The 115,343-nt window shown below is 39.9% G+C and carries 103 protein-coding genes and 2 tRNA genes (1 of these 105 only partly in view); 32 read left to right on the top strand and 73 right to left on the bottom strand.

The features are described 5' to 3' along the window. Together ABFU83_RS14180 and lepA are read right to left on the bottom strand one after the other, a co-directional pair. A protein-coding gene (locus ABFU83_RS14180; protein WP_347066873.1) for a choice-of-anchor L domain-containing protein crosses the window boundary here: on the bottom strand, positions 1 to 77 show its beginning. 3,976 nt of this gene lie to the left of the window's left edge; the window shows 77 of its 4,053 coding nt (coding positions 1-77); its start codon is at positions 75 to 77; the stop codon falls past the left edge of the window. A gap of 198 nt (positions 78 to 275) precedes the next feature. Next, positions 276 to 2,072, bottom strand: coding sequence for a translation elongation factor 4 (gene lepA / locus ABFU83_RS14175; RefSeq protein WP_347066871.1), 1,797 nt, complete (start codon positions 2,070 to 2,072; stop codon positions 276 to 278). A 329-nt stretch (positions 2,073 to 2,401) separates the two neighbouring features. On the opposite strand from lepA, the gene dusB reads away from it, so the two are divergent. Then, positions 2,402 to 3,394: a tRNA dihydrouridine synthase DusB gene (gene dusB, locus ABFU83_RS14170; protein ID WP_347070223.1), complete on the top strand. Its 993-nt coding sequence runs from the start codon at positions 2,402 to 2,404 to the stop codon at positions 3,392 to 3,394. A 73-nt stretch (positions 3,395 to 3,467) separates the two neighbouring features. Here dusB and ABFU83_RS14165 read toward each other — a convergent pair whose 3' ends face one another. From ABFU83_RS14165 to rbfA, 3 genes are all read right to left on the bottom strand, one after another. Then, the gene (locus tag ABFU83_RS14165; RefSeq protein WP_347066870.1) at positions 3,468 to 4,895 is read right to left on the bottom strand and encodes an MATE family efflux transporter; all 1,428 of its coding nucleotides are present in this window, start codon (positions 4,893 to 4,895) and stop codon (positions 3,468 to 3,470) included. Positions 4,896 to 5,056: 161 nt separating this feature from the next. After that, positions 5,057 to 6,256, bottom strand: coding sequence for an FtsX-like permease family protein (locus ABFU83_RS14160; protein WP_347066868.1), 1,200 nt, complete (start codon positions 6,254 to 6,256; stop codon positions 5,057 to 5,059). Beyond that, positions 6,257 to 6,649: a 30S ribosome-binding factor RbfA gene (gene rbfA / locus ABFU83_RS14155; protein WP_136403449.1), complete on the bottom strand. Its 393-nt coding sequence runs from the start codon at positions 6,647 to 6,649 to the stop codon at positions 6,257 to 6,259. Positions 6,650 to 6,763: 114 nt separating this feature from the next. On the opposite strand from rbfA, the gene mce reads away from it, so the two are divergent. From mce to ABFU83_RS14140, 3 genes are all read left to right on the top strand, one after another. Further along, positions 6,764 to 7,168, top strand: a complete 405-nt coding sequence (gene mce, locus ABFU83_RS14150) for a methylmalonyl-CoA epimerase (protein ID WP_136403448.1) — start codon at positions 6,764 to 6,766, stop codon at positions 7,166 to 7,168. Positions 7,169 to 7,214: 46 nt separating this feature from the next. Next, a tRNA-Ile gene (locus tag ABFU83_RS14145) sits at positions 7,215 to 7,288 on the top strand. A 120-nt stretch (positions 7,289 to 7,408) separates the two neighbouring features. Continuing rightward, complete coding sequence (locus ABFU83_RS14140; RefSeq protein ID WP_347066867.1) at positions 7,409 to 7,723, top strand: hypothetical protein; 315 nt, start codon at positions 7,409 to 7,411, stop codon at positions 7,721 to 7,723. A gap of 4 nt (positions 7,724 to 7,727) precedes the next feature. Here the strand turns inward: ABFU83_RS14140 and ABFU83_RS14135 are convergent, their stop codons facing one another. The 13 genes from ABFU83_RS14135 to ABFU83_RS14075 form a co-directional block, all read right to left on the bottom strand. After that, the gene (locus ABFU83_RS14135; protein WP_347066866.1) at positions 7,728 to 8,717 is read right to left on the bottom strand and encodes a class I SAM-dependent methyltransferase; all 990 of its coding nucleotides are present in this window, start codon (positions 8,715 to 8,717) and stop codon (positions 7,728 to 7,730) included. Between the two features lie 198 nt (positions 8,718 to 8,915). Beyond that, positions 8,916 to 9,272 (bottom strand): hypothetical protein, encoded by a 357-nt coding sequence (locus tag ABFU83_RS14130; RefSeq protein ID WP_347066864.1) that lies wholly within the window; start codon positions 9,270 to 9,272, stop codon positions 8,916 to 8,918. A gap of 115 nt (positions 9,273 to 9,387) precedes the next feature. Then, positions 9,388 to 9,792: a hypothetical protein gene (locus ABFU83_RS14125; protein WP_347066862.1), complete on the bottom strand. Its 405-nt coding sequence runs from the start codon at positions 9,790 to 9,792 to the stop codon at positions 9,388 to 9,390. Positions 9,793 to 9,810: 18 nt separating this feature from the next. Then, the gene (locus ABFU83_RS14120; RefSeq protein WP_347066861.1) at positions 9,811 to 10,653 is read right to left on the bottom strand and encodes a tlde1 domain-containing protein; all 843 of its coding nucleotides are present in this window, start codon (positions 10,651 to 10,653) and stop codon (positions 9,811 to 9,813) included. Positions 10,654 to 10,749: 96 nt separating this feature from the next. Then, positions 10,750 to 11,172: a hypothetical protein gene (locus ABFU83_RS14115; RefSeq protein ID WP_347066859.1), complete on the bottom strand. Its 423-nt coding sequence runs from the start codon at positions 11,170 to 11,172 to the stop codon at positions 10,750 to 10,752. Between the two features lie 3 nt (positions 11,173 to 11,175). After that, positions 11,176 to 12,189, bottom strand: coding sequence for a hypothetical protein (locus tag ABFU83_RS14110; protein WP_347066858.1), 1,014 nt, complete (start codon positions 12,187 to 12,189; stop codon positions 11,176 to 11,178). A gap of 141 nt (positions 12,190 to 12,330) precedes the next feature. After that, complete coding sequence (locus ABFU83_RS14105) at positions 12,331 to 12,708, bottom strand: hypothetical protein (protein WP_347066857.1); 378 nt, start codon at positions 12,706 to 12,708, stop codon at positions 12,331 to 12,333. After that, positions 12,695 to 13,501 (bottom strand): hypothetical protein, encoded by an 807-nt coding sequence (locus tag ABFU83_RS14100; RefSeq protein ID WP_347066855.1) that lies wholly within the window; start codon positions 13,499 to 13,501, stop codon positions 12,695 to 12,697. Before ABFU83_RS14100 ends, ABFU83_RS14105 begins: the two co-directional genes overlap by 14 nt. A 126-nt stretch (positions 13,502 to 13,627) precedes the next feature. Continuing rightward, entirely contained in the window at positions 13,628 to 14,263 is a 636-nt protein-coding gene (locus tag ABFU83_RS14095; RefSeq protein ID WP_347066853.1) for a LemA family protein, read from the bottom strand. An 88-nt stretch (positions 14,264 to 14,351) separates the two neighbouring features. Further along, the gene (locus ABFU83_RS14090) at positions 14,352 to 14,783 is read right to left on the bottom strand and encodes a hypothetical protein (RefSeq protein ID WP_347066851.1); all 432 of its coding nucleotides are present in this window, start codon (positions 14,781 to 14,783) and stop codon (positions 14,352 to 14,354) included. A 2-nt stretch (positions 14,784 to 14,785) separates the two neighbouring features. Then, positions 14,786 to 15,151 (bottom strand): polymorphic toxin type 24 domain-containing protein, encoded by a 366-nt coding sequence (locus ABFU83_RS14085; RefSeq protein ID WP_347066850.1) that lies wholly within the window; start codon positions 15,149 to 15,151, stop codon positions 14,786 to 14,788. A gap of 230 nt (positions 15,152 to 15,381) precedes the next feature. Next, positions 15,382 to 15,678 carry a hypothetical protein gene (locus tag ABFU83_RS14080; protein ID WP_347066848.1) on the bottom strand — a complete coding sequence of 99 codons (297 nt, stop codon included), beginning with the start codon at positions 15,676 to 15,678 and terminating at the stop codon, positions 15,382 to 15,384. Between the two features lie 14 nt (positions 15,679 to 15,692). Continuing rightward, complete coding sequence (locus tag ABFU83_RS14075; protein ID WP_347066847.1) at positions 15,693 to 22,931, bottom strand: FG-GAP-like repeat-containing protein; 7,239 nt, start codon at positions 22,929 to 22,931, stop codon at positions 15,693 to 15,695. A gap of 666 nt (positions 22,932 to 23,597) precedes the next feature. On the opposite strand from ABFU83_RS14075, the gene ABFU83_RS14070 reads away from it, so the two are divergent. Continuing rightward, positions 23,598 to 23,813, top strand: a complete 216-nt coding sequence (locus ABFU83_RS14070; protein WP_347066845.1) for a hypothetical protein — start codon at positions 23,598 to 23,600, stop codon at positions 23,811 to 23,813. A gap of 13 nt (positions 23,814 to 23,826) precedes the next feature. Here the strand turns inward: ABFU83_RS14070 and ABFU83_RS14065 are convergent, their stop codons facing one another. After that, positions 23,827 to 24,417 carry a riboflavin synthase gene (locus tag ABFU83_RS14065; protein WP_347066843.1) on the bottom strand — a complete coding sequence of 197 codons (591 nt, stop codon included), beginning with the start codon at positions 24,415 to 24,417 and terminating at the stop codon, positions 23,827 to 23,829. Between the two features lie 58 nt (positions 24,418 to 24,475). On the opposite strand from ABFU83_RS14065, the gene pdxA reads away from it, so the two are divergent. The 6 genes from pdxA to accC all read left to right on the top strand — a co-directional run bounded on the left by pdxA (position 24,476) and on the right by accC (position 29,447). After that, the gene (gene pdxA, locus ABFU83_RS14060) at positions 24,476 to 25,525 is read left to right on the top strand and encodes a 4-hydroxythreonine-4-phosphate dehydrogenase PdxA (protein ID WP_347066842.1); all 1,050 of its coding nucleotides are present in this window, start codon (positions 24,476 to 24,478) and stop codon (positions 25,523 to 25,525) included. Between the two features lie 70 nt (positions 25,526 to 25,595). Further along, positions 25,596 to 26,129 (top strand): DUF177 domain-containing protein, encoded by a 534-nt coding sequence (locus ABFU83_RS14055; RefSeq protein WP_347066840.1) that lies wholly within the window; start codon positions 25,596 to 25,598, stop codon positions 26,127 to 26,129. Positions 26,130 to 26,138: 9 nt separating this feature from the next. Then, complete coding sequence (gene rpmF / locus ABFU83_RS14050) at positions 26,139 to 26,333, top strand: 50S ribosomal protein L32 (protein WP_136403440.1); 195 nt, start codon at positions 26,139 to 26,141, stop codon at positions 26,331 to 26,333. 162 nt (positions 26,334 to 26,495) lie between these two features. Further along, positions 26,496 to 27,503 carry a beta-ketoacyl-ACP synthase III gene (locus ABFU83_RS14045; protein ID WP_347066837.1) on the top strand — a complete coding sequence of 336 codons (1,008 nt, stop codon included), beginning with the start codon at positions 26,496 to 26,498 and terminating at the stop codon, positions 27,501 to 27,503. 18 nt (positions 27,504 to 27,521) lie between these two features. Continuing rightward, entirely contained in the window at positions 27,522 to 28,007 is a 486-nt protein-coding gene (gene accB, locus ABFU83_RS14040) for an acetyl-CoA carboxylase biotin carboxyl carrier protein (RefSeq protein WP_300487828.1), read from the top strand. A gap of 90 nt (positions 28,008 to 28,097) precedes the next feature. Then, on the top strand, positions 28,098 to 29,447 hold the full coding sequence (gene accC, locus ABFU83_RS14035; protein WP_136403437.1) for an acetyl-CoA carboxylase biotin carboxylase subunit: 1,350 nt from the start codon (positions 28,098 to 28,100) through the stop codon (positions 29,445 to 29,447). A gap of 85 nt (positions 29,448 to 29,532) precedes the next feature. Here accC and ABFU83_RS14030 read toward each other — a convergent pair whose 3' ends face one another. From ABFU83_RS14030 to ABFU83_RS14010, 5 genes are all read right to left on the bottom strand, one after another. Then, entirely contained in the window at positions 29,533 to 30,729 is a 1,197-nt protein-coding gene (locus ABFU83_RS14030) for a hypothetical protein (protein ID WP_347066836.1), read from the bottom strand. A 121-nt stretch (positions 30,730 to 30,850) separates the two neighbouring features. Beyond that, the gene (locus tag ABFU83_RS14025) at positions 30,851 to 32,047 is read right to left on the bottom strand and encodes a C1 family peptidase (protein ID WP_347066834.1); all 1,197 of its coding nucleotides are present in this window, start codon (positions 32,045 to 32,047) and stop codon (positions 30,851 to 30,853) included. Between the two features lie 201 nt (positions 32,048 to 32,248). After that, positions 32,249 to 32,956, bottom strand: a complete 708-nt coding sequence (locus tag ABFU83_RS14020) for a hypothetical protein (protein ID WP_347066833.1) — start codon at positions 32,954 to 32,956, stop codon at positions 32,249 to 32,251. Positions 32,957 to 33,282: 326 nt separating this feature from the next. Further along, positions 33,283 to 35,184, bottom strand: coding sequence for a S9 family peptidase (locus ABFU83_RS14015; protein ID WP_347066831.1), 1,902 nt, complete (start codon positions 35,182 to 35,184; stop codon positions 33,283 to 33,285). 135 nt (positions 35,185 to 35,319) lie between these two features. Continuing rightward, positions 35,320 to 38,673: a GEVED domain-containing protein gene (locus ABFU83_RS14010; protein ID WP_347066829.1), complete on the bottom strand. Its 3,354-nt coding sequence runs from the start codon at positions 38,671 to 38,673 to the stop codon at positions 35,320 to 35,322. A gap of 259 nt (positions 38,674 to 38,932) precedes the next feature. Here ABFU83_RS14010 and ABFU83_RS14005 point away from each other — a divergent pair, with 259 nt between their 5' ends. From ABFU83_RS14005 to mtgA, 4 genes are read left to right on the top strand one after another with little or no spacing between them, the layout of a single operon-like run. Further along, positions 38,933 to 40,435, top strand: coding sequence for a dicarboxylate/amino acid:cation symporter (locus ABFU83_RS14005; RefSeq protein ID WP_347066828.1), 1,503 nt, complete (start codon positions 38,933 to 38,935; stop codon positions 40,433 to 40,435). Between the two features lie 30 nt (positions 40,436 to 40,465). Next, positions 40,466 to 41,152: a DedA family protein gene (locus ABFU83_RS14000; RefSeq protein ID WP_136403428.1), complete on the top strand. Its 687-nt coding sequence runs from the start codon at positions 40,466 to 40,468 to the stop codon at positions 41,150 to 41,152. Further along, positions 41,152 to 42,270, top strand: coding sequence for an FAD-dependent oxidoreductase (locus ABFU83_RS13995; protein ID WP_347066826.1), 1,119 nt, complete (start codon positions 41,152 to 41,154; stop codon positions 42,268 to 42,270). Before ABFU83_RS14000 ends, ABFU83_RS13995 begins: the two co-directional genes overlap by 1 nt. Next, positions 42,270 to 43,013, top strand: coding sequence for a monofunctional biosynthetic peptidoglycan transglycosylase (mtgA, locus tag ABFU83_RS13990; RefSeq protein ID WP_347066824.1), 744 nt, complete (start codon positions 42,270 to 42,272; stop codon positions 43,011 to 43,013). Before ABFU83_RS13995 ends, mtgA begins: the two co-directional genes overlap by 1 nt. 74 nt (positions 43,014 to 43,087) lie before the next feature. Here the strand turns inward: mtgA and ABFU83_RS13985 are convergent, their stop codons facing one another. Then, positions 43,088 to 43,528 carry a DUF1842 domain-containing protein gene (locus ABFU83_RS13985; protein ID WP_347066823.1) on the bottom strand — a complete coding sequence of 147 codons (441 nt, stop codon included), beginning with the start codon at positions 43,526 to 43,528 and terminating at the stop codon, positions 43,088 to 43,090. A gap of 212 nt (positions 43,529 to 43,740) precedes the next feature. Here ABFU83_RS13985 and ABFU83_RS13980 point away from each other — a divergent pair, with 212 nt between their 5' ends. Beyond that, positions 43,741 to 44,544: a TIGR00266 family protein gene (locus tag ABFU83_RS13980; protein ID WP_347066821.1), complete on the top strand. Its 804-nt coding sequence runs from the start codon at positions 43,741 to 43,743 to the stop codon at positions 44,542 to 44,544. Between the two features lie 90 nt (positions 44,545 to 44,634). On the opposite strand, the gene ABFU83_RS13975 is transcribed toward ABFU83_RS13980, so the two are convergent. From ABFU83_RS13975 to ABFU83_RS13925, 11 genes are all read right to left on the bottom strand, one after another. Further along, the gene (locus tag ABFU83_RS13975; protein ID WP_347070222.1) at positions 44,635 to 46,746 is read right to left on the bottom strand and encodes a prolyl oligopeptidase family serine peptidase; all 2,112 of its coding nucleotides are present in this window, start codon (positions 46,744 to 46,746) and stop codon (positions 44,635 to 44,637) included. A gap of 129 nt (positions 46,747 to 46,875) precedes the next feature. Next, entirely contained in the window at positions 46,876 to 47,379 is a 504-nt protein-coding gene (locus ABFU83_RS13970; protein WP_347066819.1) for a DUF4625 domain-containing protein, read from the bottom strand. Between the two features lie 64 nt (positions 47,380 to 47,443). Continuing rightward, entirely contained in the window at positions 47,444 to 47,764 is a 321-nt protein-coding gene (locus ABFU83_RS13965) for a hypothetical protein (RefSeq protein WP_347066817.1), read from the bottom strand. Continuing rightward, a complete protein-coding gene (locus ABFU83_RS13960) occupies positions 47,757 to 50,186 on the bottom strand; it encodes a TonB-dependent receptor (protein WP_347066816.1) in 2,430 nt (809 codons plus the stop codon). Before ABFU83_RS13960 ends, ABFU83_RS13965 begins: the two co-directional genes overlap by 8 nt. A gap of 31 nt (positions 50,187 to 50,217) precedes the next feature. After that, positions 50,218 to 50,565: a hypothetical protein gene (locus ABFU83_RS13955; RefSeq protein WP_347066815.1), complete on the bottom strand. Its 348-nt coding sequence runs from the start codon at positions 50,563 to 50,565 to the stop codon at positions 50,218 to 50,220. Between the two features lie 100 nt (positions 50,566 to 50,665). After that, positions 50,666 to 51,655: an aspartate-semialdehyde dehydrogenase gene (locus ABFU83_RS13950; protein WP_347066813.1), complete on the bottom strand. Its 990-nt coding sequence runs from the start codon at positions 51,653 to 51,655 to the stop codon at positions 50,666 to 50,668. A gap of 126 nt (positions 51,656 to 51,781) precedes the next feature. Then, positions 51,782 to 52,159 (bottom strand): large conductance mechanosensitive channel protein MscL, encoded by a 378-nt coding sequence (gene mscL, locus ABFU83_RS13945; protein ID WP_300487773.1) that lies wholly within the window; start codon positions 52,157 to 52,159, stop codon positions 51,782 to 51,784. An 83-nt stretch (positions 52,160 to 52,242) separates the two neighbouring features. Continuing rightward, a complete protein-coding gene (locus ABFU83_RS13940) occupies positions 52,243 to 54,675 on the bottom strand; it encodes a bifunctional UDP-N-acetylmuramoyl-tripeptide:D-alanyl-D-alanine ligase/alanine racemase (RefSeq protein ID WP_347066810.1) in 2,433 nt (810 codons plus the stop codon). Positions 54,676 to 54,683: 8 nt separating this feature from the next. Then, complete coding sequence (locus ABFU83_RS13935) at positions 54,684 to 55,103, bottom strand: PIN domain-containing protein (RefSeq protein WP_347066809.1); 420 nt, start codon at positions 55,101 to 55,103, stop codon at positions 54,684 to 54,686. After that, entirely contained in the window at positions 55,103 to 55,360 is a 258-nt protein-coding gene (locus tag ABFU83_RS13930; RefSeq protein ID WP_347066808.1) for a DUF6364 family protein, read from the bottom strand. Before ABFU83_RS13930 ends, ABFU83_RS13935 begins: the two co-directional genes overlap by 1 nt. 87 nt (positions 55,361 to 55,447) lie before the next feature. Further along, on the bottom strand, positions 55,448 to 56,071 hold the full coding sequence (locus ABFU83_RS13925; RefSeq protein WP_347066806.1) for a thymidine kinase: 624 nt from the start codon (positions 56,069 to 56,071) through the stop codon (positions 55,448 to 55,450). 104 nt (positions 56,072 to 56,175) lie between these two features. Here ABFU83_RS13925 and ABFU83_RS13920 point away from each other — a divergent pair, with 104 nt between their 5' ends. The 6 genes from ABFU83_RS13920 (at position 56,176) to ABFU83_RS13895 (ending at position 61,763) form a co-directional block, all read left to right on the top strand. After that, a complete protein-coding gene (locus ABFU83_RS13920; RefSeq protein WP_347066804.1) occupies positions 56,176 to 57,186 on the top strand; it encodes a hypothetical protein in 1,011 nt (336 codons plus the stop codon). Positions 57,187 to 57,258: 72 nt separating this feature from the next. Then, entirely contained in the window at positions 57,259 to 57,969 is a 711-nt protein-coding gene (rsmI, locus tag ABFU83_RS13915; protein ID WP_347066803.1) for a 16S rRNA (cytidine(1402)-2'-O)-methyltransferase, read from the top strand. After that, a complete protein-coding gene (locus tag ABFU83_RS13910) occupies positions 57,966 to 58,388 on the top strand; it encodes an OsmC family protein (RefSeq protein ID WP_347066801.1) in 423 nt (140 codons plus the stop codon). The genes rsmI and ABFU83_RS13910 overlap by 4 nt, the downstream gene beginning before the upstream one ends. Before the next feature lie 78 nt (positions 58,389 to 58,466). After that, positions 58,467 to 60,164, top strand: coding sequence for a single-stranded-DNA-specific exonuclease RecJ (gene recJ / locus ABFU83_RS13905; RefSeq protein WP_347066800.1), 1,698 nt, complete (start codon positions 58,467 to 58,469; stop codon positions 60,162 to 60,164). Between the two features lie 66 nt (positions 60,165 to 60,230). Continuing rightward, a complete protein-coding gene (locus ABFU83_RS13900) occupies positions 60,231 to 61,244 on the top strand; it encodes an LLM class flavin-dependent oxidoreductase (protein WP_347066798.1) in 1,014 nt (337 codons plus the stop codon). Between the two features lie 165 nt (positions 61,245 to 61,409). Next, positions 61,410 to 61,763 (top strand): hypothetical protein, encoded by a 354-nt coding sequence (locus ABFU83_RS13895; protein WP_347066796.1) that lies wholly within the window; start codon positions 61,410 to 61,412, stop codon positions 61,761 to 61,763. Here the strand turns inward: ABFU83_RS13895 and ABFU83_RS13890 are convergent. The 24 genes from ABFU83_RS13890 to aspS form a co-directional block, all read right to left on the bottom strand. Continuing rightward, complete coding sequence (locus ABFU83_RS13890) at positions 61,760 to 62,197, bottom strand: translesion error-prone DNA polymerase V autoproteolytic subunit (RefSeq protein WP_347066794.1); 438 nt, start codon at positions 62,195 to 62,197, stop codon at positions 61,760 to 61,762. The two genes, ABFU83_RS13895 and ABFU83_RS13890, sit on opposite strands and share 4 nt — an antisense overlap. After that, positions 62,188 to 63,456, bottom strand: a complete 1,269-nt coding sequence (locus tag ABFU83_RS13885) for a Y-family DNA polymerase (protein ID WP_347066792.1) — start codon at positions 63,454 to 63,456, stop codon at positions 62,188 to 62,190. Before ABFU83_RS13885 ends, ABFU83_RS13890 begins: the two co-directional genes overlap by 10 nt. Positions 63,457 to 64,225: 769 nt before the next feature. Continuing rightward, positions 64,226 to 64,498, bottom strand: a complete 273-nt coding sequence (locus ABFU83_RS13880) for a hypothetical protein (RefSeq protein WP_347066790.1) — start codon at positions 64,496 to 64,498, stop codon at positions 64,226 to 64,228. A gap of 1 nt (position 64,499) precedes the next feature. Next, positions 64,500 to 64,952 carry a hypothetical protein gene (locus ABFU83_RS13875; protein ID WP_347066789.1) on the bottom strand — a complete coding sequence of 151 codons (453 nt, stop codon included), beginning with the start codon at positions 64,950 to 64,952 and terminating at the stop codon, positions 64,500 to 64,502. A gap of 82 nt (positions 64,953 to 65,034) precedes the next feature. Further along, entirely contained in the window at positions 65,035 to 65,526 is a 492-nt protein-coding gene (locus tag ABFU83_RS13870) for a hypothetical protein (RefSeq protein WP_136403402.1), read from the bottom strand. 119 nt (positions 65,527 to 65,645) lie between these two features. Further along, on the bottom strand, positions 65,646 to 66,068 hold the full coding sequence (locus ABFU83_RS13865; RefSeq protein WP_136403401.1) for a hypothetical protein: 423 nt from the start codon (positions 66,066 to 66,068) through the stop codon (positions 65,646 to 65,648). A gap of 5 nt (positions 66,069 to 66,073) precedes the next feature. Continuing rightward, complete coding sequence (locus tag ABFU83_RS13860; RefSeq protein WP_347066786.1) at positions 66,074 to 73,204, bottom strand: RHS repeat-associated core domain-containing protein; 7,131 nt, start codon at positions 73,202 to 73,204, stop codon at positions 66,074 to 66,076. A gap of 63 nt (positions 73,205 to 73,267) precedes the next feature. Next, on the bottom strand, positions 73,268 to 73,723 hold the full coding sequence (locus tag ABFU83_RS13855) for a T9SS type A sorting domain-containing protein (protein WP_347066784.1): 456 nt from the start codon (positions 73,721 to 73,723) through the stop codon (positions 73,268 to 73,270). A 254-nt stretch (positions 73,724 to 73,977) separates the two neighbouring features. Continuing rightward, entirely contained in the window at positions 73,978 to 75,345 is a 1,368-nt protein-coding gene (locus ABFU83_RS13850) for an NADH-quinone oxidoreductase subunit N (protein ID WP_347066782.1), read from the bottom strand. Positions 75,346 to 75,360: 15 nt separating this feature from the next. Beyond that, positions 75,361 to 76,794, bottom strand: a complete 1,434-nt coding sequence (locus ABFU83_RS13845) for an NADH-quinone oxidoreductase subunit M (RefSeq protein WP_347066780.1) — start codon at positions 76,792 to 76,794, stop codon at positions 75,361 to 75,363. A gap of 10 nt (positions 76,795 to 76,804) precedes the next feature. Next, entirely contained in the window at positions 76,805 to 78,691 is a 1,887-nt protein-coding gene (gene nuoL, locus ABFU83_RS13840; RefSeq protein ID WP_347066778.1) for an NADH-quinone oxidoreductase subunit L, read from the bottom strand. A gap of 6 nt (positions 78,692 to 78,697) precedes the next feature. Then, positions 78,698 to 79,018: an NADH-quinone oxidoreductase subunit NuoK gene (gene nuoK / locus ABFU83_RS13835; protein WP_136403880.1), complete on the bottom strand. Its 321-nt coding sequence runs from the start codon at positions 79,016 to 79,018 to the stop codon at positions 78,698 to 78,700. 6 nt (positions 79,019 to 79,024) lie between these two features. Continuing rightward, positions 79,025 to 79,531, bottom strand: coding sequence for an NADH-quinone oxidoreductase subunit J (locus tag ABFU83_RS13830; RefSeq protein ID WP_300491716.1), 507 nt, complete (start codon positions 79,529 to 79,531; stop codon positions 79,025 to 79,027). Between the two features lie 2 nt (positions 79,532 to 79,533). After that, on the bottom strand, positions 79,534 to 80,079 hold the full coding sequence (locus ABFU83_RS13825) for an NADH-quinone oxidoreductase subunit I (protein ID WP_347066776.1): 546 nt from the start codon (positions 80,077 to 80,079) through the stop codon (positions 79,534 to 79,536). A gap of 14 nt (positions 80,080 to 80,093) precedes the next feature. Further along, positions 80,094 to 81,125: an NADH-quinone oxidoreductase subunit NuoH gene (gene nuoH / locus ABFU83_RS13820; RefSeq protein ID WP_136403883.1), complete on the bottom strand. Its 1,032-nt coding sequence runs from the start codon at positions 81,123 to 81,125 to the stop codon at positions 80,094 to 80,096. 6 nt (positions 81,126 to 81,131) lie between these two features. Then, entirely contained in the window at positions 81,132 to 82,160 is a 1,029-nt protein-coding gene (locus ABFU83_RS13815) for a 2Fe-2S iron-sulfur cluster-binding protein (protein ID WP_347066773.1), read from the bottom strand. A 16-nt stretch (positions 82,161 to 82,176) separates the two neighbouring features. Then, positions 82,177 to 83,544 (bottom strand): NADH-quinone oxidoreductase subunit NuoF, encoded by a 1,368-nt coding sequence (gene nuoF, locus ABFU83_RS13810; RefSeq protein ID WP_347066771.1) that lies wholly within the window; start codon positions 83,542 to 83,544, stop codon positions 82,177 to 82,179. Positions 83,545 to 83,548: 4 nt separating this feature from the next. Next, positions 83,549 to 84,079 carry an NAD(P)H-dependent oxidoreductase subunit E gene (locus ABFU83_RS13805; RefSeq protein ID WP_347066769.1) on the bottom strand — a complete coding sequence of 177 codons (531 nt, stop codon included), beginning with the start codon at positions 84,077 to 84,079 and terminating at the stop codon, positions 83,549 to 83,551. Between the two features lie 5 nt (positions 84,080 to 84,084). Next, positions 84,085 to 85,320: an NADH-quinone oxidoreductase subunit D gene (locus ABFU83_RS13800; protein ID WP_347066767.1), complete on the bottom strand. Its 1,236-nt coding sequence runs from the start codon at positions 85,318 to 85,320 to the stop codon at positions 84,085 to 84,087. A gap of 32 nt (positions 85,321 to 85,352) precedes the next feature. After that, the gene (locus tag ABFU83_RS13795; RefSeq protein ID WP_347066765.1) at positions 85,353 to 85,874 is read right to left on the bottom strand and encodes an NADH-quinone oxidoreductase subunit C; all 522 of its coding nucleotides are present in this window, start codon (positions 85,872 to 85,874) and stop codon (positions 85,353 to 85,355) included. 1 nt (position 85,875) lies between these two features. Continuing rightward, entirely contained in the window at positions 85,876 to 86,427 is a 552-nt protein-coding gene (locus ABFU83_RS13790) for an NADH-quinone oxidoreductase subunit B (RefSeq protein ID WP_347066763.1), read from the bottom strand. 64 nt (positions 86,428 to 86,491) lie between these two features. Further along, a complete protein-coding gene (locus ABFU83_RS13785; RefSeq protein ID WP_136403890.1) occupies positions 86,492 to 86,857 on the bottom strand; it encodes an NADH-quinone oxidoreductase subunit A in 366 nt (121 codons plus the stop codon). A gap of 237 nt (positions 86,858 to 87,094) precedes the next feature. Continuing rightward, positions 87,095 to 87,295 carry a cold-shock protein gene (locus ABFU83_RS13780; RefSeq protein WP_136403891.1) on the bottom strand — a complete coding sequence of 67 codons (201 nt, stop codon included), beginning with the start codon at positions 87,293 to 87,295 and terminating at the stop codon, positions 87,095 to 87,097. 173 nt (positions 87,296 to 87,468) lie between these two features. Further along, complete coding sequence (gene aspS, locus ABFU83_RS13775) at positions 87,469 to 89,220, bottom strand: aspartate--tRNA ligase (protein WP_347066760.1); 1,752 nt, start codon at positions 89,218 to 89,220, stop codon at positions 87,469 to 87,471. 229 nt (positions 89,221 to 89,449) lie between these two features. Here aspS and ABFU83_RS13770 point away from each other — a divergent pair, with 229 nt between their 5' ends. Continuing rightward, the gene (locus ABFU83_RS13770) at positions 89,450 to 89,797 is read left to right on the top strand and encodes a toxin-antitoxin system YwqK family antitoxin (RefSeq protein WP_136403893.1); all 348 of its coding nucleotides are present in this window, start codon (positions 89,450 to 89,452) and stop codon (positions 89,795 to 89,797) included. Positions 89,798 to 89,923: 126 nt separating this feature from the next. Here the strand turns inward: ABFU83_RS13770 and ABFU83_RS13765 are convergent, their stop codons facing one another. From ABFU83_RS13765 to ABFU83_RS13750, 4 genes are read right to left on the bottom strand one after another with little or no spacing between them, the layout of a single operon-like run. Beyond that, on the bottom strand, positions 89,924 to 93,097 hold the full coding sequence (locus ABFU83_RS13765) for an efflux RND transporter permease subunit (RefSeq protein WP_347066757.1): 3,174 nt from the start codon (positions 93,095 to 93,097) through the stop codon (positions 89,924 to 89,926). A 46-nt stretch (positions 93,098 to 93,143) separates the two neighbouring features. After that, positions 93,144 to 94,208, bottom strand: coding sequence for an efflux RND transporter periplasmic adaptor subunit (locus tag ABFU83_RS13760; protein ID WP_347066755.1), 1,065 nt, complete (start codon positions 94,206 to 94,208; stop codon positions 93,144 to 93,146). 12 nt (positions 94,209 to 94,220) lie between these two features. Next, positions 94,221 to 95,555, bottom strand: a complete 1,335-nt coding sequence (locus ABFU83_RS13755) for a TolC family protein (protein ID WP_347066754.1) — start codon at positions 95,553 to 95,555, stop codon at positions 94,221 to 94,223. Between the two features lie 7 nt (positions 95,556 to 95,562). After that, entirely contained in the window at positions 95,563 to 96,162 is a 600-nt protein-coding gene (locus tag ABFU83_RS13750) for a TetR/AcrR family transcriptional regulator (protein WP_347066752.1), read from the bottom strand. A gap of 137 nt (positions 96,163 to 96,299) precedes the next feature. On the opposite strand from ABFU83_RS13750, the gene ABFU83_RS13745 reads away from it, so the two are divergent. Beyond that, positions 96,300 to 97,274: a polyprenyl synthetase family protein gene (locus tag ABFU83_RS13745; RefSeq protein WP_347066750.1), complete on the top strand. Its 975-nt coding sequence runs from the start codon at positions 96,300 to 96,302 to the stop codon at positions 97,272 to 97,274. 2 nt (positions 97,275 to 97,276) lie between these two features. After that, complete coding sequence (locus ABFU83_RS13740; RefSeq protein ID WP_347070221.1) at positions 97,277 to 97,627, top strand: hypothetical protein; 351 nt, start codon at positions 97,277 to 97,279, stop codon at positions 97,625 to 97,627. Here the strand turns inward: ABFU83_RS13740 and ABFU83_RS13735 are convergent. Continuing rightward, positions 97,611 to 98,162 carry a hypothetical protein gene (locus ABFU83_RS13735; protein WP_347066748.1) on the bottom strand — a complete coding sequence of 184 codons (552 nt, stop codon included), beginning with the start codon at positions 98,160 to 98,162 and terminating at the stop codon, positions 97,611 to 97,613. The two genes, ABFU83_RS13740 and ABFU83_RS13735, sit on opposite strands and share 17 nt — an antisense overlap. A gap of 108 nt (positions 98,163 to 98,270) precedes the next feature. On the opposite strand from ABFU83_RS13735, the gene ABFU83_RS13730 reads away from it, so the two are divergent. From ABFU83_RS13730 to ABFU83_RS13720, 3 genes are all read left to right on the top strand, one after another. Next, positions 98,271 to 101,042: a 2-oxoglutarate dehydrogenase E1 component gene (locus tag ABFU83_RS13730; protein ID WP_347066747.1), complete on the top strand. Its 2,772-nt coding sequence runs from the start codon at positions 98,271 to 98,273 to the stop codon at positions 101,040 to 101,042. A gap of 55 nt (positions 101,043 to 101,097) precedes the next feature. Beyond that, positions 101,098 to 102,318 carry a 2-oxoglutarate dehydrogenase complex dihydrolipoyllysine-residue succinyltransferase gene (gene odhB / locus ABFU83_RS13725; protein ID WP_347066745.1) on the top strand — a complete coding sequence of 407 codons (1,221 nt, stop codon included), beginning with the start codon at positions 101,098 to 101,100 and terminating at the stop codon, positions 102,316 to 102,318. 159 nt (positions 102,319 to 102,477) lie between these two features. Continuing rightward, positions 102,478 to 103,695, top strand: a complete 1,218-nt coding sequence (locus ABFU83_RS13720) for a TCR/Tet family MFS transporter (RefSeq protein WP_347066744.1) — start codon at positions 102,478 to 102,480, stop codon at positions 103,693 to 103,695. A gap of 61 nt (positions 103,696 to 103,756) precedes the next feature. On the opposite strand, the gene ABFU83_RS13715 is transcribed toward ABFU83_RS13720, so the two are convergent. The 5 genes from ABFU83_RS13715 to ABFU83_RS13695 form a co-directional block, all read right to left on the bottom strand. Continuing rightward, positions 103,757 to 104,581 carry a hypothetical protein gene (locus ABFU83_RS13715; RefSeq protein ID WP_347066743.1) on the bottom strand — a complete coding sequence of 275 codons (825 nt, stop codon included), beginning with the start codon at positions 104,579 to 104,581 and terminating at the stop codon, positions 103,757 to 103,759. A gap of 359 nt (positions 104,582 to 104,940) precedes the next feature. Continuing rightward, the gene (locus ABFU83_RS13710) at positions 104,941 to 106,434 is read right to left on the bottom strand and encodes a hypothetical protein (protein WP_347066741.1); all 1,494 of its coding nucleotides are present in this window, start codon (positions 106,432 to 106,434) and stop codon (positions 104,941 to 104,943) included. Between the two features lie 279 nt (positions 106,435 to 106,713). Beyond that, entirely contained in the window at positions 106,714 to 108,057 is a 1,344-nt protein-coding gene (locus ABFU83_RS13705) for a T9SS type A sorting domain-containing protein (protein ID WP_347066739.1), read from the bottom strand. A gap of 102 nt (positions 108,058 to 108,159) precedes the next feature. Further along, positions 108,160 to 109,749, bottom strand: coding sequence for a T9SS type A sorting domain-containing protein (locus ABFU83_RS13700; protein ID WP_347066738.1), 1,590 nt, complete (start codon positions 109,747 to 109,749; stop codon positions 108,160 to 108,162). Positions 109,750 to 109,805: 56 nt separating this feature from the next. Continuing rightward, positions 109,806 to 110,249, bottom strand: coding sequence for a retropepsin-like aspartic protease (locus ABFU83_RS13695; RefSeq protein WP_347066737.1), 444 nt, complete (start codon positions 110,247 to 110,249; stop codon positions 109,806 to 109,808). A gap of 66 nt (positions 110,250 to 110,315) precedes the next feature. Between ABFU83_RS13695 and ABFU83_RS13690 the strand changes: the two genes are divergently transcribed. The 4 genes from ABFU83_RS13690 to ABFU83_RS13675 all read left to right on the top strand — a co-directional run bounded on the left by ABFU83_RS13690 (position 110,316) and on the right by ABFU83_RS13675 (position 113,452). Further along, positions 110,316 to 111,083, top strand: a complete 768-nt coding sequence (locus ABFU83_RS13690; RefSeq protein ID WP_347066735.1) for a TatD family hydrolase — start codon at positions 110,316 to 110,318, stop codon at positions 111,081 to 111,083. Between the two features lie 63 nt (positions 111,084 to 111,146). After that, positions 111,147 to 112,280, top strand: a complete 1,134-nt coding sequence (locus ABFU83_RS13685) for a 1-acyl-sn-glycerol-3-phosphate acyltransferase (RefSeq protein ID WP_136403908.1) — start codon at positions 111,147 to 111,149, stop codon at positions 112,278 to 112,280. After that, complete coding sequence (locus tag ABFU83_RS13680) at positions 112,273 to 113,301, top strand: asparaginase (protein WP_347066732.1); 1,029 nt, start codon at positions 112,273 to 112,275, stop codon at positions 113,299 to 113,301. Before ABFU83_RS13685 ends, ABFU83_RS13680 begins: the two co-directional genes overlap by 8 nt. Before the next feature lie 63 nt (positions 113,302 to 113,364). Further along, positions 113,365 to 113,452 (top strand) — tRNA-Ser (locus ABFU83_RS13675). A 239-nt stretch (positions 113,453 to 113,691) separates the two neighbouring features. On the opposite strand, the gene ABFU83_RS13670 is transcribed toward ABFU83_RS13675, so the two are convergent. The 3 genes from ABFU83_RS13670 to ABFU83_RS13660 all read right to left on the bottom strand — a co-directional run bounded on the left by ABFU83_RS13670 (position 113,692) and on the right by ABFU83_RS13660 (position 115,340). Next, entirely contained in the window at positions 113,692 to 114,297 is a 606-nt protein-coding gene (locus ABFU83_RS13670; RefSeq protein WP_347066730.1) for a hypothetical protein, read from the bottom strand. Between the two features lie 109 nt (positions 114,298 to 114,406). After that, positions 114,407 to 114,730, bottom strand: a complete 324-nt coding sequence (locus ABFU83_RS13665) for a hypothetical protein (RefSeq protein WP_347066729.1) — start codon at positions 114,728 to 114,730, stop codon at positions 114,407 to 114,409. A gap of 91 nt (positions 114,731 to 114,821) precedes the next feature. Next, a complete protein-coding gene (locus ABFU83_RS13660) occupies positions 114,822 to 115,340 on the bottom strand; it encodes a hypothetical protein (protein ID WP_347066727.1) in 519 nt (172 codons plus the stop codon). Positions 115,341 to 115,343: the final 3 nt, after the last annotated feature.

Genomic DNA, 115,343 nt, shown 5'->3' with positions numbered 1-115,343 from the left:
GTAGTGTCAATAGCAATTCCCTGCGCATAAAAAGTAAGGCTGGAAAAAAACAGCAACAATAAGAAAACTCTTTTCATGATGGGGGCATTAATCTTGTAAAGTTACTAAAAAGAGCTTTTTGTTATATTAAATAAGGTATTAGATTTGTTTATTGTTTTGAAAAGATAGTTAAATTGTTAAAAAAATAAGTTATTTTCAAAGTGAAACGTTGAAGGGCGGCGGTGAGGAATCGATAAAAAAAGACCGGATTGTTCAATCCGGTCTTTTATCTGATACTAATCGTTTAATTTTAATACAGCCATAAATGCTTCCTGCGGGATTTCAACATTACCTACCTGACGCATACGTTTTTTACCTTTTTTCTGTTTTTCGAGTAATTTACGTTTACGGGAGATATCCCCTCCGTAACATTTTGCAGTTACGTCTTTACGCAACGCTTTAATTGTTTCACGGGCGATGATCTTAGCACCGATAGCTGCCTGAATCGGAATGTCAAATTGTTGACGTGGGATCAGCTCTTTTAGCTTTTCACACATTTTTTTACCGATGTTATAGGCGTTGTCGGCATGAATCAAAGCCGATAAAGCATCTACAGAGTTTGCATTTAAGAGTACATCCACTTTTACCAGATTCGACGTACGCATTCCAATAGGCGAGTAGTCAAAAGAGGCATATCCTTTGGAAACCGTTTTTAATCGGTCGTAGAAATCAAATACGATTTCGGCCAATGGCATGTCGAAAGTCAACTCCACACGTTCCGGTGTTAGATACGTTTGGTTGGTGATGATACCGCGTTTTTCGATACAAAGACTCATTACCTGTCCAACAAAATCCGATTTGGTGATGATTGTTGCTTTGATATATGGTTCTTCCACGCGGTCCAGTTTGGATGGTTCCGGTAAATCGGAAGGATTGTTTACAATTTGTGGAGTATCCGGCTCTTTTTTGGTGTACGCCAGATACGAAACGTTAGGTACCGTAGTGATCACGGTCATGTTGAACTCACGCTCCAGACGTTCCTGAATGATTTCCATGTGAAGCATTCCCAGGAAACCACAACGGAAACCAAAACCTAAAGCGGCCGAACTTTCCGGGCTAAATACCAGCGAAGCGTCATTTAGCTGTAGCTTTTCCATGGAGTTACGAAGCTCTTCATAATCCTCGGTGTCAACAGGGTAAATACCGGCAAAAACCATTGGTTTTACATCCTCAAATCCCTGAATCATATTTTGAGTTGGTGTTTTGGCATCGGTAATGGTATCACCCACTTTTACTTCGCGGGCTTCTTTGATACCAGAAATCAGATACCCTACGTCACCGGTAGAGACAACCTGTTTGGGAACCTGGTTTAATTTTAAGGTTCCGATTTCATCGGCAAAATATTCATTACCGGTAGCCATAAATTTAATTTTCTGACCTTTACGGATTTCTCCGTTAATCACACGGAAAATAACTTCAATTCCGCGGAACGGATTGTAAACCGAGTCAAAAATCAAAGCCTGAAGAGGTTCTTCTTTATCACCTTTAGGTGCCGGAATACGTTCAATAATGGCTTCCAGAATTTTATCGACACCCAGACCGGTTTTTCCGGATGCCGGGATAATATCTTCCAACTTACAGCCTAACAGATCCACGATATCATCGCTCACTTCTTCCGGATTGGCACTTGGTAAATCAATTTTATTTAGAACAGGGATAATTTCCAGGTCGTTTTCCAATGCCAGGTATAGATTGGAAATGGTTTGTGCCTGAATACTCTGTGCTGCATCCACAATTAAAAGTGCCCCTTCACAGGCTGCGATCGAACGGGATACCTCATAGGAGAAATCCACGTGACCCGGAGTGTCGATCAGGTTCAGGATGTACTGTTCTCCTTTATAGGTGTACTCCATCTGAATTGCGTGACTTTTAATGGTAATACCACGTTCGCGTTCCAAATCCATATTGTCCAGCAACTGAGCTTGCTGCTCACGTGCGGTCACGGTTTGGGTAGCGTCCAGTAATCGATCGGCAAGGGTACTTTTCCCGTGATCGATATGTGCAATAATGCAGAAATTTCTAATATGCTTCATCTTCGTTTTGTATCAATTTTAAAGGCAAATCCGAATGCAGATCGGCCATACCTTTGTTAAAAAACAAAAGGACTTTATAAGCCTTTGTACAGATAATCAGCCGTATATGGGGATTTTCTATATAAAGGTAGTGAAATAATCCGCAAATATAATTGAAAGTTGGTCAGTTACAAGCGGATAGTATTGAAATCACTGTCTTTTTTATGTCGATTCAATAATTTTCAGAAAAGACAAGTAAGGCATCGGTTGAAGTGCTACTCAAAAGCTTTACAGTAACGTTAAGAAAAAGAATTGATTAAAATTTGTAATTTTGCGGCAAAATGTAGATGATGGTCAAGATTGGCAATATAGAATTACCGGATTATCCGCTATTACTCGCACCTATGGAAGATGTGAGTGATCCGCCATTCCGCAGGTTGTGCAAATTGCATGGCGCGGATTTGATGTATTCCGAATTTATTTCTTCGGAAGGATTGATCCGTGATGCGATGAAGAGTCGTAAAAAGCTGGACATTTTCGATTATGAACGACCGGTAGGGATTCAGATTTTCGGAGGGGATGAAGAAGCGATGGCCTTATCGGCCAAGATCGTGGAAACCGTAGAACCGGATTTGGTCGATATCAATTTTGGTTGTCCGGTAAAAAAGGTCGTTTGTAAAGGTGCCGGAGCAGGCGTTTTAAAAGATATTGATCTGATGGTTCGTTTAACCAAAGCCGTGGTTAAAAGTACGCATCTGCCGGTAACGGTAAAAACCCGTTTGGGATGGGATGACGATTCGATTAATATCGATGAGGTAGCCGAACGATTACAGGACGTCGGAGTTCAGGCACTTACAATCCATGCGCGCACCCGGGCACAGATGTACAAAGGACATTCCGACTGGACGCATATTGAACGGGTAAAAAATAACCCGAGAATCACGATGCCGATCTTTGGTAATGGCGATATCGACAGTCCGCAAAAAGCCTTGGAATACAAAAACCGATTTGGCTTGGATGGAATTATGATCGGACGTGCGGCGATTGGATATCCATGGATTTTTAACGAGATCAAACATTATTTTGAAACCGGTGAATTACTAGCAGCGCCTACGATCAAAGACAGAGTGGAAGCGGCACGAAACCACCTTACCTGGTCAATGGACTGGAAAGGCGAACGCGTTGGGATTGTAGAAATGCGTCGTCATTATACCAATTATTTTAAAGGCATCCACGGATTTAAAGAATACCGTCAGAAACTGGTTACTCAGGACGATAGTGCGGTACTGTTTAAAGTCTTCGAAGAAATTGAAGACGCGTATGCCGATTATCAGATGACATAAAAAAAGAGCTGTGAATGAACAGCCCTTTTGTGTTATAGTAAACCTGTCAGATCTAAACATCTAACAGGTTTTTTTATACTTCAACGCGTTTCCAACGCCCTCTGCGATACAGAAAAATACTGGCGATTGTAATTGCTGTTTCGGCAATCGGAACCGAAAGGAATACCCCGGTTGGCCCCATTTGATAATATTTGGCCAACAGATACGCCAATGGAATCTGGAACAACCAAAACCCGAAAAAGTTTACCCAGGTTGGTGTCCAGGTATCACCTGCTCCGTTAAAGGTGTTGATCAACACCATTCCGATACCATAAAAAACATAGCCTAAGCACATAATGTGTAGCGCTTCAACTGCGATATTTTGTATCAGTATATCGTCTGTAAAGAAGCCGATAATATACTGAGCAAACAGAAAGGTAACAACCGTAATTACAGCCATAAATGCTACGTTATATTTAGCGGTTGTGATTACCGATTTTTCGGCGCGTTCCACCTGTTTGGCACCAAGATTTTGTCCTACCAGGGTAGAAGCGGCATTACTCAATCCCCAGGCCGGAAGGATAAAAAACATCATAATTCGTAAAGCTGTCTGGTATCCGGCCGATCCATGATCACCGCCGGTTGTAGCCACCAGTTGCGCTAAAAAGATCCAGCTACACGAAGCGATTACAAACTGTAAAACACCCGGAGCTGCGATTTTGATCAATGCTTTTATCTGTTTGAAATCCGGAATAAAATAAGAAGGGATGATTTTTAAAATGCCCCGACCGTTAAACAAATGGTACAATTGATAGAGTACGCCGATACTTCTACCGGTAGTCGTCGCAATTGCAGCACCCGTTAGTCCGAAAGCCGGTATGGGCCCGAAACCATTGATCAATATCGGACATAAAATAATGTTACAGATATTGGCCAGCCATAAACTTTTCATCGCGATCGCGGCATTTCCGGCTCCGCGAAAAATTCCGTTGATCAGGAAAAGCAACATAATACATAAGCTACCACCCATCATAATGCGGGTAAAATTCACCCCATAATCGGCGGCTTCCTGAGAAGCGCCCATCAGTAATAAAATATCTTTGGCGAAAATAAACCCGCCAATACTGATAATACTATTGATAAAAACCGCAATAATAATAGCCTGCATACCGGCTTTGGCTGCGGCAACCGGATCTTTTTCTCCGATACGACGCGCCACTACGGCGGTTGCGGCCATACTGATTCCAATGGCAAGTGAATAGATAATGGTGATTACCGATTCGGTTAAACCTACGGTTTGAATGGCGTAGCTACTATGCTCCAAATGGCCCACAAAATACAGGTCGACCAAAGCAAAAACGGATTCCATCAGCATTTCCAAAACCATGGGAATGGCCAATAGGATTACTGCTTTTTTGATACTACCGCTGGTATAATCGAAATTTTCGTCCCCTTTAAGGGCTTGTTTGATCGTATTGAAAATTTTAAAAAGAGTGCCTTGCGGCCTATTTGTTTCTGTCATAATAATTAGGATTAATGATTGATAAGATCCCGAAAACGGGAAGGCAAGTGAAATCGAAATGTCCTAAATTATCTCCGGATAGGTTAGGACGATGCAGAAACTTTCATCGGCGTTCAGTTATAATGAGCGACAAATATAGAATTTATTTTTCAGGAGAAAATCTATTGTAATAATTTTTTACTCACGCGACTGGAGGCGATAAGCGATGCCAGAAAGCCTAAAATAACGATCGTCAGTAATACGGTAAGAATGTTCATAATATCGAAAACCACCGGATAGGCCATTGTTGGCGTAACCATGATCAGTGAAAACTGTTTTTGCAGGATCACCACAATAATACCGAGCACTAAACCGATTAGTCCTCCGGTTACGGTGATCAAACTACCTTGAAGCAGAAAAATACTTCTTAGGTGTTTGATTTCGGCACCGAGATTAAAAAGTGTTTTCAGATTGGCTTTTTTATCCAGAATCATCATGATCAAGGCACCGATCAGATTGAATAATGCCACGATGATCACTAATGTAAAGATCAGGTAAACGGCAATATTTTCGGTATTCAGCATCTTGTAAAGACTGTCGTTGAGCTGCGCCCGTGTTTTGATTGAAACGGAGTCTTTAAAAATAGATTTGATTTCGGATAATGCCAGATTTTCATCGGCTCCGGCTTTAAGCTGAAATTCGATAGCAGTCACCTGATTGGGTTTGTATTGCAATAATTCCTGTGCCAGTGCTAAATCGGAAAAAACGTATTTGTTATCCAGATCTTCGTTGATGGCATAAATCCCAATCGGAACCAAAACCGCTTTGTTAAAAGCGTCATTCGGATTGTCGATCGTGCCTTTGCCGGGTTTTGGTACAAAAACTTCAAAGGTGTTGTTGTAATCGAAAAGTCCCATCGACAATTTATTGGTAATGCCATATCCTACGACTACCTGACTGGTATTTGGATTGAGCCACTGACCACCATAAATTTTCTTTTCAAACGGGTTGATTTTTCTGTAGATGCTATCCACACCTTTTAAATAGGCTACCTGTTCCTTACCATTAAAATAGAACAAAACGCGTTCCTCGACCACTTTGCTAAAAAGCGCGATACTTTTGGTGTTTTTAAGCTGTTTTTCCTGTTCCGGACTAATGGTGAGTGATTTGCCGGTTTTTCCGAACATTTTCAGATCGGGATCGGTATCGTTGGCAAACGAAAGACTAAACTCCCTTAGGCCACTAAAGACCGAAAGCACAACAAATAAGGACATAGCACTAACAATAATACCCAGCGATGCAATACCGGTAATGATATTGATCGCGGTGCTTTTGCTAAAACTAACGGTATATCGTTTGGCTATGTAAAACGGGAAATTCAATTACGATTTTTTTCGTTTGATTAGAAGTTCCGGGTTTTCGATCGGGTTTTCGTCGCCGCTTAATGCTTTGTCGATTTTTTCGATATAATCAAGGCTGTCATCGATATAGAAAGCCAGATTGGGTACTTTGCGCAATTGTAGTTTTACACGTTGTGACAAATCGTGTTTGATCAATGGAGTATTACTACGGATAGCGTTTAGAATTTCGGCTCCTTTATCGGCCGGGAAAATGCTCAGGTATACTTTTGCGATAGATAAATCGGTGGTGACACTTACTTTCGATACGGAAATAATTAGATTGCTAATTCCGTTTTTACGCACTTCGCCCTGCAGAATATCAACAAGATCTTTCTGCAAAACGGTTCCTATCTTTTTTTGTCTATTTGTTTCCATGATGCAAAAGTACAATTTTTTGGATTGTAAATTTTTAAAGTTGACGGCGGATAAAGTTTTTTATCTTTGTTTTCGGAAGATAACAACCCAAAAAACAAAATAAGAAGTACTAGAATGAGAAAAATAGAGCATATCGGAATAGCGGTAAAAGACCTTGAAGTGTCCAATGTTATTTTTGAAAAATTATTTGGTGCGCCGGCCTACAAGCAGGAGGAAGTGGCAAGCGAAGGTGTGAAGACCTCTTTTTTTAGGAACGGACCGAATAAAATAGAATTATTGGAAGCCACCACTCCGGATAGTCCGATTGCAAAATTTATCGAGAAAAAAGGAGAAGGGATTCATCATATTGCTTTTGATGTAGAAGACATTGTTTCGGAAATTGCCCGTTTAAAATCGGAAGGGTTTACGGTATTGAACGAAACGCCAAAACGCGGTGCCGATAACAAGCTGGTGGCCTTTTTGCACCCTAAAGGGACCAATGGTGTACTGGTAGAACTGTGTCAAGAAATTTTGGAATAAGTTTGCACTAAACGAAAAATAGTAGTAATATTGCAGCCTCTAAACCGGTCCTATAGCTCAGTTGGTTAGAGCACCTGACTCATAATCAGGTGGTCCTTGGTTCGAGCCCAAGTGGGACCACTGGTTAAAAAAAGAAAAGCCTTACAGAAATGTAGGGCTTTTTTGTTTACACCTGACAGGTTTCAAAAACCTGTCAGGTGTAAACATTTCTTTTTATTTTTAATCCGATAAACATAACAAATGGAAGCAGCTATTACCGCCATCGTTCAGGGCATGGAACAGAAACACGTAAATGATCCCACTGTTCCGTATGACTTGGATCGGATTGTAGCTATGATCCTTTCGGATCTGCCACAGGCGATAAAAGCCATCAACAATCTTGATCAAAACACATTGGAATGGATCGCCTCGCGTTTTGAAGAAATATCGTACAAAGCGCAGCATAAAGAATTTGTTATGTGTTTAGAAGGTTTGCGGGTTAAATTTCCAAATAGTGCTATACTTAAACAAGATGTTTTGGAAGGTGTTGAGGCCTACTATGGAGAAACCGAATAATGGCCTACTCTTTATTTTTTAACTGGTAGATACCAAAAACATAATCGCTCGGATTAGATTGTAGAAAGTTGTCCTCCATTTTAAAAAGATTTTGTAAAACCTGTTGCTTATCGGCGGTATAGTTGTCATTTTCTATAAAATGATGTGCAATATCTTTTAAGGTGCTATGAAGTAAATTGTTGCCATATGGTTTTTCTAAAACGATATCAAAGTGGGTATAAATGGCAGGGAGTATACTTTCTGAATCCACACATTCGGAAGGATCTGCAATAATCATTTTAAAAATCCCATTGCCGTAGTAATGGTTTTTATAATGCCTTGTTTTGTAAATTTTTCGGTATTCTTTCGGAATAGACTGTAGTGCTTTGTTGATTTGTTTAATTTGTTCCTTTGAATATTGAAGTCGGTTTTTTCCAACATATTCATTGATGATCAAATATCCTTTTGGTTTTAGACTGTGTATAACGGTATGCTTTAGGAAATGCGGGATTTTGTCGAAATGGTGTAGCGAAGCATGGAAGAATACGGCATTATATTTTTGGGAATCAAAATTATAGGTTACAATATTCTCCAGATAGAAAAAAATATTATTTAGTTTTTTGTCTTTAGCGGTTTTGATGGCGCTATTTAATCGTTTTTCACAGAAATCAAAACAATCGATTTGCCAGTGCGGGTTTAGTTCTGCGAGTAGTAGTTCATGACTACAATCACCTGAGCCGAGTGCCAGTACTTTGAACTCTTTAGTGTTTTGAAAATAATTCGCGCTGAGAAATGCTTCATAGCCAATATCGGAATGACCGGTAATTAAGCGATTCCATCTTCGTCTGACTTCAGGGATAATCCAAAAATTGGCACTGTCTATTTTTTCTTCATTGAAAGCACTTATTGTTCGGGCATAAGGTGTTATTTTCAGTTTGGACAATAGGAAATTTGGCCCTCTTTGATGCAACTTAATAAAAACGTCTTTGATGTCTTCTAGTGTTAGGAAACGCATTGGCTTTATCGTTTGCAGATTAAGAAGAATAAAGTTAAATGATAAAAAAAGAGCAGGGATTATCAGGCAAGTCATGTCTTAGAAATGACCGTTATTTTCTTATAAAATCAAGATTTCCGAAAAGCTTAAAAAAAACATGGTAGAAAAAAGTAAAGCTTTATAGAAGTGTAAGGGTGTTTGGGGCTTATAATTGTACCGCTAATTTATTTTGTACTTCAATTGTTCCATTACATATAAAAGACAAAACAGGTAAGAAGCAATAATGGCTATGGATATCATTACAACGAGAGATTGTGTCATTATTCTATTTTCATTCCTTTTAAACCTTTTGCCTGGCCTTTTTGCTATTCGCTCTCTTTTAGTCGGTGAATCTTGTTGATAGATCGTATGATTTGTTCCACTATTAGCTTTATTACTAAATCCGGTATTTTGCCAACCTGTTGTACTTTGATAATTGGAAAACTGCGGTGTTGCGATGGGCTGTGCCTGAGTTTTAGCAGAGCCGCCAAACAGCGATTTAAAAAAGCCGACTGCAGAATCAATAAAGTTAGTCACCCCATTAACCGCATTGTCATAATTTCGGGCGCTAAAAATCGGGTTGCCCCAGTCTTTTATTCTCCATTGGTCGTAGTTGTCGTGAAAGCATTTAGGCAAAAATATAGCAGTCGACTTATATTATTTCAAAGCTGTTAGAGAAATAAGTGGTGTTAATTTCATCTGATGATTTGCCATATACAATTTTTAATCTAAACTTTTTAAACATTAAAAAATTCTTCAAATAGAAAACTTTTTTAATAGATATATTCTTTTTTACTATTTGATGTGGGTTAATAAGATTTATGACGGACACTCTTGATTCTGGTTGACTTATATCATTGATTAGTTCAATCCAACGATTGTCATAATATTCGATGCTTATGTAATAATATTTTTTTTCAGAATTATTATTAATTGTAAACTCAATATTTTGGTTTTGATTATAACTTTTCTTTAAACCTTCAATTTTAATTTTATCATTATTATTTAAGGTTAAAGCAGAAAAAAGAAAAACAGACAAAACAAACAAACTTTTCATAATATAATAGATTTAATTTTAGTAATACGTTTTGCCTAACGTCGAAGTATTAGGCGTTGGATAATTAACAATAATTTTTATTGATGAATGTGTTTGAGCATAATTAATTAGTTTAGGGAAAAATCCCTTTCCGACTTCGATACAACCATGTGAGTATCCTTTATGAGAATTGTGTAAATAAAAATTACTTCTGCCAAAAGTATTTGTTTCTGAACTGGGAGTTAATCTTGCTCTTATTGTACCCCAACCGGGATAGCTATATGTGTTTCCTGAATTTGTTGTATATGTAGATGGTATTTTTTGAATTCCCATTCCAGGAAGAGTTTCTCCAGTAGAAGCATTAATGGCTACAGTTCTGTTAGTATCTAAACTTAAATTAGTATTATAATTTCCTTCAGGTATTGGGCCAGCATTAGGCGTATTTTGCATGCTTGAATTTTGATATCCAGGTAACCCAGATGTTGCCGGAAATCGATCAATAACCTTTCCTTTTCCATCGAACCAAATAATCTCTGTTCCATTATAAACAAGATAATCGGCTCCTCTTTGTTCTAATGGATGAAGTGCATAACTCAACCCACTATTAGCGTTATTACTAAATCCGGTATTCTGCCATCCCTGTATACTTTTAAAATTGGAAAACTGCGGTGTTGCGATGGGCTGTGCCTGAGTTTTAGGAGAGCCGCCAAACAGCGATTTAAAAAAGCCGACTCCAGAATCAATAAAGTTAGTCACCCCATTAACCGCATTGTTATAATTTCGGGCACTAAAAACACGATTCCTCCAGAAGTTTTCTCCACTTGTCGTATCGCTTCTCCATTGCGAAAATGCATATAAAACATAACATTGTCTTCTTCCCAATATTTCTTTATAAAAAAATCGCGCATACCTTATTTAAAAATTGAATTTCCAGGATTGATTGTTTTTCCTTTTAAAGGAATATAAAATACTCTAGTATTAAATGACTTTGTAATTCAATTGGCCCATTACATAAATAATACAAAAGAAGTAAGAAGCAATAATAGCCAAAGTTATCAACGCAACGAGTATACCGCCAATATCCACTTTTCTTTTCGGAAGGCTGTCATATTTTTTGACAATATTTTTCCATTTGTTTTTATGGTCAAAGGTGTAATAATTGAACCCTGCTAATAAGAATAGCATAATAAGGCTAGAGGGTTGAATACCTCCGCCTGTTACGTCTTTTTCAATACCTGTGAAATAATGGAAATATACGACAATAGAGTTGATCAGGAAAATTTCTAGAATGATCATAAAAGCGATTGCCCGCCATTGACTCCAAAGATTTGGGATGGAATTACTCTTAATTGATTTATACGTTTTGTAAAAAAAGTATTGATATGCTTCAAGTAGTTTCATGTTTTATAGTTTTAAGGCACCTGGCCAAATTTGCCATTGTGGATTAATTGCTGTATTCTCTAAATATAAAGTATGTTGGTCATTGGCAAGTCCAGGGTTTTGAGCGTCTCCAGTCCAACCACCAGGGTAAAAAAGATCAATTCCAGAATATAATAAAGATGGGATAGGATTAATTCGCATACCATAAACAGTCATAAAGGCATTAAAAATTGCTTTATTAGGAGATACAGAGTTAATGTCATTTGGACCTTTGGAATAATAATTAGCTATTCCTTGTGCGTCTAATACGGTGCCTACTCCTGCTCCTACATACCCTAGATTTTTAGCTATGCCTGTAATGCTGTATGTAGTAATTCTAGCAGTACTACCTCCTCTCCAACCACTAGCATAATACTTAAAGCTGAAAGCGTTTCCATTATAGGCTCCATTAGTTAGTCTGAAAGAGCCTGGAACTTGTTCCATAGCAGAAATAGCAAAACCAACTGTTGTATTCATATCTGCAATAGATTTAGTATTGTCCATCATATATTTGTTAAGACTAGGGAATATGATCGCTTGACTATTTGTTGGTGTTCCGGGTAGTCCAGTTTTTATATTTGCAAATCCCATTTCTTGCCAACTTCTTACATTTTTAAAATTAGAAAACTGTGGCGTAGCCAGAGGTTGTATCTCTGGCTTATCGGAACCAAATATTGATTTAAAGTTGCGTCCAAACCAATTGCCTATCGATTGTATACTGGCTTTGAAAACATTGGAGACCTTAGTTCCCATATTGTCAAAATTCCGGGCACTAAAATTACTTTCTGCCCATTGTTTTATTCCCCATTTGTCCCAGTTATCGGCAAAAAAGGCCAATCCATTCCCGATACCAATTTGTCCTCCGGTTCCCGGTTGTCCTCCATTTTGTTCATTGCCGTAAATTTCCCCGCTATAATCCACATATTTTAACGGGTTGTTTAAACAATACCCATAGCGATTATAGTTTTGCACTATAATATCATTCATCCATCTACTCATATTTTTAAAATTTTAGTGTCGATGTTTTGGATTCTGTAAACATATAACCAAATCCTCCTTTTGTCATGGGAGTTAACTAGTTTCTTGAGGTTGCTTTATCTTTTATATATTATTTACATAGATCAATTTAATAAGCTATTTTTATTCGATTTGATAGTAAAGTAATAATTCTTTCTTTATAGTATCAATTATTAAAATCTCGAAATCTCTTTCATCATCTTTATCAAAATGATATTTATAATAACCTTTTTTAGAATTTCTATAATCTAGTGGAATCTCATTAGCGGGGAGTGAATTACTAATTGGTAAAGTAATAAAATTTTGATTATGAATATATTTGAAATTGTCTTTGTTTAAACTATTAAGTTTAATAGTAATAATTCTATAACCATCACCATTTGGATTCCATTCTTCTTTATCGGTTAATATTTCATATTTAAAATTAGAAATATCAAAATCAAATTGCTGTAATAGAGCATTTTCAGAAGTTCTATTAAGAAGGCAACTACTTGTCGTCAAAAACATTAAGATTATAATGAATAGAATAGCTTTTTGCATAATTATAATTATAGTTAATATTAAAACTTTTTCCGTCAGAAATAGTATTGTAAGTTCTGGTAAGTATTTCATTAAAAGTACTTCTTACTCCCCATTTTTTTGAATCAAAATCATATCGATCATAAAAACCATCAAATACTAGTCTCTCATTTTCGACTTTATATGATACTGTCGCTCGTCCAAAAGATAAGGCAAGATCTTTATCCGAGTCATAGAAATTTATGGTAGTTTCGTATCGGTTGGGACCAACTTTTGTAAAATTATTATAATCAATTTTTCCCTTTTTGATTAAATAATCAAATTCTTTTTTTGATAAGGAGAATTCTTTTCCTGATTTACCTTCATAATGAGCTCGAAGTCTGTTAAAGAAAGTGTGTTTTTCTTGTATTCTATGTGCCAGATCATTCACTCCATTATTAACGGTGATATTGTTAAACCCCTTTTCCTGCCATCCTGTTGTACTCTGATAATTCGAAAACTGCGGTGTTGCGATGGGATGTGCCTGAGTTTTAGGAGAACTGCCAAACAGGGATTTAAAGGAACTGTATAAAGAATCAAAAAAGCGGGTTACCCCATTAACCGCATTGTCATAATTCCGGGCGCTAAAAACCTGATTAGCCCAGCCTTTAATTCCCCATCGATCGTAGTTGTAGACCGTTAATTGGATTAGACTTCCAATACCAATTAGACTTCCGGAACTAAGCCCTTCCGGATGGTTGTGTTCATTACCGTAAATTTCCCCGCTATAATCCACATATTTTAGCGGGTTGTTTAATACCCATAGCGATTATAGTTTTGGGTATTATACGGATCCTGAATATAAACATCGGGCGACAGGAAGCGGTGTAATTTAGAGAATTAACACCTTTTTTTGGGATAGCTACTCGCTTAATCCGTGCTCCATTTCAATTTTTCGTTGCCACTCTCTTCTTTCTTTTTTAGCTATTTTTGGATCTTTATTGTCCACACCAAATTGCATTTCAAAATAATCTTTTCTTTTAAAACCATATGACTTTGCTATTACAAAATTAGGAAATGAAGAATAGTATAAATTATAATCCCTAACACTCGAATTGTATTTTTTAATAATCTTATTAGTTTTTTCTATATTATCTAGTGTATTCTTTAGTATGTTTTTCTTTTCAACATTGGCTAATTGGTGATTTTCAGAATAGAACTTTATGAGGGGTAGCATATACTTATTTGCCAAATATTGTTTATAAACAAAATCGGGATTACGTTCTCCAATATCTTTTCGATTTGCATTATATTCTATTAAATAGATATTCAAGCTATCTGAATATTGAATGTTTTGTGGACTTCCGGTAATTAAAATTCTCAAAAGATTGTTATTTTTATCTTGAGTTTTTAGTAATTCAGTCCAATTGTTATTGACAGTTTTTAGTTTATTATCTAAATTATTTTTAGTACTATTCTTATACACAAAATATAAACCTACAATTAACAAAGTAATAATTAAAAATACGGTTATTGAAATTATTAATGCTTTTCTCATAGTTTACTATTTTAATAAAATTTTACCATTCAGATCCTCTTTAACCGTGCTATGAGTGTTAAAATTTATATGATATCATTGTCTTTTTCTAGTACCATTTTTCTCTTGTTAAAACTTGACTTCGACTGAATACAGGTTGTTCTTTTACTATCTGTTTATATCCTGAAAACTCGAATTTAATGAGTCCTTTATCTGTTATGATTTCGAAGTCCCATAAGGTGATTTTTTTATTTGGCGACAATCTAGGATTTATCCTGTTAATATCTAGAATATTTAAACCAATAATATTTTGAAAGTCTATATCAATCTTTAAATGTGAAACATTAAAAAAAAGCAATACACATGGAGATACTATAAAAGTATATGTATTATCCTGATTGTCTAGAATCCAATCAAATAAATAATCAATATCTAAGCCGAATTGTAAGTTTTCATCTGGAAAAGAGATGGCATGGATATAGTTATCATGCCATTTCATCTCCTCAAAATTTTCATCTGTCAATATTTCTATAATGTCCATTTTTATTTTCTTTTAAGATAATTTTGTATAATTCTAATATCTTGTTGAGGCATTGGTCGAACCCATTGTTTATCTTTATTCCAAAATATTTGGCCTGTTTTTGGATTAATATTTGGTAAAGATTGCTGTATATGAGGGGTTGAAACTCCCTTATATGTTGCTCCTTGAAGAGCAAAATGTAAAGTTTTATTTGGGGTTCTTATGTTGATAGAGTTTTTCTTAATACGATTACTGATTTCTAATGCTTGTTCTGTAACTTTAGGTATTTCTCTAGCGCCAACGTTACTCCCCGCTTTTGCAATACTTCTAGTTGCAAAACCACTACTAATTCTTGCAGTAACTTTTGATAACGCATTCGCGGCTAGCATTTCTGCTTCAGCTATCGGAATTGCAGATACTAATTTAACCCCGGATTCCGTACCGCTTAATGCATTTCCGTAGCGATCCTCACCGGTGATATAGCCACTTAGTCCATCCCAAGCTAAAGCTATCGGATTTATCTATGCGGGGTTATGTGTTCAGAAACTACGATTTATCAATGTCAGGCTTCTATTATGAGAAAAAGAATTTTTAGGTCTATTAGAGTTAAAACCCACTATTACAGGTTTTGTCCTTTCAATTTTTCTTTCGTTTCTATTATCTTTTGCTTTAACTCCTCTACAGTAGAAAAAGCTTTGGAGTCTAATTTATGGTCTTCCTCGTATTGAGAAAATCTACTGGAAATTTGGCTTAATTCTGCAAATGCCACTTTCTCAATATCAGTAAGAGTATTACTATCAACTTCTAAATCGTAAGAATAATAAAATTCATCACAAAAAAATGGTTCGTCAATTTTTCCTAATAAATATTGGCTAATAAGCCAATACAGTCTTCTCTTGTCGCTTTTATCGTACATATTTGAGTAAGATTTTATTTTGGACAGTACTTAAAATGCCAAATAGAGTTTGTTGTTTTATCGTAAAGAACTTCTAAATTATATATCTTTCCATTCTTCCACATTTCGGTTGTATGCATTAAAGCTCGTGACCCTCTTGGATCTGCGACTCCTTTAGAACCTCTTATTGCTCGCTCTAAAATTTGAATAGGTACAGCTCTGCCTTTCTCTGCCATATGTCCGGCAGCCCTTGCACTAAAATTGAACAGTTCTTTTTCTCCTTTAGCGGCAACATTACCACCCGCTTTTGCAATACTTTTAGAAATAAAACCAGTACTAACTCTTGCAGTAACTTTCGATAACGCATTCGCGGCTAGCATTTCTGCTTCAGCTATCGGAATTGCAGATACTAATTTAACCCCGGATTCCGCACCACTTAACGCATTTCCGTATCGATCCTCACCGGTGATATAGCCACTTAGTCCATCCCAAGCTAAAGCTATCGGATTTAGCTGATCGGTTAAATATACAAATTTATGCAGGTAATCCATAAAACTGCCACTACCATCGCCACCATATTTAACCCCACCTAAAAAACCCTTTTCCTGCCAACCTGTTGTACTTTGATAATTGGAAAACTGCGGTGTTGCGATGGGTTGTGCCTGAGTTTTAGGAGAGCCGCCAAACAGCGATTTAAAAAAGCCGACTCCAGAATCAATAAAGTTAGTCACCCCATTAACCGCATTGTTATAATTTCGGGCACTAAAAACCTGATTACTCCAGTCTTTTATTCTCCATTGGTCGTAGTTGTAGACCGTTAATTGGATTAGACTTCCAATGCCAATTTGCCCTCCGGAACTAAGCCCTTCCGGATGGTTATGTTCATTACCGTAAATTTCCCCGCTATAATCCACATATTTTAGCGGGTTGTTTAAACAATACCCATAGCGATTATAGTTTTGCGTATTATACAGATCCTGAATGTGGTTGTCCGACGACAGGAACCGGCGTAATTTCGGATCGTATAAACGTCCGTTCATATTGATAATTCCGACGCTTTGCAGGTGTTCGTGTCCGGTATAACCTCTGTCTAAAACGGTCAATCCAACCAGATTGCGACTTTGTCCGTCCTGTATTTTTACAATATTTCCCCACGGGTCAAAAAGGCGTTTTTCGACTACAGCGCCCGCCTGATTGGTAATCGCGAGTATACTGCCTTGATAGTCACGGTGTAAATAGAGGTATTCGGCTGTTGTTCCGTTGTCTTTTACAATTGCAGGGGCGGAATAGGCATCACCACCTACAAAAAAGACAAAAGAAGATTCTCCGGTAGCCTGATTGGTTGTGATTTCAGTACTGCCGTCGAAACTATAATCCTTACGAAACTGCCGCTGTTTGATATCGGTTTGTAAACCACCATAAAACATCGAAGTACGGTAGTGGCTATCGTTGTATTTAAAGTCGATTTTTTCGATACCGGTTTCCGTAATTGTCCTCGGTTTTCGGAATACATCATATTGAATGTCCAACTGGCGCAAATCGGTTTTCGGATTATCGGTTTTACGAATTCGGATATCGTCAAACCAAACATTGCCACCACCGTTATTGTCTACGCGGATACTTAGTTTTTTGATATAAGACGGTACTTGAATGGTTCGTTCCAAATAAACCCATTGGTTGGTCACTTCGGTATACTGATCGGCCACAATGGTATAATAACCGGTTTCGGTTTCGGAATTCATAAACAGAAGAATTCTCGAAGCGGGGCCGTCGCTGTATATCCATCCGGAAAACGTATAGGAGACGCTGTTCGGATTGTCAATCGGAATCCAATTAAGGGAATGTGCCGTTAATATATAACCAGGACTGTGAATTTTTAAAGAATATTTCCCGGATTTAGCTTTAGAATCGTCGTAGATTGGATATCCTGATGGAACACCGCCATATTTAAGAAGATGCTCCCAGCCTTTTTGTGCTTCCATACCATCGTTAAAAATACCTTCCCGGCTTTGATAGTAGGAAGTGTCCTCCGTGTTGAGGTCGATGGAGGTGTTTTGATAGGTTTTATTGACATCGGTATAGTTATACTGACCTAAATTGTTTTCGGTAATACGACCACGGTCGTCGTAGTGCTGTTTTTCAATAAGCTGTTTTCCAACCCATAAGTCATCGATATGAAATACTGTTGCCGTACCAATATCATTACCCGTACCATCTTTATCAATATTTAAAGTGATATAAGGGTATTGTGTAACCGTATGTTCGAATTCAAGAATGCCATTTTGGGCGTAACCTTTAAATGATTCATTCCATAATCCGCTCGCCGGATCGGATTCTACTACTAAAACGCGGACTTTATTCGTTGTTCCTTTATCAACTTTGACTTTTATGGAAAACTTGTCCCCTATTTTAGCTTGTGTTACGATGGTCTTTATGACACCGGCATAACCTTGTGTTGCGGTTACTTTTAGCTGGCCGTTTTGATTGGTTACAACTGCTCCCAATTGTGTTCCGAACTCAGCTGTTCCCGAACTAAAATCATTGTTGTGAAGGGTTACCAACTCTTTATTCCATTTTACCAAACGATCCTGATTGTCGTATTCAAACGGTTCGGTCGTGTTAAATAAACTATTCGTACGGCTGCTTAAGTTCTCTCTGATCGGATCGAACGTAGTTGTAAAATTAAACAGTGATCCGGATGTGTTTTTGGTTTCAAAAACAGAAGGGAAACCAAATGAATCATACGTGTTTACTTGTGTCAAACCATTACCAAAAGAACCATTGATCGTTTGCCCTCTTTGATTTACATTATTGGTAGACCATAGTACCTGACTGGTAGCATCGTCCATAATCTGGTAGACATAACCATTTTTATACGTGTATTTAAATGTCTTGGTACTGGTTTTATTATTTGTTAGTGAAGTAGCCGTTAGTTTTTCTTTTTCAACCCTTCCAAAACTATCGTATGTTAGCTCTTTTACAAACTCACTGGTAGCTGTAACATAGATGATTTTTTTCGGTCTTTTAAAAGTATCATATTCATAGACCTCAGTCACCTGATCGCCATCAACACTGGCATTATCGGTATTTTTGCTGGCCAATGTTCCATCCGGATTATACATATAATAGGCGTAAGGGACGTCGCTATCAGTAGAACTAATCTGTTTCGTTTCTAAACGGCCAAATTGATCGTATGTATAATCGATGACTCCATTTGGAGTTGTTTCTTTTGTAATCGCTCCTAACGAATTATAGCTGTATTGATAGGTGCCGGCTGAAGGATCTTTGAGTTGTGTTTTTCTACCCCAACCATCTTGTTCTATAGTAATACTGCTATCGCCATAATTTACCTGTTTTAAACCACCATTGGCAAAATATTGTTGGTTAATGGCATTATTCGAACTGATATCATCGGTTTTGGAAATGACATTATTAGCCGCGTTTTTGGTGATACTTTCGGTTTTTAAACCGTCGTATACACGGGTCGTTAAACCGGAATAGGTTATGGTTTGGGTTTTTCCGGTTGCCGCGATACTTTTGACAAGCCGGTCATATGGATCAAATGTAACTTCATTCCATTGGCTTGGTGCCGAACCGATATAGGGTTCGCTACTTTTGATTTTACGACCTAAAATATCGTATACAAAATCGGTATAGCTAATCGAACCATCGATGTTTTTGACCCCGGATTTGATAAGCCTTCCAAGATCATCCAACAACGATTCACGATAGCTACCGTCGTCACCGGAAACCGTAACCCTGGTTTTTTCATCGACATTCGAATAGGAAAAAACAGTACTGAAGTAATCGGTTATTTTTGTTTTTCGCCCCCAAAGATCATATTCATGGGCCACGGTTCTGCCATCGGGCGTTGTCACGGTTAATAGTAATCCACTATGGTTGTTATAGGTGTAGATAGTATTTAGGCCTTCTATACTGGTGCTTTTCGTGATAAAACGACCACCTGGATCATATTCCATACTACTGATCCGCGGCGTTATTCCGTTTGCTGTCAGTGTGTTTTTTGTGACATTTCCGAACGTATCGTATTCATAACGTGTCGTTACATAATCCGTATTATGTCCTTTGGTTTTGATTTCCGATAGTAAATTATTGGCATTATAGGCATATATTTCCTCCGTATTCATTTGGTCGGAGCCATAGGTTTCGGTATTCTTTTTGGTTGGGCGGCCAATGCTATACGGAGTCCCTTGCGGCTGGTTGAAATAGTCAAAAGTGACCACCGTTTTTTTGTCAACCGTATTTCCTTGTTTGTCAACCGTTGTATGGGTTAACAGGTTCTGGAAATCATCATAGGAGGCGGAGACTTCGGTCGTAGTACCTTTCAGACTGTTTATAGTAGTTGAGGTGTCTGTCTTAATTTTAAACACCTTATTGGAAAGCAGTGTAGCCGAATAGGTAATGATCGATTTACTGATAAATGAAGTCGGAGTAAAATGCACCGATGGGATAGCCAATCCGGTAACGGTATAGCTTTCGGATAAAGCGCCGCGTCTGGAAATATCGAATTTCGAAATAGTGGAAATGATTTCATTGGGATCATTATACCAATTGGTACTCATCGTAGAGCGAAAACCTAAGAAACCCAGTCCTTCCACATTATATACGGCACCACAATATTTATAATCCTGTTTTTTATATTCGTTTTTGCTTCGGCGTTCCAGCCGGGAGACTACCGAAATAGAAGGGGCATTGCTGATATCGGCATTCGGATAGTTTTCGATGTTGGGACTGTCGTTATATACAAGATCAAAGGTGTTGGTGTCCGGAGCTATCAGCGGATGGTAGGTGATGCGGTCTTGTACGCCATTACCAAGTGTTATTGAATTTAACGTGGTGTCTTTTGCGTTAGATTTGGCTGCTTTAAAATTAAAAATGTTGTTTTTAGCGATAAAACTGATATCCTGACTGTTGTTGATTTTGTCAAAGCTGATAAAAGCCGGAAGGGAATATCGGTCGACAGTAGACGAAGCAGGAGTTGAGGCACTACCGGCAGGGGCAAAATTGGTACTGGTGTTTTTATAATATTGAACCGTAATAGAGGCTTTTCCGGAGTTCGAACAACCGAAATTCTCTACGTATATTAAATCCGTTTTTCCGTCTAAATTAAAATCGGTTGGAATGATATGGCGCACAAAAGAGCAATCATTTTCCTGCGTACTCGGGTGATACGGAATACTATAATGATGCTTGGATTTTGAAAAAGAAATGCCTGTGGATGAATATTTAACAAAGTTATGACCGCTACCGGTTGGAAGTATAAAGTCGGCTTTTCCATCGCCATTATAGTCCCCCATAAGGATTGGGTAATTCAAATTAATGCTACTATCAGCATAGGTACATAATTGAATTAACAGGTTGTTATTGTTAAGCGTATATACGGTCACTTTTCCGGAATCGAAAACCAGAATGTCCGATTTGCCATCACCATTATAATCCACAACACGAATAATGCTATAGTTGGTTATTGTCAACTGCCCGGCATTATTTACAAAACCAGAGGGTATTCTTTTATCCAGATTGATAAAGTAGGATTGACCTCCGGGACGTTGGTTGTTATAGGAATTACAACCTTGCCGGTAGGAATAGGGTACCGATTTATCAACAGCAATAAGATCGGTAAGTCCGTCGCCATTAAAATCGCCGCTAAGATACGTTTTGGGAATTTCTTTTGTTATTTCGGTAGGAATGGCGTTGGCGGTATGGTTAAAAATAATAAGTTCTGGGCCTTTTAGTCCAATAGCGCAGGGTTTTTTGTCATAACGGAAACTAAATTTAGGGAACTGATACGACTTGCGATCCTGAAAATATACCGGAGAAGCGGTTCCGGCTGCATAAGTACTAAAGGTCGTTGTATTGTCGGATGGATTGGTTTTGATTAAGGTCCAGGCTTGTGTTTGCATTAATTTGTAGCCATAGGAAGAACTTCCGCCCAGCCATGAAACGGGGACGATTTCATCGAAAGATTCGGGTACGGGTATTTCCGATCCGATGTTATACTGGTTTTCCTGAAAGTTGGTAAACAGCCAGTATTTTTTTCGGGCATCCGATCCGAAAGTAGGATACAAAATAATATCCGTTTTTCCATCACCATTAAAATCTCCGGTAACGGTTGCGGCATTTTTATAGGATATATTGTTTGCCGATAAGTTGGTTGCAATGGGATTGTAAAAAAGTGTATCCGGTGTGTCGTCATAGGTGAAAACCGTAGGATTCCGACTTTTAACAGTGCCTTCGCATGCTGAGGATTCTGTAATACGGGTTAGTCTTTCATAACCTAATGAGTTGCTGTCATGCGTTAAGCTATATTTTCTGTAGTGAGAATTAAAAGCATTGGTTGGGTGTACCTGTATATAACTTAGAATATAGGCCTCTGTAAAAGGAATTCCTCCGATATAGGCATTTTCGTAACGATTTCTCTTTTTATAATGGAAATATATCGTATTGCAACCTTTATTGGCACCAATAGCACCATAGCTTATCCTCATGATTCGGGAAATGTTTAAAAACTTGGCGTAGGAATAGTTGATACGAATACCCTGAGGGTTTTCCCAATAGTCGATAGACCATTTTAGTTCCGATCGCGATTCGAGGTGGTTGCCATATTGAGCCTTGGAACCGTCAGGGTATTCTACCAGAAAATACTGAGGACCATAGATAGCACCTAATGGCGAAACACCAAAAGAGGTCACTTTTGTAGTCGAAAAATTTTCAGTTTCATATACCGTTCCATTTGCTCCATAAGTGCCGGAAGTCCCATTTTTAATCCGTAACCGCTGGCCATCCAGTGCAAAACGATCCAAATTGTCAAAGTCGACAGGATCAGGGATACCGTCATGATATTTGGTGGATGGAATTCGGGTAATGGAAGAGAGTCCGGAAACGGACCAGCCATAACCGGCGATATTATTCCCACTCTGACTGTCGTACGACAAACTGATTTGGGGAACGATACCTTTTATACCGGGTAAAACTTCGATAGGGATCGTATAGTTGGCGGCTCCGGATAGCGAAACGGTTAGATTTCCTTCGGTGATGCCTGCTTCGGAAGAATTTCCGGTGGGAGCACTAGGCGTTATCGATTGTCTGTCCTGACTTGATAATCGGTTGTTGCCGATCGGATCGGGTGTGTTTTTATTTACTACAGGAATAATTCCCGGTACAGGTATCCCATCGGGAGGAGTTTGTGATACGGCCTGGATAAAGGTACATAAGGCGCATAAAAGAAGAAACGGCGTGAATTTTTTGACCATAATTGAAATTTGTTAGATCGAAAAATCAGCGGAAACAGTTTATATAGCAGGAGAGTAGGGAAGTGCGTTCAAAAAACACAACAATGGTTATGGTTTCCGAACTGTTTCTTCGAAAGATTAAAAACTAAATAGCGGAGGAGAATTATTTATTCCTGATTTTTAAACAGTTGTTATGGAGTTTCGGAGTAGAAAATTAAAGTTGTCTTTTTAGATTGGCCAAAAAGTGATCTTTCTTTCCGGTTTAATGAACGTTTTGTTTTGGTTTTTCTGTAGGAATAAATTGATCATATAACATCTAAAAAGTAAAAAAAGAAAATAGGTGTTAGAAGTGTTAATGAAAATAGAGGTATTGTAGTATTTTTTTGAAAGGAAATACTTTAAAGCTAGAAGTGTCGTTTGTAAAATAATAGCTCTCCTGGGATATAAATAAGTCTTATTGGGACAATTAGTCTGATTTTTGCAGATAAACAGAAAAAACGGAGTATTGGTCTATTTTTTTATAGAAAAAGATTGTTTTGTTAAAAAAACTTGCTACATTCGTGTCCTGCAGAACTACTGGCACAAAGGCTTGTTTTCTGTGTGAAATTTGCGATTATTTTAAATAGATTAACAATTTCTTGTAAAATATTTGTTATTCACGTTAAGAATATTTTTTATTTTTGCCAAATGAAAAACAGCTTTATAAAAATAGGAGTCTTTTCCTATTTCATTTTAAATACACTGTCAGCTATTGGAGCGCCGGTACCGCCGCCGCCGGAAAATGGTGCGCCGCCACCTCCGGGAGCGCCGTTAGACGATCGCATTTATTTGTTGTTGGGTGTAGGTCTGTTATATGCATTTTACTATTATAAAAACTATCATACAAAAAAAGCGTCCGAATAATCGGACGCTTTTTTTATTGTCGCAGTTCGTGTAATCTGCTGACGTATTTTCCAATTACATCAAATTCCAGATTAATGGTAGTGCCGACTTTAAAATTTTTAAAGTTAGTGTGCTCCATAGTATAGGGTATGATGGCAACACTAAACTCGTTTTCTTTAGAGTTAACCACGGTAAGACTGACACCGTTAACGGTAATAGAGCCTTTTTCGATCGTGATGTTGCGTAACTGCTGATCGTATTCAAATGTGAAATAAAAACTGCCATTCGCATCCTGTATACTTTTGCAGATTCCGGTCTGGTCCACATGACCCTGAACAATATGACCGTCCAGACGATCGCCTAGTTTCATTCCTCTTTCCAGGTTGATCAAATCTCCTGTCTGCCAACTGCCTAAATTGGTTTTGTCGAGCGTCTCTTTTATGGCGGTTACTGTATAGGTGTCGCCATCAATAGCAACCACGGTTAAGCAGACTCCATTATGGGAAACACTTTGGTCAATTTTAAGTTCGTTGGTTATGGAAGATTGGACCTGAATGTGAATATTGTCGTTTTCTTTTCGGATGTTCCGGATGGTTCCGAGAGTTTCGATAATTCCTGTAAACATAACTGATTTATTTTGCTAAATTTGCATATCCAAAATTAGTAATAAATAACTAGTCGGCATGGTGAAAAAAGCAGAAAATATAATTGTAGGAATCTCCATAGGGGATCTAAATGGGATTGGGAGCGAGGTAATATTGAAAACGTTCGAGGATACCCGTATGTTGGAGCTATGCACGCCGGTCATTTTTGCTAATGTGAAAATCCTTTCCTTTATAAAGAAAACATTACAGCTCAATGCAAATCTTCACGGGATTGATAAGATGGAGCAAATTGTTCCTGGAAAAATCAACGTGTTGAATGTATGGCGGGAAGGTGTAAATCTTGAATTTGGTGTCAATGATGAAAATGTAGGGAAATATGCTATCCGGTCGTTTACAGCGGCTACAAAAGCGCTAAAGGAAGGATTGGTTGATGTATTGGTAACGGCGCCAATCAATAAATACAATATACAGTCGGAAGAATTTCATTTTCCGGGACATACCGATTATCTGGATCAGGAATTGGAAGGCGATGCGTTGATGTTAATGGTTCAGGATGGTTTACGGGTAGGTTTATTTACGGATCATATTCCGGTTAACGAAGTGTCGAATCATCTTACGGAAGCGTTGATTCATAAAAAAATCGAGACGGTTCATAAAACACTGATTCAGGATTTTGGAATTACGCGACCTAAGATTGCTGTTTTGGGATTAAATCCGCATTGTGGTGATAATGGTGTAATTGGAAAAGAAGATGATGCGGTAATCAAGCCGGCTCTGAAAAAAATGTTTGATAAAGGAATTATGGTTTTCGGACCGTTTTCGGCAGATAGTTTTTTCGGATTAAGCCAATATGAAAAATACGATGCTGTTATTGCGAACTATCACGATCAGGGATTGGTTCCTTTTAAGACGTTGTCATTTGGAAACGGCGTGAACTATACGGCGGGACTCAACAAAATCCGAACGTCGCCCGATCACGGAACGGCCTATGAAATTGCCGGAAAAGGAGAAGCCGATTATAATTCGTTTAAAGAAGCGGTTTATCTGGCGATTGATGTGTATAATAACCGGAACGAGCATAAAGAACTGGTTAAAAACCCTTTGAAAACCAAGCAAAAACAGTTATAAACAAAAAAATGTTTACAACTCCTTTGAAATTCCAATAATTTTATATCTTTGCACGCTCAAAACTGTTGTTATGAATATTGATAAAGAATTTTTGATCCCCTTTGTTGGATTAAAGCAAGGGAAGCACCAGTTTGAATATCATATAGATAAGAAGTTCTTTGAGCACTTTGATTTTGATGACTATAATGGTGTTGCTATCAAAGTTGATGTGATTCTGGACAAGAAAAGCACAATGCTTGAAATCGCTTTTAAACACAAAGGAACGGTAAATGTACCTTGTGATTTAACAAACGAGGATTTTGATTTGCCGATTAAAGGTAAGATGAATTTAATTGTAAAATTCGGTGATAGCTTTAATGATGAGAACGATGAGTTGCTGGTGTTGCCTCATGGTGAATATCAAATCAACATTATGCAATATATTTATGAAGCAATTGTACTGTCGGTTCCAACCAAAAGGATTCATCCCGGGGTAAAAGACGGAACGTTACAATCGGAAGCAATTGATCGCTTAAATGAATTAGCGCCAAAAGAACAACACAAAGAAGAAGAAAATACAGATCCCCGATGGGACAAATTAAAACAACTATTAACGGATAAATAATATAGTAAGATGGCACATCCTAAGAGAAAAACCTCGAAAACAAGAAGAGATAAAAGAAGAACGCATTATAAAGCGACGGTTCCTCAAATTGCTACATGTCCTGTAACAGGAGAGGCGCATTTGTATCACAGAGCTTACTGGCATGAAGGTAAAATGTACTACAGAGGCCAGGTTGTAATTGATAAGCAAGAAGCTGTTGCTTAATTGAAGAAAATAATAGAGAAAACTCTCACTATGTGGGAGTTTTTTTTGTTAAAAACTCTTTGAAACGAATTAAGTAGCGATAAAAAAGGCTTGGTTTCGGATTTTTTTTGTAATTTCCACCACTTTTTTCAGCTAAAATTTGAAAAAGAAAAAGTAACCCATATGACTAAAATTACAGCAGCCATTACAGCGGTTGGATCCTATATTCCGGACTATGTTTTGTCGAATCAGGTTCTGGAAACTATGGTCGATACCAACGATGAATGGATTACCACTCGTACGGGAATTAAAGAAAGACGTATTCTCAAAGAAGAAGGACAAGGGACTTCTTTTATGGCAATTAGAGCCGCACAAAACCTGATTGAAAAATCGGGAATTGACCCCAAAGAAATTGATCTGGTATTGTTGGCAACAGCAACACCGGATATGCCGGTAGCTTCTACCGCAGTATATACCGCAACACAAATTGGAGCGACAAATGCTTTTGCCTACGATCTGCAGGCGGCTTGTTCCAGTTTTCTATATGGGCTTTCTACAGCCTCTGCTTACATCGAATCAGGACGTTATAAAAAAGTATTATTGATAGGATCAGATAAAATGTCTTCTATTATTGATTATACCGACAGAGCGACCTGTATTATTTTTGGAGATGGTGCCGGTGCCGTATTGTTCGAGCCGAATACCGAAGGTTTAGGTTTCCAGGATGAATATTTAAGAAGCGATGGGATAGGAAGAGAATTCCTTAAAATCGAAGCAGGAGGATCTATATTGCCGGCTTCTGAAGAAACGGTAAAAAATAAACAACACTTTGTACACCAGGATGGAACAACTGTTTTTAAATATGCAGTTTCCGGAATGGCCGATGTAAGTGAGAAAATAATGGAGCGTAATAAGCTTACAAAAGAAGATGTCAATTGGTTGGTAGCGCATCAGGCGAATAAACGTATCATTGATGCTACTGCAAACCGAATGGGATTAGACGAATCAAAAGTATTGGTAAATATCCAGAAATACGGTAATACCACTTCAGCAACTTTACCTTTATTGTTGTCTGATTTCGAAGATTCTTTAAAAAAAGGAGATAATATAATTTTTGCCGCATTTGGTGGAGGCTTCACTTGGGGAGCTATCTATTTAAAATGGGCTTACAATAAACAAAAAACTAACTAAATCAAAATTCCGAACAAGATGGATATTAGAGAAATTCAAAACCTAATCAAATTTGTAGCGAAGTCTGGTGCTACTGAAGTAAAATTAGAGATGGATGATTTCAAGATCACCATTAAAACTACAGAAGCAGGAGCAGCAGAAACTACTTATGTTCAACATGTTCCAATGCAAGCGGCAGTTCCGCAAGCGGCAGCACCTCAGGCAGTAGCAGCACCTGCACCGGCAGCACCGGTAAGTACTCCGGCTGCAGATGACGACTCCAAATACCTGGTAGTTAAATCACCGATTATCGGAACATTATACCGTAAACCGTCACCGGATAAAGCACCTTTCGTAGAAGTAGGAAGCACTATCAATAAAGGTGATGTGGTTTGTGTGATCGAAGCCATGAAATTATTTAATGAAATCGAATCGGAAGTATCCGGTAAAATCGTTAAAGTATTAGTTGACGACGCTTCTCCAGTAGAATTCGACCAACCGTTATTTTTAGTAGACCCATCATAAGAAATTTTAAATGCTAAATTTTGAATGATGGTTTTTTTATGCCGCATTTAAAAGGATTTAAAATTTAACCCGAATTTAAAATTTCAAGAGATGTTTAAAAAAATATTAATCGCAAACAGGGGAGAAATTGCGCTTCGCGTAATCAGAACCTGTAGAGAAATGGGCATCAAAACTGTAGCCGTATATTCGACTGCAGATGCGGAAAGCCTACATGTTAAATTTGCTGACGAAGCAGTTTGTATCGGTCCTCCGCCAAGTAATTTATCCTATCTGAAAATGTCGAACATTATTGCGGCTGCAGAGATCACCAATGCAGATGCAATTCACCCCGGATATGGATTCCTTTCGGAAAATGCTAAATTTTCCAAAATTTGTGAAGAGCACGGTATTAAATTTATCGGAGCTTCACCGGAAATGATTGAAAAAATGGGCGACAAAGCTACGGCTAAAGCGACCATGAAAGAAGCGGGAGTTCCTACTATTCCGGGATCAGAAGGTCTGTTGGAATCGTATGAACAAGCAGAAAAATTAGCCAAAGAATTCGGATACCCGATTATGTTAAAAGCTACTGCCGGTGGTGGTGGAAAAGGGATGCGAGCGGTTTGGAAAAAAGAAGACTTACAGAAAGCATGGGAAAGCGCGCGTCAGGAAGCCGGTGCAGCCTTCGGAAACGATGGAATGTATATGGAAAAACTGATCGAAGAACCACGCCATATTGAAATACAGATTGTAGGAGATTCCTATGGTAAAGCGTGTCACCTTTCAGAAAGAGACTGTTCAGTACAACGTCGTCACCAGAAATTGACGGAAGAAACACCTTCTCCGTTTATGACGGACGAATTGCGTACGAAAATGGGAGATGCAGCGGTTAAAGCGGCCGAATATATTAAATATGAAGGAGCTGGTACAGTTGAGTTTTTGGTTGACAAACACCGTAACTTCTACTTTATGGAAATGAACACCCGTATTCAGGTAGAACACCCGATTACGGAGCAGGTAATTGATTACGATTTAATTCGTGAGCAGATCTTAGTAGCGGCAGGAGTGCCAATTTCCGGTAAAAACTATTTACCACAGTTACACTCTATCGAATGTCGTATCAATGCCGAAGATCCATATAACGATTTCCGTCCGTCACCAGGAAGAATCACAACGTTGCATTCACCGGGAGGACACGGGGTACGTCTGGATACACACGTGTATGCCGGATATACCATTCCGCCAAACTACGATTCCATGATCGCGAAGCTGATTACTACAGCACAAACAAGAGAAGAAGCAATCAACAAAATGAAACGTGCTTTGGATGAATTCGTAATCGAAGGAATCAAAACGACAATTCCGTTCCACAGACAATTAATGGACGATCCGGATTATGTTGCAGGAAACTATACTACAAAATTCATGGAAGGTTTTGTAATGAAAGAACCGGCAGAATAAGCCCGAAAACAAATCATAAAAAACCGCACTATTTAGTGCGGTTTTTCTTTTTAGTTACACTACACCGTGTGTCTTATGGGATAGTCTATCGGTTAAACGGTTCTTCGTTAATCCAGTGAAACCCACGTCCGGTAAGTAGAAAATCGGCTTTGGTTTTGTGTTTTAACTGTATTTTTACCGAATCGGCGGTTTTAAATAGCAAACCGTCTTTGGTTTTTTCATAGCGGAAATACTCCGCTTTGGGAACCGTTTTGTCGTTGTCGGTTATTTCGCGTAATATAACGTATCGGGCTACCGTATCGATAGTGGAGGTAAACTTAACTTCCCGGTTATTGGTATAGCGGATAGCTGCTCCATCGCGGGTTTCGAAAACAAAATGCAGATAGCCGGAATTGTTTTCCGAATCCGTTACTTCATAAAAACCATATAGTGGTGGATTGCCGGAATTCTGATGATGCATTTTCAGATAGGCGATTAGAAAAGCCGAAAAGATCCCGACAGATAAAAGTAGTTTAAAACCCGTCTTGATATAGTGCAATACTTTTTCCGATCGGGCATCGCCCAAATAGATAATGTGCTCTTTTTGCGGTACGGCTTTGTCGAGAATAAAGAAATGCAGCAATCGGCAGCGTTCGTAATATAAAAGAATCAATGCGGCTAATAGCATGTGCATGGAGCTGAGTTTAACCGGAATGTCATAACAAAAATTCATCATGACAATATTGGACAGTACTCCGGTGAGGATTACCGTTCCTAATGTGACTGTTTTTCGGTTTAATAGTAAAAGACCTCCAATCACTTCGGCGAAGCCGGCAAAAGCCGTGTAATAAGGCGAAAACTGCATAAAGGTCCATGCGAGTCCCATGGGCGACGATTCGCCGTAAGGTTGTGCCAGTCGGAAATATAAAATAGGAGGAAACTGAAAGGGGAATACTTTGCTAAATCCGTAAACCAACATATAAAACGCGAGATACAGTCGGAGGGTTACCTGAAAAAGGTAGCGTAGGGTGGTATAAGTATTTTTATTGTTCAGCTGACTGAGCTGCATGGTTACCGGTAGCGCCAGAATCAAACTAAGACAGAGGTTCCAAAGCACAGTGATGTAGGCATAGGTGTTATCGCCACTTCCGTGGCCACTGGCTTCAAATGCATAGCCAATATGGAAGAGATTTTTGGCCGACCAGAATACCAAAGGATTTAGTACCAGTGCAAATAGGAAACTGAACAGGTGGAAAATAAAATAAATAAACAGAAAATTCAGTAGATATTTCTTCAATGGCATAGCAATTCGTTTTTATAAATATAAACTGTATTTTCGTGTAAATAGTATGCCATAAAAAAATCCCGGAGCGATTGCTTCGGGACTTGATTTTGATTGATGATAGTAAGGTAATTGAGGTATATTATAATTTTAGCTTTTTAGCAATGGCCGATGGAATCGCTCCTTTATGAACCATGATGTCGGTAGTTTTGTATTTTACGAAATCTTTCGTCATATACAAATAGCCTTTGTAATCATTGGAAAGACCCCATGAGTTTTTCACGATATAGTATTCTTTACCGTTCTGATCTTTAGAAATTCCCACGATATGCATTCCGTGATCATCGGTAGTGGTATAATTGTCAAATGCTTTCTGACGCAATTCTTCCGTGATTTTCATTTCCGGTTTCGGACCGTTAAACATATCCGCTTTTTCTTCCGGAGTCATATCCGCAAAGTTTTTCTCCGGAATAAAGGCTACACCATTTTTCCAGCTAAATCCTTTTTCGCTAACGTCACCCGCCCAGGCTACGGTATATCCTTTTTTTACAGCATTGTCGATGATTTCTGTTAACTCATCCATTTTGACGTTATATACCTGATCGAAAGCCCAGTTATCCGGTACTAATAAAGTGAATTTGGAATAATATGGGTATTCCTGTAGGGAAGAAATTTCCACATAATCGTCCGGGTTAATTCCCACGACTTCTTTAGCAAACGATTGCGGCGTGTATTTTTTTCCTTTATAATCAAAAGAAGTCGGAACCTGACCTAAGTAAGCGTCAATAACAGCAGTATAGGCTTTTTCCCAGTTTGGGGTTAACTCTCCATTTGGATTTTTAACCACAGCGGCCAATACGCCTTCCATTACACCACTCATTTCGGCAAATTTATTTTTATCGGTTCCGTAGTTTAATCCGGTATAAACCGTTTGCGGAACAGCACCATATTTGCGGTACATATTCATAACATCGTGGAAAGCACCACCATCGCCTAAGGTAACGGCACCATGCATGCGAACATACATTTTTCCTTTTTCTACATAAGCGTTACGGGCAGAGAAAATCTGAGATAATTCAACGGGTTGTTTTCCCATACGGATCATTTCCGACTCGATAAACGAGTTGGCTGAATAGCTCCAACAGGTTCCGGATGAACCCTGGTTTTTGATAGACGTATTTTCCAGGTTGATAACATCGGTGAATTTGAACGACTCTTTACTGTTTGAACTCGCATTATTCTTTAACGCATTTACTAAGTTGTCCTGTGCGAATCCGGAACTTAAACCCATTAGTAAAGCCGAAGCTATTACAACTGGTTTAATAGAAAAATTGTACATAATTTAATTTTTTTGATTTCAATTAATTTGAGTCCGAAATTAGGATGTTGTTACACTGGAAACCAAATTTTAACACATATTTATGTTTTTGGTAACCTTAGTGAAAAAGCTTTTCTTACGGATCTAATTTATTAACAGGGGAAATTGAGGAAGCAATCGATTAAAAAAGGATAGGAAATAAAAAGGGGAGGTTGGAAAGGCTTATATTTTTAGATTCTTAATTAGCCGGAATTCGGTTTTCCGGATAGTGGAGGTCGCTTTAGCCATAGATTTGATTTCCTGAGTGAGTTCGGATAATCGGGTACAGGCTTTTGCCCTGCTATTTTTAAGTAGTAAGTATTCGGAATAGATTGTGATTACGGTATCATTGGCCTGGGTGGCTTCTTTTTTTATCGCTTTTAAGGCCAATATGGATAAGGTTTCATCAAAAGGAGTATATGTGTTTTTAAGATTTTCAAGTGAAGTAATCACGGATGAAAACAACTGAATCTGTGAGGTATAAGAAAGATAGGCCTGGTTAATGTTGTTTTCAATACTGCTGTTGCCAACATTGTGAATTCTGTTAGCGCCTCGTATCTGGGATATAGAATCTGAAATTGAGAGTGCTTCGCGGGAGGTTTTTCCAAAACATTTCTTAATAAAGACTCCTATACCGGACAGGCGTTTGCGAATGGCATCGTCTCTTTTAATAAAGATTCGTTTCAGATTTTCCACTGCATCAGAATACAGTTGTTTTTTTAGATGGACGGCCGTATTCTGTGTTTTAATAATGGTAATGGTTGTTTCCAGTTCAGAAATTAACGCCTTACAATTTTCAGGCAGATATAGGCTGTTTTCTTTTAATAAAATAAGCAGTTTTTCTGCATTTGTAACTTTAATACGATAAATGGATTCAGAACAGGATCGCATGGCATAAATATTAAATTAATGTATAGTGTTTAAATGCTTTGGGAGCAAAACAGTATTTCGGATCGGGAGATTATGCCGTTAAAAAAGGGGAATACAGGAGATGTGTTCCGGTCGAAGAGGAAATATAACCGGTTGATTGTAAATATATAAAAAAAATATGAATTGCTGCATTTTTAAAAAATACAAAAAGAAAGCGTATGATATAATTTATCGGAAACTGCCTTTTGCTGTAGAAAATACAAAAGAATGTTTCATTCGGACTTGAGTCGTCCGGTGGGAACTTAGTAGCATAAAAAAACCGGAGCATTGCTCCGGTTTTCTACAAATTATAAGGTTTCGTTTAACCACTTGAAAAATTCACGTTGCCACACCAGCGCGTTTTGTGGTTTGGTAACCCAGTGATTTTCTTCCGGGAAAAGCATAAAACGACTTTTGATTCCTTTTAGCTGTGCCGCCTGGAAAGCTTCCTGTCCTTGTCCGATTGGAACACGGTAGTCTTTTCCGCCCTGAATAATCAGGATAGGAGTATTCCAGTTGTTAACCAATTTTATAGGGTTAAATTGTGTATAGGCTTTCTGAGCGACAGAATTATTGGTTTCCCAATACGCACCACCGTGATCCCAGTTGTTAAAGAATACTTCCTCGGTAGTTCCGTACATACTTTCAAGATTGTACACACCACAGTGGGATATAAACGTTTTAAAACGGTTTTTGTGAATTCCGGCCAGGTAAAATACCGAGTATCCGCCATAACTGGCACCAACAGCACCCAATCGGGTTTTGTCTACATAGGATTCTTTAGCCACATCGTCAATAGCCGATAGGTAATCGGCCATTACTTGTCCGCCCCAGTCTTTGCTGATTTGTTCGTTCCATTCAACACCATGACCTGGCATACCGCGACGGTTTGGCGCTACGATGATGTAACCCTGAGAAGCCATCAGTGAGAAATTCCAACGGAACGAATAACTTTGTGTTAACGCCGATTGTGGTCCACCCTGACAATATAATAAGGTAGGATATTTTTTGTTTTTGTCGAAATTGGGAGGAAGGATCACCCAAACCAACATTTTCTTACCGTCGGTAGTCGTTACATACCGTCTTTCGGTTTTACTTAAAGTTAGCTTATCGTAACTTTCGTTGTTTACGGTGGTTAATTGTTTCCAGCCTTTTTTCTTAAGATCGTACGCATAAATTTCCGGCGCATGATTCATATCGGTACGGGTTACGATAGCTGTATTCCCGTTGATACCGATCAATTCGGTAACGTCAAAATCACCATTGGTAATTTGCGTAACACGTACGGCAATTTTAGTCAGACCCGGGAAGTTCACTTCAAATAACTGGCGAGTTCCGTCTACAGCGGCAATAAAATATACTTTTTTACCATCGGCACTCCATTTGAAACTGTCTACCGTTCCGTCCCATGCAGCGGTTAGATTAATATCAATTCCTTTATGACGTACGATGATATCATTTTTGTCGGCCTCATATCCGTCGCGTTTCATTTGCAACCAGCTTAGGTCACCCATAGGCGATAAAGTAGGATGTGTATCATATCCCGGATTGTTTTCCGTTAGGTTGCGAGTCGTTTTGGATGCGATATCATATTCGTACAAATCGGTATTCGTACTGATAGCATACGCGGTGCCGGCTTTCTTTTTGCTCACATAAATAATTTTGGAACCGTCGTGCGACCATATATAATCTTCGTCTCCGCCAAAAGGTTTTTGCGGAGCGTCGAACGGTTCGTCTTTCATAATGTCGATAGCACGGGCTTTGTCGGTGTTTTCGGCATAAAAAACGTGGTTGTGACTTCCATCGTTCCAGGTATCCCAATGACGGTAATCCAGTCCGTCGTAAATTTGAGCTTCCGATTTTTTTAACTCCGGGTAAAAATCTTTTCCGAGTACTTTGGCTACTTTGACCTCTTTATGTGATAAGATATATTTTCCGTCTGGCGAAACATTTTTATCGGCCACCAGATTTTTTACATCCGGAACCTCAGTAGGAATACCACCATTCACCGGAAGGATGTAGTATTTGGAATTCAGTTTGTTTTCGTCAATGGAAGGTGTGGCTACTTTGTAAACAATATTCTTCCCGTCTTTTGAAATCCCGATAGGGGAAAGACGTCCCAGTTTCCAGAGAATATCCGGATTCAGGGTTTCTTGTGCTGTACTTGTCAGTCCCATCATACCCAGGGTTAAAATAAGTAGTTTTTTCATTCGTGAATTAATTTTTAAAAAAGAAAGCTTAAAAGTAAGCATTTTATTGAGATTAGCCCGTTCTGCCGGAAAAGTAAAAAGCGGCCCTATGAGGAGGCCGCTTTAGAAGGATTAATTAAGGGATAGCAAAAACGCTTATTGTTTGATAAAACGTTTGCTGCTAACCGTATCGTTATCCTGGATTTCAAGAATATAATTTCCGGTTGCGATAGTGCTTATCGCAATGCTATTGTTGCGGATGGAACCGTTAAGCACCTCCTGACCTAACAGGTTAAAGATTCTGAAAGTTGCCTTTTCGGATACATTTGTAATATTTAGGAGGTTACTGGCCGGGTTCGGATATAGTTTAATATCGGCTACCGTAGTGTCTCTGCCAACATAGTTTTCTTTAGCCGAAGTCGTGATGTTTACGGTATAATCTTCCACTTCACCATAGGAGAATGCTTCGCAGGCAGTTGGGATACCGCTGTATTTCATCGAAACGCGCATTCTTGTAGCGCCATTCAGTGCTGTGGCTGGTACCGTAAAGGAACCTGATGCCGGAGTAGTGGTTGATGCCGCTCTGCTCCATACCAGTTCGCCACTGTCGGTAAAATTGCCATTCTGATTATAATCAATCCAAACAGCAAAGCCTTCAGAATAAGTTGTTCCGGTCCAGGTTGGCGTTACGGTAATCGTGTTCGAAACACCTTTCACCAGATTCGTGCTGATGCTCGTATAATCAGAATAACCGGTTCCGCCTGTAGACGCATTGTTGATTGTACCCAACTGAACGCGTCCGATATATTCGTCTGCTACACTGTTTCCTTTGGAAGTACAATAGGTAAGCGGAGTCGTTCCGCCGGTTTGAAGGTTTACGGTATAATCTTCCACTTCACCATAGGAGAACGCTTCACAGGCTGTTGGAACCCCGTTGTATTTCATTGATACGCGCATACGGGTTGCTCCCGTGATCGCAGTAGCTGGTATGGTAAACGTTCCGGTAGCCGGAGTTGTTGTGGCCGCCGCACGGCTCCATACTAACTCACCGGCATCGTCAAAATCTTTATCGCCGTTATAATCAATCCAAACGGCAAAACCTTCAGAATAGGTGCTTCCGGTCCAGGTTGGTGTTACCGTAATGGTATAGGCGCTGCCTTTGGTCAGGTTGGTAGAAATACTGGTAAAATCGGTATATCCGGTTCCGCCGGTAGAGGCATTGTTAATTGTTCCCAGTTGTACACGTCCGATATATTCATCGGCCACGCTATTCCCTTTGGATGTACAATAGCTCGCAGTAGTTGGTAAGGTCGTTACGGAAACCACATTACTTTCGGCCGAAATATTGCCGGCGGCATCTTTCGCTTTTACCGAAAAAGTATAGGTTGTATTCGCCGTTAATCCGGTTACATTATAAGTAGTTGTTGTTACAGTACCTAATAGGGTAGTGCCACGATAGACATCATAACCCGTTACACCCACGTTATCGGTCGATGCGGTCCAGGATAAATTGGTAGTTGTTTGCGTCGTTCCGGAAGCGGCTAAGCTGGTTGGAGCGGTCGGTGCTTGTGTATCACCTCCGGTTCCGCCGGTAATGGTAAAGTTCACATTCGAAATATCAAAGAAGATATGATTGGAACCTTTTACCATAATACGGTTTTGTGTCCCCGGATTGTTTGGTACGGTAATCGATTGCGTTCCGTCGTTTGGAGTTCCGGCCAGGATGGTAATTGGATACGTATTTCCGCCATCGGTCGATAAAAGGATATCCACATTAGCGGCATTGACGCCATTGGCGGTTGTTCCGGCTACGTTCCAGGTTACGGTTTGCGTCGATCCGGCAGCCCATGATACAGCAGTATTTGGCGCGCTTACGGTAAAAGGTCCGGCAGTAGCGTTTACAGTTACAACCATATCATCACTATTGTTGGCAGGTCCTCCTGCTCGGTTATCGCGAACTGTCAAACGGAAATTCATCGATCGGGCGACATTTGGTACGGCTTCCCATTTCCAGGAAGTTGCTCCGGTTTTAATGGTACTCATTTGCGGGAAATAACGCACTCCGGATGTCGTTGGAATAAACGATTTAAAAGCAGGTCCGGATGTAGCGGTTACACTCGGATAGGTGGTCGTTGAAGTCCCGGAATCCATTTGTTCCCAGCAATAGGTCAATGCATCGCCATTGGCATCGGTTCCGGTTCCGGTTAGCATAAAAGGCGTGCCTTTCGGAATGGTATAATCGGCACCGGCATTGGCTGTAGGAACGGCATTTCCGGTAGCGGTATTGGTCTGACAGGTTGTTGTCTTAATATAATTGGTCACCTGTTGAATACTCACCGCATGGAAAAACGGATCGCTGTGTGCCTGTACATCGGTGGCTCCGGTAATACCGGCATATCCCATAATAGTCGTGCCACTTCCCGGTTCGGTTTGTACACCGGTTCCTTCGTTACTAAACGTAAACGTGTGATTGGCTCCAAATTGATGTCCCATTTCGTGGGCTACAAAGTCGATATCAAAATTATCGCCCGTTGGAACGGTACTGGTGGTAAAGCCACTACCTTTATTCGACTTACAAACACATCCGATACAACCGGCATTTCCGTTGTTTCCGATGGCCGACATCAGATGGCCGACGTCATAGTTGGCCGCACCGATAACGCTGGTTAAAGTCGATTGTAACTCCGAATTGTAATTAGCATCCGTACTACTGTATGGATCGGAGCTGGCACTCGTATAAATCACCGCATCGGTATTGGCAATTAATACCATTCGAACGCCAAAATCCATTTCGAAAACACCGTTTACACGGGTCATCGTGTTGTTAATTGCGGCTAGAGCGAGTGCTTTGGTTCCGCCGAAATAACTGGTGTATTCACCAGTTACCGACATCGCCAGGCGATACGTTCGCAGTGTGCTGTCATCGGCATTCGGACGAAGTGCTTCACCGGAATTACCCACTTTCGAAATGGCATGGTCCAGTACCTCGCACTCAAATTTTGTAAAACCGGCTATTTTGTCCGAGCGTTTAAAAACAGAATAGGTTTTCAGATCGGTCGAATAGGGTTCGATAAAAACGGTCTGTTTATCGGCGGCTGTTCGCATTGCCTGTACGCCCAATGGCGAAATACTAACGCGGATAATAGCAGAAGGATCGTCAATACCTTGTCCGACATACGATTTTATTTCGGGATAACGGGCGGCAAGTTCCGGAGCCATCACCGAAGCTTCCGTCATACGGAAACGTTCCAGGTCACCATCGGCATTCGGGAATGCGATGATAACACTCGATTTGGCATACGTCAGCGACCGGTCCGGTGCTTGTAAAAGTGCCGTTTTGAGCCCGTTAAGGTTCAGGTCAAATAGGTTTTTAACGGGAAGTGGTGCTCTTTTTTCGAAAGTAGTCTGACTACTTTTTTTAGAAGACACTTTCCAGAAAGGATTTCCGTTTTGGGCAAAGGAAACACTCGTGATTGCCAATAAAGCAATTGAAAGTAATTTGCACTTCATAGGTTGTGAGTTTTTTAGGTTAAATTTTTCGAATAACAAATATATTTTAACATTTTTTGTTTGAATCGTTCAAAGGTGATCATAAGTGAACCATAACTGAATCTTAACTTTTTGCTTTGGTAAAATGATTTGTTTGTGATTTTGCTAATTTGGAGCAGCTAAAAGAGGCCGGAAGCAGATGATAAATTGCTTTTTATGAAAATAGCAACGGGCAGTTTGGAAAAATATACCTATTTTCACGGACTAAAATTGAATGCACGTGAAAAGTAACAACAAACTATTTATCGCAATTATCGTTTCATTAATACTGGGAGTCTTCCTGGGGTATTTGGTCAATTCATTAGGAAAAGGAAATACACTCCGGTATACACCTGCAAAAGAAGGCGCTGATGAACTGATATTTGAGACCAGTGACGGGGTAACCCACCATCAAAAAGTTTTTGTTATAAAGGATAGTCTGGAATACAACCAACTTCATAAAACCTTGCCGGCAGACGTTATGGTCGTGGTGGCGAGCAGTAAAAAAGTGAGTCTGGTACCGGAGGTGTTAAAAACCAACACCACTTTAAAACTCGAAAAAACGCATAAATCGGTTAATGAATCCGTTACGTCTATTGACAATATCGACTCGTTTTCCGAAAAAATAAAATTACTGGGAACCATCTTTATTCGTCTGGTTCAGATGATTATTGCACCGTTAGTGTTTTCGACCTTAGTGGTTGGAATTGCAAAAATGGGCGATATGAAAATGGTGGGACGCGTTGGAGCCAAAGCCATGGGCTGGTTTATTTCAGCATCACTGATGTCCTTATTATTAGGAATGGTACTGGTAAACTGGTTGGAACCGGGTAAAGGAACACCGATCAAAATGGAAGATGCTTCTTCGGCCGGGGAATTATTGGAAAAAACACAATCGTTTTCGCTGGAAGAATTCGTAAAACACGTGGTTCCGAAAAGTATTTTTGAAGCCATGGCAACCAATGAGATTTTACAGATTGTAATCTTCTCGGTATTATTCGGAATTGCATTGGCTTCTTTAGGTGAAGCAGCCAAATCGATCATTAAAATGTTGGATGTTGTTTCGCATGTGATCCTGAAAATGGTAACCTATATTATGTGGGTAGCACCATTAGGTGTATTTGGTGCCGTTGCAGCCGCTGTGGCGAGCTATGGTTTTGGAATCTTCGGATTATATGCCAAATACCTGTTGGATTTTAGTATCGGAATTGCGCTTTTATGGGTCGTATTGCTCTCAGTTGGTTATGTGATCTTAGGAAAGCGTTTATGGGAATTGTTACGACGAATTAAAAGTCCGTTGTTAATTGCTTTTTCAACCACCAGTAGTGAAGCGGTTTTCCCGAAATTGGTAGAAGAATTGGAACGCTTCGGTTGCCAGAAACGTATCGTGTCGTTTACCTTACCGTTAGGCTATTCGTTTAACCTGGATGGAAGTATGATGTATATGACCTTCGCGAGTATTTTTATTGCGCAGGTATACGGAATTGATATGCCAATCGAAAAACAATTAACCATGTTACTGGTGTTAATGCTCACCAGTAAAGGAGTAGCCGGTGTGCCAAGAGCCTCTCTGATTGTAGTGGTGGCGACCTGTGCTATGTTTGGTATTCCGCCGGAAGGAATAGCCTTGATATTACCGATTGACCATTTTTGTGATATGGCGCGAAGCATGACCAACGTTCTTGGAAATGCTTTGGCAACTACAGCCGTAGACAAATGGGAAACAGCGAATGAAACTAACTAACTAATATTTATATAATTTACCCAAAAAATTATGGAAGGCTTTAAATGGACAGAATTGTTGAATCCGGAGTTTTATATTAATCTGGAAATCGGCGGACACCATATTGGAATTTACGTTGTATTGTTTATTGTTTTTGCAGAAACAGGCTTGTTTGCCGGTTTCTTTTTACCGGGAGACAGTTTATTATTCCTTTCCGGAATTTACAGCGAAGTGCTGATGCGCGAATTAATGACTGTTCATGGTGATTTTGCCAATGTAGCCTTGCTGGCCACACTTGTAGCGATTTCCGGAATTATCGGGAATATTTTCGGGTATTGGTTTGGAGCGAAAAGCGGACACTATTTGTATGCCAAAGAAGACAACTTCTGGTTTAAGAAAAAATACCTGATCCAATCGCGTTTGTTTTTTGAAAAACACGGAGGACGTGCCATTATTTTTGCCCGTTTCCTACCAATCTTACGAACTTTTGCACCGATTGTAGCGGGGATCGTTCAGATGGAGAAAAAGAAATTTATGTTTTTCAACATTGTAAGTTCGTTCCTATGGTCGTTTACCCTGATTTTCTCAGGACACTATTTGTACCGCTATTTATTGGACAACCACAATATGGATTTAAAAGCCAATATCGAATATATCGTAATTGCGATTATTATCCTTTCTACATCGCCACTTGCGATTAACTATCTGAAAAATAAAATCAAAGAAAGAAGAAGCTAATGCTTAGTCTGAGTTACTGGGAAATTAAAAACTGGTTTTCGAACGTCGACTATACGGTAGTGGGCAGTGGTATTGTCGGATTACATACGGCATTGCGCCTGCGCGAACGATTTCCGAACAGTAAGATTCTGGTACTCGAAAAAGGGCCGTTGCCGCAAGGTGCGAGCACTAAAAATGCCGGTTTTGCGTGTTTTGGGAGTCTATCGGAAATTATAGACGATCTGAAAAATCATACCGAAGACGAAGTGGTACAATTAATCGAAAAGCGTTGGCGCGGATTGCAATTGCTTCGTAAAAGATTAGGTGATCAAACGATTGATTTCCGTCCGTATGGTGGTTATGAATTGTTTTTAAGAGACGATGAAGTCAGTTATGCCGAATGTCTTCAGAAAATGCCATTGGTCAACGAAGTGCTGAAACCGCTTTTTAAAGCCGATGTTTTTTCAAAAGAAGTGGATCGTTTCGACTTTAAAGGGATTCAGGACTATTTGATCTTTAATCCGTTTGAAGGCCAAATCGACACCGGAAACATGATGCAGGCTTTGTTAAAAGAAGCCGTGACAAACGATATTCAAATCTTAAATTATCAAACCGTTACCGGTTATCAGGATAACGGAAACAGCGTTGAGGTGCATACTAACGATTTTATCGTAACAACCGGAAAGCTGTTTTTTGCCACTAATGGTTTTGCCGGAACGATCACCAATGGTGCGGTTCGACCGGCCAGAGCACAGGTTTTAATTACCGAACCGATTCCAAATCTCGATATCCGCGGAACGTTTCACATCGACAGCGGGTATTATTATTTCCGGAATATTGGCGACAGGATTCTTTTTGGTGGCGGAAGAAACCTCGATTTTGAAGGCGAAACCACCACAACTTTTGGTCTGACGGAACAAATCCAAAACCGTTTGGAAGAATTGTTAAAAAATGTAATTTTGCCGAATCAGGAGTTTCAGGTTGCCCATCGTTGGAGCGGAATCATGGGAATGGGAACGCATAAAAAACCAATCGTAGAACAACGCTCTCAAAACGTCTTTTGTGGCGTTCGCCTTGGCGGAATGGGAGTGGCTATCGGAAGCCTGATTGGACAGGAATTAGCAGATTTATTAGAATAATGGCGGTAAAAAAAACATCAAAAACAAACACCAAACCCAAATCAAAAGAAGAAAAAAGAAGTTTTGGCAATAAAGTAGCACGCTTTTGTATTAAAGTGTTTCTATGGTTTTTTGCCATTTCCCTGTTTTTTGTAATCCTGTTTAAATTTGTACCGGTTCCGTTTACGCCTTTAATGGCAATCCGGGCCATGGAAACCAGAGAAGATGGTAAAGAAAAGGTTTGCAAACACGATTGGGTACCGTTGGAAGACATTTCCGAAAACCTGCAAAAAGCAGTTATTGCCAGTGAAGACGGTACATTTTTAGATCATAACGGTTTTGATTTTAGCGCGATGCAAAAAGCATTTAGTAGTAATCAGAAAGGTCGGAAACTAAAAGGAGGAAGTACCATTTCGCAACAAACCGCCAAAAATGTTTTTTTATGGCAGGGAAGAAGTTACCTGCGCAAAGGACTGGAAGCCTATTTTACCGTCCTGATCGAACTCATTTGGGGGAAAGAACGCATCATGGAAGTCTACCTGAACAGTATCGAAATGGGAGATGGAATTTACGGCGCGCAAGCAGCATCGGAATTCTGGTATGGGAAAAGTGCCAAAAATCTGTCCAAATACGAAGCAGCCGGAATTGCAGCTATCTTGCCAAGTCCGAGACGATTTAAAGCTTCCAATTCATCAGCCTATATCAACAAACGAAAAGATAAAATTGTCCGCGTAATGCGCCATATCGGGAAGATCGAATACTAATAGAAAATAAAAAATCATATATGTAAAAAGGCTGTTTCATTGAGAAACAGCCTTTTTTGATCTTGCAAAAGAGATTAATTGCTGGCAGCTAATTCGCCAACTTTGATAATGGAAACGTTCGCATCGACTACTTCGTGCCAGTTCCCTTTATCATCGGTATACATAAAATTCGCTTTTCCGGACTGCCAGTCCGATTCCAATACCATTCGTAGTTTGGTGTTTGGCAAAATAACCGGTCCGATTCCGGCATGCGGCGGGAATTTAATGTTCGGATATCCTTCGGCGGTTACCAAAATATGCGTGTTTTTTGGCATAACCGTCATATACGTATAATCACCACGTAAATCGGTAAACAATGTAAAAGGCGGATTAACGGTAGCATTGTGAACCACTCCTTTTCCGGTAACGGTTTGTGCAGGTGTGTTTACGGCAAAATGTACTTCGAAAGTAGGAGCTCCCAGGTTTGGAGAAGCAATCTTGTACGAAACGATGAATAAACCAGATTTTGATTCCATAATGAAATAGATTTGAGATTAGGATAACAAATTTCAGCGGTTTGAAGGAAGTATTTTAACGTAGAAGTACGGAATCTTCTTTTTACGTAAAATTACGTGTCAGGGATTTGGATGTTAGTGTTTTAGGTGTTTTTGGAGGAGATCATAATAAAAGGTTTTGTAACAATTGTAAGGATGACGCGTCTAATAGATAAATCAAAAAACGAACAATTATGTACGCACATGAAATCGATTACCAGATTTTTGGTGAAGAAATGCAATACGTCGAAATAGAACTGGATCCGCAGGAAGTAGTAGTTGCTGAGGCGGGAAGTTTTATGATGATGGACAATGGTATCAAAATGGAAACCATTTTTGGAGACGGATCGGCACAACAACAATCCGGAATTTTCGGGAAACTGCTTTCGGCTGGAAAGCGTGTTTTAACCGGAGAAAGTCTTTTTATGACCGCTTATACGAATCAGAACAACCGCAAAAGTAAAATCAGCTTTGCATCACCCTATCCGGGAAAAATTGTAGCGATCGACCTAACGAAATACCAGGGGAAATTTATTTGTCAGAAAGATTCGTTTCTATGTGCGGCGAAAGGTGTTTCCATCGGGATTGAATTTTCCCGTAAACTGGGAACCGGACTTTTTGGAGGCGAAGGCTTTATCATGCAAAAGATCGAAGGCGACGGAATGGCTTTTGTGCATTCCGGAGGAACTTTGGCGCGACGCGAATTACAAGCCGGTGAAGTATTAAAAGTGGATACCGGATGTATTGTCGGTTTTACAAAAGATATCGATTATGATATTGAATTTATTGGTGGTATCAAGAATTCGATTTTTGGAGGGGAAGGTTTGTTTTTTGCAACCCTACGCGGACCGGGAGTGGTTTATGTACAATCATTGCCATTTAGCCGATTGGCCGACAGAATTATTGCTTCGGCTCCAAGAGCTGGCGGAAAAAGCAGAGAAGAGGGAAGCCTTTTAGGAGGTTTAGGGAACCTGCTGGACGGAGACAACCGTTTTTAAAAAAGCATTTTTTTCTAATTAATTGATTTTTATAACAAAGAAAAGCGCCCTGCAATTGCGGGCGCTTTTTGAATTATTGATAAGAGCGAATTACTTTTTTAGATTCGGTAAACTCTTAATTCCCATATTGTACAGCGTAAAGGCAAAAATGTCTACACTTTCCTGAATCGAAGCGGCAACCGATTTTCCGGCACCGTGACCGGCATTCACATCAATACGGATTAAAACCGGATTAGTTCCCGTTTGTTTTTCCTGTAATTCGGCCGCAAATTTAAAACTGTGCGCCGGAACTACACGGTCGTCATGATCGCCGGTAGTTACCAATGTGGCCGGGTATTGTACCCCTTTTTTTACATTGTGAACCGGTGAATAACCTTTGAGATAATCGAACATTTCTTTGCTGTCTTCCGCAGTTCCATAGTCGTATGCCCATCCGGCACCGGCTGTAAACGTATGGTAACGCAACATATCCATTACCCCAACGGCTGGTAACGCCACTTTCATAAGGTCCGGACGTTGTGTCATCGTAGCGCCTACTAATAATCCACCGTTCGATCCTCCGCGGATCGCAAGGAAATCTTTCGAAGTATATTTGTTAGCAATCAGGTATTCGGCAGCCGCGATAAAATCGTCAAATACATTTTGTTTTTGAAGTTTGGTACCGGCATCATGCCATTTTTTACCATATTCACCACCACCGCGAAGGTTTGGTACGGCATAAACACCACCGTTTTCCAACCAAACGGCATTCGAAATGCTGAAACTTGGTGTAAGACTCGCATTAAATCCTCCGTAACCGTATAGGATTGTCGGGTTTTTACCGTCTAATTTTGTTCCTTTTTTATATGTGATGATCATTGGTATTTTTGTCCCGTCTTTCGACGTATAGAAAACCTGTTTGGACGTATAATCCTCGCTGTTAAAATCTACTTTTGGTTTTTGATAGATTTCCGATTTTCCGGTTTGCGGATCGTAGGAATAAATCGTTCCCGGTGTTGTATAGTTGGTAAAGTAGAAATATAGTGTTTTCACCTCTTTTTTACCACCAAATCCGGAAGCCGTTCCTACGCCCGGAAGCTGCACTTCGCGAACCATTTTTCCGCTATGATCGTATTGACGTACAACCGATACGGCATCTTTCATATAGTTGGCAAAGAAATAACCGCCACCGTTACTTGGCGTTAATACATTTTCGGTTTCGGCGATAAAATCTTTCCAGTTTTCCGGTTTCGGATTACTGATGTCGGTCGTAACAACACGTCTGTTTGGCGCATTTAAGTTGGTCACGATAAACAATTTTTCACCGTCGTTTTCAATGACATAACTATCACTGTTAAAATTATCCAGAATGGTAATAATCGGACTATTTGGTTTGGTAAGATCTTTAATATACAATTCGTTTCCGGAGGTCGAATTCGCAGCCGAAATCACCAAATATTTATCGTCTTCGGTTACCGATCCGCCAACATAACGTCTTTTCTGATCCAGTCCGAAAACAACTTTATCCTCTTTTTGAGAGGTTCCCAATTTATGGTAGTACAATTTATGTTGATCGGTTTTGGCCGACAATTCGCTTCCGGTTGGTTTGTCGTAACTGGAATAGTAGAAACCGTCGTTTCCTTTCCAGGACACACCACTAAATTTAACGTCAAGCAAGGTATCTTCAATCACTTTTTTAGTGATGGCATCCATGATGATCACTTTTCTCCAGTCGCTACCGCCTTCCGAAATGGAATAGGCTACTTTCGAACCGTCGCGGGAAAAATCAAGACCACCTAAAGAAGTCGTTCCGTCTTTTGAGAATGTATTCGGATCCAGGAAAACTTCTTCTTTTCCGGAAGCATCTTTACGGTAGATCACCGATTGGTTTTGCAGACCGTTATTTTTGGTATAATAGGTATAGTTTCCTTCTTTAAAAGGAGCACTTATTTTTTCATAATTCCACAGTTTTTCCAAACGGGCTTTTAAAGCATCGCGAAAAGGAATCTGACTCAGGTAGTTGTAGGTCACTTCGTTTTCAGCCTTTACCCACGCGGCAGTTTCGGCAGAACGATCGTCCTCCAGCCATCGATATGGGTCTTTAACATTGGTGCCGAAATAGGTGTCATTCGTTTCGGTTTTGCGGGTGTCCGGGTATTTTAATTTTACCGGCCCCTTGGATGTTTGTGCATTCATCATGGTCAGACTACAAACCACAGCCATGGTCGTTATTGTTTTTTTCATCTACTTGGTTTTTGGTTTCTAACAAAAATAAGGAATCAATTGTTATAGTTTCGTTAAAATAAAAAAGTGCTGTGATAGCACAGCACTTTTTAGCGGAATCCGTTATTTTTAGTTAATCGATTTATGATCATGTCCGTGATCACCACCATCGGCACCAATATAGATTTCAAGAAAAACCTGTTGTTGGTTCCCGGCTTTGTCCAGACAGAAAACCCCTAAATGATAATGACCGTCGGTAAAAGGTTGTCCACTTGCATCCAATGCCGGAATCGGGATATGTTGGTGAAACTCTTTAATACGCAATCCGGCTTCAATCGGGAAAGTCTGCTCATAATGGAAATAACTGGCTGCTTCTGCACCGGCCATTTTTCCGTGTGTATGCCCGTCTTCCGCACTGTGAACTTCCACTTTATAGGACGCCAATTCCACATTATCGGTTAAAACGCCTTCCAGGTGAATTTCACTTCCGGGCGTAAAACCTTCGTCTAACACAGGTTCTGTAATGGTAATCACGGGTTTTTCGGTGTCTTGGTCGTTGCTGTCGCTACTACAAGACGTAAAACTTAAAGCGGCAATAGTGGCAAATGCATATAGATATTTAATATTTTTCATGATATAATTTTAAAAAGTGTTTGATTTTATTTGATTTCGTTGTTGTGTTGTGATCCGAATAAAATCAAACGGCTGGCGGACCTCTTAAAAAACAGGAAAATAAGGTTTGTGAACCGTATTTTTTAATAAGTCGAAATGGCTTTTCAACAGGGAGTACGGCAATAAAAGGCGTAAAACTAAAAAAGCTAATCGCTGTAATCGCCGGTACTTTAAAAATGTGCAGTTCACAATTATGGGCATTGTGCTTTTCGCCAAAAACAACCCTTTTTTCAGCGGTATAATGAAACGTGTGTTCCGTCCAGAAATAGTGAACCGCATTATTGATTTGTGGAAAAGCAAAAATCAGACACAGCAGTATAACAATATGTTGCTTGTATTTATTCATGTGATGCTTTTCCAAAAGGGATGCGGATTAATAACTGAATGTTACGTCCCATTTCCGGGATTTCCAACGCCCTGTAATAACTGTTGTGATTAAAATATTTGGTGTTAAAGGCATTGTTGACTGATAGCTGGACATTGGCCAGGAAATTACCCAGTTTGATATCGCTTTTCAATGCGCCGCCAAAAATGGAATAACCCGGTGTGATCAGCTCGTTTTGCGCAATCCGGTTTTGTTCCAAAGCGGTTCGTCCGTTTACGGATAAAACGGTATTGCTAAAAGCTTTTAACGGTTTAAACTGATAGCCGATTTCCCAATAACCGTTTGCCGGTGGTGTAAACGGTAACGGGTAATCTTTGGATGCATCCGACGTAATCTGGCGGTTGTACAGGTATTCCAGTACAACTTCGGCTGTGATCCGGTCGAAGAAACGTTTTTCGACACTGATTTCAAATCCGGATAAAAGGGCTTTCGATTGCGAATATTGGTAAACCTGACCGCCATGCGGTAAAATCGAAAATTGCCCGGACGGTTTTAGGAAAATATAATTACTGAAATAGTACAAATACGGGCTAAAAGCCATTTTAAAACGATCTCGGGCATAGCTCAGTTTGGTGTCGAATGAAATTCCTTTTTCGGGTTTTAGCGTAGCATCACCCATCTCATGTCGGAAAGCACCGTGATGAATTCCGTTGGCACTTAGCTCGATCGCGGTTGGAAAACGGAAATTGCTGCCCAATGTGACCGTTAGGTTCCAATGGTTATTTATCATGTAGCCCATTCCTAAGGACGCATTAAAACTGGAAAAATTTTTGTCGATATTCTGACTTCTTTGCGCATAGAAATTTGCTACCGTCTGACTTTGTCCGTTTCCGGTCAGGTAGTCGTATAGTGTCTGATCAAAAAAGCTGTCAATAGCGACTCTCGCCCAGTCAAATCGGATTCCGGCATTGAGTTTTAGTTTGTCGGAAGCGGTGTAATCATGGATCATATAAGCCCCGATAGCGTTTCTCGTAAACTTTGGTAGCAGAAAACTATAACCGTCAATCGTATTGCTCTGGTACTGATTCTGTGCGCCAACCGTAGTCTGATGTGCGGTCGACCAGATGTATTTGTATTTTAACTGCGCGTCCAGTGTCGTTAAATTAAAATCCAGTTCCAGATCCGGATTGACTTCCGGTGGTTGCTGATTGCTGTAATGCGTATGGAATTTACTCCACTCCTGACGGTGGTTGTTTTGAAAACTAACCGAAGCATTTAACTGTGCATTTTCGAAATTCCATTGGTTGTTATTGATGATCTTAAAATGATTCACCCGCTGGTACGGCAATCCGATATTGCGATCGTCGCCATCGTCCTGAACGGCGGCAATCGACGGAATACCATGAGCGCCCGGAAAGAATCCCGATTTAAAATAGACATTACTGATGCTTATCGTGGATTTGAATTTTTCACTCACGTAACCGATTTGTCCGAAGAAATCCGTTTCCCGGCCGGCGGTGTTTTTTAACCGCTGATGGTATACCGGAATATGAGTGTTGAGGTACAGAATTTCATCTGTTGGAACTTTATAATCCCCAAAATCCAAAACCGTTCCTTTTAATTTGTAAAAGAAATGATCCTTCCGGTATTTGATTCCTACGGAAGTTCCAATAGTATTGTTAACCGATTTGGCGATGGCCAATGCCTGGCCGGAAAAGCTGTTTTTGGCCGGAACGGCATCGTTGTTAATACTGATCACGCCACCCATGGCATCGCTTCCGTATTCGATCGCGCCTACACCTTTTACGACTTCTACGTTTTCGGCATTAAAAGCATCGATCTCCAATCCGTGGTCGGCACCCCATTGTTGACCTTCCTGTTTGACGCCGTTTTCGGTTACGGCAATCCGGTTAAAACCCAAACCGCGGATAATCGGTTTGGAGGTTCCGGCTCCGATTTCCATCGCATTCACACCGGGAAGTTTTTCCAACGATTTGGCCAACGATCCGGCATAGGATTCCTGAATGTAGTTCTGATTGACCTTTTCGGAATTCTTGACACTTTGCGGTTGCCCGGCTTTGTTGATAACGACTTCTTTTAACGCGTTAAGATCCGGTTTCATCCGAAACGAAATGGATATATCATCGTCAACCGTAAGTAAGGTATCGATAGTAGTGTATCCGATATAGGATACGATAAGGCGTTTTTGACCGGACGGAATATTTTTAATTTCAAATACACCAACGGGATTGCTCGCAGTGCTTTTGTCTGCGATATGAATATGTGCTCCGTTTAAAGGCTGTTTTTTTGCATTGGTAATGGTCCCTGAAATTCTATTCTGGGAAAAACCGGAAATTGCAGCCCATAGTAAGCAGAGAACAAGAAAAGATTTTTGTTGCATTTTTTCCTGATTCAGATAATATACAATAGCCCATAAAACCATAGGGGATTATGAAGCGGAACTACTGGTATAATTATGCGAATACAGGTGGAGCCCGTAACGAAAAAAAGGAACCGGAAAAAACAATCGGTTTTTCTGTTTTCGCGATGTGTTGCGTTAGGGTTTTGGAGGTATTGGTAAAGGTAAACGAAAAGAATTCAGTTGGCAGATAACTGCTAAATGTAAATTCGCAGGCAAAACAATGATCGAAATCATGATGGGCATGCGTGAATTCTGTTTTGGATATATCGTATTTATGATGGCAGTGTTCGTGCGTAAATTCCTCTGCCAAATGTTCGAATGAATGAACCGACTGGAACAGTATGGCAAACAATACCGCCAGAATCAGAGAAAGGTTCAATATGGCCAGTTTCTTTTTCATTCCCTGCAAATATAGAAAACGAAAAAAAGAAAACCGTTTTATTTTAACAAAATTTAAGCTTTGTCAAAATAAAACGGTTCGTATTGTTAGAAAACAAGGTTTATACTAAGTTGTTTGCTACCAGATATTCAGCAATTTGAATCGTGTTGGTTGCGGCTCCTTTTCGAAGGTTATCGGCCACGATCCACATGTTTAAGGTGTTGGGCTGACTTTCGTCACGACGGATACGCCCTACAAATACATCGTCTTTTCCATGCGCATAAATGGGCATTGGATAGGTTTTGGTATCAATATTATCCTGAACCACAACACCCGGGGTATGGTGTAAAATAGTACGGATCTCAGTTATGTCAAAATCATTCGCAAATTGAATGTTTACCGATTCGCTATGACCGCCCACTACCGGAATACGGATAGCGGTAGCCGTAACGGCAATCGTTTTATCGTTCATGATTTTCTGTGTTTCGCGAACCAGCTTCATTTCTTCTTTGGTATAGCCGTTTTCCTCAAAAACATCACATTGCGGAATAGCATTACGGTGAATCGGATACGGATAGGCCATTTCGCCCTGAATTCCGGCATATTCGTTTTCCAGTTGTTTTACCGCCTTAACACCTGTTCCGGTAATCGATTGATAAGTCGAAACCACCACGCGTTGGATTCCGTATTTCTGGTGTAACGGTGCCAATACCATTACCATTTGAATTGTCGAACAGTTTGGGTTGGCAATAATTTTATCTTCTTTGGTCAATGTTGAAGCGTTAATCTCCGGAACCACTAGTTTTTTGGTTGGATCCATGCGCCATGCGGATGAATTGTCGATAACGGTGGTACCCACTTCTGCAAATTTTGGAGCCCAGTCTAAGGATGTTTGTCCACCGGCAGAAAAAATGGCAATTTCAGGTTTCAGATCAACCGCTGTTTGTAAGCCTACTACCGCATATGATTTTCCCTTAAATTCAATTTGTTTTCCGACCGACTTTTCGGAAGCGACAGGAATTAATTCGGTTACGGGGAAGTTTCTTTCTGCCAGTAATTGTAACATTACTTCGCCTACCATTCCGGTGGCACCTACAACGGCTACTTTCATTTTAATAGAGGTGTTATATAGTTAATTTTTAGTAGAACAAATGTAAATAATAAAGCTGTTAAAAAAACAATAAATAAAAAAACCGTTCGGATTAGGAACGGTTTCATTTAGACTATAGTAAGCCGATTATTTTTTCAATAAATCGCGGATTTCAGCCAATAATTCTTCCTGAGTTGGTCCGGCTGGAGCAGCAGGAGCCGGTGCTTCTTTTTTCTTCGCGGAATTAATTCCTTTGATTAATAAAAATAACACGAAGGCAACGATCACAAAATTGATAACGGCCGATAAAAACATACCATACTTGACACCGCCAAAAATGGTAAGCTCTTCGATTTTAGACAAATTAGCCGCTTCCAGTGCTGGTTTTAACAATAAAGGTGTAATCACATCATCGATAAACGAACTGACAATTTTACCGAAAGCACCGCCAATGATAACCCCGATTGCAAGATCTACAACGTTGCCTTTCATGGCAAATTCCTTAAATTCTGATAACATTCCCATACCTTATACTATTTTAGTTAAAAATTTACGTAACACTAAAGTACTAAAACCGATTAAAATTTTAACAAATTTAGTAGTATTTTTTATTCTTTATAGAAAATGCGTTTTACCCGTTGGGAAATGCTGGTCAGGATTTCGTACGGTATGGTGCCAATCGTTTTAGCGATTTCGGTTACCCGTGGTTGTTCGCCAAAGAGGATCACGCTATCGCCTACTTTACAATTAATATCGGTAATGTCCACCATTAACATGTCCATACAGATATTGCCGATAATAGGCGCTTTCTGGTTTTTGATCATCACATAGCCTTTCTGATTACCCCAACTTCGCGGAATACCATCGGCATATCCGATCGGAATGGTTGCCGTTCGGGTTTGCTGTGTGGTCATAAATTTCCGACTATAGCCCACACTGTCGCCGGTTGGTACATCTTTGATTTGTAGAATCACGGTTTTTAGCGTGCCAACGTTTTCCAACTGTTTCATCTCGTTTTCGTCGTTCCCTACACCGTATAAACCAATACCAAGGCGTACCATATCAAATTGATATTCCGGGAAATTGTAAATCCCAGAGGTGTTTAGGATATGGCGTATCGGTTGGATTTGCAACGCGGTTATAATTTGTTGTGACCACTGATCAAAAGTGTGAATCTGATGTAAGGTGAAATCATTAAACTCCGGTCCGTCACTGGCCGAAAGGTGCGAGAAAATACTTTTTACCGAAACAAAATTATTGTGTTGTAACAGCTCAATCAGTTCGTTTAGGTTTCCGGCTTCAAATCCCAGTCGGTGCATACCGGTATCCAGTTTGATATGAATCGGATAATTCGACAGGTTTTTTTGTTGTGCCAGCGTAATAAAACGCTTCAATACTTCGGGCGAATAGATTTCGGGTTCGAGATTATAGGCAATCATAGCCGAAAAAGCACTATTTTCCGGATTCATTACGATAATTGGCATGTCAATACCGGCATTGCGTAAAGCGATTCCTTCATCGGCAAAAGCCACGCCCAGATAATCCACTTTGTGATGGGCGAGTAACTTGGCAATTTCAAAACTACCGCTTCCGTATCCGAAAGCCTTTACCATGACCATTACTTTAGTGCCTGGTTTTAATTTCGATTTATAAAAATTGAGGTTATGACTAATCGCATTCAGGTTGATTTCCAATACGGTTTCGTGCGTTTTTTCCTCTAGAAGGGTTACGATTTCTTCAAAGTGAAAATTGCGTGCGCCTTTCACTAAAATTGTTTCGTTTTCGAAAGCTGCCGGATTATACTGATTCAGAAAATCGGAAGTATTTTTAAATGGAATAAAACCTTTGAAATCGGATAAATAACGGCTAATGGTTTCGCCGATACCGATTACCCGTTCAATTTTATTGCGGGTTAGTAAATGGGCTACTTTAGAATACAGTTCGTCCACTGGAAAACCACTTTGGAAAATATCCGAAAGAATTACCGTTTTCTTTTGATGTGTTTTATGTTGTTCGAGAAAGTCCAGTGCGATTTTTAACGATTGATAATCAGAGCTGTAACTGTCGTCGATAATGGTACAATTGTGAATTCCGTTTTTAACCTGCAAACGCATCTCCATCGGATACAGATTTGGAATGCGTTCCTGTATAACCGATTCGGCATAGCCCAAATACAAAAGCGTCATCAAGCAATGAATGGTATTTTCCACCGAGGCAGCATCCTGAAATGGTACCGTCACCGAAAAGTGATGTTCCTGATATGTGATATTAAGTGAATTTCCTTGTTTTTGAATGACAACATCCGCTTTGGGATCGTCAAAACTCCAGGAAAAGGTTTTAAGTTTTGCATCCAGTAGGGAGTCGATAGTATCATTTTTTTGATAAATCAGGACTTCTGTATGTTGGAAAAGCCTTAGTTTTTCGGTTATTTTCTGACGGCGGTCGGAGAAACCTTCGTCGTGTGCGGTTCCGATATAGGTTAAAATTCCAATAGTTGGTTGGATAATCGGTTCCAGTTTTTCCATTTCGCCGGTAGTGGAAATCCCGGCTTCAAAAATACCCAGATTGTGTTTTTCGTTAATCCCGATAACAGATAAAGGTACGCCCACCTGTGAGTTATAGCTTTTCGGACTACGGATGATGTTGTATTCCGGGCTTAGTAAAAAGTTAAGCCATTCTTTTACAATCGTTTTTCCATTACTACCGGTTATGCCAATCACCGGGATACTGAATAACTTCCGGTAATAAGCGGCAAACTGTTGTAAACTTTGCAAGGTGTCGGTTACGACCAGGAAATTAGCCTTTCCGCTAAGTTTTTCTGGGATATGATGGACTACAAAATTGGAAACGCCTTTTGTAATTAGGGATTCAATATAATCGTGACCATTGTGATTATGACCCGCCAAAGCAAAAAACAGGGTTCCGGAACCGTTTTGTAACGAACGACTGTCGATGGAAACATTGTCAACAGTACAGTTTTCGTCATTTCCATACCATTTGGCAGCAATGACAGGGACTATATTTTTGATGGTAAAAATCAAGGTGTGTTTTATTTTTTATTAATTGAAGTCAGAAATTCAGCTGCAGTCATCACAGGAATTTCTGTTTTTTTGAAATCTTTTTTGTTACGGGTGATAAAAATATCGCTTTTTACGGTCAAGGCGCTATGATAGTGTACGGCATCTTCAAAGTCGTTAAAACCGGAAGCTAACGCTTTGTCGACGGTATTTGCGTTTGTTGGAGCGACATCGCAGAGGATCCGAAGCTTTGTTAAAATTCGGGATAACTTTTTTTTATCCATGTGTTTTGAAAGGACATAAAAAGTGTTGATAAAAGAAAGCGGAGTGGCAATTATTTTGAGTTTTTTGCTTTCGGCCAGTGTGGCAATCTTTGCTATAGGCTGATAATACGGCTCTCGTTGTGCGATAAGGTCGATAATGATATTGGTATCTATAAAAAGCGTTTTCATTATTGATGCTTTTCGGAATAGTGATTGCCCAGTTCTTTTTTATAATCAAAATCTTCCGGTAAAGAAGTTGGCTGTGACAGCTCTTTTACAAAGGGTGATATTTTGATTTCCTTGGAATTATCTCTGGGGTTGTCGGATGTTAACGATTGCAGATAGGACTCTATGATCCGGGACAAGCTTTTTTTGTTCCGGGAAGCATACTCTTTGGCTTTTTCGATAACCTCTTTATCAAGTTTAAGCGTCAGTTTACGATCCATGGCTTCGGGTTTACTACGTATAAAATTAGGGAAATTATCCGTACAATCTTCAATATTAGCGTTTTTATAACACGAAGCGGAATGGGGTTACTCGTTGTTTTTTTTGTTTTTGGAATTTTTCTCTTTCTCTTGTATTTCTTTCATGGCCGTAAAATAGGCGGCACGACTTAGCGGTTCGTATTCTTCGGTTTCGCCAAGCAAGACAAGATTGTCGTTTTGCGCTTTTCGGAAGCTGTAATTGGCCAGATTTCCGGTACGGGTACATACGGCGTGTACTTTGGTAACATATTCGGCAGTAGCCATTAGTGCCGGCATAGGGCCAAAAGGATTACCTTTAAAATCCATATCCAGACCGGCAACGATTACGCGAACACCGGCATTGGCCAGATCGTTGCAAACCGCTACAATTTCATCGTCAAAAAACTGCGCCTCATCAATACCTACCACATCGCAGCCATCGGCCAGAATACGGATATTCGCCGCAGCAGGAACAGGTGTAGATCGGATTTCATTCGAATCGTGTGAAACCACCATCTCATCGTGGTAACGGGTATCGATGGCCGGTTTGAAAATTTCAACGCGTTGTTTGGCGAACTGAGCCCTTTTTAAACGGCGTATCAATTCTTCCGTCTTACCGGAAAACATAGAGCCACATATGACTTCAATCCACCCAAATTGTTCTTTATGATTTACCGTATTTTCGAGAAACATTTTGTACTTTTCAAGCTGTAAACAGCGTTTTTTTCTGTTACTTTTGTAATGGAAACAAATTTATTAAAATAACCATCGTTTTACTCCATATAAAAGCAAAAGTTATGAAGAAAAAGTTAGAGGCCGAGTTGATTAGTATTGCGCATCGCATTTTAAAATTAAAAAACAAATCGGAAGTAATTCAGTTACACCAGGAAACGCAAAAGTTGTATGAAATCTTATCCGTATTGCGTTTTTATGAAGAAAATTTTGAAGAAGCGAAGCCAACAATCGGTCTGCCGGAACTGGAAGAAAAACTGGAGGAGACTTTTGAAAATAAGGAACCGGAAACCGTAGCCGTTATCGAAGAACCGAAAAAAGAAGAACCGGTTGTGCCCGAAAAAGAACCGGAGGTGGAAACGATTGCTACGCCGGAAGAAACGTTGGAAGCCGTAATTACAGAAGCGTCTGTTTCGGAAGAAGAAAATACTGCTATTGAAGAAGTGGTGTCAGAACCGGAACAAGAGGAGGAACCGGAAGAGCCGGTTGTAGCGGAAGCGGAAAAAGTAGTCGTAGGCCAGATCGATATTGACGAAAGTGATCTGGATGAAGAAGAACCGCTGATTGAAGAAGAAAAAGCTGCTTTCCCGGAAGTAATGGAAGAGCCTGTTTTCGAACCGGTAAAAGAAGAACCGAAAAAAGAAGCGCAACAAATCACACTAGAGGATTTGTTGGGTCAGCACACCTATAAAGAACCGGAGTTTGTAAAAGTAGAAGATGTACCGGCTGAGGTAGAAAAAGTAGCCGATATCACTTTCGAACCGGTATTCGAAACCAAGGTGGAGACACAATCAATGTCGATTGATGCGGAAAAGGATGCCTATAGTCGTAAAACCGATGCTGTAGGGAAATCGATTTCGTTGGGATTAAACGACCGTATCGCTTTTGAAAAAAATCTTTTTGGCGGAAGCGGAGAAGATTTGAATCGCGTATTGTCGCAATTAAACAGTTTTGATAATTATCAGGATGCCCAGAATTTTATCGAAGACCTGGTAAAACCGGATTACAATAACTGGGAAGGAAAAGAAGAATACGAAACACGCTTTATGGAGATCGTTGAGAAGCGATTTTCATAATAACGATACCCATTCATTACACCAATCGGTATAAACTGCGGTTTGTGCCGATTGGTGTTTAAATTTTACGCTATGTCTAAATTATATTTGGTCCCAACGCCAATCGGAAATCTGGAAGACATGACTTTCCGGGCGATCCGTATCTTAAAGGAAGTCGACTTGATTTTGGCGGAAGATACCCGTAACAGCGGAAAACTGCTCAAACATTTCGAGATCGCCACACCGATGCAAAGTCATCATATGCATAACGAACACAAAACGGTCGAGTATATTATCCGAAGACTACAATCCGGAGAAACGATTGCGTTGATTTCGGATGCAGGAACACCGGCCATTTCCGATCCGGGCTTTTTACTGACCCGCGCTTGTGTGGAAAACAAAATCGAAGTGGAATGTTTACCCGGAGCTACAGCTTTTGTCCCGGCTTTGGTCAATAGCGGATTGCCAAATGACAAATTTATATTTGAAGGCTTTTTACCGGATAAAAAAGGCCGACAAACGCGTTATCTTGCATTAGCGGAAGAAACCCGTACGATGATTCTCTATGTTTCACCGCATAAACTGGTCAAAACATTAGCTGAGTTTGTACAGTATTTTGGTGCCGACCGACCGGTTTCGGTATCGCGGGAGTTGTCCAAACTGCATGAAGAAACCGTTCGCGGAACCGCCGAAGAGGTTTTGAAACACTTTGAAGCCAAACCGCCAAAAGGAGAAATTGTAGTGATTGTAGGCGGAAAGATCACGGAAAAAGAAACGAAAAAAGATAAAAACGAAGCGATATGACACATCAGGTACGCACCAAATGGTTGGGGAAAATGCAATTTGAATCGACAAATCCCAGTGGTGATTTAATGACGATTGATGCCGGACCGGAAAATGGAGGTGAGGGAAAAGGACTGCGCCCGAAAGCGTTGATGTTGTCGGCATTGGCCGGTTGTACCGGATTGGATGTGGCTTCGCTTATCGAAAAAATGAAACTGGAGGTTGCTGATTTTACCATCGAAACGGAAGGCGAATTAACCGAAGAACATCCGAAAACCTACCATACTGTTCGGGTGGACTACCATTTTTACGGGAATAACCTCGAACCGAAAAAACTGGAAAAAGCGGTCAACCTTTCTGTTGAAAAATACTGTGGCGTGATGGAAATGTTCCGTCAGTTTGCCAAAGTTGAAATCAAAATACACTACCACACCCTATAAAATCAAACACCTGACAGGTTTCGAAAACCTGTCAGGTGTAACGCACAGATAGATTTATAAACCATACAAAATACCACTATGCGCTGGACACTCAAACCTAACCCGAATCCCCATAAAACCAGGGAACTGGCTGCCGAACTGGGCGTGACGCCATTAATTGCTGCTTTATTGGTGCAACGCGGTGTGGAAACCTTTGAGGAAGCGCGCGCTTTTTTCCGACCGGCGTTCGAACATTTACACGATCCGTACCTGATGCAGGATATGGATAAAGCCGTGGCGCGTATCGAAACCGCCATAACAGCCGGAGAAAATATTTTGGTGTTTGGCGATTATGATGTCGACGGAACTACGGCTGTGGCCTTAATGAGTTCGTACCTTAGAAGCTATTATCCGAATGTAGCCACCTATATTCCCGACCGGTATGCGGAAGGGTATGGCGTTTCGTTTCAGGGAATTGATTTTGCAGAAGACAACGGATTTACACTGATCATCGCGCTGGATTGTGGAATCAAATCGGTTGATAAGGTCGAATATGCGAAACAAAAAGGCATTGATTTTATTATCTGCGATCACCATCGTCCGGGAGACGAATTGCCGGAAGCCATTGCCGTATTGGATCCGAAACGACAGGATTGTGCCTATCCGTATAAAGAATTATGCGGATGTGGTGTCGGTTTTAAACTAATACAAGCCTTGTCGGCCAAGCGTGGACAAAGTTTACGGGATTTGATTCCATATTTAGATTTGGTAGCGACGGCTATAGCCGCGGATATTGTTCCGATTACCGGAGAAAACCGGGTTTTGGCCAAATTCGGATTGGAAGTGATCAATAAGAATCCGCGTCCGGGGATTAAAGCACTGATTAAAAATGTCAAAAAACAGGAATTAACGATCACCGATGTGGTTTTTATTATAGCGCCCCGTATCAATGCCGCCGGAAGGATCAAACATGGTAACCATGCGGTAGCCTTATTGACCGAGTTTAATCAGAAACAGGCGGAGGAATTTGCCAGTCAGATTGAAACTTTTAATGCCGACCGAAAAGATCTGGACAGACAGATCACCAAAGAAGCCTTAAAACAGATTGAAACGAATGGCGAACAGGAACGATATACAACGGTTGTCTATCAGGAAGACTGGCATAAAGGCGTTATCGGAATTGTAGCTTCCCGACTGACGGAAGTGTATTATCGTCCGACCTTGGTTTTCACCAAAAGTGGCGATAAACTGGCCGCTTCGGCGCGATCGGTTAAAGATTTCGATGTTTATAATGCCTTGGAAGCCTGTTCTGATTATCTGGAACAATTCGGCGGGCATATGTATGCGGCCGGATTGACGCTAAAAGAAAGCGATTTTGAATCGTTCAAAAATCAATTTGAAAGAGTAGTATCGGAAACCATTACACCCGATTTGCTAGTGCCGGAAATCAGTATCGATGCCGAAATCGATTTTTCGGATATCGACGATAAACTTATTCGTATCCTAAAACAATTTGAGCCGTTTGGTCCGGAAAACATGACACCGGTTTTTATCGCGCGTCATTTAACGGATAGCGGTTATGGTAAAGCAATTGGTCAGGATGAAGAACATCTGCGATTATTTGTTAAACAACAACCTGAGGGGAAAGGATATGCAGCGATTGGTTTTGGTCTGGCTAAAAAAATCGGACTTACTCAAAATCAAAAACACTTTGATGCCGTTTTTTCAATCGACGAAAACGAATGGAACGGCACTGTAAGTGTACAACTTCGCTTACGGGATATTAAAGTATCTTAATTAACAGTTTGTTGGGTTTTCTGAAGAAAGTATTTCTCTACTTTTAGTTTTTATAAAAAACAAGAAATGATTTCAACTGAAAATCCGTTACACGGAGTTCACTATTCTATACTGGATTTAGCGGTAGTTTCTCAGGGTGACACCTATTCTGACACCTTCCGAAAATGCCGGGAACTGGCTCAAAAAGTGGAAGCTTTAGGCTATTCGCGTTTTTGGTTATCCGAACATCACAATATGCAACATGTCGCGAGTTCGGCCACTTCTGTTCTGATTGGCAATATCGCCGAACATACCCAAACCCTACGCATTGGCTCCGGAGGTATTATGTTACCCAACCATTCGCCACTTGCCGTAGCAGAGCAATTCGGAACACTAAGCACTTTATATCCCGGACGGATCGACCTCGGATTGGGACGCGCACCCGGAACCGATGGTGCGACTGCGATGGCCTTACGCAAAAACAATTACGACCTGAATTACGATTTTGAAGCACATATACAGGAATTACAACGCTATTTAAGTGCCGAAAACAGTACGGCAAAAGTGCGGGCTTTTCCGGGCGAAGGGATCGATATCCCGTTATGGATTTTAGGCTCCAGTATGGAAAGCGCTATCCTGGCTGGAAAATTAGGATTACCCTATGCTTTTGCGGCTCATTTTGCACCGGCGCAATTTTACCGTGCGATCGAATTGTACCGACACTATTTTATTCCATCGGAGTATTTGGCGGAACCCTATATTCTGGCTTGTGTGAATGTGGTTGCCGCGGATAATGATGACGAAGCGAACTATTTAGCTACTTCGCTGTATCAGGCTTTTACCGGAATCATCACCAATACACGCCGGCCGTTAATGCCACCGGTTGACGATATGGATGCGGTATGGACTGCCGATGTTATGGAAGCGGTTATGCAAATGACGGCCTTTACATTTGTAGGGAATAGAACCACTTTACAACAGCATTTTAATGAGTTTATACAAGCTACCAAAGTAAACGAAATAATGGCCATTTCGCAGATTTTTGATCAAAAGGCCAAATTACGATCCTTTGAAATATTGGCAGAAGTGTTTCAAAAATAATTACGGATAGCCTTAATAAAAATGGTTTTTTGGAATGCCCTTATATTGGTAGGTCCCTGGTATAAGGGTAGGTCCCTGGTATAAGGGTAGGCTATCCTGAAAATAAAATTATTTTATTTAGAATGAATATAAATAATTTCCTATATTTGTTTAAAATTAAAGGTGATGCAACAGATAGAACAACTATATCATAACGATTTCGGAGTAGCATTTTTCTGGATTAAAGACCAGCAAACCTTACGTCATAAGGTACAGTTGGTATTTAAAGAAACCGGATTTTACCTGACTCGCGAGCAGATACAGGAATTTTCGGAACTGATCGATTTATCGTGTCAAAGTACTTGTTGTTCGGACTGTGAAATGCGTAGTCGTTGCCATAAATTTTTATTAAAAACGCCATTTGAAGCCCTGGATCTTGCGGTAACGCAAAAAGAAGTATACCAGATTAAAGATCTGGTAGAAGGAACGCTTTTCCAGTTGGACCTTAATACCTATTTGGATGAGTTGTGTAAAAACTAAACACTCTTCAATACATAGGTAACGATTCCCCAGATGATCAAATCATTTTCTTCGGTTACTTTTATCGGATTGTAATCGGTATTTTCCGGGATGAGGTAGATACAATCCTTTTCGATTTTAATCCGTTTTACGGTAAATTCCCCATCGATATAACAAACGGCAATTTTATTATTTTTTGGTTCCAGACTACGGTCGATCACCAGAATATCGCCATCGTCGATACCGGCACCGCACATCGAATTTCCTTTGGCCCGTGCATAAAAAGTAGCCTCCTGATTTTTAACCACCACTTTATCCAGACTGATTTTAGTACCGTCGAAATCGGCGGCAGGCGAGGGAAATCCCGCTTTGATACCATCGGCTATAAAAGGTAATTCTACCGAAGCATCGCTTTCGGGCATAAAAAATTTCAGGGGCGTTTTGTCTAGTGGCATTGTATTTCCAGTATGTCTTTAATGTCGGTTGTATAGTTGGGTGAAAGATGCTGTTGTTTCATTTTCCAGGTTCGTTGTAAATCCTGATTTCCCAATCGGATTTTTCGATTGCCTGTTTTTTGGTGATAGTTGTCCATGACCTCCATCAATTTCTGATGTCTTGGATTTTCTTCTTCAAATAAATGCAATTGCTTTTGATCCTGTGGCATCAATTGGGTTACGATTACACCAGCTTTGAGATAGACCGCATTGGGTTCGTATAACTTTTCGAGTAAGCCGATAGCCATATTGCTAATCGTGATATTCGAATTGCTGGCAAACGGCAGGTTTTCCATCAGACTAAAATAGTGTCGTTTTGAGGGTGTTTGGTGTTTGTCTTTTACCAAAAGCACTACCACGCTATAACAACAGGATTTCTGTTTGCGCAGTTTTTCGGCACAAACGGACGCAAAAGTGGCAATTCGTTCCCGTATTTCCCGATAATCGGACAACTTTTTTTCGAAACTACGGGTAATGGCGATACTCTTTTTCGAATCCTGTTGCGTTTCGAGTTCAAGCACGGGAATTCCGAGTAATTCGCTTCGAAGTCGCAGGCCAACAACCCCCATTTCCCTACGGATCCAGGCTTCGTGTTCCGGCAAGGTAAAATCATAGGCGGTAAAGATCCGTTGCGCTTTTACTTTTTTGATCAAACGATAACCGATACCCCAAACGTCTTCAATTTTGGTCCACTTTAAGGCTTTAATACGTTTTTCTTCGCTGTCGATTACATAGACACCACCGGTACGTTCCTGGAATTTTTTCGCGATTTTATTAGCGACTTTCGACAGTGCTTTGGTAGGCGCCATGCCGACGCATATTGGAATACTGAGCCATTTCTGGATTCGATTTTTGATTTGGATTCCGTAATCGTGGTAATCGGCTATTGGCATACCGTCGAAATTCAGAAAAGCCTCGTCGATACTGTATTCTTCGACGTGTGGTGTAAATTGTCGGAGGATATTCATCACGCGTCCGCTAAGATCACCATAGAGCGCATAATTGGACGAAAACACTTTAATGTCGAGTTGTTTGAGTTGATCGCGCACCTGGAATTCCGGAGCGCCCATTGGAATACCGAGCGCTTTGGCTTCTTCACTACGCGAAATGATGCAACCGTCGTTGTTGGATAAAATCACGACGGGTTTACCCACGTATTGCGGTTGAAATACCCGCTCGCAGGAAGCATAAAAGTTGTTACAATCGACCAAAGCATACATGGTGTAAAATTACGATTTTGGTCGTTAGGGAGACAAAATAAGGCGTTAAAAGTTACTGTTGTTTGGTTTGAGCGACAGTCCGCTTGCTATCCGTTCGGTTTCATAAGCACCTCCGGCTCCGGTAACAAAACCCGAAACAAAACCGTTTCCGGCTTGTTTTAATGTAACATCAAAACCAATATTAATTTAACCTATCGGTTATTTAAAGTTAATGTTTTATGTTTTTCGATTATCTTTTATAAGATTTGAAGTCCTTGTTTTGTTTTTGTTTGTCTAGTGTTGATATTTATTTAGTCAACTTTTTTCAGGACGAGACACTTTTATTAAAAAAGTCAAATGTATTTTTATCTTTTTTGAAATGGAAATTCAAATATTTATTTTCACAAACATTCAGATTAGGTAAAGTGTTCTTTCCCATTTCTACAAGACATTCTAAAATATCCTTTGGTGTGTTTTCTAATGATTTTTCTTGTCCAGATAGCATAAGCGTGAAAGTTATGGATATGAGCAATTTTAAAAATATATGTTTCATGATTTTATTGATTTAAAAAGTAACTAAAACTCCAGGGTCTTATACCATTACTCCAGAGGTACATTTGGGCATTTAATAAATATGGGTGTATGCTAATGTTAAATATCCCTGAAAGATTAAGTGCTCTTGAAGTATGAGTTACACAACTACTGAGTGCTACACTATAAACCAATTTCCCCGTCGCTTCCTTAACGTTTAACCAATGAGCATATTTCTCTATTGTATTCATATTAACTTTTAAGTTTTGTCGCCAAAAAGCGTTCCCTTTAGTTGTATGGGTATCCCATTTATTAGTCCTTTCATCCAGTGCCAACTGCCTCCTGGATCTGTATATCTGTTTGGACCAACAGATATAATTCCATTTGGGTCTGTATTAGCCGGATTTCCATTGCCATAACCAGTTGCTGTTGAAGATCCTTCTTTTACAATGGCGGAATGACCTGTTGAGTCGGAATGTTCTGTTACTAAATCAATTCCTTTAGGATTCAGGCCTATTAGTGCATCACTCACATTAGCCAAAGCCCCAAACCCATACCCTAAATTTTCTATAAAAGAATTCCCTTTTTTTCCGGGATATTCCCAATTGTCTGGTACTAAAATTATAACTACCAACTCCAAACGACATAGAAATATCCGATTGTCCTCCGGTATAGATATAAGTTCCAACGGAGTTGGTTACTGATGCTCCGGCAATGGCAGCTGTATTGGCAAACGGGATTCCTGATGTTGCAATAGCACCACCTAAATATCCGGATACACCACCAGCAATAGCACCCCCGGCCATATAACCCCAGGTTTTTCCCGAACTGTAATCCCATTGGAAAGGATTCAGGGTTCCATTGGCCTTACTACCGCCTATCCACATACCAATATCCGCTCCAATGGCTGCCGGGAGAAGAACAGGGCAAAAAATCGCTGCTAATGTTGTAAATATAAACTCCCCACTTTCATCCGTATACTTCAAAGGGTTGTTTAAGCAATAGCCATACCGGTTATAATTTTGGGTGTTATATGAATTCTATAATTATCAAGAAAGAGAAAATATTTTAATTATTTAAGCTTTTATAAAATTTTTTAATATAATCAGGTTCATAATCTTTTGATATAAAAAGATTATCTCTATAATATAGATAATCACTTTTAACATTCCAGTCAAATTTATATTCTTGTACTTTTAAGGAGTCTTTCAATTTTGAGATTTCATTAAAAGCATTTATTTCAAATAATTTTTGCCTTTGTCGGTCGATTTTAAGAGTATACTTTTTTTGTTTAAGCTTTATGTCAATATTTAAAGCTTTATTTTTATAATAAATTTCTCCGTTTTTATTGTATAGTTTTCCTCTTTTACTATTATTGTGATTATCAAAATAATCTAAATAACCGAATTTAATATTAGCAATTTCGACTACTTTAGGTAGCTTTTGATTATCGTAATAAATAGTCCATGAAAAACTTTTTCCAATATATATATGTTTAATAGGTTGCTTTTGCGTATTTAAGTTTAAAAGAAGCAATAAAAATAGTTGTATTTTTAGCATAGCTTTAATGATAAGAATAGTAATAAGAATATAAAATGGACTAACACCAAGACTTCGTAAATACATTTGTCCGTGAAGAATATAAGGATGGAGCCCCAAGGCAGGTGCTCCTGCTAAGCTTAATACTCGTTCAGTATTTTCATTTTTTGTTGATTAGAACTAGTTAAAAAATTAGGATGAATAGCTTTATATAGTTTATCCTTATTAAATTTATGTTTAACATACGATTCACTTGTATAAGCTTGAATATTTAGCCCCTCTATAATAATATTCCCTTTACCATCTTTTTTGTATGTATAAGTATGGTTAGAGGGATAATCTTTTTTATTGATTTTTATTATTCCCTTTTTATCTGAAAAATATATTTTATAGTTAAGTATTTGTTTAACTACATTATCTTGAACAATAACAAAGCCAATAATCGACTGCCCATATATCTTTGGTGAAGCTTCATATACATAAACATCTTCCTGTAAAGGTTTTAAATTGGATTCTTTTTCACACGAAAAAAAAAACATAAATATTATTAATAAATTATTCATTTTAATTATTGATTAAAGTAATATGTGAATAAATCGGGTCTTATTCCTACAGAATATGCCCAAGTTGTAGCATGTAATAGATATGGGTGAATACCAATGTTTGGTATTCCATTTAGCCATAGTGATAATGATGACATATTTACACAATTGATTGTAGCACCTTGATAGGGTAAAATTTTTCCTAACCATCTTACTAAATTAACCGAGTATTTATTTACTGTAATGTCAACCGTAAGTGGAGTGTTGTCATGTAGAATATAATCGGAAGTACTTTTTCGTAATTTCAATGCAAATCCTAGTCTAGTTCTTGGAACCTTTGTGTCATTTGGTCCATAAGACATTAAAATGTCTTTGGTATTTTTATCTCTAATTGCACTATGGGATATAAAATCTGTATCATCTGTATATAATTCTGAATGAGTGCTATTAATAATTTGATTTATATCAGCTAGGTTAGCCAAAGCCCCAAATCCATAGCCTAAATTTTCTATAAAAGAATTACCTTTTTTACCGAGATACCCCAAAGTACCATTTGTAAAATCATAAGAAGCAACACCAAAACTTATAGAAACAGGAGACTGTCCACCGGTATAAATATGCGTTCCTAATGAATTAATAAGCGAAGCACTTGCTATGGCGGCAGTATTCGCCATAGGTATGCCAGAACCCGCTATTGCCGAGCCGGTCCCCCCTGACAAACCGCCAACAACTGCTCCGGCTGCCATATAACTCCAGGTTTTTCCGGAACTGTAATTCCACTTAAATGGGTTTGTTGTTCCGTTGGCAATACTTCCGCCGCTCCACATACCAATATCAGCACCAATTGCCCACGGTAAGAATACCTGACCTCCGGGAATAATACAAGCAAGTGCTGTAAATATAAACTCACCACTGGGATCGGTATATTTTAGCGGATTATTCCAACAATACCCATAACGGTTATAGTTTTGAGTGTTATAGGGATCCTGTACGTAATTATCGGGCGAGAGAAAGCGATGGAGTTTCGGATCGTATATCCGTCCGTTCATATTGATAATCCCGATACCTTGTATATGTTCGTGTCCGGTATAGCCGCGATCGAGTAGTGTGAGCCCGGCCAGATTGTGACCTTGCCCATCCTGTACTTTTAATAGTTTCCCCCACGGATCAAAAAGACGTTTTTCGACAAAATTCCCGTTTTGGTTGGAGATCGCCACGATCGTTCCCTGATAATCCCGATGGAGGTAAAGGTATTCGCCTGTCGTTCCGTTATCTTTAAAAATAGCAGGCGCGGTATAGGCATCACCACCTACAAAAAACACAAAAGTAGAGACTCCTGTTTGCTGGTTCGTGGTAATTTCCATCGAGCCGTCGGCGGCATAATCTTTTCGTAAAGGTTGTTGTTCCGGGTCTTCCAATCCACCGTAATACATGGTATTTCGGAAATGATCGGCGGTATACGAAAAAGCTACTTTTTCCACTCCGGTTTCGGTAATGGAGATTGGTTTTTTAAAAAGGTCATAGGTCACATTCAACTGACGGATGTCGGTTTTTGGATTTTCAGTTTTTCGGATTCGGATATCGTCAAACCAAACATTGCCACCGCCGTTATTGTCCACACGAATACTAAGCTTTTTAATATACGCCGGTACATATACCGTTCGTTCCATATAAACCCATTGGTGGGTCACTTCGGTATACTGATCGGCTACAATAGTATAATATCCGGTTTCATTTTCGGAATTCATAAACAGGAAGAGCTGCGAAGTAGGGCCATCGCTGTATACCCATCCGGAAAAGGTGTAGGAAGCCCCATGCGGATTGTCAATCGGAATCCAATTAAGGGAATGTGCGGTTAATTCATAATCCGGGCTATGAATTTTTAAGGAATACTTTCCGGATTTAGACTTAGAATCGTCGTACGTTGGATGCCCGGAAGGAACCCCGCCCCGTTTGAGAAGATGTTCCCAACCTTTTTGGTCTTCCATACCGTCGTAAAAAATTCCTTCCCGGTTTTGATAATAGGAAGCATCTTCCGGAAAAAGATCAATCGAGGTATTTTGATAGGGCTTACCGTTATCGTTATAATTATAATATCCGAGTTTGTTTTCGGTAATTCGCCCGTTATCATCGTACTGTTGTGTTTCGGGACGATCCATTGTGACCAGCAGATTATCCAGAAAAAATAGCATCGGATAGGTTTCGGCCAAAGGCAATGTGTCAAAATGCAATTCGATAACCGGATATTGCGTTACGGTATGTTCAAAAGACTGGGTTCCATTACTTGTATAATCTTTGGGCGACTTAAAGTACTGTCCGTTATCTGGGTTGTATTCCCAAATAGAAATACGGGTTATGTGGGTAGTTCCTTTATTGAAATCGAACCGGATTTTTAGTTGATCACCGACTTTGGCTTTGGTGAGCAACACTTTTTTAATACCCGTGCAATTTGGTGTTATGGCTACTTTCAGGCTTCCGTTTTCGTTTGTAAGCGTAGCACAGGTTTTGGGTTCAAATTCCCCGATAGCCTGATCGAAAGTATCGTGGTGTAGCATAACCGTTTCGTTATCCCATTGTACCAATCGGTCGAGTGTATCGTATTGAAAAGTAGCCGAATGGTTTAATAGATTGTTTTTCCGCGCGGTAAGATTTCCGGTTCGGATATCGAATTGCGTTACCAGATTCAGCATAGGTCGTCCGGCGGAAGTATTCCGGTTTGGATGATAGGTATCCGATCTTTGAATGTAACCATAATCATCATACTGATTACCGATATGGAGACCGTTGCCAAAAGCACCCTGTGTAAGCTGATCACGGGCATTTACCGAATGTGCTGTCCATAAAGCCTGTCCGGTAGCATCATCCAGTATCTGATGACGGTACCCGAACTGATAGGTATACCGGAAGGTTTTCGAACTGGTTTTTCCGTTGGTTTTTACGGTAGCGGTTTGTTTTTCTTTGTCAATCCGTCCAAAGGCATCGTAGGTGAGTTCTTTGATAAAAGTAGCATGAGGTGTTGCTAGTGTAATTTTTTTAGGTCTTTTATAATCATCATATTCATAATATTCCTCATTGGTAACCTTTCCGGTTAGGTATTCTTCGCGAATCGAACCGTAAAGAGTAGTATCGGCATTATAGTAATACCGGGTATAATAATTTGTCCCGTCAGTGGCTTCTTCTTCCGTCATAGTTGTACGGCCGTAGTCATCGATAAAATTTTTAACGATTCCTTTTGGCGTTACCGTGGTTCGAAGTTCACCAAACGGATAATAGGTATAACGGTATTCGCCGGCAGAGGGATCGGAAAGCCGGGATTTTCGTCCCCAATTGTCGTATTCGGTCGTAATCCTGGAACCCTGGAAATCCGATTCCGTTACAGCTCCGTAGGCGTTATATTTAAAGGAGATGGTTCCGCTGGTATCGGTACTGCTAACGATATGCCCGTTTGCATTTTTAGTATAGCTTTCTAGCCGGTTTCCGTGATCTGTTGTAACGGTAAGCCCGTTATAGGAAATCCGATTGGTTTTCCCGGTAGGTAGTACAGTCTCGATTAAACGACCGTATTCATCATACATATAGGTAGTCCATAGGGAAGGTGTATACTGAAAGGGATCACTTTCTCTTGCTTTTCGTCCCAGATAATCGTATTCCGTTTCAGAAAAGTACCACAGTCCGTCGAGGACGGTTTTTCCGGTTCTAATCGACTGTCCCAGAGCATTTACAACACTAACGGCACTACTTCCATCTTCGTGGTCTGTTTTTGTAATATATTCGTTTGCTCTTTTAATATAGGAATAGGAGATCCTTTTCCCGAGGTAATCGGTAGTTGTAAGAGGTTTTCCCCAGGGATCATAGGCAGTAGTCGTCCTGAGTTGATTCGGATCCGTTTCGCTTGTTACTGTTCCGTATAGCGGATGGTAAGTATATTGTGTTACCTGTCCAGAAGCAACGTCTTTATTTGTAACCATAAACCTAGCAGTTGTATCGTAGGTATATTCGGTAACACGTGGTGTTGTAGGAATGGCAGATCCGGGTGTGCTTATTGTTTTTTTAAGGATATTGCCATAACGATCGTACTCAAAATCTTCGGTAAGAAAATAGGATTCTTCCAGCGGCTTTTGTTGTGTTTTTTGTAGCGTACCGTTAGCGTTATAGGTATATCGTGTTTCTGTTGGATACTCATCAGGATAGGCTTTTGTTGTGATATTTTTTTTTGTTCGGCCAATATAATAGCTGTTACCCGTACCCAAAGGATTGTTTTCGTATTCGGTTTCGACAGTAGTTTCACCTTGAAGCGTTGTACCGGAAAAGTTTTGTGTTCGTACAATTTCCGGCAAACAGAATACCGGTTGGTACAGATAATCTGTTACGGTTTTAACCGAAGTAAGGTAATCGGTTGTGGTTTGTCGGGTGAGTAATGGCGTGTAGACTTTATTATTTGTGGTGATCGCAAATTCATTAACCATACTACTGATCACATTCTCCGGGATATTGGATCCGGAGGTAAACGAAAAAGCGGCTCCGGAGCGTTGTAGCTGTGCATAGGTATTGATCAGTAATCCTCTTTTGGTTGGATCGTTGTGCATAACATTCCATATTTTGGAATCGGAAGGATTTTGATACCAACTGCTTCGGGCGGTTTTAGTAAATCCTAAAGTGCCAAGACCAAGCATATTAACCGTATAGCCGTGGTATTTAAAGTCCTGATGGCGGGTTATTTCACCAACAGTATGAGTTAATCGGGATACGACCCGGTTAAAAGGCAATCGTTTGATTTCGACATTGGGATAGGAAACACTATGGGAAGAAGAGTAAAATTCGTCCGGATTTCCATAGCTGTCATTTTGGTCCGAAGTATCGAGTGGCTGATAGGCGATTTCATACACCAAAGCCCCATCGGCAGTGGTTACTTTTTTAAGCAGATTGTCTTTTGCAACATCTTTGGTGAAATTAACATAGGTAACCTGATTGTAGTGGTTTCGAACCATAAGGATTTCCTTGTTGATGCCGTGTCGGTATGTTGATACAATTGGGATTACCATATCCGGGGAATCACTGTGATGATCACAGGAATTATCGTAATTCTGACATGGTGTTTCATAGTCGAGTGTAAAGCCACTGGTGCCTGTTTTTCCGATGTTGTTGACAAAAGAGGTGATTTTCCAGTTGGTATCGTGATCATTAATGGTCCATTTGGGTTTGTAATAATTGCGCCAGATCCGAACCAGATCCGATTTTCCATCGCCATTGGTGTCCAGAACGTAATACGAACTGTATTGTATACCATCTTTAAAATGCATGCCGGAATGCTGCCAGTAGTCGACAATACGGAAGGTTTCCATGGTGAAAAAGGAAGTGTGATCGGGTTTTGGATTACTATAATAGATATCCCACCAATCATTGGCTTCGTTATACTTTCCACTGGCTCTTGGCAACATGACATCGGTTTTACCATCACCGTTAAAATCGCCAAACAGGATTTGTTTATTTTCGGAATAAGTGCTAAGTGTTCCTTTTCCTAGCAGTTCAGGTTCTACCCATGGTGCTGTTGGAAGTTGTTTAAAACCGACCACTTTATAGGTTCCATTGGGATTGATAATAAAAATATCCGATTTGCCATCGCCGTTAAAGTCGCCGACATATCTTTTTTTTCCGATCAGTAAATCCGGATTTGGAAGAATAGCGACACCAGGAGTCTGGCCTGCCGATAAAGAGTTACCGGTTAACAGACTGGATATGTTAGGATTTAAATCTACCCATAGAAATTGTCCGCATTCGTACTCGGTAAATCTTTGTCTGCCACCAACTCTGCATATTTTGTAGAGTAGTACTTCTGATATCCCATCTCCGTTAAAATCGCCTTCGAGAAACGCATTTTTTGCCGAAGTACAGGATTTACTCGGATTAAAGCAGGGCAGATGTGTAGGAAAATCAAAACGTTTGGTATAGGATAAAGTGAGATTATCATTTTGAAGATTGTATACTTTAAAGCCTTCTCCTTCCGAAAACTTAACGATCGATTGAAAGGGATTTAATTTGTTGACAGAAAGTGTCGTGGCGGTAAAGGTATCCTGTTTGTCAAAAACGATTGGGGAATTAACAGGTGTCTGGCCAGTGGTTCCGAGAAAATTGTTTGTAAAAATCTGATTTTCGGTTGTAAAATCAAGTCGACCGTCGCCATCAAAATCACCGCTCAATGTTATAGCGCTAAAATCGAGATTATTCTGATAAGACGTTAGAATTTCTGATCCGATATTCTGAGTTTGTGTGTTTTCATATTCGAAGATTACCGGATTAGCGGGTTCCATGGCGCCATTAAACTCCTGAATTTGAGATACCTTTTCATACCCCAATTGAGGATCTGTGATATGGGTAAACTCATATTTCCGAAACAATTGGTTATTGGTTTTGACCTCGATATGGGACAAAAGTGCTATTTTTTCGAGTTTTTGTCCTCTGGCATAAGCCGACTCTGTTCGTTGTGCTTTTTTATAATGGAATTGTATGCTGTTTAACGGATTCAAACCATGAGTATTGCCGCTAAACCGGATTTCGCTGATACATAAACTTTTGGCAAAAGGCTTAGTATAATGATAGGTAATAAAATTTCCAAGCGGATCTTCATACCGGCGGATATAAAATGCTGAAAGATCAGTACTGTTATTGTCGTAATTACCATACCAGGAACGCGACCCATCGGGTGCAGTCACTATAAAATAGAGTCCAAATCCGCTTCGTTGTAATTCGATTTTAAGGTTGGATTGGGTTTCGGTTTGATAAACAGAGCCGATTTGCCAATATTCGCCGGAAACCACCAAAAGACGTTGCCCGTCGAATGCGAGTTTATCGGTGCTGTCAAAATGAACCCCTTCACGGGAACCGTCCAAATCGGTACGACTTGCGATTCGGGTAATGGCCGAAATAGAACTGATATTCCATCCTTGTCCGACAATTCCTGTAAACAGTCCGCTTTGATATACGATATTAATAAGCGGACCGGTATTTTTCAAACTGGGAGGCCGCGCAATAGGCAGGGTATAGGTGGCTGCTCCGGTGTTTGAAATTTCAAGTTTCCCCTGTGTATCGTGAAACGGCTGCTGCTGTGGAAATGCTGTATAGTACCACAAAAGCATCGCAAAATGTAATAGTTTCCTCATCGTATTAGAATTTAATTATGGATGATTTACAATTTTGATGTTTTGGGATAGTGAAGCAGAACGTTATTTTTTGATGATTGTAAGCGCCTGCTGTTCGCCATTAGTATAGTTGATAATCAGACTATAAATGCCAGAGGGACAGCCTGAAAAAGGGATTTTAAAACCGGATTGTCTTTCAAGATTTGAAAAAGTCCTTATATGTTGTCCGTTTATGGAATAAAGCGCAATAGACACGGGTAATTTATTGTCTACAGAAGACCATTTCAAATATAATTCATCAATTACTGGATTAGGGTAATACTGGAGTTGTTCTTTTGGTTTTGGCGGAATAGTGTCAGGTCTGGCAATCCGATTGACTCCAGGTTCGACAACTCCGATACATTCTTTACAGATTAGTTCTCTGGTGATTTGATTCCCGGCAGTATCATAAGAAAAATGTAGGGTTTGAGCCTTGGTGTCGATGGAGTTGCATAAAAAACAACTCAGAATAGTGATCAATGGTAGAATAGCGACCTTCATAATGATTTGGATTTAATTAGTATGGAGGACGATTGTTTAAAAACATAAGTTAGAAAAAAATGTTTAAAAAAATCATGGGGGAGGAGTGTGGGATGAGAATTGAATATTTTATGCCCGAATTTGGCTTTTAGGTTGCAAAAAATAGCTGAAAATTTTTTAGGTACTTATAATAACTAGCAGATACACCAACAAAAAAAGTCACCAGTTTCCTGATGACTCTTTTAGTAAGTATAAATAAATGTTTGTATTATTGGCTATAGTAAATCCATTAGACAGGAAGGGAATAAACCGATAGCGATATTTAGTCCGATAGCCAGTACAGCTACGATATAATATTCGAAAGGAACCGGTTTTTTAGCTTCATTCGGTTCTTTGGTGTACATTGCGCTGATTACTTTAAAATAGTAATATACACTGATGATCGAGTTAATGATCCCGGCAATAACCAGAATCAGATACCCTGCTTGTAATGTCTGATTCAGGATAAAGAATTTGGCGAAGAATCCGGAGAAAATCGGTATACCGGCCATCGATAATAAGGATGCCGATAAAACAGCAGCCATTACAGGATTATTTTTTCCAAGTCCGTTAAAGAAGGTAATGCTCTCATCGTCTTTATCGTTACATACGTAAAGGATGACAGCAAAAGCAGCAATACCGGCAAGGGTATAAGCCGTCGCATAGTAAAACAAACTTCCGGTGGCGTTAGACAGATTTAAAAGAGCCATTAGCATAAAACCGGCATGTGAAATACCCGAAAAAGCCAACATTCTTTTGATATTGTTCTGACGTAATGCCATGATATTACCAACTGTCATCGAGAAGATAGAAATGATCACTATTACGGTTTCATATGCAAAATTCATATTACCGTTCATGGCCATGTTTAACTTAAAGAACGTAGCCATAGCCACTACTTTTGCCAACGTACTCATCGTAGCGGTAGTCAAAGCAGGAGCACCTTCGTATACATCCGGAGCCCAGAAATGGAATGGAACGGCAGCAATTTTAAACAACATTCCCACGGTAATCATGCATACCCCGATATAAAACCAGTCGCCCGTTGCAGCCGAATTGGATGCTTCGTAGATCATGTTCATATCGAACGATGCTACAGCACCGTAAATCAAAGCGATACCAAAAAGAATCACACCCGATGCAAACGATCCCATCAGGAAGTATTTCATACCGGCTTCATTACTTTTCAGACTCAAAGGCTTACTTCCGGCAAGGATATATAAAGAAATGGATAAAATTTCAAGACCTAAGAAAAACATCGCCAGGTTTCCAAACGATACCATAGCGACAGCTCCTAATAAAAGGAAAATTTTGATCGCGATAAAATCAGAAACTTTAGAGGGGCGGTTTTTGTAAAAATGGTGACTCAGCGTAACCAGGAAAAGGGTTAGCAGAATAAACAGACTTGAAAAAGCTACCGTAAAACGGTTTACTACAATCATATTGTTGTAGTAGCTTTCGGTTACGTTAAATTCAGTCACGGTCATACCCAATATCGCCAACAAACCGGCAACGGTTATTGGAATAATGGCTTTTCGTAAGTTAAAAATTTCAGCTAAAAGGCAAACAACCCCTAATACTGCAATTGCTATTATTGTACTCATTATGCTGGACTAAATTTATTTAATATGTACTAAAATATCTTGTATACTTGGCGTAATCAAATCGATGATTGGTTTCGGATACAATCCGAAGAACAATAAAAATCCGATGATTAGCACAAAAACAATTCCTTCATTAAAGCTCACATCTGCAAATGGTTTTGCATTTGTTTCTCCTAACATGGCCTGTTGGAACATACGCAACATATAGAATGCTCCCAGGATGATAGTCGTTCCACCCACGATGGCAAAGCCCAGATTGGTTTGAAACAAACTGTATAATACGGTAAACTCACCTACAAAGTTAAATGTCCCCGGTAAGGCAACCGATGCCAATACCAGAATCATAAACATGGACGTGAATTTTGGAGATTGCGAACGGATTCCGCCCATTTCGGAAATGGTACGGGTTTCATAACGACGGTAAATGATTTCGGCTGCAAAGAACAAACCAACGATCACAAAACCGTGGGCGATCATTTGTAATACAGCACCGCGCAAACCGTCTAAAGTTAGCGTATAACATCCGGCAGCGATTAATCCCACGTGCGCCAAAGACGAATAGGCTAATAATTTCTTTAAATCGCGTTGTTTTAAAGCGACAATCGAACCGTAAATCACACCGGCAATACTCAACCCAACAATGGTATAAAGTAATTCCTGAGCGGCATTTGGTGCGATTGGCAATTGCCAGCGGATTACCGAATACAATCCCATTTTAAGCATGATACCGGACAAAAGCATGGTTCCAACAGTTGGTGCTTTCTGGTACACATTGGCCTGCCAGGTATGGAATGGGATGATTGGAATTTTGATCGCATAGGCAAAGAAAAAGGCCAGGAAAATCCAGAACTCTTCTGTAGACGATAATTCCAACGCATATAATTTATCCAATTGGAAGCTTCCGGCTTTTTGGTACAGGTAAATAAACCCGACCAACATAAATAAGGAACCGGCAAACGTATAGATAAAGAACTTGATCACTGCTTTTTTGCGTTCGGCGGCATCACCATTACCCCAAAGTAAGGCGATAAAATAAATCGGGATTAACGAAAGTTCCCAGAAAATATAATATAAGAAACCGTCGGATGCCAGGAAAGTACCTGTCATCGCAAAAGCCATAAACATAACTAAAGCATAGAAGTTTTTGGCGTTGTTAAAATTGTTTCCAAAAGAAGACAGGATAATTAACGGCGTTAATACGGTGGTTAAAAGTACCATCGCTAAAGCCAGTCCGTCTGCTTTTAGGGAGAAAAGAATATTAGGGTTGGTCATCCAGACTGCCGAAAAACCGCAGTCAACCCCCTGATTATATTGGTTTAAAATCATAAGGGAAACGCCAAAAGCAACTGCACTAAAAAGCAACGCTACTTTGGATGCCATTTTATTTCCTGAGAAATAAGTGACAACCGCTCCGAGTAATAAGATTAAGAGTACTATTGTTACGTCCATTTTTAACAGATTATCGTAAAAAGAATAAATAAAACACTACCGAACAAAGTCCGAATACAAAGGCGAATAAATAAAAACCGATATTTCCGTTTTGTAATTTTTTACCTTGTAAAGCCAATCCGTCGGCAACTGCTCCGAATCCGAAGATAATTTGCGACAATCCGGTCTCAATATAATCCCTAAGGAATTTTGATAACGAATACATTGGTTTTACAATTACGGCCATATAAGCTTCGTCCACATAGTATTTGTTGTATAACACTTTGGCAAAGCCAGTGATTTCACTGTCTTCAGCCGGAACTTCTGATTTTTTGATGTATTTGGAATACGCAATTCCAATCCCGATAAGTGCTCCTACAACGGCGAAAGCCATTAGCATATACTCGGTTGTACCCAAATGATGCGCTTCGTGTGGAGCATGTGCAAAAATTGGCTCCAGATAATGGTTTAACCAACTGTTCCCCGGAAGACTAATCGCACCACCCACTACCGATAATACCCCTAATACCATCAATGGGAAGGTGATTAACATCGGACTTTCATGTAAATGATGTTTTTGTTCTTCGGTACCTCTGAATTCTTTAAAGAACGTTAGGTATAACAATCGGAACATATAGAAAGCGGTCATAATGGAAGCTACAGCTGCGATTACCCATAATACTTTGTTTTCGTGGAAAGCTACCATCAGGATTTCGTCTTTAGAGAAGAAACCGGCAAATGGTGGAATCCCCGAAATAGCAAGCGTTGCCAATAGGAACGTAAGGAACGTCACTTTCATCACACCTTTTAAACCACCCATTCTACGCATATCCTGTTCGCCGTGTAAAGCATGGATAACCGATCCGGAACCCAGGAACAAACAAGCTTTAAAGAACGCGTGTGTGATTACGTGGAATACCGCTACTTCATAAGCTCCCAAACCTAAAGCCAGGAACATTAATCCCAATTGGGAAACGGTAGAGTAGGCCAATACTTTTTTGATATCGTTTTGTACCAATCCGATAGAAGCGGCTACCAACGAGGTGATCGCACCAACTACAGCAATGATATTCTGAACATCCGGTGTTAAGTCGAATAAGAAATTCAAACGTGTGATCATAAAGATACCAGCGGTAACCATCGTCGCCGCGTGGATTAAAGCCGAAACAGGAGTTGGTCCTGCCATCGCATCCGGTAACCAGGTATACAACGGAATCTGCGCACTTTTACCGGAAGCTCCGATAAATAAACACAGTGTGGCAATGCTCAACCAACCGGCTACTTCAGGATTTGATCCCGATAACACCGCTTGCTTGATCGTCATAAAATCCAGGGAATTGAATAAATATCCGATGATAAAGATTCCGATCAGGAAACCTAAATCCCCGATACGGTTCATGATAAATGCTTTTTTAGCCGCGTCGTTGTATTCCTGATTTTTATGCCAGAACCCGATTAACAGGTAGGAACATAATCCAACGCCTTCCCATCCGATAAACATGATTAATAAGTTGCTTCCCACTACCAAAGTGATCATAAAGAAAATAAACAAATTCAGGTAGGCGAAAAACTTATGGATGTTTTCGTCGTCATGCATATAACTGATCGAGTAGATATGGATCAACGATCCGATACCGGTAACGAACAACAACCATAACAGGGATAACTGATCTAACAGTATGTCGAAATTAATGCTGAATTTTCCTAATGAAATCCAGTCGAATAAATGCACGTTAATAGGTTGTTTGCTTCCGCTTACTTGCGCGAAGAAGTAGCAGGAAACGAAGAAGGAAACCACTACGGCTAACGTTCCCAGAACACCGGAACCGGTTTTACCGAGTTGTTTTCCAAAAAATATATTAGATAAAAACCCGACAAAAGGGGCCAATAATAAGAGTAAAACGAAACTTGTCTCCATTAGGGATTATCCTTTTAAATTCTTTAAATTGTCAATATCAATCGATCCAAGGTTACGGAAAATCGAAACCAGAATCGCTAAACCTACGGCTACTTCGGCAGCGGCCACAGCCATCGAGAAAAATACGAATACTTGTCCGGAAGCATCCTGATGGAAGGTCGAAAACGCAACCAACAGTAAATTCACGGCATTCAACATGATCTCGATAGACATAAACATGATGATGGCATTTCTACGCAAAAGGATTCCAAAAACACCTATGCTGAATAGTAGAGCCGATAAATATAAGTAGGTTTCTACACCTATTTCTTTTAAAATATGTTCCATATCAATTTAGGCTTTTTCTTTTTCTTTTTTAGAGATTAATACCGCACCGATCATGGCTACCAATAGTAATACCGAAGCAAACTCGAACGGAACCATATATTCGTTTAACAACACCTGACCCAAAACTTTAATCGACTGGAAGTCGGTTCCCGAATTGTAATAACTTTCTACAACCGGTTTTGTTTTTAGTAAAGCAGCCAATAATACCAACGCAACCAAACAGAATGCGATAGTAGCGGCAATGATGATCAGTTTTGGTTTGTGTTTTTCGTGTTCTTTGTTCAGGTTCATCAACATGATGGTAAACAACATCAAAATCATGATGGCACCGGAATATACGATAACGTGCACAATTGCAAGGAACTGCGCATTTAGTAACAGGTAATGTCCTGCAATCGAAAAGAAACAGATAACCAGATAAATCGCACTGTGGATCGGGTTTCTGCTAAAGATCGTAAGCAGCGCCGTACCTAGTGTAATGGTCGATAGTATATAAAATAAAACTTCAATCATAATTAACTTGCCTTATTCTGGTTAGTATTTTGGATGGCCATTTCCAATGGCATGACCAATTTGTCTTTTCCGTAGATAAAATCTTCACGGTGGCTGTTCGATTTCACGATAACCTTTGATTTAGTAAGGTAAATCGCTTGTTTCGGACATGCTTCTTCACATAATCCGCAGAAAATACAACGCAACATATTGATTTCGTAGATCGAAGCGTATTTTTCTTCGCGGTATAAATGTTTTTCTTCCGGTTTACGCTCTTCGGCTTTCATGGTGATTGCCTCCGCCGGACAGGAAAGCGCACAAAGTCCGCAGGCAGTACAACGCTCACGACCTTCGTCATCGCGCATTAACATATGCTGACCACGGTATACCGGGCTAAATTCCCGTTTTTGTTCCGGATATTTAATGGTAACTTTTCGTTTAAACAAGTGGCGGATCGTAATAACTAAACCTTTAGCGATCGCAACCAGGTAAAGGCTTTCCCAAAAAGTCATCTTTTTGTTGGAAACCTCTTTTTTTCTTCCTGATAATGAAACTGTATCTAATGACATTTCGGTATATTTTATTATTGGAAAAGTAAGATTACTGCTCCCGTTATAACAATGTTTACAATGGCAAGTGGAATTAACATCTTCCATCCCAAATTCATCAACTGATCGTAACGGAAACGCGGTATGGTCCATCGGATCCACATATAAAAGAAGATGAAGAAACAGATTTTGGCAAAAAGAACCACCATTCCGATAACGTTCGCGATGTTTACGCCCCAGTTTTCAACTGCCCAATCCATTCCAGGGTAGTTGTACGCTCCGAAATACAATACGGCCAAAATCGTTGATGAGATAAACATACTCGCGTATTCGGCGAATAAATAGAATCCCATTTTCATAGACGAATATTCCGTATGGTAACCACCGATCAACTCGGCCTCACACTCGGCAAGGTCAAATGGTGTTCTGTTGGTTTCGGCAAAAGAACACACTAAAAAGATCAGGAATCCAAGCGGCTGGTAAAAAATATTCCAGTTCATACCGGATTGTTGCGCTGCGATTTCGCGTAAACTCAACGTTCCGGACATCATCACCAAAGCGATGATTGCCAGTCCCATTGCTACCTCGTACGAGATCATTTGTGATCCGGCACGCATAGCACTCATCAGGGAGAATTTATTGTTGGACGCCCATCCACCAATCATAATACCGTATACACTCACCGACAAAACGCCGAAGATAAACAGCATCGCTACGTCGATATCGGTAGCCTGAAGGATAATATCACGTCCGAATAAATGTAATTTGTCACCCCATGGAATCACCGCACTTGTAATTAATGCCATACTCATCGAAATGGCAGGTCCGATTACAAACAGGAATTTATTGGGGGTATTCGGTAAGAATTCTTCTTTTGAAAACAATTTCAGACCATCGGCAAGCGGTTGCAGGATTCCTCCTTTACCGGCACGGTTGGGTCCGACACGATCCTGAAGCCAGGCCGCGATTTTACGTTCGGCCAAAGTAGAATACATGGCCATTAGCATGGTTAAAGCGAAAACCGCAATAATAATGACACTTTTTTCTATAATTATCGTACTCTCCATGGCGTATTATGATTTAGAATTTTCGGTGTTCTTAAGCGGAACTTCCACCATACTGATTTTCTTTCTGTCCTGATCACGACCTAAAAGGATTTGGTTTTCGGTTTCGATCGTTACTTTGTCCAGTTTACGGGTGTAGTTGTTCTGGTTGATTACGGAGAATTTCTCGAATTTACGAGGTCCTTCGATTACCCAGTCTTTTACATCTTTATGGTCAAAACGACAGCTGTTACAGATAAACTCTTCCACTTCGTGGTATTCGTCTTTACGGGCTGTTACACGCTGAATTTCGTTTCCGAACATCCAAACGGTTGTTTTTCCACAACATTTATCACAGTCTCTATGCGCATTGAATGGTTTGTTAAACCAAACTCTCGATTTAAAACGGAAAGTTTTATCGGTTAAAGCACCAACCGGACATACGTCGATCATATTTCCGGAGAATTCATTATCGATCGCTTTGGATATACAGGTTGAAATTTGCGAATGATCTCCGCGGTTTATAACACCGTGTACACGTCCGTCGGTTAACTGATCGGCTGTCATCACACAACGGTAGCACAGGATGCAACGGTTCATATGTAACTGAATATTGTCACCGATGTTTTCCGGTTCGAAGGTTCTTTTCTCTTCGATAAAACGGGTTTCGGATTTTCCGTGGTTAAAGCTTAGGTTTTGCAGATCACATTCACCAGCCTGATCACAAACCGGACAATCCAGCGGGTGATTGATTAACAGGAATTCGGTAACCGATTTACGCGCTTCCTGAACTCTTGGCGAAGAGATACTTTTTACTTCCATACCGTCCATAACACCAGTTACGCACGATGCCATCAATTTCGGCATTGGCGTAGGGTTGGCATCACTACCTTTGGAAACTTCTACTAAACAGCAACGGCATTTTCCTCCGCTTCCTTTTAATTTGGAGTAATAACACATTGCCGGCGGAACGGATTCTCCTCCAATCATTCGGGCAGCCTGCAGGATAGTGGTTCCTGGTTCTACTTCTATTTCGTGACCGTCTATAGTAACTTTCATAGTGCGATTCTTGACTTTATACTGTTTGTTTTGCAATTAAGTGGCGTACCTTTTCGAAAGGTTCTTCCACAAAGTGATCTCTGTTTTTGATCTTTTCCGGGAAACGAACGTGGTATTCGAACTCGTCTCTGAAGTGACGAATTGCGGCAGCCACCGGCCATGCAGCGGCATCACCCAACGGACAGATGGTGTTTCCTTCGATTTTGCTCTGAATATCCCAAAGCAGGTCGATATCTTCCATACGTCCATGACCGTGTTCGATTCGGTGTAATACTTTTTCCAACCATCCGGTACCTTCACGACATGGCGAACACTGTCCGCAGCTTTCGTGGTGGTAGAAACGGGAAAAATTCCAGGTATTTCGTACGATACAAGTGGTGTCGTTATAGACAATAAACCCGCCGGAACCCAACATGGAACCGGTAGCAAAACCACCGTCGCTCAACGATTCGTACGACATTAAACGATCGTCTCCGTTTGCAGTTTTATAGATTAAATGCGCCGGTAAAATTGGCACGGAAGAACCTCCCGGAACCAAAGCTTTAAGCGGTCTGTCGTTCATCATACCTCCTAAATACTCGTCGGAATTCATAAATTCCTCCACGCTTAATCCCAATTCGATTTCGTAAACACCCGGGTTTTTGATATGTCCGGAAGCCGAAATCAATTTGGTTCCTGTAGAACGTCCGATTCCGATAGCGGCATAATCTGCTCCGGAATTATTAACGATCCATGGCACAGTTGCAATGGATTCTACGTTGTTTACTACAGTAGGATTGGCCCATAAACCACTAACCGCCGGGAATGGTGGTTTGATTCGTGGGTTTCCTCTTTTTCCTTCCAATGACTCGATCAAAGCGGTTTCCTCACCACAGATATAGGCTCCGGCACCACAATGTACATGAAGGTCAAGAGAGAAATCGGTTCCTAAGATGTTTTTTCCTAACCATCCGGCCGCATAGGCTTCTTTGATGGCTCTTTCCAGGATTTTAAATACCCACATATATTCCCCACGAATATAGATATAGGATAAATTCGCACCCAACGCATAGCTGGATGTGATCATACCTTCAATTAATAAGTGTGGGATATATTCCATTAGGAAACGGTCTTTAAAAGTACCCGGTTCCGATTCGTCGGCATTACAAACCAGGTGTCTTGGTTTACCCGATTTTTTATCGATAAAACTCCATTTTAGTCCCACGGGGAAACCCGCTCCACCACGACCACGCAATCCGGAAGTTTTTACTTCTTCGGTTACTTCGTCTGGAGTTAATGTTTTCAGTGCTTTTTCAACAGAAGCATAACCCCCGTTCTGGCGGTACACTTCGTAGGTTTTGATACCTGGAATATTTATCTTGTCTAATAATATCTTTCTTCCCATGGTATTATTTATCGTGTAAGTTGATTTTTCCTTCTCTGCATTCCGCGATGATGGTATCCACCTTTTCTTTGGTCAGGTGTTCTTTGTAGAAATCACCAATTTGCATCATCGGAGCATATCCGCAAGCGCCAAGGCATTCCACACCCACAACGGTAAACATACCGTCCGGAGTGGTTTCTCCTTCTTTGATACTCAGTTTTTCGCAGGTATAATCCATCAGATCTTCGGCACCGCGAACGGCACAACAGGAAGTACGGCAAAACTCGAACATGTATTTTCCGATTGGTTTCTGGTTGTACATTGTATAAAATGATACGACCTCGTATACTTCAATCGGTTGGATGTTTAAGATTTCGGCTACTTTATCCATTAACGGATAACTCAACCAGTTTTCGTGTGCATCCTGTACTTCGTGTAATACCGGCAATAAAGCTGATTTTCTTTTGTCGTCCGGATAATGGCTGATCAACTCGTTAATACGGGTCATCAGTTCCGGCGTGATATTTATTTCTTGTTTATACTGTGTATTTTCCATAATCCTTATGCGTCTAATTCACCTGCAATTACGTTAAGACTTGACAAAGTTGCGATAGCATCCGAAAGCATTTGTCCTCTCACCATATCGTTATACGCCTGATAATAGATAAAACAAGGTCTTCTGAAATGCAAACGATACGGTGTTCGGCTACCGTCGGTGATCAAATAGAAACCAACTTCTCCGTTACCGCCTTCTACCGGATGGTATACTTCGGTTAACGGAACCGGAACTTCCCCCATCACAATTTTAAAGTGGTAGATAAGGGCTTCCATATTGTGGTATACTTCGTCTTTTGGAGGCAGGTAATAATCCGGAACATCGGCGTGGAAAGGTCCTTCCGGAAGTTTTGCCAATGCCTGACGGATAATGCTTAAACTTTCCCATACCTCGGCATTACGCACGCAAAAACGATCGTAGGTATCACCGTGTTGTCCTACAGGGATATTAAATTCAAAATCTTCGTAGGAACTGTACGGTTGCATGACACGAACGTCATAGTCGACACCGGCAGCACGCAGGTTAGGACCGGTAAAACCATAGCTAATCGCTTTTTCGGCAGAAATAGCTCCAACCCCGATCGTACGATCCATAAAGATACGGTTACGGGTTAGCAGGTTTTCAAACTCCTTCCATATAGGAGGGAACTCTTCCAAAAAGGCATCGATCTTTTTAAAAGCTTCCGGACTCCATTCTCTTTCAAAACCTCCGATACGGCCCATGTTTGTTGTTAAACGGGCGCCGCAGATTTCTTCGTAAATTTCATAGATTTTTTCACGGAACTGGAATACATATAAGAAACCGGTTAAGGCTCCGGTATCCACACCCATAACCGAACTACAGATAATATGATCGGCAATACGGGCTAACTCCATTATAATAACACGAAGGTATTGTACGCGTTTTGGAACTTCAATTCCAAGCGCTTTTTCCAACGTCATCCACCAACCCATATTATTAATAGGAGCGGAGCAATAGTTCATACGATCGGTTAAAACCGTAATCTGGTAGAACGGTCTGTTTTCGGCAATTTTTTCGAAAGCACGGTGGATATAACCCACGGTTCCTTCACCGTCCAGAATCCGTTCTCCGTCCATCAGGAGGATATTTTGGAAAATACCGTGTGTGGCCGGGTGCGTTGGCCCCAGGTTTAATATGGAAAGTTCGCTGCCGTCTTCATTGCGTCTCTTTTCGATTTCTTTCGCATATCGGTGTTCCGGTGATAATAATAGATCTGACATTTTAGCTGTAAAATATTTTTTTCAGGTTACTATTAGCAATTTTGGGATGTTCTACCGAAGAATCGGTCGTCTTTATCGGTACGTCCGCTGTCTTCCATAGGGAATTCTTTTCGTAGCGGGAACGACGTCATTTCATCCATATTCAGGATACGTTTCAATTGCGGATGGCCTTTGAAAATAATCCCGTAAAAATCATAGGTTTCTCTTTCCTGCCAGTTGGAACTCAGGAATAGTCCGGTAACCGAATCGATTTCCGGTTTATCGCCATCCAAATAGCATTTGATACGGATACGAACGTTGTCCATCCAGTTGTGCATGTGGTATACCACGGCAAACTGGCGTTCTTTTTCGTAATCCGGGTAATGAATACCACACAAATCGGTTAGGAAATTAAAACGTAAAGTAGCATCATCTCTAAGAAATTTCATAACTTCTACGATAGAGTCTGATGCTACTTCAAATGTGAAAATATCATGTTGTTGAAAGAAATCGGATACTTTTAAACCGAAGTTTTCAATAAGTTTATTCTGTATTACGGAGGTTTCTAAAGCCATTTTACTTGATGTTATAAGAACCTAATAAATCTTTATATTCGTCGGAACTTCTTCGTCTAACGGATTCATTCTTAACGATTTCCTGTAGTCGCATAATACCATCCAGAATTTGTTCCGGTCTTGGTGGACATCCGGGAACATATACGTCAACCGGGATTACTTTGTCGATTCCCTGAAGTACGGAATACGTATCGAATACACCACCGGATGAAGCGCAGGCACCCACGGCAATTACCCATTTTGGTTCGGACATTTGCTCGTATACCTGACGTAAGATAGGCGCCATTTTTTTAGCGATTGTACCCATAACCAAAAGCATATCGGCTTGTCGTGGTGAGAAACTCATCCGTTCCGATCCGAAACGTGCCACATCGTAGTGAGCGGCCATAGTAGCCATAAATTCAATACCACAGCAAGAAGTTGCAAAAGGCAAAGGCCATAGCGAATTGGCTCTGGCTAATCCGACAACGGAATCCAATTTGGTAGCAAAGAAACCTTCACCGGCATATCCTTCCGGTGCGTCTACCGTATTATATTTTGAAGTATCACTCATCGTTTTATTATTTTAAACTTTAAGTATCCCAAGTGTTTTGAGACAGATTAAAATTCTGAATTCTTTATTCCCATTCCAATCCTTTCTTCTTGATTACGTAGAAGAAACCTACGACAAGAAGTGTCATGAAAATACCCATTTTCATAAAACCTTCCACACCCATGGCTTTGAAATTCACAGCCCAAGGATACATGAAGATTACTTCAACATCAAAAAGAACAAATAATATGGCGACTAAAAAGTATTTAACGGAGAAAGGAATACGGGCGTTTCCTACAGATTCGATACCGCACTCGAAGTTTTTGTCCTTGTTTTGAGAGTGTCTTTTAGGACCTAATAGCCCTGAAATTATGATCGTTGTAACCACAAACCCGATAGCTAGTAGTGATTGCATCACTATTGGAATGTAATCAATTTGATTTGTTTGCATGATTTTAGTTCTCTTAATTCTGGAAATAATTCACAAATATACACTCCTAAACGGGATAAGCAACCTAATTTTTTAATCAATTTGCCGTTGTTTTCTGCCATAAATGCAAAACATATTTAGACTAAATATAAATAACAAAATTTTAAGGAACTATTTTTAGGGAAAGTGAAAATATAAAAAAGCCGCTCGGTTACGAGCGGCTTAGTCCATTTAGGTAACCAAAAATTAATATATATATTAGTCTTCGATAACTACTACTTTAGCAGCTACTTTACCTTTTCTTCCGTCTTCTTCTTCGTAAGAAACTTTGTCACCTTCGTTTAAAGTTTCAACTTTAATTCCAGTAGCGTGTACGAAAATGTCTTTTCCAGTTTCTTCGTCAGTAATAAATCCATAACCTTTGGATTCATTAAAAAATTTTACTTTGCCTGTTCGCATAGTGTAATAATAAAAAATAATTAATAATACTCAAAGATATACTTTTTTTTAACACAAGCAAGTTTTTGATGAAAAAAAACAAACAAAAATGTTTAAATTTTGAGGACTTTAAATTAGTGTTAATATTTTTTTAAATCGATAAAAAAAAGCGGAAGTTACTCCGCTTTACTGTGTTATTTAAGGTCTAATTTTATCGATAATTCTTCGAGTTGTTTGTTGTCGATCGCTGCAGGCGCATCAATCATTACGTCTCTACCGGAATTGTTTTTAGGGAAAGCAATAAAATCGCGAATCGTTTCCTGTCCGCCTAAAATTGAAACCAGTCGGTCAAGACCAAAAGCCAATCCACCATGTGGTGGCGCGCCATATTGGAACGCGTCCATCAGGAAGCCGAATTGTGCTTTAGCCTCTTCATCGGAGAATCCTAAATGCTGGAACATTAATTTTTGTGTTTCTTTATCGTGGATACGAATCGATCCGCCGCCAATTTCATTTCCGTTCAATACCATATCGTAGGCGTTGGCTCTCACTTTACCCGGATCGGTGTCCAGTAAATGCATGTCTTCCGGTTTTGGAGAGGTAAACGGGTGGTGCATCGCGTGGAAACGCTCGCTTTCTTCGTCCCATTCCAAAAGTGGGAAATCTACTACCCATAACGGCGCGAACTCATCGGATTTACGCAATCCCAAACGGGTTGCTACTTCCATACGTAAGGCACTTAACTGCGTTCGGGTTTTGTGAGCCGGACCGGATAAAACTAAAATTAAGTCACCCGGGTTGGCGTTGGTCGCTTTCGCCCAGTTGGCCAAATCGTCCTGATCGTAGAATTTATCTACCGATGATTTGAAAGAACCGTCGGCTTCATATTTACAATAAACCATACCGGATGCACCAATTTGTGGGCGTTTTACCCAGTCAATCAGGTTGTCTATTTCTTTACGGGTATAGTTTGCAGCACCAGGAACGGCGATACCGACTACCAATTCGGCCGCGTTAAATATGGCAAATTCTTTATGTTGTGCTACGTCGTTCAATTCTCCAAATTCCATTCCGAAACGGATATCCGGTTTGTCATTACCGTAGGTTTTCATGGCATGATCGTAGGTCATTCGTGGGAATTTGTCTACTTCGATACCTTTTATTTCTTTTAATAAGTGACGGGTTAGTCCTTCGAAAGTATCCAGAATATCTTCCTGTTCTACGAAAGCCATTTCACAGTCAATCTGTGTAAATTCCGGTTGTCTGTCGGCTCTTAAATCCTCGTCACGGAAACATTTTACGATCTGAAAATATTTATCCATACCACCTACCATCAACAATTGTTTAAAAGTTTGCGGCGATTGCGGTAAAGCGTAAAACTGCCCTTCGTTCATACGGGATGGCACTACGAAATCGCGCGCACCTTCCGGAGTCGATTTAATTAAATAAGGTGTTTCCACTTCACAGAAGTCTTGTGCCGACAAGTAGTTACGTACTTCCTGCGCTACTTTATGACGGAACAATAAATTGTTTTTTACCGGATTACGACGAATATCCAGATAACGGAACTTCATACGGATATCTTCACCACCATCGGTTTCATCTTCGATCGTAAACGGAGGTGTTAAAGCGGTATTCAATATATTTAGTTCGTTAACCAAAATTTCGATATCACCGGTTGGCATATTTGGATTTTTGGATTCGCGCTCGATCACGGTTCCTTTTACCTGAACCACAAATTCACGACCTAATGTTTTTGCTTTTTCAAAAACTTCCGGATTCGTTCTGTTGGCATCAAAAATTAATTGTGTAATTCCGTAACGGTCGCGTAAGTCCACCCATATCATAAAACCTTTATCACGTGTTTTTTGCACCCATCCGGCTAAAGTAACTTCTTTGTTGCTATCGGAAGCGCGTAACGCTCCACAATTATGACTTCTGTACATTTCTTAAAAATTTATGCGCAAATTTAGGTTTTTTGTTTCAAGTTTAAAGTCAATAGGTTAAAGTTTCTGCGGAATAAAATGGTGAAAAGGAATCGGAATCGTCCTAAAACAGGCTTTCAATGTTAAATTTAACTGCAATGTTATGAAATTGTTAAGTGAAAGTTTTGAAATTGTAAATATGTTTTTTAAATTTGATTTGAAATTGATTAACTATTTAAAAACCAAAGCTATGAAAAAGAACTTAATTGCCGGATTGTTGCTGTTTTCTGGAGTGATTTTCGCTCAAAATGTAGAACCTAAATATGAGATTGTCGGTAATTTAGTCAAGGCGACCTATTATTATGATAATGGTCAGTTGAAACAGGAAGGCTTTTACAAAGATGCAAAACCGCATGGGAAATGGGCTTCGTTTAACGAAGACGGATCCAAACAGGCGATAGGAGAATATGCTGACGGACAAAAAACCGGAAAATGGTTTTTTTGGAATAAAGCGACACTAAGTGAAGTAGATTATTCCAACAGCAGAATTTCTGATATCAAAAACTGGAAACAGGAAGCGTTGGTGAACAGAAATTAATTATGGTTTGACTTTCAAAAAAAATTAATACTGTTTGCAGGACCTTAATAGGGTTCGCTTCTAAATGGGGAATGGCGGTTATGAAATTTCATAACCGCCATTCTTAGTTTAAATTGCTTTGTTTGTTTACATTTTATGTGTTGGTGTAAAACCGTCCTCACTTACTTCGTTCGGAACATAGTCTTCTACCATCAACTGTGCATAATCGGTTGCTTTTCCTTTTGAGAATTTATGAACGATTTTTTCCATGATGTCATAGATTACCGGAACGATAACCAAGGTCAGGAATAACGAACTGATCAAACCTCCAATAATAACCCAGGCCAAACCGTTTTTCCATTCAGCACCGGCACCCGAAGCTAATGCAATCGGTAACATACCGAATACCATCGCGATGGTCGTCATCAAAATCGGACGAAGACGCGCATGGTTTGCCTGAATTAAGGCATCGTGAATTGATTCACCGGCTGCACGACGTTGGTTGGTAAAGTCGACCAACATAATCGCATTCTTACACACCAATCCAATCAACATGATGATCCCCAGGATGGTAAAGATATTCAACGAGTTGTTGGTTAAACCTAAGGCCAGTAACGCACCGATAAACGATAACGGAACCGAGAACAATACCACGAATGGGTGAACGTAACTGTCGTAAAGTCCCACCATTACCAGGTAAACCAAGATAATCGCTGCTAATAATGCAAACCCTAAGGTACCGAAACCTTCGGTTTGGTTTTCCATATCACCACTCCAAACATAGTTTACTCCGGTTGGTTTGTGTAATTTTTCGAAAGCCGATTGCCATTCTGCAGCAACAGTACCGGTTGGACGTCCAACAGTTTGTCCCTGAACGGTAACCGAAGCACTCTTATCACGACGCTCCAACTGACTCGGTCCAGATCCTTCTTTTACCGTAGCAAATTGCGATAATTTGATTTGTTCTCCTTTATTATTAACGAAGATAAGGTTACTTACATCGTTGATGTTCTTTCTGTCGAAAGTATTGTATCGGATATTGATATCGTATTCGTATTCTCCGGCACGGTATTTACCATCGGTATTTCCACTAAAAGCGGTTTGCATCGTCATACCTACAGTTTGAAGTGTAAGACCTAAAGCAGCCATTTTATCACGATCCACCTGAACGTTAACCTCCGGGTTTCCGGTTTCAACGGATAATTTAATCTCCGAAGCTCCTTTAATTTTATATAATTCTTTTTCGGCTGCTTTGGCAAAAACCATCGCGCTGTCTAAAGTGGTACCGGTAACCACCAACGCCAACGGCGCTTCTTCGGCAGTCCCCATGATACTCATACCTACGGTTTTGATTTTCGGACCTACCAAAACGTTTTGCATTTTCAGTTTGGTCTTCGCCGCATATACATATGAGTCATCCTCCCGTTGATCCTGATCCACTAATTTTACACGGATTTCCGATTTATAAGCGGTTGCCTGTGTTCCACCAAAACCTTCACTGGTTTGTCCTACAGTGGTGATCAAACTTTTTACTTCTTTTTGTTTTTTAAGGAAATCTTCCGCTTTTTGCGTCATAAAGTTGGTTTGCTCCAATGAAGCATCTTTTGGCATTTCAATTTGCACTAAGAATTCACCGGCATCCGAACGCGCGAAGAACTCACCACCTACATATCCTCCGGCAACCATATATAAGGAGGCAAAGAATAAACCGGCAACAATTCCTAAGGTCGTTTTCTTATGACCTAAACACCAAACCAAAATATCACTTACCCAGTTGGTGAAACGGGTTAATATTTTTTCGAATCCTAAAATGATACGTCCAAATAAGTTTTTACCTTCAATATGCTCCAGTTTACCGAAACGGGATGATAACCACGGTACAATGGTAAAGGAAGAAAGTAACGATAATAAGGTTGAGATAATTACGGTCACACAGAACTGTGTGATAATGTTCGATACCAATCCGGTACTCATCGCGATCGGTAAGAATACCACCACGATAACCAAGGTAATCGAAACTACGGTTCCACCGATTTCGGACGTCGCATCATACGCGGCGCGAACCCGGTTTTTACCCATCTCCATGTGCCTGTATATATTCTCCAATACCACAATCGCGTCATCCACAAGGATACCTACTACAAGAGAAAGACCTAATAAACTCATTAAGTTTAACGTATAATCAAGGAATACAAATCCGATAAACGTTGCGATTAACGAAGCCGGAATAGATACCATTACGATCAACGAGTTACGTACACTGTGAAGGAAGAACAACATTACAAGGGCTACCAGGATCACCGCAAGAATCAAATCGTGGATAACCGAATCGGCTGCCTGAAGTGTAAACACCGAGCTGTCGTTTGCGATATCCAATTGCAACTGCTGCTCTTTATAATCGACGCGTAGCTTGTTGAGTAAAGCCTGAATATTCTCACTCACTTCCACGGCATTCGCATCGGATTGTTTGATTACCTGAAGGATGATTGCATTTTTCTCATTTACACGAGCAATTTTTTCTACGTCTTTTTGGGTATCCTGTACATCGGCGATATCCATTAGACGAATTTGAACGCCTTTATTATCGGACACAATCAGATTTCGTAATTCGTCTACTGTTTTATATTTACCGGCCAAACGGATCAAAATTTTCTGATCACGTGTTTGGATACTTCCGGTAGGGAAATCCAAATTGGACGTAAGGATTCCTTGTTGTACTTGCGGAATCGATAAACCGTAGCCTTTCATTTTGTTGGCATCCATGTTTACCTGGATTTCACGCTCCTGACCACCAATTAAACGGATCTGCGCCACACCATTTACACGGGATAAAATCGGGCTGATCTTTTTATCGATTAAGTCGAAAAATTCGGCCTCGTTCATTTTGGCATTGGCGGCAATGGTCATGATTGGTAAATCACTAAAGGAGAACTTACTTAATGACGGTTGTTTTACGTCGTCCGGAAGGTCACTCAATACCGCGTTAATCTTACGTTGCGCGTCATTTAACGCATAATCCACATTGGCATTATTGTTTAACTGGATCGCTACAACGGATAAACTTTCGTACGATTTGGAGTCAATTTTTTTAATGTTCTCCAAAGAGGAAATCGCATCCTCAATTTTTTTAGTCACTGTATTTTCCACCTCACCAGGAGAAGCCCCCGGATAGATGGTCGAAATACTGATTACATTATTTTCGAATTTCGGGATCAACTCGTAGCCCAAAAGGCCGTAGCTGAACAATCCCCCTAATGTCAGAATCGTAAAGAGAACGACAATTAGTGACGGGCGTTTTATGGATATTTCTGCTAATTTCATATATTTCTTTAAGTTTTAAGTCAGATGTTGTTGGTGCAACACCGCACTATTTTAAAACCGTAACTTTTGCACCATCAGTTAAGTTGATCTGACCACTAGTGATCACAATATCCCCATCGCTTAATCCGTTAAGGATTTCCACTTTTTCTCCAATGATTCGTCCAGCGGTTACATTTTTCATTTTCGCGGTTCCGTCTTTTTGCATTACAAAAACCTGATTGGCGCTCACACTTCCTACGAAGGCGTTACGTGGTACAATCATTAATGGTGTTTTGTCGCTCGATGAGGAGAATAAAGCCGTACCGTACATACCCGCTTTTAGGTCGTTTCCGGTATTGTTTGCGATTTCGATTTCTACCGGGAAGTTCAGGCTGCTATCGGCTTTTGGCGCGATAAATGTGATTTTTCCGCTGAATTCTTTATCCGGATAAACACTGGCTTTTACTTTAATCGGTGAACCGATTTTAAGTCCGGCGATCTGATCTTCGCTTACCGTTACTTTTAATTTTAACGTCGATACGTTTACCAGTTCGAACAATTGAGTTCCTGGCGAAACTACCGATCCCGGTTCGATAAAACGTTTGTTTACGATTCCGTTGATAGACGATTTGATACTCGCATCACCCAATGTGATTCGGGCTTGTTGCAAATGCGCTTTGGCATTGGCAAGTGCCAGTTTTGCCTGATCCAACTGTTGTTTGGTAACACCACCGGTTTTATAAGCGCTTTCAAAACGTTGCGCGTCGGTAGCGGCATTCTGATACGAAGCTTCTGCATTTTGTAAATCCACGTTGATTTTATCGGCTTTGATAATCGCTAACGTTTGTCCGATACGTACCGGAGTCCCTTCGTCCACTAAAACTTTGGTTACTCTTCCGGAGTTTTCGGCCGAAAAATTCAATTCCTGAGACGGATAGAAATTTCCGTTGGCTACGAAATCCAGAGAAACCGGTTGCGTTTTTACCGTGTCAATTTTGACAACAACCGTAGCATTGGTTTCGGCAACCACGGCTGTTTTCTCTTCATTCTTTGCTTTATTGCTGCTTAACACATAAGCGATCAGGCCTAAAGAACCTAATATAACGACTGCTGTGATAATTTTTCTTTTCATATTGATTGATGGTTATTGATTTAAAAGTGATTTTAGTTCTCCTTTGGACTTGATGATCTGAATTTCGGCCATTTTGTACTCCAATAAGGCAGAAGTGTAGTTGTTTTTTGCTTCTGTTAATGCATTTTCAGAATCCAATAGGTCGGTTAAAGACGCCAGTCCGTTAACGTAATTGTTTTTAGTGTTGCTGAAAACTTCTTGCGCCAGCGTCACATTTTCTTTTTGATTGTTGATCGTGATCAAACTGTTGTTCAATTGCGATTTAGCATTTTCGAATTCCAATCCTAAAGCCAGTTCGGAATCTTTAAGGTCTTCTTCGATTTTTTGTAAACTGATGTCCGCCTGTCTTACTTTAGAACGTGTTGCAAAACCAGTGAATACAGGGATTTTAAGGTTTAATCCGATGGCAGAGAAATCCGACCAGTATACGCCATCGGCTGGTTTGGCACCCAAAGGCATCACAGGACCTTGTCCGATATAGTTATAGTTGGCCGTAAGCGAAAGCGTTGGATAATGCTCGGCTACAAAAGACTCTTTTTGGTATTTTAAAAGTGTTTTTTGTTTTTCAAGTAATTGATATTCGGAACGGTTGGTAACCGATGGTGTTTCGTTTAAAAACGGTTTAACCTGAATGTCTTCTTTTACGATTTCGATAGGTGTAGAAGCCGGTAAGCCAATTAGGAACTTTAACGAGTTTTCCTGCATTTGTACACCATTGACTAACTGTTGTCTGGTAGAGTTTAGGTTGATCAATTTAACATTTACCCGATCCAGATCGATTTTTTTAGCCAATCCGTTTTTAAACTGACCGTCGATGATGTTACGCACTTTGGTTGTGTTTTCCAATGTGCTGTCGATCGTGTTTAATTTTTGTTTTTGTACAAATACCTGATAGTAGGCATTGGCTACTTTTTCGATCACCTGCTCTTCGGTTAACTGTGCATTTACCTGATAGAACTCACGTGTTGATTTGGCTGCTTTTAAACCCGTAAACACCGAATAATCGAAAATATTCTGAGTTAGGGAAGCGCCACCAACCGAATTCCATTTTTGGCCTAACGGAGCCAAAATTGTCGTACCCGGTTGTCCGAAGAAATCACCCGGTAAGGCATTTAACTGTAGGATAGGATTATAAGTAAGGCTTCCGTTCAAACTGATTTGCGGTAAGGCACGGGAACGTACTTCGGCTATTTTGTGATTACTGTTTTCCACTTCCAGCTTGGCCTTTTTGGCGTCGGCTTTATTTTCCAAAGCATATTTCAGCGCGTCCTTTAACGACAAACGCTGTACCTGAGCCTGGGAGAGAATGGCAAAAAATAATAACGCAATTGTTATTCTTGTTTTCATATGATGTTTATTGATTAATGAGTAATTTTTCTAAGGTTTCAAGCCCTTTCGGGGTGGCAATACCCCGAACGTGGTATTCCAACAGTTTTTCATCCAGTTCCTTACGAGTGTACATTTTTTCCGGGAACAATTCAATGTCCATGGTGCTCATGGCGCTGGCGTAATAAATACGTCCAATAAAATCCACATCGATCTCCTGACGGAATAACCCGGCTTCTTTACCGCGGTTCAGGTTGTTGATCACACAAGTGTCCATTTTTTCAAATTGAAGCGATTTTAAACAATCGTGGATTTTAGGATAGTATTTCTGTAACTGGAAAATGGTAGAGGAGTTTTCCTCTTTTATATTGTGCTGCACATAATCTTTAATATCGAATAATTCTTCGATTGGATTTTTACCCAATGCGCAGATCTCGTCAATGCCGGACGATATTTTTTCAAACAAATAGGTAGTCGCAGCTTTTACTAATTCTACTTTTGTAGCGTAGTGTTCGTAAATGGTTTTTTTTGAAATACCCATTTCAGAAGCGATATCATCCATCGTCACACTTTTAAAGCCCAGATTCAGGAACATGTCGGATGCTTTCTCTAAAATTTCGTTTTTCATGGTCAAAAAATTTCGGCAAATGTATAAAGGAAACTTTTAATACTAAAAAAGTTTCCAAAGTTTTTACGATATTTTAACATAAATTTTTTGCTTTGACGGCGCGGATATTTGCGTTACTTTAGCCAAAAATATCAGGCATGCACCCAGTAAGTTATTATCAGACGCTCATTGCAGAACACTTTTCAAAACTTTCGATCGAAAAAGAACCGAGGAATTTATACGACCCGATTGTCTATATTTTATCGTTGGGAGGAAAGCGGATGCGACCGGTTTTAACCCTGATGGCGGCAGAAATTTTCGATACCGATGCCAATCAGGCAATGGCTGCGGCAACCGCAGTGGAGTTGTTTCATAATTTTTCGCTGATTCACGACGATATTATGGACGATGCGCCGTTGCGAAGAGGAAATGAAACGGTTCACGAAAAGTGGGACATCAATACCGGGATTTTGTCAGGTGATGCGATGCTGATTCTGGCCTATCAATATTTTGAACAATACGAACCCCGTATTTTTTCGGCCCTTGCAAGGCTGTTCAGTAAAACTGCTTTGGAGGTTTGTGAAGGACAACAATGGGATGTTGATTTCGAACAGCGAGACGATGTGACCATTCCGGAATACCTGAAAATGATCGAATACAAAACCGCAGTGTTGGTAGGAGCGGCCATGAAAATGGGCGCGATCGTTGCGGGAACAACCGTTGAAAATGCCGATCTGATATACGATTTTGGATTAAATCTGGGGATTGCCTTCCAGTTGCAGGACGATTATCTGGATGCTTTTGGCAATCCGCTGACTTTTGGAAAACAGGTAGGGGGTGACATTATCGAAAACAAAAAAACCTATTTGTATTTAAAAGCACTGGAATTTGCCAATGCCGGAACCAAAGCCGAATTGCAACATTTGTTTTCGATTCAGCCGGTAGATAACAGTGATAAAATTACGTCGGTGAAAAATATTTTTATCGAAACGGGAGCGGCCAAAGTGACGCAGGAAGCGATTGCGATGTATACATTAAAAGCATTCGAGACCCTTGAAAAAATGAATATTTCCGAAGCGAAAAAACAGGAACTAAAAGATTTCGGGGAAAACCTGATGAAACGACAGGTATAATGATGTTTGTAGCGCCCTTAAATACCGATTTACTGCTTTCGGAAGCACAAAAAGAAGACTTGTATCTAAAACTGGTAGAGCAGGTCAATAAAGACTTTAACCTGGCCAATGAAAGCTTGGATTTTGACGTTTCGATTGCGCCAATCGACTTAAAAGTGCGGTTGCATGACAAAATTTACCAGTTAATCCAATATAAATTCGCCGAATACCTAAACCTGTTGTACATCATCGATGTTCCGGAAGAGCAGATCAAAAGTCTGGACGGTTCCGATTTGGTGGAACTGGCCGAACAGGTTACTTTTTTAGTTTTAAAACGCGAATGGCAAAAAGTCTGGTTTAGAAATAAATTCTGACAAAAGGCAAAAATGCCTCGCTATACACATTGTTACTTTCCTTAAACAAAACATTGTAGCGAACTCCGATGGTAAAGTTTTCTACACGATACCCCGCGCCCAGGAATAATGCGGTATTCCAGAAGTCATCTTCGATATGCGGATTGAATTGCGTATAGGTATTATTCACGCGAAGTTGCTCGAGTTCGGCTGATAATTGTATTTCCGGTAGTGGGTTAAAAAGGGTGATAATGCTCGCACCGTAGATGTAGGAATCGTAGTAGTTTTTTTGTTTGACATAACTTCCGCTAAGACCGATTCCGGCTGCGAAATATTCGTTCACCTGATAGACCGCACTTGGGGCGACGTTAATATTTGTAAAGTTATTCCCAAAGTTTAGTCCTAAACCGCCTCCAAACCGCACGTGTTGCCAGAAATCACTTTTTTGAGCCGTTTGTTGATAAACTTGTGCTTTTATTGTAGAAGTCATCATTAAATAAAAGACACAACTCAAAATAATTGTTAAAAAACTGTTGATGCTTGATTTGATGTTCATTTTTAGGAATATTTTATGACATAAAAGTATGAAAAACATTGAAAGATTATTACAATTGTCGTACTTTTGCGAAAAATTTTCTAACAAAAAAGGTCTTTAGACAAAGTTATGGATAGGTTTTCCTTTTTAAACGCGGCACACACTGCATTTTTTGCAGATTTATACGATCAATATTTACAAAATCCAGATAGCGTTGAACCAAGTTGGAGGAGTTTCTTCCAGGGGTTCGATTTTGCGAGCGAATATAGCGAAGGTCCGGTTGAGCAACTGGCAGCAGTAGCAAATGGACAAGCCGATTGTTCTATTGTTTCGGACAAATTACAAAAAGAATTTAACGTTTTAAAATTGATTGATGGTTATCGTACCCGTGGTCATTTGTTTACCAAAACAAACCCGGTTCGCGACAGACGAATTTTTACGCCATCATTGGCAATTGAAAATTTCGGATTAACCACAGCCGATCTAAACACTGTTTTCGATGCAGCGCGGGTAGTAAACCTTAACCCATGTACGCTTCAGGAAATTTTAAACCACCTGAATAAAGTATACTGCGAGTCTATCGGAGTAGAATATATGTATATCCGTGACCCGGAAGTGATTGAATGGATTCAGAAAAGACTGGACATTAACGACAATCACCCCAGTTTTAATGCGGATCAGAAAAAACGAATCCTTAAAAAATTAAACGAAGCGGTTTCTTTCGAAAACTTCCTTCATACGAAATACGTTGGACAAAAACGTTTCTCATTGGAAGGATGTGAGTCGGCGATTCCGGCATTGGATGCTTTGATCGAGACGGCAGCTGAAAAAGGAGTGGAGCAGTTTGTAATGGGAATGGCACACAGAGGTCGTTTGAATGTACTGGCCAATGTTTTCGGAAAAGCAACTCAGGATATTTTCTCGGAATTTGACGGAAAAGATTATGACGATGATGCCTTGTTCGATGGAGACGTAAAATACCACTTGGGATTAACAGCAAACCGTACCACACAAACCGGAAAAAATATCAATATTAACCTGGCGCCAAACCCGTCGCACCTGGAAACAGTTGGAGCGGTAATCGAAGGGATCGCCAGAGCCAAACAAGATCGTTATTTCCCGAACGATACGACAAAAGTATTGCCAATCGCCGTTCATGGTGATGCCGCAGTAGCCGGACAGGGAATTGTATACGAAATCGTTCAGATGGCAAAACTGGACGGTTATAAAACCAACGGAACGATTCACTTAGTGATCAATAATCAGGTTGGATTTACAACGAATTATTTAGACGCGCGTTCGTCTACGTACTGTACCGATATTGCCAAAGTAACCTTGTCGCCGGTACTACACGTAAATGCAGATGATGCAGAAGCAGTAGTGCACGCGATGTTGTTCGCCTTGGATTACCGTATGGAATTTGGATCCGATGTATTTATCGATCTTTTAGGATATAGAAAATATGGCCATAACGAAGGTGATGAGCCTCGTTTTACACAGCCGCAACTTTATAAAATCATCTCAAAACATAAAAATGCAAGAGATATTTATGCAGAGAAATTAAAAGCAGAAAATGTAATCGACAGTAACTATGTTGGAGCATTGGAAGCCGAATATAAAGCGGGATTGGAAGAAAATCTGGAAGCTTCCCGTAAAAAAGATTTAACGATCATCACACCGTTTATGCAGGATGAATGGAAAGGATTTGAGCAGGTGAGTGATGAAGGAATGTTACAGAAATTCGATACGAAAGTAGACAAAGCAGTCTTAACTGATATTGCTAAAGTTGTAACCGAATTACCGTCTGATAAGAAATTTATCAGCAAAATTCAGAAACTGATTAACGACAGAAAAACCATGTTCTTCGAAACGGACAAGTTAGACTGGGCAATGGGCGAAATGTTAGCTTATGGTTCCCTGTTAACCGAAGGATACGATGTGCGTATCTCTGGTCAGGACGTAGAACGCGGAACCTTCTCACACCGTCATGCAGTTGTAAAAGTGGAAGATTCAGAAGAAGAAGTGGTATTGTTAAACCAGTTAAAAGATCAAAAAGGAAAATTCTATATCTATAACTCGTTATTATCGGAATACGGAGTTGTAGGTTTTGATTACGGATATGCTTTGGCTAGCCCGAATACCTTAACAATCTGGGAAGCACAGTTCGGAGATTTCTCGAACGGAGCGCAAATCATGATCGATCAGTATATTTCGGCTGCAGAAGATAAATGGAACAACCAAAACGGATTGGTAATGTTGTTACCGCACGGATACGAAAACCAGGGTGCAGAACACTCTTCGGCCCGTATGGAGCGTTATTTGCAGTTGTGTGCCAAACACAATATGTATGTAGCGGATTGTACCACTCCGGCGAATTTCTTCCACTTGTTGCGTAGACAAATGGTAACCAAGTTCCGTAAACCATTGATTGTATTCACACCGAAGAGTTTGTTACGTCATCCGTTAGCGGTTTCTTCCATTGAGGAATTTGCAACCGGAAACTTCCAGGAAGTGATCGACGACGTAACGGTAAACCCGAACGATGTAAAATCGGTTGTTTTCTGTACGGGTAAATTCTATTACGACCTATTGGCCGAAAGAGAAGAAAAAGGAAGAAACGATGTGGCTTTGGTACGAATCGAACAATTATTCCCGTTACCGGTTGAACAATTAAAAGAAGTATTGGCGAAATATCCGAATGCCGACGATTTCGTTTGGGCACAGGAAGAACCGAAAAACATGGGAGCTTACGGCTATATGCTAATGAATTTTAACGAAGTGAAATTCCGTTTAGCATCGCCAAAAGCTTACAGTGCGCCGGCAGCAGGAAGTTATACCCGTTCCAAAAAACGTCATGCCAATGCAATTGCGATGGTTTTTGACAAAAATTTATTCAATTAAATTGTACATTTGAAATTCAGATAAAAATAACAACACCTTATAAAATTATATACCGATGATTTTAGAAATGAAAGTCCCTTCACCGGGGGAATCGATCACAGAAGTTGAAATCGCAACGTGGTTGGTAAAAGACGGAGATTATGTAGAAAAAGATCAGGCTATTGCAGAGGTTGATTCCGATAAGGCAACCCTGGAGTTACCAGCGGAAGCGAGTGGTATTATTACCCTTAAAGCGGAAGAAGGTGATGCCGTTGCAGTAGGTCAGGTAGTTTGTTTAATCGATACAGGAGCCGCAAAACCGGAAGGTGGCGCAGCAGCACCTGCAAAAGAAGAAAAAGCCGTTGAAGCTCCTAAGGCTGAAGCTCCAAAAGCAGCTCCGGCACCGGCAGCTACTACATATGCTACGGGAACACCATCTCCGGCAGCACGAAAAATTCTTGATGAGAAAAACATTCAGCCTGCAGAAATCGTTGGTACAGGTAAAGGTGGAAGAATTACAAAAGATGATGCGGTAAATGCAGTTCCATCTATGGGTACGCCTACAGGTGGAAGCAGAGGATCGGAAAGAACAAAATTATCCATGTTGCGTCGTAAAGTAGCGGAAAGATTGGTTTCTGCTAAAAACGAAACAGCCATGTTGACGACGTTCAACGAAGTGGATATGAGTGCGATCTATGCTTTACGCGAAGAATATAAAGAAGCTTTCAAAGCAAAACACGGATTGGGATTAGGATTCATGTCTTTCTTTACAAAAGCGGTTACAAGAGCGTTACAACTATATCCGGATGTAAACTCTATGATCGACGGACAAGAGAAAATTTCATACGATTTCTGTGATATTTCCGTAGCGGTTTCTGGTCCGAAAGGATTAATGGTACCGGTTGTACGTAGTGCAGAATTGTTAACTTTCAGAGGTGTGGAAGCAGAAATCAAACGTTTGGCGATTCGTGCCCGTGACGGACAAATCACGGTGGATGAAATGACAGGTGGTACATTTACGATTTCAAATGGAGGTGTATTTGGAAGTATGTTGTCAACACCAATCATCAACCCGCCACAATCCGGTATTTTAGGAATGCACAATGTGGTAGAACGCGCGGTAGTTAAAAACGGACAGATCGTTATTGCTCCAGTGATGTTTGTAGCCTTGTCATATGATCACAGAATTATTGATGGCCGTGAATCTGTTGGATTCTTAGTGGCTGTAAAAGAAGCGTTGGAAAACCCGGTAGAAATCTTAATGGATAACAATCCTAAAAAAGCTTTAGAGCTATAAATAAGATTTTCCGATACGATAAAAAACCACGCATTTTGCGTGGTTTTTTTATGCCTGTAACCGAACCGATTTAAAAAAGATTAAATAACCTTTAAAAGAAAAAATACGAACAAAAGCAAAAAACAATATTTTTGTGACAGATTAAGTAAGAAAAAATAAATGAAACAGAAACGAAAATCGGCAGCGATTGGTTTTATATTTATAACCATGCTCATCGATATTACCGGTTGGGGGATTATCATTCCGGTGATCCCAAAACTGATCGAAGAGTTGATACAAGGCGACGTTAGTGTGGCATCCAAATATGGCGGATGGTTGACATTTGCCTATGCCTTTACCCAATTTATTTTCGCCCCGGTAATCGGAAACCTAAGCGATAAATATGGACGAAGACCCATTATATTGGTTTCCCTTTTGGGATTTGCACTGGATTATTTGCTGTTGTCGTTTGCGCCGACTATCACCTGGTTGTTTATAGGGCGGATTCTGGCCGGTATCACCGGAGCGAGTATTACCACAGCCTCAGCTTATATTGCCGATATCAGTACCACTGAAGACCGGGCAAAAAACTTCGGAATGATCGGAGCGGCTTTTGGCCTCGGATTTATTATCGGACCGGTAATTGGTGGTGTATTGGGGCAATATGGCGCGCGGGTTCCGTTTTATGCAGCTGCCGTTTTGTGTGCAATCAACTTCCTGTATGGATTATTTGTTCTTCCGGAGTCGCTGACCAAAGAAAACCGACGTCCTTTCGACTGGAAAAGAGCAAACCCGGTAGGATCGTTGTTAAACCTGAAAAAATACCCGTCTTTAATTGGGTTGGTGGTGTCCATGGCGATATTGTACATTGCGGCACACGCTGTTCACAGTAACTGGAGTTTCTTTACGATGTACCGTTTCCATTGGGACGAAAAAATGGTCGGAATTTCATTAGGAGCCATTGGATTACTGGTTGGTTTGGTTCAGGGAGGTTTAATCCGGTGGATCAATCCAAAACTTGGAAATGAGAAAAGTATTTATATGGGGATGTTTTTGTATACCATCGGAATGTTCCTGTTTGCCTTTGCCTATGAAGGCTGGATGATGTTGATGTTCCTGGTACCGTACTGTCTGGGAGGTATCGCCGGACCTGCATTGCAATCGGTTATAACCAGTCATGTGCCACCAACGGAGCAAGGTGAATTACAAGGAACTTTAACGAGTTTGATGAGTGTAACGTCCATTATCGGGCCGCCATTAATGACCAATACGTTTTACTTTTTTACCCACGACCAAGCGCCGTTCCAATTTCCGGGTGCGCCCTTTTTGTTGGGAGGAACTTTGATGTTGATCAGTACCATAATATCCTATTCGGTATTCCGGAAAGGAAAATTATAGATAGTATTTGTTTACAATAAAAAAAACCTGTCGGGATGTGTTCTGACAGGTTTTTTGTTTTTCAGGCCTCAATTTTCTGAAGCATATTAAGTGAAGCTTCCAGACTGAGATTGTGATAATCGGGATTGTAATTGTCCCAGATTTTCCAGGTGTTATGTTGTTTCTTGATAAAATACGTCTGTAGATCTACTTTGTTATAGGTATTGCTAATCGTGCCGGTTGCGTCGCGCCATTCCAGATTCCAGCGTTCTTTGGTTGAAATTACAGTCAGTGTATCGTCAATACGCGTAATCCGGAAATCATAGATTTCGAATTTCGACCGATTGTTATCGGTGTTTAAAAAGAGGTTTAATTTAGCATATTTTTCCAATAGTCCTGTGATACGTTGCGTTAGTGGACCGTCTTCAAAAATAAAATCCGATAAACGACTGAGGTTTACTTCAGGAAGTTTTAACAGACATTGAAATTCATCTTCACAAAATTGGTGGATAAGATGTTCAAAATAGGCAGTATGTTCGTCGGTACTATCGAATAACGAAATGAGATGTGTTCTTTCCTTATGGTTCGCGATAAAATTGTTTAGGGAAGCATAACCGATAAAAATAGCCAGTTTGTCCAATGTTTTCAGGAAACGCAAATCGGAGTTTTCTTTGGTTTCGTAATCATTCGTAAAAATACGATGTAAGGTAGTACTTGAAATAGTGGTTCCCAGTTCGTTTTTCCGGTTTCCCTGAAGGTATTCCGACCGCGATAGGCTGTCGGCTATAAGCTCCGAAAGGATGATGTACTGGGCTCGTTTCCATGATTTGACACTAGATAAAGTACTGTTAAGAACGGAAGGATGGGTTTGAATTCCTTTTTTGAGTTGCTCAATAATCAGTTTCATTTTTAGTTAGTTAATGGGTTAGATTTTAATTTATTTTGGGTTTAGTGTCATTAAATAAAATAAATTAGTTTGAGCTATTTTGTTAGGTAATTGGTGGTTGTTTTAACAAAATACATGTAAATATAAATAAATTTAACTAATTTGGCTGATGTTTTATTTTGTCTTTTGTGTGTGAAATAATTTTCATAATAAGATTGAAAAATGGAAAAAGATTGAAATGAAAGGAGAATCAAACAAGGTAACAGGATGGCAGTTTGAGGATATAACAACAAAAAACGGAACCTTTTGAGTTCCGTTTTTAAATGATTTGCTTTATTGATTTCTTATTCGTAGTAAACGATGGTATATCGAAAAATAGTTTAGAATGGAAAAATAGGAGTCAGCGTCATTGAAAGATCGGCATCATTTTTACGATATTCATCCTGATACGTCAACGGTACTAAATTCCACTCTCCCTTATCTTTAAACTCTTTAACAATACTTTGTATGGATTCTTTAGCTGCTTCTCTGTCGGGATTTCTTAAGTGGGTTGCGGTTTGCCATTTCTTCGAAACAGGCTTGATGCTCACCAATAAAATTTCTTCTAAATTCAGTTGTAATTTTTGCGGAACGGTTTGAGAAGCTACGCCTAGTAAAACCACAAAACCATCCTCCTCTATAAAATCTTTTGGAGTCAAAAAGCTTGATAAATCCTGATTGGCATTGTTTTCTTTATTGACCCAAAGCTCAACACTTTTTTCGCTAAATTGTATAGGCGCTTCTCCGTGATCTTCCATTAACGGTTTAAAATTACCCTGGCCAATTGCCATTTGAGAAGTTCTGTTTATAAGGGCTACGGCAAAATGTTCGTGAATTACTTCATACGGAATAGCACCGTGAAATTCCATATATAATTCTGCGCCAATCCCGTTATATTCAAGATCTCCATCTTCATCAGGATTGCTATAAATATCGGAAAGCCCATCCGTAATTAAAATAGTAGATTCCGGTGCATAGATAACCCTCATTGTGCAGGAATTGTGAGTGGAACTGGATCCCGGCCATGAATGATTACTGTCATCTACTCTTAAATAAATAATACGGTCCTCTAATTTTCCTAAAGAATTAAAAAAGGCATGTCTTTGTTTTTTGCATTCTTCCGAAGCCTCTTTTCGTTTTTTATAGTCCGGATCTAATTCAATTTGAGCTACCGTTAAAAGCTCTAATCCATACGTTTCAAATGCCGGATCGGTTTTTGCTTTTATAGTATCATTTTCATAGATAAAATAAAGACGCTCTATTTTTTCCTCTAATTGATGGTAAATAGAAAGAATGTCTTCTTTCTGTCCAAAATGATCAAATGAACTTATTTGATCATCATAATAATAAGTTACATCAGTAAACATTCCTATTTCATCAGCTTCTTTTTTAAAATGAAACAATGCTTCTGCTTTATAGGAGGAAGCCAGGTCATCGCAATCCGACAATTTCCGTAAAGTACTTATAGTATTCTCTTTTATACTTTCAAGCAACATTGGGATCGTGTATTTTTCTGCGTTAATCAGTTCTCCTTTTTTAAAAGTGTATTTTATTTTGGAATGTTCAGGGAAAAAATCAGAAAGTTTAAAAAGATTACAGGCATCAATTGGGATAATATGTGCTATAATTTCTTCCGGAGTGTATTTTTCTGAATAATAAGAGCTGTGGCGAATTCCATTTTCGTAAAAATAAATGCGCCCGCGGGAACTTCCGTATGCCGTTTTAAGAGCTTCAAAATGATAGGTACGGCCTTCAACCAATAATGGGGCTATTTTTTCAGAAAGTGCCACAATTATTTGTTGTGCTTCCTCAGAATTCAGGTATTCGTTTTTCATACAATATTGTTTTTTCAGGTTGGCAAGAATTATAAAACAGACGAGATGAATCCGTACATTTTCCGACTGGAAAAATAGCACAAAAAATGTAACGTTTAAAAAAATGTAAGAAAAAAAGTATGATTATAAGTTTGTTAAAAAAGCATGGATTAGATAGTTTAAACGATAACCCAAAGTGGATGTCGGAGTTTAATACGTAAAAGATAGATCAAGATATATTTAGTGCCGAAATTCAATATAGAATAAACATAAAGCCTCCGTTGTCGGGAGGCCTGTGTTTTATTCTTTTATAACTTTAAAGGTCTTGTTTTGATTGTTGACGGTGATCCGAACGAGGTAAATTCCTTTGGAAAGATTCGAAAAATCAATTTCGTGTAAAGTGGTATTTACGTTGCGGTCGAAAACAATCTGACCTAACAAATTCGAAATCGTTATTCCGGTAAAAGCCTCCGGATTCGAAATGGTCAGGCTATTGGTTACCGGGTTTGGGGAAAAGCGTAACTTTTCAAAAGTAAAATCGACATCACTTAACGTTACCGTTGTGCTAATCGAAAACGGCGGACACGCGGATTGTATCGGAATAATCGTTATCGTATGATTGCCAACGGCTACGTTTTGAAAAATGGGACTGCTTTGTGCGGGGCCATTGTCCAGTTGGTATTGGAAACTACCCGGATTGTCCACAGTGATCGTTACCGTTTGGTTGTTTGTCGTTGCAGTTGCTGTCAGTGTGGAAGATGGAAGTAATGTCGCTGTTGCTGTCGACTGGCAACCGGTGGTGCTATTAGTGACTGTTACGCTATATACGCCAGGAGTAGTGGTGCTATAGGTATTTCCGTTGGCGCCATCGATCGGATTATTTCCCAACGACCACTCAAAATCGTAGTCCGTATCGGATAATTGACTATCAAAAATATGAGGTACACTGGATTGTGTACTCGGATCAAAACAGAGCGTAGCGTCATGTAGTTCGACTTCCGGCGTTGGAAGCGCGATGACATTTAACAAGGCGTAGTGAACACAGCGTTCAATAGTGCTATACACTTTAACAATAATAGACGTTTGAAACGGGGTCGTATTGATATAACTTTCCGGATTGGGTATCAGGTTCGCTTCACTACCGATTACATTGGAATTCTTATAATAGGCGACAGAATAAAAGGAAGTATCCAAACCAGTTAAAATAAGATTACTATGAGCCGTAAGGTCGAATGTTGCATATCCGTCATTATCGGTATCGCAAACCGATAAATCCGGTATAGGGAGTACAAGTGGTATAGAAGTGTAAACATCAAGCCTTGGTGTCCAGCTACTATTTTCCGATTCAGAACATTTTGCCCGTACATAAAAATCGTAGGATGTACATTGTTCAAGGTTGGTAACGGTATAGGGATTGGAATTGGTAATGGTACCTGTAGAAGAAGCCGTAGGCGCGGGACTTCCGTTAGGAAGTATAATAATTTCCCACTGTGTTTCACTTCCGGCAGACATTGATAAAAGTGATATCGAATAGGATGTGGAGGCAGCGGGAAGTACAATCGAAGGTGCCGGACAATTTTGCCCCGCCGCAAAATTGTTGATCAATATAAAAAGCAATAGGGTTAAGGAGTAGTTTTTCTTCATAGGTATTGGTTTTCAGTAGGCTGGTTTTTCAAAGCTATTAAAAATCGTACAAAATACACAAAGGATTTCTAAAAAAAGCCTCCGTATTGGGAGGCTTTCGACTTATTCTTTTACGATTTTAAAGGTCTTGATTTGATTGTTGACGGTGATCCGAACCAGATAAATTCCTTTGGAAAGATTCGAAAAATCAATTTCGTGTAAAGTGGTATTTACGGTACGATCGAAAACAATCTGACCTAACAAATTCGAAATCGTTATTCCGGTAAAAGCCTCCGGATTCGAAATGGTTAGACTAGTGGTAACCGGATTCGGATAGTAGGCTAATTTCTTAAAGTTAAAATCTTCGTTACCCAATGCTGTTAACTGAACCGTCACAGCCAAACGATCCGGACTTTCAATACCATTAATGGTTTGCGAAGCATAATAGGTAGTATTGTGCGTTAAAACGGTAGTCAAGGGTAACGGTGTTTGAGTCGTTGTTGTTAAACCGGGAGCCGAAGGAGTGGCATACCAATGAATGTTTTGTCCGTTAACAACCAGATTGGCTAAGGTTTGTCCTTGTGTAAATGTTTGTGTCGATTGTCCACGTGGTGCCGAAGGTGTCGTCACCTGTACGGTTAGGTACATAGGGGAACAACTGGAATTAACAGGGATCACAGCAATAGTGTGGGTTCCTAAGGTTACATTTTCAAAAATATTGCTCGATTGTGCCGGTTCATTGTCGATCTGATACTGGTAATTTCCAGGTCCGGCAGCATTGATTGTAATAGTTTGATCATCTATAGAAGCAGTAGCGTTTACAGCATTGGAATAAGTCAGTAAAATTGTAGCCGTAGCGGTACATCCTGTAGCACTGTTTTCTACGGAAACAGTATAGGTTCCTTCGGTTGTTGCCGAAAAGGAGTTCCCGGTTGCTCCGGCAATGATTACCGAGTCTTTATGCCATTGGAATAAATATCCATTGGCTGGTAAATTAGTGTTAATGCTATAAGGGGTGGCGGTACTGTTTATTTGATCATAGCAGATTTGACCATTTGCCGGTAAATAAACACTTGGTGAATTTGTTGTTCTGATGTAGAAACTGCCAATCGCAAAACATCCTGAAGTGTTGTTTTCTACCCGAACATAAATTTGCATTTGCTGTGGATTGATATTTACATAGTTTGTCGGCGAAGCCAAAGCATATGCATTGGTATACGCGTGGGATATTGTTTCAAAAAAAGTTACGGTATATTCAGAAGGATTAAGGCCGAATAAAATGGCGTAATTATTCGAAGTTAAGTCAAATGTGGCAATACCGTCCATATTGGCATCGCAAACTTCCAAATCCGGAATATCAGAATTAACCCCTAAATTGGTTGAAAAAGGCATTGCCGCCGTCCAATTGCTGCTTTCTGTTGGAGTACAAATAGCTTTTACATATGCATTGTAAGTGGTACATCCGATAAGATTGGTCACCACAAAAGGGTTGCTGGTTACAACAATTCCGGTTGTAGTACTGTTTGGAGCTGCCGTTCCGGCGGGAGTGATATAGACTTCCCATTGTGTTGTGGCGGAACCTGTCCAGCTGATCACGGCAGAATTCGAGGTGATATTGGTCACCGCGACGTTACCCGGTACGGGACAAACTTGCCCCATAACGACAGTCATTACAAGTGATACGAGTAAGGAAAATAAGTAGTTTTTCTTCATAAGGTCAAATAGTTGCTAATTTGACTCTAAAACTACTAAAAAATTGCGAATAGCGATTATTTTTTCTTGAGATAAAGATAATGATTGTAATAATCGATAATTCCTTTGCCTTTTAATAGGATATCTGCACCAATTATCCCGTGAACCGGTTTCGCTTTGTACTGTTGAAGTGCAAGATTCACATGACTCATATCAAAAATGACCACTGAAAAATCATCCGTTTTCCATCGCGAAAGTTGTAACAAATTACCTGAAGCCATTTGTGTGTGCATACCGGTAGCGCCGGCACCGGAAGCTTTTGTTGGAGAATCTTCCGCGGATAGTAAAAAATGACCAATGCTTTCAAAACCGATACAACTGTTGGAAGCGCCGGTATCTAAAATAAAATCACCGGAAACCCCGTTGATCTTGGCTTTGATCAGTAAATGTTGTGTTTTCGATACTTTAAAAGGGATTTTGGTATAGCCGTTGTCTTTTAAAACGTCCTGTAAATTTTCCATAAATCAAATGTAGCTTAAAAAACGAACAACTTTGTACCTTTGCAACTTTAAAAAGACAAGATTAGGATGACTTTAACAGATACCCATACGCATTTATATTCGGAAGAATTTGATCAGGATCGGGATGAAATGATTGCAAGAGCCATTGCAGCAGGTGTGACCCGTTTTTTTGTACCGTCGATCGATTCGACGTATACGGAAAAAATGTATGCCTTGGAAAAAGCCTATCCGGGACATATATACCTCATGATGGGTTTGCATCCATGCTATGTAAAGGAAAATTACAAAGAAGAACTGGCGCATGTAGAAGCGGCATTGGCGCAACGGGAATTTAAAGCCATTGGTGAAATCGGGATCGATTTGTATTGGGATAAAACCACACTGGAGATTCAGAAAATAGCGTTCCGTTATCAGATTCAACTGGCTAAAAAATACAAATTGCCCATTAACATTCATTGTCGGGAAGCATTCGATGAAATTTTTGAAGTACTCGAACTGGAAAAATCAGACGAATTATTCGGTATTTTCCATTGTTTTAGCGGAACCTACGAACAGGCTTTACAGGCTATTTCTTATAATATGAAATTAGGAATCGGCGGTGTTGTAACCTTTAAAAACGGTAAAATTGATCAATTTTTAAACCAAATTGACCTAAAACATCTGGTATTGGAAACCGATTCGCCCTATCTGGCACCGGTTCCCTATCGCGGAAAGCGAAACGAAAGTGGTTATACCCGATTAGTGGCCGAAAAACTGGCGGAACTCTATCAACTTCCGGTTGCCGAAATCGCCCGAATCACTACGGAGAACTCCAAAGCAATTTTTGGGATTTAACAAAGAATTTCCCTTCAATTAATAAAATTTTCGTTCATTTGTGGATTGTTAAATTTATAACTAATGTCAAAATTTGATCATATACGCCAGTTTTATGATTCTGAAGTAAATGAAGCACTGCAAAGCATCATGCATCATCCGATGATGAAGGCTTTGATGAGCTTTACGTTTCCCGATGTAGATGAAGCGGTATGGATGGAGCAATTAAAAAGGACACATTCTATCAGAGACTTTCAGGTAAATTTTATTTATCAGTCGGTACAAAGAGTGTTGGAAAAAAGCTCCGATGGCTTAACCACTTCCGGTTTCGAGAAACTGGATCCGAATACGGCTTATCTGTTCATTTCGAACCATAGGGATATCATTCTGGATACTTCTTTATTGAATGTCAGCCTTTTTGATCATGGAATGATTATGACGGCCTCGGCAATTGGAGATAATCTGGTACAAAAGTCCTTTTTATTATCCCTTTCCAAATTAAACCGTAACTTTTTGGTACAACGCGGATTATCGCCAAGAGAATTACTGCAAAGTTCCAAGCTGATGTCGGAATTTATGTACCATTTGTTGACAAAGGAGAATCGTTCGGTATGGATTGCCCAGCGCGAAGGACGTACAAAAGATGGAAATGATGCAACACATCCCGGTGTGTTGAAAATGTTGGCAATGGCCTGTGAAGGAAAAGACGTAATTCCCTTTTTTAAGAAATTAAAAATAGTACCGGTATCGATTTCCTATGAATACGACCCTACGGATGCATTAAAAATGCCACAATTAATGGCCGAAGCAAACGATGAGGTGTATATAAAAGAAAAAAACGAAGATTTTATAACGCTGATTAGCGGCATTATCGGACAGAAAAAGCGAATCCATATCCATGTTGGTGACATATTGGATACGGAATTGGATAAGATTGGTGCCGAATTTGATAATTCCAACAAACAAATTCAGGCATTGGCACAGGTAATCGACGATTCAATTCTGTCGACCTACAGATTGTGGCCAACCAATTTTATTGCTTACGATTTACTACATAAAACGGATCAATTTTCGGATAAATACACACAAAAAGAGAAGCAACTTTTCGAACGAAGATTGGAAATGAAATTAGGTGCAGAAGTAAAAACACTGCGTGATGGTTTCCTGGCGATGTATGCCAATCCGGTTATCAATAAAATGAAATACGAAAATGTCTAACCGACCGAACATTCTGTTAATCTATACAGGCGGTACCATTGGTATGGTAAAAGATGCCGAAACGGGTGCGCTTAAAGCCTTTGATTTTGACGAATTGTTATTACGCATCCCGGAATTAAAGCTGTTAGACTGCGATATTGCGACGTTTTCGTTTAAAGAACCGATCGATTCGTCTAATATGAACCCGCAAAAATGGGTGGCTATGGCGAATGCAATTGAAACAAACTACGATAAATTTGATGGCTTTGTGGTGTTGCACGGTTCGGATACGATGTCGTATTCGGCTTCGGCATTGAGTTTTATGCTTGAAAACTTAGGTAAGCCGGTGGTGTTTACCGGTTCGCAATTGCCAATAGGGGATTTAAGAACCGATGCAAAAGAAAACCTGATTACAGCAATACAAATTGCGACCTTAAAAAATAAAAACAAACCGTTGATCACGGAAGTATGTTTGTATTTCGAATACAAATTATACCGAGGGAACCGGACAACCAAAATAAGCGCGGAACATTTCAATGCTTTTGCATCGCCCAATTATCCGGCCATTGCCGAATCGGGTGTGCATTTAAAAGTAAACGAAGAACTACTGTTCCATAAAAGCGGAACTAAAAAACTAAAAGTCAACACGGACTTCGACGATCATGTAGTGATCATCAAAATGTTTCCGGGGATTAACGAAAGCGTATTACAGGCGGTTTTGCATATTCCAAATCTTAAAGGAGTTGTACTGGAAACTTACGGTTCTGGTAATGCACCAACGGAAGACTGGTTTATTGCGACGCTGGAAAAAGCCATCGAAAAAGGACTTCATGTGGTCAATGTGACCCAATGTTCGGGCGGAAGTGTGAATATGGACAAATATGAAACCGGATTGGAGCTTAAAAAAATAGGCGTTATTTCGGGTCGGGATATCACTACGGAAGCCGCGATAGCCAAGCTGATGTACTTGTTGGGACAGCAGGTTTCCCCTTCGGTTTTTAAAACCATATTCGAAACGGCAATTCGCGGTGAAATGAGCTAGAAATTTTTTCAGAAAAGCATTGAAAAACAAAATAAAAGTCGTTAATTCGCAGTCTGAAAATTTAGAGAGGTGGCCGAGTGGTCGAAGGCGCACGCCTGGAAAGTGTGTATACTCCAAAAGAGTATCGAGGGTTCGAATCCCTTCCTCTCTGCTAAAGTCCGTAATCATTGATTTACGGACTTTTTTTATGCTGTAAATAATCCAAAAAAACCTTTAGGATTGTAAAAAAGACATGAAATTATAACGTAGTTTATCTGTTAACGGCAATTATAGAATCCACCGGTTTACGAAGCGGTTATTGGAACTAAAAAGTTAATAATACGAGAGGTAAACGATACGTTAATGGCTTTTTTATATTAAATAATCTCCAAAATATTCGTGTAATTGTAGTTATTGAAACTTGGTCAGATATTCCTTTTTAAAATATTGAATTTGATCATAGTCGGAAATTTTTAAAAGATTCAATAACGTCAGATATCCTAGTTTCCCGTCATTGCAGTAGCGTATAAAATGCTCTTTATCCTGGATGATTTGATCTTCTGTATTTTGTTGAAAATGAATAGGGATAATGGTTCCATCAGTCAAATATAAGTGTAATAAATTGTCAACACCATTCGAGTATTTTCCATCAAAATCGCCTCTCGAAAAAGCAACGCGACCTTTGTAATCGTAAATGTTTTCCAGACTTATTTTTTTTATTTTGTCCAGCGCATAAAAGGTGTCATCTATTTGTATACCGTCGTGAAGGAACTCCAAAGAGGATGTCAATTCGCCTTTTAAAGTTTTGTATTTATTAAATTTAAAAAGTCCGATGATCATTGATACAAAAAGAAGTATTAATGCGACATACATCGGTATTAATGCCCATAAGCTTTCGTTAAAACCTAAGGCCAGACAAATTAATGTTGGTGTTAAACAAATTAGCGATCCACCATAGAAAATAGTATTCGGAGTGATGTACCATTTTTTTGTTTTTCGAAGGACTTTATATTTCATTTGGGAATAATAAAACGTATTTTATAAAATTTACGACTTCTGTACCGGATATACAAAATCGGAATGGTTCCGGAGTATAGGAAAACTCGATTTCTAAATTTCGATCGTATTATTTCGGTTTTTTGAGTACCAAAAAATCAGTTGCGGTAACTTCAATAGGCGTTTTAAATTCAATCCAATGCTCCCGGTTGTCGGTTTCGCCATCATCCATAATTCTATACGACGAATAGCCATTTTTCATAAAAGGAAGTTCGACCCATTCGTAATCCGATACATGACCCAGATTTTGTTTGTCGATCGTCTCGAGCCAATTTAGTGCGATATCAATCTCTTTCTTTTGCTTTAAAATGGCTGCTTTGTTGGCATTACCTTCCCGTAATTGCGCTACCAATTGGGCTTGTTTTTCTTGTAATACTTGTATTGCATAATTCATAAAGACTTTATTTTAATGATAATTTAAATAGAAAAAGATTAAAAATGGATTAGGACATTCAGAAATATAAATGTCACGGATTTTATACAATTTACTTCTTCGGTACCGGATATATAAAATCAGAAATGTTATTTCGTAAATCCTGATCGGGATCGGCAATTTCATCGTCCGGATAGCCAATAAACGGGCTTCTTTTTCCGAAGCCAAAATACCATTCTTCAGTTTTGATCAACCTGTATTCAGATAGAAAACCGGCTTCATTTTTTTCTGTAGTGGACGATAGTCGGTTGGTCCAAAATAGCGTATAAGAACCGAGTGAACTTTCTATGTGGAATTGGGCATTTTCAAAATCGATATTCCGTAGGATATGTTCCATTTTTAGTATAAAAGCATTCCAGTCGGAGGTATCGAGTCCGAAGTATTTATAGGTCGCCGCAAATCCCAGCATTATGTTTTCATAATAATACGGAACTTCGTAGTCGCCAAAACTAAACATATTGGTGTTGATAAACGGGTAAGTGTTGTCTTTTTCCAAAGTTTTGATAAAATCGATCGACTTGTGATAATCCCGGTCAATTTTAATATAGCCGTAAATTGAAGTATATTCCATTTT

The sequence above is a fragment of the Flavobacterium sp. WV_118_3 genome (genome assembly GCF_039778605.1).
GTDB lineage: Bacteria > Bacteroidota > Bacteroidia > Flavobacteriales > Flavobacteriaceae > Flavobacterium.
The sequence above is the reverse complement of the archived record's forward strand: the minus strand, read 5'-3'. Positions and strand labels throughout refer to the sequence as shown.

What these genes read in the sequence shown, in the direction of transcription:
- ABFU83_RS14075 (WP_347066847.1), bottom strand. Translation starts at nt 22,931, where the DNA reads ATGGTCAAAAAATTCACGCCGTTTCTTCTTTTATGCGCCTTATGTACC.
- ABFU83_RS13800 (WP_347066767.1), bottom strand. Translation starts at nt 85,320, where the DNA reads ATGTCAGATCTATTATTATCACCGGAACACCGATATGCGAAAGAAATC.
- ABFU83_RS14110 (WP_347066858.1), bottom strand. Translation starts at nt 12,189, where the DNA reads ATGAGTAGATGGATGAATGATATTATAGTGCAAAACTATAATCGCTAT.
- ABFU83_RS13980 (WP_347066821.1), top strand. Translation starts at nt 43,741, where the DNA reads ATGTACGCACATGAAATCGATTACCAGATTTTTGGTGAAGAAATGCAA.
- ABFU83_RS13790 (WP_347066763.1), bottom strand. Translation starts at nt 86,427, where the DNA reads ATGAGTGATACTTCAAAATATAATACGGTAGACGCACCGGAAGGATAT.
- ABFU83_RS13950 (WP_347066813.1), bottom strand. Translation starts at nt 51,655, where the DNA reads ATGAAAGTAGCCGTTGTAGGTGCCACCGGAATGGTAGGCGAAGTAATG.
- ABFU83_RS13765 (WP_347066757.1), bottom strand. Translation starts at nt 93,097, where the DNA reads ATGAAATTAGCAGAAATATCCATAAAACGCCCGTCACTAATTGTCGTT.
- ABFU83_RS13715 (WP_347066743.1), bottom strand. Translation starts at nt 104,581, where the DNA reads ATGAAACTGATTATTGAGCAACTCAAAAAAGGAATTCAAACCCATCCT.
- ABFU83_RS13830 (WP_300491716.1), bottom strand. Translation starts at nt 79,531, where the DNA reads ATGATTGAAGTTTTATTTTATATACTATCGACCATTACACTAGGTACG.
- ABFU83_RS13665 (WP_347066729.1), bottom strand. Translation starts at nt 114,730, where the DNA reads ATGAATTATGCAATACAAGTATTACAAGAAAAACAAGCCCAATTGGTA.
- ABFU83_RS14055 (WP_347066840.1), top strand. Translation starts at nt 25,596, where the DNA reads ATGAATATTGATAAAGAATTTTTGATCCCCTTTGTTGGATTAAAGCAA.
- ABFU83_RS13860 (WP_347066786.1), bottom strand. Translation starts at nt 73,204, where the DNA reads ATGAGGAAACTATTACATTTTGCGATGCTTTTGTGGTACTATACAGCA.
- ABFU83_RS14125 (WP_347066862.1), bottom strand. Translation starts at nt 9,792, where the DNA reads ATGAAAAGTTTGTTTGTTTTGTCTGTTTTTCTTTTTTCTGCTTTAACC.
- ABFU83_RS13760 (WP_347066755.1), bottom strand. Translation starts at nt 94,208, where the DNA reads ATGAAAAGAAAAATTATCACAGCAGTCGTTATATTAGGTTCTTTAGGC.
- ABFU83_RS14085 (WP_347066850.1), bottom strand. Translation starts at nt 15,151, where the DNA reads ATGCTAGCCGCGAATGCGTTATCAAAAGTTACTGCAAGAATTAGTAGT.
- ABFU83_RS13965 (WP_347066817.1), bottom strand. Translation starts at nt 47,764, where the DNA reads ATGAATAAATACAAGCAACATATTGTTATACTGCTGTGTCTGATTTTT.
- mtgA (WP_347066824.1), top strand. Translation starts at nt 42,270, where the DNA reads ATGGCGGTAAAAAAAACATCAAAAACAAACACCAAACCCAAATCAAAA.
- ABFU83_RS14000 (WP_136403428.1), top strand. Translation starts at nt 40,466, where the DNA reads ATGGAAGGCTTTAAATGGACAGAATTGTTGAATCCGGAGTTTTATATT.
- accC (WP_136403437.1), top strand. Translation starts at nt 28,098, where the DNA reads ATGTTTAAAAAAATATTAATCGCAAACAGGGGAGAAATTGCGCTTCGC.
- ABFU83_RS13730 (WP_347066747.1), top strand. Translation starts at nt 98,271, where the DNA reads ATGGATAGGTTTTCCTTTTTAAACGCGGCACACACTGCATTTTTTGCA.
- ABFU83_RS13815 (WP_347066773.1), bottom strand. Translation starts at nt 82,160, where the DNA reads ATGAAAGTTACTATAGACGGTCACGAAATAGAAGTAGAACCAGGAACC.
- nuoH (WP_136403883.1), bottom strand. Translation starts at nt 81,125, where the DNA reads ATGGAGAGTACGATAATTATAGAAAAAAGTGTCATTATTATTGCGGTT.
- pdxA (WP_347066842.1), top strand. Translation starts at nt 24,476, where the DNA reads ATGGTGAAAAAAGCAGAAAATATAATTGTAGGAATCTCCATAGGGGAT.
- ABFU83_RS13985 (WP_347066823.1), bottom strand. Translation starts at nt 43,528, where the DNA reads ATGGAATCAAAATCTGGTTTATTCATCGTTTCGTACAAGATTGCTTCT.
- ABFU83_RS14065 (WP_347066843.1), bottom strand. Translation starts at nt 24,417, where the DNA reads ATGTTTACAGGAATTATCGAAACTCTCGGAACCATCCGGAACATCCGA.
- ABFU83_RS13710 (WP_347066741.1), bottom strand. Translation starts at nt 106,434, where the DNA reads ATGAAAAACGAATACCTGAATTCTGAGGAAGCACAACAAATAATTGTG.
- ABFU83_RS13670 (WP_347066730.1), bottom strand. Translation starts at nt 114,297, where the DNA reads ATGAAATATAAAGTCCTTCGAAAAACAAAAAAATGGTACATCACTCCG.
- accB (WP_300487828.1), top strand. Translation starts at nt 27,522, where the DNA reads ATGGATATTAGAGAAATTCAAAACCTAATCAAATTTGTAGCGAAGTCT.
- nuoF (WP_347066771.1), bottom strand. Translation starts at nt 83,544, where the DNA reads ATGGGAAGAAAGATATTATTAGACAAGATAAATATTCCAGGTATCAAA.
- ABFU83_RS13770 (WP_136403893.1), top strand. Translation starts at nt 89,450, where the DNA reads ATGAAAAAGAACTTAATTGCCGGATTGTTGCTGTTTTCTGGAGTGATT.
- ABFU83_RS13960 (WP_347066816.1), bottom strand. Translation starts at nt 50,186, where the DNA reads ATGGTTTTATGGGCTATTGTATATTATCTGAATCAGGAAAAAATGCAA.
- ABFU83_RS13740 (WP_347070221.1), top strand. Translation starts at nt 97,277, where the DNA reads ATGTTTGTAGCGCCCTTAAATACCGATTTACTGCTTTCGGAAGCACAA.
- ABFU83_RS14080 (WP_347066848.1), bottom strand. Translation starts at nt 15,678, where the DNA reads ATGTACGATAAAAGCGACAAGAGAAGACTGTATTGGCTTATTAGCCAA.
- ABFU83_RS13745 (WP_347066750.1), top strand. Translation starts at nt 96,300, where the DNA reads ATGCACCCAGTAAGTTATTATCAGACGCTCATTGCAGAACACTTTTCA.
- ABFU83_RS13885 (WP_347066792.1), bottom strand. Translation starts at nt 63,456, where the DNA reads ATGTATGCTTTGGTCGATTGTAACAACTTTTATGCTTCCTGCGAGCGG.
- ABFU83_RS13755 (WP_347066754.1), bottom strand. Translation starts at nt 95,555, where the DNA reads ATGAAAACAAGAATAACAATTGCGTTATTATTTTTTGCCATTCTCTCC.
- ABFU83_RS13975 (WP_347070222.1), bottom strand. Translation starts at nt 46,746, where the DNA reads ATGGCTGTGGTTTGTAGTCTGACCATGATGAATGCACAAACATCCAAG.
- nuoL (WP_347066778.1), bottom strand. Translation starts at nt 78,691, where the DNA reads ATGGAGACAAGTTTCGTTTTACTCTTATTATTGGCCCCTTTTGTCGGG.
- ABFU83_RS13865 (WP_136403401.1), bottom strand. Translation starts at nt 66,068, where the DNA reads ATGAATAATTTATTAATAATATTTATGTTTTTTTTTTCGTGTGAAAAA.
- ABFU83_RS13680 (WP_347066732.1), top strand. Translation starts at nt 112,273, where the DNA reads ATGTCTAACCGACCGAACATTCTGTTAATCTATACAGGCGGTACCATT.
- ABFU83_RS13970 (WP_347066819.1), bottom strand. Translation starts at nt 47,379, where the DNA reads ATGAAAAATATTAAATATCTATATGCATTTGCCACTATTGCCGCTTTA.
- ABFU83_RS13750 (WP_347066752.1), bottom strand. Translation starts at nt 96,162, where the DNA reads ATGAAAAACGAAATTTTAGAGAAAGCATCCGACATGTTCCTGAATCTG.
- rpmF (WP_136403440.1), top strand. Translation starts at nt 26,139, where the DNA reads ATGGCACATCCTAAGAGAAAAACCTCGAAAACAAGAAGAGATAAAAGA.
- ABFU83_RS13695 (WP_347066737.1), bottom strand. Translation starts at nt 110,249, where the DNA reads ATGGAAAATTTACAGGACGTTTTAAAAGACAACGGCTATACCAAAATC.
- ABFU83_RS13845 (WP_347066780.1), bottom strand. Translation starts at nt 76,794, where the DNA reads ATGGACGTAACAATAGTACTCTTAATCTTATTACTCGGAGCGGTTGTC.
- ABFU83_RS14070 (WP_347066845.1), top strand. Translation starts at nt 23,598, where the DNA reads ATGAAAAACAGCTTTATAAAAATAGGAGTCTTTTCCTATTTCATTTTA.
- ABFU83_RS13900 (WP_347066798.1), top strand. Translation starts at nt 60,231, where the DNA reads ATGATTTCAACTGAAAATCCGTTACACGGAGTTCACTATTCTATACTG.
- ABFU83_RS13925 (WP_347066806.1), bottom strand. Translation starts at nt 56,071, where the DNA reads ATGTTTCTCGAAAATACGGTAAATCATAAAGAACAATTTGGGTGGATT.
- ABFU83_RS14115 (WP_347066859.1), bottom strand. Translation starts at nt 11,172, where the DNA reads ATGAAACTACTTGAAGCATATCAATACTTTTTTTACAAAACGTATAAA.
- ABFU83_RS14020 (WP_347066833.1), bottom strand. Translation starts at nt 32,956, where the DNA reads ATGCGATCCTGTTCTGAATCCATTTATCGTATTAAAGTTACAAATGCA.
- ABFU83_RS14015 (WP_347066831.1), bottom strand. Translation starts at nt 35,184, where the DNA reads ATGAAAAAACTACTTATTTTAACCCTGGGTATGATGGGACTGACAAGT.
- ABFU83_RS13825 (WP_347066776.1), bottom strand. Translation starts at nt 80,079, where the DNA reads ATGTCATTAGATACAGTTTCATTATCAGGAAGAAAAAAAGAGGTTTCC.
- dusB (WP_347070223.1), top strand. Translation starts at nt 2,402, where the DNA reads ATGGTCAAGATTGGCAATATAGAATTACCGGATTATCCGCTATTACTC.
- nuoK (WP_136403880.1), bottom strand. Translation starts at nt 79,018, where the DNA reads ATGGAACATATTTTAAAAGAAATAGGTGTAGAAACCTACTTATATTTA.
- ABFU83_RS13660 (WP_347066727.1), bottom strand. Translation starts at nt 115,340, where the DNA reads ATGGAATATACTTCAATTTACGGCTATATTAAAATTGACCGGGATTAT.
- rsmI (WP_347066803.1), top strand. Translation starts at nt 57,259, where the DNA reads ATGTCTAAATTATATTTGGTCCCAACGCCAATCGGAAATCTGGAAGAC.
- ABFU83_RS13930 (WP_347066808.1), bottom strand. Translation starts at nt 55,360, where the DNA reads ATGGATCGTAAACTGACGCTTAAACTTGATAAAGAGGTTATCGAAAAA.
- ABFU83_RS13955 (WP_347066815.1), bottom strand. Translation starts at nt 50,565, where the DNA reads ATGAAAAAGAAACTGGCCATATTGAACCTTTCTCTGATTCTGGCGGTA.
- ABFU83_RS14030 (WP_347066836.1), bottom strand. Translation starts at nt 30,729, where the DNA reads ATGCCATTGAAGAAATATCTACTGAATTTTCTGTTTATTTATTTTATT.
- aspS (WP_347066760.1), bottom strand. Translation starts at nt 89,220, where the DNA reads ATGTACAGAAGTCATAATTGTGGAGCGTTACGCGCTTCCGATAGCAAC.
- ABFU83_RS14025 (WP_347066834.1), bottom strand. Translation starts at nt 32,047, where the DNA reads ATGTACAATTTTTCTATTAAACCAGTTGTAATAGCTTCGGCTTTACTA.
- ABFU83_RS13890 (WP_347066794.1), bottom strand. Translation starts at nt 62,197, where the DNA reads ATGCCACTAGACAAAACGCCCCTGAAATTTTTTATGCCCGAAAGCGAT.
- ABFU83_RS13870 (WP_136403402.1), bottom strand. Translation starts at nt 65,526, where the DNA reads ATGCTAAAAATACAACTATTTTTATTGCTTCTTTTAAACTTAAATACG.
- mce (WP_136403448.1), top strand. Translation starts at nt 6,764, where the DNA reads ATGAGAAAAATAGAGCATATCGGAATAGCGGTAAAAGACCTTGAAGTG.
- ABFU83_RS13895 (WP_347066796.1), top strand. Translation starts at nt 61,410, where the DNA reads ATGCAACAGATAGAACAACTATATCATAACGATTTCGGAGTAGCATTT.
- ABFU83_RS13850 (WP_347066782.1), bottom strand. Translation starts at nt 75,345, where the DNA reads ATGAGTACAATAATAGCAATTGCAGTATTAGGGGTTGTTTGCCTTTTA.
- ABFU83_RS13720 (WP_347066744.1), top strand. Translation starts at nt 102,478, where the DNA reads ATGAAACAGAAACGAAAATCGGCAGCGATTGGTTTTATATTTATAACC.
- ABFU83_RS13995 (WP_347066826.1), top strand. Translation starts at nt 41,152, where the DNA reads ATGCTTAGTCTGAGTTACTGGGAAATTAAAAACTGGTTTTCGAACGTC.
- rbfA (WP_136403449.1), bottom strand. Translation starts at nt 6,649, where the DNA reads ATGGAAACAAATAGACAAAAAAAGATAGGAACCGTTTTGCAGAAAGAT.
- ABFU83_RS13690 (WP_347066735.1), top strand. Translation starts at nt 110,316, where the DNA reads ATGACTTTAACAGATACCCATACGCATTTATATTCGGAAGAATTTGAT.
- ABFU83_RS13920 (WP_347066804.1), top strand. Translation starts at nt 56,176, where the DNA reads ATGAAGAAAAAGTTAGAGGCCGAGTTGATTAGTATTGCGCATCGCATT.
- ABFU83_RS13705 (WP_347066739.1), bottom strand. Translation starts at nt 108,057, where the DNA reads ATGAAGAAAAACTACTCCTTAACCCTATTGCTTTTTATATTGATCAAC.
- ABFU83_RS13785 (WP_136403890.1), bottom strand. Translation starts at nt 86,857, where the DNA reads ATGCAAACAAATCAAATTGATTACATTCCAATAGTGATGCAATCACTA.
- ABFU83_RS13805 (WP_347066769.1), bottom strand. Translation starts at nt 84,079, where the DNA reads ATGGAAAATACACAGTATAAACAAGAAATAAATATCACGCCGGAACTG.
- ABFU83_RS13935 (WP_347066809.1), bottom strand. Translation starts at nt 55,103, where the DNA reads ATGAAAACGCTTTTTATAGATACCAATATCATTATCGACCTTATCGCA.
- ABFU83_RS14135 (WP_347066866.1), bottom strand. Translation starts at nt 8,717, where the DNA reads ATGCGTTTCCTAACACTAGAAGACATCAAAGACGTTTTTATTAAGTTG.
- ABFU83_RS14165 (WP_347066870.1), bottom strand. Translation starts at nt 4,895, where the DNA reads ATGACAGAAACAAATAGGCCGCAAGGCACTCTTTTTAAAATTTTCAAT.
- ABFU83_RS13855 (WP_347066784.1), bottom strand. Translation starts at nt 73,723, where the DNA reads ATGAAGGTCGCTATTCTACCATTGATCACTATTCTGAGTTGTTTTTTA.
- ABFU83_RS13700 (WP_347066738.1), bottom strand. Translation starts at nt 109,749, where the DNA reads ATGAAGAAAAACTACTTATTTTCCTTACTCGTATCACTTGTAATGACT.
- odhB (WP_347066745.1), top strand. Translation starts at nt 101,098, where the DNA reads ATGATTTTAGAAATGAAAGTCCCTTCACCGGGGGAATCGATCACAGAA.
- mscL (WP_300487773.1), bottom strand. Translation starts at nt 52,159, where the DNA reads ATGGGAATGTTATCAGAATTTAAGGAATTTGCCATGAAAGGCAACGTT.
- recJ (WP_347066800.1), top strand. Translation starts at nt 58,467, where the DNA reads ATGCGCTGGACACTCAAACCTAACCCGAATCCCCATAAAACCAGGGAA.
- ABFU83_RS14010 (WP_347066829.1), bottom strand. Translation starts at nt 38,673, where the DNA reads ATGAAGTGCAAATTACTTTCAATTGCTTTATTGGCAATCACGAGTGTT.
- ABFU83_RS14140 (WP_347066867.1), top strand. Translation starts at nt 7,409, where the DNA reads ATGGAAGCAGCTATTACCGCCATCGTTCAGGGCATGGAACAGAAACAC.
- lepA (WP_347066871.1), bottom strand. Translation starts at nt 2,072, where the DNA reads ATGAAGCATATTAGAAATTTCTGCATTATTGCACATATCGATCACGGG.
- ABFU83_RS14095 (WP_347066853.1), bottom strand. Translation starts at nt 14,263, where the DNA reads ATGAGAAAAGCATTAATAATTTCAATAACCGTATTTTTAATTATTACT.
- ABFU83_RS13910 (WP_347066801.1), top strand. Translation starts at nt 57,966, where the DNA reads ATGACACATCAGGTACGCACCAAATGGTTGGGGAAAATGCAATTTGAA.
- ABFU83_RS13795 (WP_347066765.1), bottom strand. Translation starts at nt 85,874, where the DNA reads ATGGCTTTAGAAACCTCCGTAATACAGAATAAACTTATTGAAAACTTC.
- ABFU83_RS14090 (WP_347066851.1), bottom strand. Translation starts at nt 14,783, where the DNA reads ATGGACATTATAGAAATATTGACAGATGAAAATTTTGAGGAGATGAAA.
- ABFU83_RS13685 (WP_136403908.1), top strand. Translation starts at nt 111,147, where the DNA reads ATGTCAAAATTTGATCATATACGCCAGTTTTATGATTCTGAAGTAAAT.
- ABFU83_RS13735 (WP_347066748.1), bottom strand. Translation starts at nt 98,162, where the DNA reads ATGAACATCAAATCAAGCATCAACAGTTTTTTAACAATTATTTTGAGT.
- ABFU83_RS13780 (WP_136403891.1), bottom strand. Translation starts at nt 87,295, where the DNA reads ATGCGAACAGGCAAAGTAAAATTTTTTAATGAATCCAAAGGTTATGGA.
- ABFU83_RS14045 (WP_347066837.1), top strand. Translation starts at nt 26,496, where the DNA reads ATGACTAAAATTACAGCAGCCATTACAGCGGTTGGATCCTATATTCCG.